The sequence below is a fragment of the Myxococcus sp. AB025B genome (assembly GCF_006518215.1).
Classification (GTDB): Bacteria; Myxococcota; Myxococcia; order Myxococcales; family Myxococcaceae; genus Myxococcus; species Myxococcus fulvus.
In genome coordinates this window covers 1-85,888 of sequence record NZ_SRLW01000005.1, presented here as the reverse complement: position 1 = coordinate 85,888, position 85,888 = coordinate 1, and the positions used below count along the sequence as shown (strand labels likewise).

Sequence of the window (85,888 nt, the reverse complement as noted above, 5' to 3'; positions counted from 1 at the left end):
CTGGCGGCCCGTCTCGTCGCGCCCGCCCCCCTGCTGCCCCAGGCGCTGCTCGAGCGGCTGCTGGCCGTGGCCATGGAGCGCGGCGGGGACTTCGCCGAGGTCTACGTGGAGCGCACCCACAGCACCAGCGTCGTGCTGGAGGAGTCGCGCATCAAGAGCGCCCAGACGGGCCTCATCCAGGGCGTGGGCGTGCGGGTCATCTCCGGGAGCAAGGTGGGCTACGCCTTCTCCGACGACTGGGACGAGCCCGCGCTGCTGCGGGCCGCCTCCACCGCGGCGATGATCGCCCAGGGCCAAGGCTCCGAGCGGGCCTTCCCCGTCTCGCGCATCGCCGTGCCCAGCCACTACCGCGTCCCCACCCCGCTGGCCGACGTGGAGGTCTCCCTCAAGGCCTCCCTGCTGACGCGCGCGGATGAGGCCGCTCGCGCGTTCGACTCGCGGGTGACGCAGGTCAACGGCGCCTACGTGGACCAGACGCGCCGCATCGCCGTGGCCAACACCGAGGGCCGCTACACCGAGGACACCCAGGATTTGTGCCGCATGTCCATCCAGGTGGTGGCGCAGGGCAAGAAGGGCGAGCGGCGCACGGGCTCGTACGGCGGCGGAGGCCGGGTGCCCTTCACCCACTGGGCGACGTTCCCTCCCGAGGACGTGGGCCGCGAGGCCGCGAGGCAGGCGGTGGCCACGCTGGGCGCGGTGGACTGCGCTGCGGGCCCGCAGACGGTGGTGCTGGCGCCGGGCTGGAGCGGCATCCTGCTGCACGAGGCGGTGGGCCATGGCCTGGAGGCGGACTTCATCCGCAAGGGCACGTCGCTGTTCGCCGGCAAGCTGGGGCAGAAGGTCGCCTCGGAGCTGGTGACGGTCATCGACGACGGCACGGTGTCCAGCGGGCGCGGCTCCATCAACATCGACGACGAGGGCACGCCCGGTGAGCGCAAGGTCCTCATCGAGAACGGCGTGCTCAAGGGCTACCTCTACGACAGCCTCAACGCGAAGCTGATGGGCCAGCGCTCCACCGGCAGCGGGCGGCGCGAGTCCTTCAAGCACCTGCCCATTCCGCGCATGACGAACACCTTCCTCGCGCCGGGCAACCACCACCCCGAGGACATCCTCAAGGAGGTCAAGCGCGGGCTGTACTGCGCCACGTTCGGCGGCGGGCAGGTGGACATCAGCAACGGCAACTTCGTGTTCGAGGTGAGCGAGGCGTATCAAATCGAGGACGGCAAGCTGGGCCGTCCGGTGAAGAACGCCATCCTCATCGGCGTGGGGCCGGAGGCGCTCAAGAACGTGTCCCGCGTGGGGTGCGATCCGCAGCCGGACCCGGGCATGGGCGTGTGCGGGAAGAACGGCCAGTCGATGCCCGTGGGCGTGGGCCTGCCCACCGTGCGCATCGACAACGTCACCGTCGGCGGAACCCAGGTCTGAAGAGAGAGCACCGACACCATGGACTACCAGAAGCTCGCGAAGCGAATCGTCCAGCGCGCCACCAAGAAGGGCGCCCGCCAGGCCGAGGCCTTCATCGAGGTCAGCCGCCAGAGCACCGTGCGCGTGCGCGAAGGGCAGATCGAGGACCTCACCCAGTCCACCGCCAAGGGCGTGGGCCTGCGCGTGGTGACGAAGGACCGGCTCGGGTTCGCCTTCACGTCGGACTTCGAGCCCTCGGGCATCGACCTGCTCGTGGACCAGGCCCTGAAGCTGGCCGAGGCCGCCGCGCCCAACAAGCTCAACGGCCTGCCCGGCGCGCGCGACCTGGGTCGCTTCGGCGACACCGGCGCGCTGTACGACGAGGCCGTGGCGAACCTGCCCGGCGACTGGAAGATGAAGGCCGCGCTGGAGATGGAGAAGGCGGGCCGCGCGGAGGACTCGCGCGTCAGCACCTTCAACGCGGTGGGCGCCGGGGACTTCGTGTCGGAGGTCTACGTCGCGTCGTCGGAAGGCATGGCCGGGGGCTACTCGGGCACGTACGTGTTCATGTACGCCATGCCCGTGGCCGCCGCGGCCGGGCAGCTCCAGAAGGGCTACTGGCTCGACTACAAGCGCTTCCTGGCGGACCTGGAGTCGCCCGAGTCCATCGGCCGCGAGGCGACGCGTCGCGCGGTGCGGATGCTGGGCGCCAGGCGCGTGAAGACGCAGCAGGTGCCGGTGCTGTTCGACCCGCTCGTCACCGCGTCCTTCATGTCCGGCGTGGCCAAGGCCGCCAGCGGCAACGCCGTGCACCAGCAGGCCAGCATGCTGGCCTCGCTCAAGGGCAAGCGCCTGGCCTCCGAGCACGTCACGCTGGTGGACAACGGCCTGCTGCCCCGAGGCCTCGCCACCGCGCCCTTCGACGGTGAAGGCGTGCCCACGCGGCGCACGCCCATCATCGACCGGGGCGTCATGTCGAGCTTCCTCTACGACGCGTTCACCGCGCGCAAGGCGAAGGCGCGGCCCACGGGCAACGCCAAGCGCGGCTACAACGCGCTGCCGAGCATCGGCACCACCAACCTCTACCTGGAGGCGGGTAAGGCCTCGCCCGAGGAGCTCATCCAGGGCGTGGACCGGGGCTTCTACGTCACGTCCCTGCTCGGCCACGGCGCCAACCCCGTCACGGGCGAGCTGTCCGCGGGGGCCAACGGCCTGTGGATTGAGAACGGCGAGCTGACGCACGCGGTGCAGGAGGTCACCGTGGCGGGCAACGTGCTGAAGATGCTCCAGGACCTGGACGGCGTGGGGAATGACCTGCAGTTCCGCGGAGGCACGGTGGGCGCGCCCACTGTCCGCTTCCGACAGCTCACCCTCTCGGGAGGGTAGCCCTACCTGCCGCGTCCCCCTAGCGTGGGCGACGCCGGAGCGCTCCTCCTCCCCCACCCGCTGGGGGAGGACGTGTCAGGGTCTCCTGCTACATCACTCGTCCGCAGCGCGAGGAGGACGCACCCATGGCAGCGAAGTCCGCACGCAAGAGCGCCGCAGCGAAGAAGCCCGCCGCCGCTCCCAGGAAGCCCCGCCGCAAGAAGGCGGAACCGAAGTCGCGCGGCCTGTCTCCCCAGGACGTGGCCAGCGACTCGGTGGAGTACCCCACGGAGATTCTCGAGGCGGTGCGCACCGACGGCGGCGAGGTGCTCGGCGTCTATCGCGACCCCTTGGGCGGACATCCGGTGGTGCTCGCGGTGCTGCCCATCGACAAGGTGGAGCCCACGCCGTACCAGCGTGATTTGTCCGAGCCCCACGTGAAGCGGCTCGCCAGCGCCATGGAGCGCCTGGACCGCTTCCTGGACCCCGTCATCGCCGTGCGCAAGGAGGGCCGCTACTGGACGCCCAACGGCAACCACCGCCTGCACGCGAGCAAGCTGCTCGGCGCCAAGTCCATCGTCGCGCTGCTGCTGCCCGACGAGGACGTGGCCTATCAAATCCTCGCGCTCAACACGGAGAAGGCCCACAACCTCAAGGAGCGCTCGCTCGAGGTGGTGCGCATGTACCGGGGCCTCGTGGGCGCGGGCCGCGCGGGCAAGGAGTCCGCCTTCGCGCACCTGTTCGAGGAGCCCGCCTTCATCACGCTCGGCGCCGCGTACGAGAAGCGCCCCCGCTACTCCGCGGGCGCATACCACCCCTTCGTCAAGGCGGTGGAGGACTTCATGGACGTGCCGCTGGAGGACGCGCTGAAGGTGCGCGACGCCCGCGCGGACCGCCTGCTGGAGCTCGATGACGCCGTCGTCGCCGTCGTCGACTCCCTCAAGGCCAAGGGACTGCAGAGCCCCTATCTCAAGAACTTCGTGGTCGCGCGCATCAACTTCCTGCGCTTCAAGAAGAACGGCGGCAAGCCCGACTTCGACGACACCGTGGACCGGATGCTCGCCAGCGCGCGCAAGTTCAACGTCGACTCCGTCAAGCGCGAGGACCTCGGCAGCATGGGCGGAGGCCCCGTGGAGGCGGACGAGGAGCACGCCTGACGGGAACGGGTATTGCATAGTGCGGCCCCCACCATGACCACCTCCACCGTCCTCGTCGTCGACGACGACCGCGCCAACCTCGACTCCGTGACGCGCATCTTCCAGCGGGAGAACATGGCCACGCTCTCCGCGGCCAACGGCACGGAGGCCCTGGAGCTCTTGCGCCGCCCCGAAGTCACGGTGATGGTGACGGACCTGATGATGCCCGGCATGGACGGGCAGGAGCTCTTGCGCGCCGCGCGCACCATCCGCCCCGACGTGGAGGTGGTGCTGATGACCGCCTACGGCACGGTGGAGACGGCCGTGGCGGCGATGAAGGACGGCGCCTACGACTTCATCACCAAGCCGCTCAAGCGCCACTCGCTGGTGAAGGCGGTGCAGAAGGCGCTGGAGAAGCGCGCGCTCGTCTCGGAGAACCAGACGCTCAAGGCGAAGCTGGCGGAGATGAGCGCCCAGGGCGGGCGCAGCATGGTGGGCCAGTCCCCCGCCTTCCGCGCCATGCTGGACACCATCCGCCAGGCCGCGCCCTCCACCGCCACGGTGCTGCTGCTGGGTGAGTCGGGCACGGGCAAGGAGCTGGCGGCGCGCTCGGTGCACGAGTACTCCAGCCGGGCCAAGGGCGCGTTCGTCGCCGTCAACTGCGGCGCGCTGCCGGAGAACATCCTGGAGGCGGAGCTGTTCGGCGTGGAGCGCGGCGCCTTCACCGGCGCGGTGGCCCGGCGCGAGGGCCGCTTCGAGCGCGCCCACGGCGGCACCCTCTTCCTGGACGAAGTCGGCGAGATGCCGCTGCCCGCCCAGGTGAAGCTGTTGCGCGCGCTGGCCGAGGGCGAAATCGAGCGGCTGGGCGGCACCCAGACGGTGAAGGTGGACGTGCGGCTGGTGGCCGCCACCAACAAGGACCTGCAGAAGGAGGTGGCCGAGGGCCGCTTCCGCGAGGACCTCTACTACCGGCTCAACGTGGTGGAGATCCGCGTGCCCGCGCTGGCCTCGCGCCGCGAGGACATCCCGCTGCTGGCGGACGCGTTCCTGCGCCGCTTCGCCGCGAAGAACGGCAAGGCGCTGCGCGGCTTCTCGCCGGAGGCGCTGCAGACGCTGGAGAACTACGCCTGGCCCGGCAACGTGCGGGAGCTGGAGCACGCCGTCGAGCGCGCGGTGGTGCTGGCGCGGGGCGAGGTGCTGGAGGCCAGCGACCTGCCCGAGTCGGTGCGCAAGGGCCCGCTCGGCGCCGCCACCCAGTTGGTCATCCCCATCGGCACGCCCATGGAGGAGGTGGAGCGCCGGGTGATCCACGAGACGCTGCGCCACACCAAGGGCGACAAGACGCTGGCCGCCCGGCTGCTGGGCATCGCCGCCCGCACCATCTACCGCAAGCTGGAGCGCGAGCAGTCCTCCGGCGGCGAGCCCTCCGCCGGAAGCGACGACTGACAGGCCGTCACAAAGGCCCCCACCCTGCTTTGACAATTTGTCCCAAGCCCTGGAGCAGCCCGCTCCCCTGCCTGGGGTGCCCGCCCTTTTCGGAATAATTACGCGTGCTTGGCCGTCCCCTTGGGATGGCCCGTCTGACCCGAGGATGGCACCTGCCTTGCTCTCCCCGGGTCCGGCTTTCTGCTCGGAAGCGTGATGGAACTCTTCTTTCGCAAATACTTCTGGACGGTGAACCTGCTGTTCATCCTCCTCGTCGCGCTGCTGGCGGCGAAGACGGTGAACCTGTTCGTCGAATCCTCCATCTCCCCCGTGCCGTCCTCGGGGGCCACCGCGCGTGCGCCGACGAACCGGCCCGCGCAGGCGGCGCTCGCGCTGCCGGACATGGAGGGCCTGTCGCGGGTGACGGGCATCAAGATTCCCGAGCCGGAAGTCGCGGTGAGGGAGCCCACGACGCCGGAGGTGGACCCCAACGCCGCCCCGGTGAAGAGCGGCCTCAGGGTGAAGCTGCTCGGCACGCTCGTCGCGAGCAACCCGGACTGGTCCTTCGCGTCGGTCCAGGACATGGTGACGCAGCGCTCGCAGACGTACATGGTGGGCAACGCCCTGCAGGGCGCCACCGTGCTCGAAATCGAGCGTGAGCGCGTCATCATCCTCAACGGGGGCCGCAAGGAGTTCATCGACGGCAACCCGGGTGACGGCGCCCAGGCCTTCACCCCGCCGACGCCTCCGGTGGCGCAGACGAACACCGCGTCCCCCAGCGGCATCCGCGCCGTCAGCGACAACGAGTACGAAGTGCCGCGCGCGGAGATCGACAAGACGCTCAACAACCTCAACGACGTGGCCATGCAGGCGCGCATCGTTCCGGCCTTCAAGGACGGTCAGGCGGTGGGGTTCAAGCTCTTCTCCATCCGCCCGGATTCCATCTACTCGAAGATCGGCGTCCAGAACGGCGACGTCATCCGCCGCATCAACGGGTTCGACCTCAACAGCCCCGAGAAGGCGCTCGAGGTCTACTCGAAGATGAAGGACTCCTCCCGCATCGAAATCGAGATCGAGCGCAACGGCGCGCCGATCCGCAAGTCCTACAACGTCCGTTAAACCCCACGTCGCGCCCGCTCCTCCATGAAGACGCTCCCGTCCTGGATGCTCTGCCTGTGCCTCGCGCTCGCCGTCCCCGCGCAGGCCCAGCGCCGCCCCACCCCGCCCGGCACCTCCGCGCCTTCCGCGCCCGGTGAGCGGACCATCACGCCCCAGTCCCCCGGCGGCGCCGCCGAGGAGGCCAATCAAGGGCCTCGCCGGACGCCCACGTGCGAGGAGGCCCGGCGCAACGCGCGCTACGGCATCTACTTCGACAAGGTGGAGATCGAGAAGCTGGTGCAGACGGTGGCGGACGCCACCTGCCGCACCTTCATCCTCCCGGAGAACGTGCGCGGGAAGATCTCCATCATCGGCCCGGAGAACGGCCGCGTGGAGGTGGACGCGGACGCGTTCTACTCCGCGTTCCTCGCCTCGCTCGACGCCAACGGGCTGGCCGTCTACCAGTACGGCCGCTTCATGAAGATCGTCGACAAGCGCTCGGCGAAGCAGAACCCCATCCCCACCATCGTCGAGGACGGCCAGCCGTACACCACCAACGAGCAGATGGTGACCAAGCTGTTCCGCATCCGCAACGTGGAGGTGGAGCCGCTGCGCGGCGTGCTGCAGCAGCTGGTGTCCAAGGACGGCGACACCATCCCGTACCCGCCGGACACCATCATCGTCAACGACGTGGGCTCCAACATCCACCGCCTGGAGCGGCTCATCAACCAGTTGGACTCGCGCGCCGCCAGCGACGAGCTGCGCGTCATCCAGGTGCAGTACGCGAGCGCCCAGGACGTGGCCGGCACGGTGCAGAAGCTGTTCGAGACCAAGGGCGCGCGCCCCGGCGCCACCCGCCCCGGCAACTTCACCCAGGGCGTGCCGCCCGCGGGTCAGCCCGGCGGTGAGATTGTCGCCCAGCCCTCCCAGGGCGGCGAGTCCGCCGGTGGCCCGGTGACGCTGTCGCAGATCATCCCGGACGAGCGCACCAACAAGCTCATCATCGTGGCGAGCCCCGCCGCGTTCGAGCGCATCCAGGAGATCGTCACCCAGCTCGACATCCCGTCCGGCACGGGCGGCCGCATCAACGTCTACTACCTGGAGAACGCCAACGCGGAGGAGCTGGCGAGCACGCTGCAGTCGCTGGCGCAGGGCACGGCCAACCGTCCCCGCACGCCGGGCGCCCCCAACCTCCCCCCGGGCATGCCGCGCGGCAACGCGCCCACGCAGGCGGCGGAGCTGTTCAGCGGCGAGGTGAAGATCTCCGCCGACAAGGGCACCAACTCGCTCGTCATCGTCGCCAGCCAGTCGGACTACAAGAACATCGTCCAGGTCATCCAGCAGCTCGACACGCCCCGCCGCCAGGTGTTCGTCGAGGCCGTCATCATGGAGGTGAACCTGGACCGCAATGCCGAGTACGGCGTCAACCTGCACAGCGGCTTCTCGCTGCAGACGGATGACGGCGCGGTGCCGGGCCTCATCGGCACCAACAACACCGGCTCGGGCCTGCCCCCGTCGCTGAGCCTGGCGAACCTGGCGTCCTTCGGCGGCTTCCTCGCGGGCCTGCAGGGCCCCGTCATCCCCGCCCTGGAGAAGCTGGGCCTGGACATCCCCGCCTTCGGCGTGGTGCTGCACGCGATGCAGCAGAGCTCCGACGTGAACGTGCTGTCCACGCCGCACATCCTCACCAGCGACAACGAGGAGGCGGAGATCACCGTGGGCCAGAACGTGCCCTTCCAGTCCGGCTTCTCGCCCTCGTCGCTGGGCACGGGCGTGGGCACCGGCACCGCGGGCGGCGCGGGCGGCCTGAACACGTCGCTGCTCGGCGCGCTGGGCGGCCTGGGCTCGCTGTACGCGCCCATCCAGCGTCAGAACGTGGAGCTGAAGCTGACGGTGAAGCCGCAGATCAACGAGAGCGACTACATCCGCATGGTCATCACCGAGCAGACGGAGGAGATCGCCTCCAACGACGCGGTGCTCGGCCCCACCACCAGCAAGCGCAGCGCGAAGACGACCGTCATCGCCAAGGACCAGGAGACGGTGGTGCTGGGCGGCATCATGCAGGACCGCACCATCGAGTCCGTCACCAAGGTCCCGGTGCTGGGCGACATCCCCATCATCGGCAACTTCTTCCGCGAGACGACGCGCAAGAAGACGAAGACGAACCTGCTCCTGTTCCTGACGCCCTACATCATCCGGGGCCCCGAGGACTTCCGCGTCATCTTCGAGCGCAAGATGAAGGAGCGTCAGCAGTTCGTGGAGCAGTTCTACGGCCAGGTGCCCGGCTACGACGTGGCGGTGGACTTCAGCCGCAAGCCCGGCCCGCTGTCCAAGATGAACCAGGCCGTCCTGCGCGAGCGACAGCGCGCGGAGAACGGCGGCCCGGGCGTGTCGGGTGAGCGCGTCATCTCGCCGACCCCGTCGGCGCCGTCCCGCTCCAACACCCCGCCGGCCGGCCGCTCGAACAGCGTGCCGCCCGCGCGGGGCCCGGCCCCCGTGTCGCCCGAGCCCGAGGTGCGGGAAGCGCCGCTGCCTCCCGCCGGTTCCGAAGAGTCAGCCCCCGCGACTCCGGCGCCGCAGACGCCCGAAGCGCCCGCTCCGGAGTCCACCGGAGACGCGTCGCCCGAGCGCCTGCGCATCCAGCCCGAGACCGGGGAATAGAGCCCATGAACGTGACCGCAGACCCCACTGTCGCCACCGCCGCGTCCGGCGCGGCCCCCGCCCGGAACGACTCCACCCAGGTCGTCTCCCACGGGCAGGCCTTCCTGTGCGGCAGGCCGCTGGGGGAGATCCTCCGCGCGCTCGTCCCCTCGCTCACCGAGGAGAAGCTGCGCGAGGCGCTCGCCCTCCAGGAGGAGAAGGGCGGACGCATCGGCGAGGTCCTGGTGGGGCTCAAGGCGGTCAGCGCCGAGGACGTCGCCAAGGCGCTGGGACACCAGCTGGACCTGCCCTACCTGGCGCGCATCTTCACCGAGGAGGTGGACGCGGAGCTGGTCAAGCGCATCCCCATCAACTTCGCCAAGCAGGCGCACATCCTCCCGCTGTCCCTGGAGAACGACAGCGTGGTGCTGGCGGTGGCGGACCCGCTGGACACGTCCGCGCTGGACCACGCGCGGCTGCTGCTGGGCCAGAGCATCAGCCCCCGGCTGGCGCTCGACACCACCATCACCGACGCCATCAACAGCGTCTATGACCGCTCCATCAACGAGGCCGAGCAACTGGTCGACGAGATGGAGACGCAGGACCTGGACGCCATCGCCCACGAGCTGGACGAGCCGCAGGACCTGCTGGACACGGACGACGAGGCCCCGGTCATCCGGCTGGTGAACTCGGTGCTCTTCCGCGCCGCCAAGGAGCGCGCGAGCGACATCCACATCGAGCCCATGGAGCGCGAGCTGCTCGTGCGCTTCCGCGTGGACGGCGTGCTGCAGGAGGTCATCAAGCCGCCCAAGCGCTACCAGAACGCCATCGTCAGCCGCGTGAAGGTGATGGGGCAGCTCAACATCGCCGAGAAGCGCCTGCCGCAGGACGGCCGCATCCGCATCAAGCTGGCCGGCCGCGACATCGACATCCGTCTGTCCACCATCCCCACCACCAACGGGGAGCGCATCGTCATGCGTCTGCTGGACAAGACGGCGACGCTGCTGGACCTGGCGGAGATCGGCATGAGCCAGGTGACGCTCCACGCCATGGAAGCCGTCATCAAGCGCTCGCACGGCATCATCCTCGTCACCGGCCCCACGGGCTCCGGCAAGACGACGACGCTCTACGGCGCGCTGTCGAAGATCAACACCCCGGACCTCAACATCCTCACCGTCGAGGACCCGGTGGAGTACCAGCTCAAGGGGATTGGCCAGATGGCCATCAACCCCAAGATCGGCCTCACCTTCGCCCAAGGCCTGCGCTCCTTCCTGCGCCAGGACCCGGACGTCATCATGGTCGGTGAGATCCGCGACAAGGAGACGGCGGAGATCGCCATCCAGGCCTCGCTCACGGGCCACCTGGTGCTCTCCACGGTCCACACCAACGACGCGGCCGGCGCCGTCACCCGTCTGGTGGACATGGGCGTGGAGCCGTTCCTCGTGGCCTCGTCGCTCACGGGCATCCTGGCCCAGCGCCTGGTGCGCCGCGTGTGCCCGGACTGCCGCGCGCCCTACCAGCCCACGGACGCGGAGCTGAAGGAGATTGGCCACTCGCGCGCCTCCTTCAAGGAGCGCTACGGCACCGAGCGCATCTACAAGGCCGTGGGCTGCCCCACCTGCAACCGCAACGGCTACCGCGGCCGCACGGGCATCTACGAGTTCCTGCCCGTGGACGACGACGTGCGCCAGCTCGTGCTGAAGAACGTGGACGCCTCCACCATCAAGAAGTCCGCCACCTCCAAGGGGATGATCACCCTGCTCGAGGACGGCGCGCGCAAGATTGCGCTGGGGGAGACGACCATCGCCGAGGTGCTGAGCATCACCCAGGAGGACATGTAACCGACAGCTCCTCCCTGGGAGGGGCCGGGGTCATCGAGCCATGCCGGTCTTCGAGTACAGAGGTCTCAACTCCGCGGGCAAGCAGATCAAGGGCCTGCTGGAAGCCGACTCGCCCAAGACGCTGCGCTCCAAGCTGCGCGCCGACGGCATCTTCCTCACGGACGTGCTCGCCCAGGCGGAGGGCAGCCGGGGCGCGGTGGCCAAGGGCGCCAACGCCGCGCAGGTGGCGCGCGACATCGACCTGCGCAAGCTGGGCCGCGGCCGCGTCAACACCGACGACGTGGCCATCTTCACCCGGCAGCTGTCCACGCTGCTGGGCGCCGGCGTCACGCTGGTGGAGTCGCTCACCGCCCTGGTGGACCAGGTGGAGAAGGAGCGCTTCAAGCGCGCCCTCTCCGACATCAAGCAGCGCGTCAACGAGGGCTCGTCCCTGGCGGACGCGCTGGGACAGCACCCGAAGATCTTCCCCAGCATCTACGTGAACATGGTGCGCGCGGGCGAGGCGTCCGGCGCCCTGGACGCGGTGCTCACGCGCCTGGCCGACTTCACGGAGAACCAGGCCCGGCTGCAGCAGAAGATCCTGAGCACCATGCTCTACCCCGCCATCATGATGGTGGTGGGCGGCGGCATCCTCGTCGCGCTGATGGTATTCGTCGTCCCGAAGGTGACGAAGATCTTCGAGACGATGAAGGCCACGCTGCCGTTGAGCACGCGGATGCTCATCGCCACGAGCAACTTCTTCCAGGACTGGTGGTTCATCGCCGTCCCGGTGATGGTGCTGTGCGGCTGGCTGTTCATGCGCTGGACGGTGAGCCCCAAGGGCAAGCCCAAGTGGGACCGCTTCACGCTCAAGGCGCCCGTGGTGGGCAACCTGGTGCGGCTGCTCTCCATCTCCCGCTTCGCCCGCACGCTGTCCACGCTGCTCAAGAGCGGCGTCCCCCTGCTGGCGGCCATGGACATCGTCAAGGCGGTGATGACGAACACCGTGCTGGCGGAGGTGGTGGAGAAGGCCCGCGACTCCATCCGCGAGGGTGAGAGCATCGCCAACCCGCTCAAGCGCTCCGGGGAGTTCCCGCCGCTCGTCTACCACATGGTCGCCATCGGCGAGCGCTCCGGGCAGCTCGAGGAGATGCTCACCAACGTGGCGGACAACTACGAGACGCAGGTGAACGTGCGCATCGGCGCCCTCACCTCGCTGCTCGAGCCCCTGCTCATCGTGGTGATGGGCGCGGTGATTGCATTCGTCGCGCTCTCCATCCTGATGCCGATCCTCCAGGTGAACTCGGCCATCCGGTGAGGTGCGACGCCCATGACGAATGAGACGTTAGACCGTTGGATTCAGCGTGTGACGCTGGCGGCGATGATCGCCGTCGCCGCGGCGCTGGTGACGGTGGGGGCCCGGCTGTACGGCCCCCGGGCCGCCGTGCCCCCTCCCGGAGTGGTGGACGTCCCCCGGGTCCCCTGACAGGAAGTCCAGAACACGAAGCGGTGGCTTGCCAGAAAGTCACCCCGAGGTGAGAGACATGAACCAGACGAACCAGAACACCCAGCAGCAGCGCCGCCGTCGCAACCGCCGGGGCATGACGCTCATCGAAATCATGGTGGTCATCACCATCCTCGGCCTCATCGCCGCCGCCGTCGGCGTGGCGGTGATTCCCCAGCTCGAGGCGGCCCGTCGGGACCGGGCGGCCCTGGACATCAAGAACATCCAGGGTGCGCTGAAGCTCTACTACACGAAGAAGGGCAAGTACCCGGACACGTCGGCGGGCCTCAACGCGCTGGTGGAGACGCAGTCGCTGGAGTCGATGCCGAAGGACCCGTGGAACAACGACTACGTGTACCTCAACGAGGGCGGCAAGCCCGTCATCATCTCCTACGGCGCGGATGGCACGGCCGGCGGTGAGGGCAACGACGCGGACATCTCGTCCGCGGACGGGGCCGCCACCAAGTGAAGAACCGGCGCGCCCCGTGTGTTGACAGGACTTGGGTATGAACGAGCAGAGCGCAGTGACATCCCCGACGTCCTCACCCGCGGGGGGCGCCCGTCCGAACCGGTCGGGCCAGCTCATCCTGGGCGGCATCTTCCTGGTGGCCACGGTGCTGGCGTTCGCCCTCGTCTACGCGACGGAGGACCGGACGCTGGCGCCCGAGCAGCGGCGCGCCCGGACGGAGATCCGCAAGCTGGAGGGCATGTTCAAGGCGCACCACCGGCTGATGGGTCACTTCCCCTCCAAGGAAGAGGGCTTCACCCCGCTCATCGAGGCGAAGCTCATCGAGGGTGTGCCCAATGATCCGTGGGGCCACCCGTACGTCTACTGGATGGACGGCAAGAGCGGCGCCGTCATCTCGCTGGGCGCGGACGGCAAGCAGGGCGGCGCGGGGCTGGACGCGGACCTGAGCAGCGGAGGCGTGCTGGCGGACTGGGGGCAGCCATGACGCGAAGCACGGGGACACGGCGGCGCCAGGAGCGCGGCCTGACGCTCATCGAGATCTCCATCGCCATCATCATCGTCGCGATGCTGTTCTCCGCGGCGGTGATGGGCATCGGCTCGCTCACCGGCGCCAAGGCCAAGGGCGCGGCCGGAGAGCTGGCTGGCACCATCCGCTCGCTCTACGACTCGGCGGCGCTGCGCGGCAAGACGTGCCGGCTGGTGTTCGAGATTCCGGAGGCCAAGGAGGAGAAGGCCACGCGCTACCATGCCGAGTGCGCGGAGAGCGGCGTGACGACGGCGAGAGACCGCGACACCGCCCTGCGCGACGAGAACTCCGAGAGGGATCGGGCCCGGCGCTCCAACCGGAGCGGCTCCGGCAACGGGCAGGAGCGGCGCAGCTACGTGGCCTCGGCCGGGGAGACGGTCAGCGCGCAGGACCTGATGGAGGCGGAGAAGCAGCGCGTGGAGAGCCAGTCGCGCTTCTCGTCCTTCACGTCGGAGGAGATTCCTCCGCGCGAGCTGCCGTCGGACGTGCGCGTGTCGGTGTGGACGCGCCAGCAGCGCGAGGCCGTGGACAGCGGCGTCGCGTATCTCTACTTCTTCCCGCAGGGCTACACCGAGAAGGCCTACGTCTACCTGAGCCAGGGCGACAACATCTGGACGCTGGACGTGTCCCCGCTCACCGGCAAGGTGAACATCGTGGGCGAGGCGCTGGAGGTGCCGCGATGAGACAGGCCCGGGGCTTCACGCTGCTGGAGGTCGTGGTGGCGCTGGCCATCCTCGGCCTCGCGCTGATGGCCATCTTCGACCTCAACGCGGGCGCGGTGGCCAACCACGTCTACACCAAGCGCCTCACGGTGGCCTCGCTGCTGGCGCGCTCGAAGATGACGGACGTGGAGCAGCAGCTCTACGACGACGGCTTCACGCCCGACGACGACGAGGAGTCCGGCGACTTCTCCGACGAGGGCTGGCCCCAGTTCAAGTGGAAGGCGCGCATCATCGCGCCCAAGCTGGACGGCGTGTCACCCGACCAGCTCATCGGCGCGCTCTTCAACCTGCCCATCGGCGGGGACTCGAGCGACCCGATGAGCGGCATCGCCAGCCTCTTCGGCGGCGGTGGCGGCGGCGACAAGGATGGCAAGGGCGGCTCCAGCGGACCGCAGCCCGCGGGCGGAGGCCTGGGCGGCGCGGCCATGGGCATGGCGCAGCCCATGTTCACGCAGATGGTGCAGCAGCTCACCCAGACGGTGCGCGAGGTGCACCTCACGGTGTACTGGCAGGAGGGCACGCAGCTGGAGAGCATCGACCTGGTGACGCACGTGGTGTCGCTCGGGCCGGGCTCGGACCGGAACGGCGGCTTCACGCCCAACGCCGGTGGCCAGACGCCGGGCGCGGACAACCAGTGGGTGGACCCGGACAGCCCCGGGATGATCGTCCAGAACCCCATCCCCGGCCCCAACGGCGTCATGCTGCATCCGCAGACGCGCAAGCCGCTGATGCGCCGCTCGGAGTGGCTCAACCGGGCCAACGGCGGTCAGCAGGGCGGCCGTGGCGCGGGCGGCGGCATCCTCCCGCCCGGCATGGGCGGCGGGCGTCCGCAGATTCCGAACCTGGGCGGCGGCCTGAGGAGGAACGACCGATGACCCGGCACGCGCGCGGCTTCACGCTGATGGAGGTCATGGTGGCGGTGGCCATCACCGCCCTGATGGGCACGGTGGTGGCCATGGCCTTCCAGACGGGCCTGACGGCGAAGGAGACGGTGGAGGCGGACGCGGACCGCTACCGGCAGCTGCGGGTGGCGATGAACCGCATGTCGCGGGAGATCGGCTCCGCGTACGTCAGTGACCGGTTCGACCTGAAGCGCTTCCGGGACCAGCAGGACCGGCCCAGCAACTTCGTCGGGGAGAGCGACCGGCTCCTGTTCACCACGTTCGCGCACCAGCGGCTGTACACGGACGTGAAGGAGTCCGACCAGGCGGTGGTGGAGTACTTCGTGGACGCGTCCGAGGACAAGACGGCGCGCGGGCGACAGGACCTCAAGCGCCGGGTCAACCCGAACGTGGACGACCGCATGGACCGGGGCGGCACGACGGACGTGCTGCTGGAGGGCGTGAAGAAGCTGGAGTTCGAGTACTGGAACTCGGAGAAGAAGGAGTGGGATGACGAGTGGGACACCCGGCGCCCGGAGCAGAAGAGCATCCTGCCCACGCGCGTGCGGGTGACGGTGACGGCGGTGGACGAGACGGGCAAGGAAGCGCGCTACAGCACCCAGACGCGCATCATGTTGAACACGGAGCTGCCGAGGTACTGATGCCCCTGCCCTTCCCCAAGCAGACGTCCCGGCGACGTCCCAAGCCTGTCGCGCCGCGCTCCGCGGCCGCGAACGAGCGGCGCTCGCGCGGCGTGGCGCTCATCATCGCGGTGGTGTCCATCGCGCTGCTCACCATCATCGCCACCGAGTTCGCGTACAACAGCCGCGTGGACCTGCAGCTCGCGGCCAACCAGCGCGACGAGGTCCGCGCGTACTACATGGCGCGCTCGGGCGTGGCGCTGTCGCGGCTGCTTTTGCGCTTCCAGAAACAGGTGGACGCGACGCCCATCCCCAACCCCGCGTCGCTCTTGAGCGGCTTTCTGGGCGGCAACGTGGGCGCGCAGGGCAACACGCCCCAGCCCTCCAGCCTGAACCTCCAGCTGTGGCGGATGGCGCGCGTGGACTGCCACATGCTCAAGGGCCTGGTGAAGAGCGAGGGCCTGGAGAACGGCAAGGAGGACGCGCCGCCCCTGGACCCGGTGGACGAGGACGACGGGAACTTCCGCATGGACGGAGAGGAGGACCCGGCGTCGAAGGAGATGTCGGCGCAGATGACGCGCCGCTCGTTCGGCGGCTTCGAGGGCTGCTTCCTGTCCACCATCTCCGACGAGGAGGAGAAGCTCAACGTCCACCGGCTGATGGCGGGCGCCGGCGACGCGCTGCCCACCGCGCTGCGCATGCTGGACATGCTCGAGGACAAGCGCTTCGAGTTCCTGTGGGAGCGCGACGACGCGAACAAGGTCCGCAGCAACCCGCAGGACGTGATGCTGGCCATCAAGGACTATGCGGACGACGACGAGACGGGCTCGGCCATCAACCGCAATGACCCGGTCAACCCCATGCCGTCCGGCTTCTCAGACGAGGGCTCGCCCTACAGCCGGTACGAGCCGAGCTACGAGCCGAAGAACGCGCGGTTCGACAGCGTCGACGAGCTGTACCGGGTGCACGGGGTGAATGACCAGTTCATGTCGGCCTTCCGTGACAGGCTCACGGTGTATCCGGACATCAACTCACGGCCCAACATCAACACGGACGACCCGGTGATGATGGGGCTGGCCATCATGTCGGTGGCGGACCCGGCGCGGCCGGACCCGCGCTTGAGGGACCCGGTGTTCCTCAACGAGCTCATCACCCGCATCCGCTCGGCGCGCATGTTCAGCTTCTTCGGCATGGCGGTGCAGGACTTCGTGGCGGTGGTGGAGAGCGCCGGCATCGTGGTGAATCCGGCCGTGAAGTCCAACGTGGCGGGCAACCGCCTCATCGGCGACAAGAGTCAGACGTTCACCATCAAATCCGTGGGAGAGGCGGGCAGCGTGCAGAAGACGCTGACCGCGGTGGTCCGGCTGGACGACACGCTGGGCAAGCTCCTGTACTGGAGAGAGGAATAGCATGGCCCGCATTCTTGGCCTCGATTTGGGCAGCCACGCCGTGAAGGGCGTGGTGCTGGAGGCGCGGACGAAGGGACACGCCACCCGGAGCTACGTGGAGGTGCGCCGTGCTCAGGAAGGCGAGCGCGCCGACACGCTGCGCGCCGCGGTGACGGAGCTGCTCGGCAAGCTGCCGCCGGGCCACGCCGACCAGGTGGTGGTCTCCCTGCCCGGCCCCGCGCTCATCACCCACACGCTGACCTTGCCGTTCTCCGACAGCAAGCGCATCGACGCGACGCTGCCGTTCGAGATCGGCAGCCAGCTCCCGTTCGACATCTCCGAGGTCGTCTACGACTACCAGGTCGTCGGCCACAAGGACCTGGAGGGCAAGGAGAAGGCGAGCGACCTGCTCGTCGGCGTGGTGCGCACCGAGGAGCTCAAGGCGCTGCTGGAGGTGCTGGCGGAGCTGAAGGTGGACCCGCGCGTCGTCACGCACCCCGGCCTCGCCTACCAGAACCTGCTCCAGCAGGCGGCGGGGCTCTTCGAGGGCGCGAACGAGGGCGGCGCGGTGGCGCTCGTGGACCTGGGCCACGAGCGCACGTCGGTGGCCATCGGCACGCCGGGCACGGGGGTCCGCTTCGCGCGCACGTTCGCCGGCGGCGGCAAGGATTTGAGCAAGGCCCTGGCCACGGAGTTCCAGACGTCGCTGGCGGAGGCGCACCACTGGAAGGAGCAGCACGGGGCGCTGGCCAGCGCGGCGAAGGGGCCGGACGCGGAGCGCGCGGCGGCGGCCTTCACCCGGGGGCTCCAGCCGGTGTTGCGCGAGCTGCGGCCCACGCTGAAGTCCTTCACCGCGCGCACCCGCCAGCAGGTGGGCGCGCTGGTGCTGTGTGGCGGGACCGCGCGCATGCCGGGGCTCGCGGAGCAGCTCTCCAGGGACTTGAACCTGCCGGTGCGCGTGCTGGCGCTGCCCGCGGACACGACGGAGGCCATCGCCGCCGACGACCAGCCGACGGCGGCGCAGGCGTACGCGCTCGCGCTGCGAGGCAACGCGACGGGTGCGCGCGCGCCGCGCTTCAACTACCGCCGGGGCGAGCTCGCCTTCAAGGGTGACTTCGACTACGTGAAGGACAAGCTGGGCCTCTTGGCGTCCTTCGCGGCGACGCTGCTCTTGCTGCTCATCGCGTTCGGCGTGGTGCGCAACTCGGTGCTGTCGCGGCGCGAGGCGCAGGTGGACGCGGCGCTGTGCGAGACGACGCAGCGGATCCTGGGGCGGTGCGAGAAGGACTACAACCGCGCGCTCAACATGCTCAAGGGCGTGGAGAGCCCCGCGGCGGCGCTGCCGCGCATGTCCGCGGTCAACCTCCTGGCGGAGGTCACCGAGCACGTCCCCAAGGAAATCCCGGTGAAGTTCGACCGCATCCAGATTGATACCGAGCGCGTCATCCTCCAGGGGGAGACGGACTCCTCCAAGCAGGTGGACACGCTGTCCAATGCGCTCCGGAACCACGCCTGCTTCAAGGAAGTGAAGCAGGGCAAGGTGGAGCGCACGCGGGACGGACAGAAGGTGACGTTCCGTCTGGACGTCCAGGTGCAGTGCCCCGGGACGGAAGGCGGGGAGAGCTAGTCATGGCCAGACTTCAGGAAGCACTCGCGCCGTTGCAGACGTGGTTCGAGCGGCTGAGCGAGCGTGAGCGGCGCATGGTGGCCGTCGCCGGCACGGCGGTGGCGGTGTTCGTGGTGTTCGTGGTGCTGATGACGTTCGCCAACAGCGCGTCCGGCTACCGCAAACGCACCGAGGACAAGCTGGGCAAGCTCCAGGAGGTGCAGGCGCTGGCGGCCAGCTATCGCGAGGCCCAGGCGTCGAGGCAGGCCGTGGAGACGCAGCTGACGTCCAGCAACGTGCAGCTCATCACCTACATCGAGGACAAGGCCACGGCGGCCGGGCTGCAGGTGCCCAACATGACGCCCAAGGGCGACGTGGGCATCGGCGACGGGAAGATCATGGAGAGCTCGGTGGAGCTGACGTTCTCCGACGTGGACCTGCGCAAGCTGACGGACTTCATGCGCACGGTGGAGAGCGGGCCGGGCGTGGTGAAGGTGAAGTATTTGCGCATCGAACCGAGGCCCAACGACACGCTGACGGCGTGGACGACGGTGGCCACCTACCGGATGAAGCAATAGCCCTATGTCCTCTGACTCCAAGTCCGCTCGTTGGAAGGTTATCCTGGGCTACGGCGCGTTCGCGCTCGTGGCCTTCATCCTCTGCCTGCTGCTCACCTTCCCGTACGAGACGGTGCGCGCGCGCATCATCAACGAGGCGGCGCAGGCGGGGCTGGCGGTGCGCATCGGCTCGCTGCGGCCGGGGCTGTCCGGCGTCACGGCCACCAACGTGCGGGTGAGCAAGCCGCCCCAGCCGTTGAGCCCGGACCTGATGGCCAAGCTCATCAGCGGCGAGGGCCTGCCGGGCGCGGCGGAGCTGGGCGAGGCGGTCATCATCGACAGCCTGGCGGTGCGCCCCACCCTCTTCCCTCCAGGCGTGGCGGTACGCGCCAACGCGATGGGCGGGACGGTGACGGCGTCGGTGGGGTTGCTGGGTGACTCGAAGGTGCGCGCGGACATCGACGGGCTCAAGGTCAGCGGCGGCAACCTGCCGGGCTTCCTCGGCGTGGACCTGGACGGCGTCATCAACGGCACGCTGGCCCTGACGCTGCCCAAGGGGAAGAGCCCGGAGCCGGACCTGTCCCTGGCGAACGGGGAGCTGCTGCTCGACACGCAGGGGCTCATCATCAAGGGCGGCAAGGCCTCCATTCCGATGGGCGGTGGCAACTCCATGCCCATGGACCTGCCGCAGGTGGCGCTCGGCGCGCTGGTGGGCCGTATCGACTTCGACAAGGGCCTGGGCACGGTGAAGGAGCTCAAGCTCAAGGGCGAGGACATCGAGGCGCTGGCCACGGGCACGCTGAAGCTGGGCAAGCGGCTGGAGTACAGCGAGCCGGCGATGGATGTGAACCTGCGGTTGGACCCGGAGGCGCAGAAGCGCCTGGGCCTGCTGGCGGCGGGCATCACCATCTTCCCTCCGGACAAGAAGGACCCGAGCTTCCGGGCGGCCAGGCTCGGCGGGTTCCTGAACCGGCCGACGTTCCTGCCCCGGCGGTAGCGGGCGACGGCTCGGGTGCGCCCTTCCCGGGGCGTGATGGTTGAAGTCAGCGCGCCGGGACGTGTAAAGCGCGGGCGCACAGGAGGGCCGTGGATGCCGGAGCTGGTGTTTTTCCGTCGTGGCGAGGAGGTGTTGAGGGTGGGGGTGGACCGGGCGAGGTTGGTGCTCGGTCGCGGCGAGCAGAGCGACGTCGCCATCCCGGACCCGGAGGTGAGCCGTCAGCAGGTGGCGCTGCTGTGGGACGGCGTGGAGTGCCGGGTGCAGGACCTGTCGGGCAAGGGCACCACGGTGTCCGGCACGTCCATCACCGAGGCGGCGTTGCCGGACGGCGCGGACCTGGCGCTGGGCCAGTGGCGCGCGGTGTTCCGGCTGAGCGGCGGCGGCGAGGGGGCCGATGTGGCCACCGAGGTGGGGCACACCACGTCCATCCAGGCGCGTGACGCGCAGTCCCTGCGCTGGCAGCCGGCGCAGGTGCGCGTGAAGCAGGGCCCCAACGAGACGGTGCACCGGTTCTCGGGGGACAGCTTCACGGCGGGCAAGGACGCGGGGTGCGACCTGGTGCTCCAGGACCGGTTCGCGTCCAGCAAGCACCTGAAGGTGACGCGGCGGGACGGGACGTTCCACGTCGTGGACCTGCGCTCGACGAACGGCACGTGGCTGGGGCCGGTGCGGGTATTCGAGGCGGAGGTGTCGTTGCCCACCACGCTGAGGGTGGGCGAGACGGAGCTGGTGCTCGAGGCGGCGGCGACAGGCAACCGCAAGGAGCCGACGTCGTTCCACGGCATCATCGGGAGCGACAACGCGGTGAAGGGACTGTCGGACCTCATCGAGCGGGTGGCGCCCTCCACGGCGGCGGTGACGATTCTGGGCGAGTCCGGCACGGGCAAGGAGCTGGTGGCGCGGGCCATCCACCAGTGCTCGCAGCGGGCCAACCGGCCACTCATCCCCGTGAACTGCGCGGCCATCTCCAAGGAGCTCATCGAGAGCGAGCTGTTCGGCCACGAGAAGGGCTCGTTCACGGGCGCGGCGAACGCGCGCAAGGGCGCCTTCGAGGAGGCGGACGGCGGCACGCTGTTCCTGGATGAGATTGGCGAGCTGCCGCTGGACTTGCAGGCGAAGCTGCTGCGTGCACTGGAGAGCGGCGAGATCAAGCGGGTGGGCGCCAGCCGGCCGATGCACGTGGACGTGCGGGTGGTGGCGGCGACGAACCTGGACCTGCTGGCGGCGGCACGTGAAGGCAAGTTCCGCGAGGACCTGTACTACCGCCTCTGCGTGATTCCGTTGCACCTGCCGCCCCTGCGCAGCCGCAAGGGGGACCTGCCGGCGTTGGCGGACCACTTCGTGAAGCTGTACTCGCCGCGGGGGCAGACGGTGAAGCTGTCCGCGTCCGCGATGGACCGACTCCAGAACCACGCGTGGCCGGGCAACATCCGCGAGCTGCGCAACGTGGTGCACCGGGCGCTGCTGTTGCGCAAGGGGCCGGTCATCGACGCGAACGATTTGACGTTCGACCAGGAGATGAACAAGGAGACGGGCATCGCGGTGCCCGAGCTGCCCCCGGGGATGACGCTGGAGCAGATGTTGGAGAAGCTCGAGCGGCAGATCGTCGAGGCGGCGCTGCGCCGGTACAACAACAACCGCGAGCGCGTGGCCCGTGAGCTGGGCGTGGCCCGCTCCACTTTGTTCAAGCGCCTGAAGGACTGGGGCCTGACGAAGCAGGACGAGCAGGAGTAGGCGTCCCCTCCTCCGTGCCTCGCGGACCTCGCGCGGGGCACGGGGACCCCGCCTCACTGTCTGGAAAATACGCGCACCGCGAGAGGTCCTCGAAATGGGCCATGGCGCCACCCTGCCCTGAAGGGCGAGGTTCGTCGCGTCCGGTGAGAAAAAACCGTCACACAGGCGCGTAGACCCTTTTCGCGGGTGGTTCGTTCCAAGGGAGGTCCCCGCTGGGGTGCCCAGGAGCCCACCCGTGATGCACGCCGCCGCCATCGACCTTCCGCCCCTCACGCAGCTCTACAACGAGCACCGCGCCCGCGCGCTCGCCATCGCCCGCCGTATCGTCGGTGACGCGGATGACGCCGAGGACGTCGTGCAGGACGTCTTCGCCCGGCTCGCCTGGAAGTCGCCCGGCTACGGCGGGCGCGCCGCGTGGACCACGTGGCTCCACCGCGTCATGGTCAACAGCAGCATCAACTGGCTGCGCGCACGCAAGCGCCGCGAGCGCCTGAGCCATGAGCCCGCCGAGCCCCTCTCTCCCGAGCGGCAGGCCATGGGCACGCAGATGGAGCGGCACTTCACCGCCGCGCTCGAGGACATCAACGAGCAGCAGCGCCAGGTCCTCTACCTGCGCGAGGTCCGTGGCCTGACGTACCCCGAAATCGCGCGCCTCTTGCGCATCCCCGAGGGCACCGTGAAGAGCACCCTCCACCGCGCCCGGCAGCGCACCTTCGAGCTGCTCGAGGAGCGCGGCCAGCGCCCCTGATGCACCTACTCGTCGCCCTTGGCGCCGACGAACTGGTCGCCCTTGTCCTTGAAGAGGACGTTGAAGCTGGTGAGCGAGCCGTACACGCGGGTGATGTAGCTCTGCATCTCCACCTTCTCCGCGTCGGACAGCTTCGGGTGCGCGTTGAGCTTCTGCTCGAGCACGCGCAGCCTGTCGCGCACCATGACGACCTTGTGGAACAGGTTGTCGATGGGCAGGTCCTTCGCTTGCAGCTCCGGGTTGCCCGGGACCAGGCGCACCGTGCCGCCCTCCCACTTGCCCGCGAGCGGCGGCGCCTCGGCGAGGCCCGACGCCTCCCGGAAGATGTCCATCAGCTCTTCACGCGTCATGTTCAGCCCATCCAGGTCGATGACTTCGTTGGGGTCCGCCACCCGCCGGCGAATCACCACCGGGGCCACGCTCCGGGCGGCGCGCTCGCGCGAGGGGGACTGCGCCGCCGGGGCCACGGCCGTGCCCCGGGGCGCGTACTTGTCACAGATGGGGGCGGACGGCGGAAACATCCCCCGAGACGACTGGAGCCGGCAGGGCCCCACCCACCCCCGGCGCTCATCCACCGAGTGAGGGCTCCACAGCTTGCAGTTGCCACACACCTGCTCTTCCGGCCGGAAGACAGGCAGTGCCAACGAGGTGTCCGCCGGCTCGGTCATCAGCGCGTCTCCCCCGCCACCGGCGGGCCCTTGCGCACACCCAGCTCCCTCAGCAGGGCGTCCGCGTTCTCCACCTGGTCCAACATCCACAGCACGTAGCGCACGTCCACGTTGACGTTGCGCGCCACCTCCGGGTTGTAGCCGAAATCGTTGGCCACGTTCTCCCAGACGCGGTCGAAGTTCACGCCCACCAGCTGCCCCCGGCCGTTCACCGTGGGGCTGCCCGAGTTGCCGCCCGTCGTATCCGCGTCCGACAGGAAGTTCACCGGCACCTCCTTGAGCTTCTTGTCCGCCCACGCACCATACCGCTTCGCCTCGGCCACCTTCGAGACGCGCTCGGGCACGTCGAACGGCTCCTCCCCCGTGTGCTTGGCCAGCATGCCCGACAGCGTCGTCTGCGGCGTGTACACCGCGCCATCCCGCGGCGAGTAGCCCTGCACCTTGGCGAACGTCACCCGCAGCGTCCCGTTGGCGTCCGGCGCCACGGGCTTGCCCGCATGCGCCAGCACCGCCTTGCGCCAGTCGGGCCGCAGCCGCGACGACGCGCCGTCGCGCCGGTCCTGCGCCTCGTCCAGCGCCTCCTGCTCACGCGCCAGGTCCAGGCCGAACGCCAGGAGCGGGTCCTTGCGAGCCTGAAGCTGCGCGAGCGTCTCCGTGCCCATCTTCATCCGCTCGGCCAGCGTGAGCACCTGCGTGCCCGCGTACATCGCGTCCACCTTCGCCGCCACGTCCTTCTCCACGAACGTCTTGCCGAAGTGCTTGTCCACCGCGGCGATGCGCTCGTCCGCGCCCAGCGCCTGCGCGCGCCGCACGAAGGCCGTCAGGAGCCGCTTCTCCGCGGGCAGGAACACGTTCTTCTGCTCGCGCTCCAGGCGGTCCTTGATGCGCACCTGCTCGCGCTCCATGTACGCCGGGCGGCGCTCCAGGTCGGGCTTCGCGCGCTCGGTGGCCAGCCGCGCCAGCGTCACCGCCAGCGACGGCCCCCGGGCGAGCCGGCCCGTGGCCCCGAGCAGGAACTCGCGCTCGAACACCTTCGAGGTGGCCTTCTGCTCGGCGAGCAGGGCCTCGCGGGCCTTCAGCGCCCCGCCCCACTTCGCGCTGTTCTTCGTCGCCCAGGCCGCCACGGCCGCCTCGGCCTCGCGCTGCTTCTCCACGATGCGCCCGCGCTTGAGCCCCGCCAGCTGCCCGCCCGCGTTCTTGTGCACGTTGTGCAGGCCCTTGAGCATGGAGGCCACGGCGATCTTCCCCGCCGGGTCCTTGTCCCCCTCCTCCTCGAGGATGCGGATGGCCTCGCCGAACACGTCGCGCATGCGCGGATAGAGCCGGGACTGGCGCTCCGCCATCTCCTCCGCGAGCAGCGCGCGGTAGGTGCGGCCCGGGTAGCCCAGCACCATCACGAAGTCACCGGGCTTGACGCCCTCGGGGGACAGCGGGAAGAAGAACTCCGCCTTGTAGGGCACGTTCTTCTCGCTGTACGCCGCCGACGTCCCGTCCGGCGCGGTGTACGCCCGGAGGATGGCGAAGTCGCCGGTGTGGCGCGGCCACATCCAGTTGTCCTCCTCGCCGCCGTACTCCCCCACCGCGCGCGGCGGGGCGTAGACGAGCCGCGAGTCCTGCAGCTCCACCGCGTCCACCAGCGTGTAGTTCACGCCGCCGTCGAACGTGGACACCTGGCAGCGGGTGGCGGGGCGCTTCTCGCACTCGGCCACCAGCTCCTTCTGCTTGCGCTCGATGGCCTTGAAGCGCGCCGTGTCATCCGCGCCCTCGGGCACCGCCGCCAGCACCTGCGCCGTCACGTCCGTGAAGCTGCGGGGGACCTGCACGCGCGCGCCCTTGCCGGGCAGCTCGTCCTTGCGCTCCGTGGCCAGGAAGCCCTGGGTGATGAGGTCCCTCTGGGGGGTGCTGTGCTCCTGGATGATGCCGAAGGCACAGTGGTGGTTGGTGATGACCAGGCCCGTGTCGGAGATGAAGGCGCCGGTGCACCCCCCCACATTCACGGCGCCCGCGAGCAGGCCGGTGCCGCGCTTGGGGTCCCACAACTTCTTGGGGGGCACCTGGAGGCCCTGGGCGCGCAGCCAGGCCGGGTCCAGTTCCAGGACCTGCTGGGGGGTCCACTTCCCTTCCCCGGCGAGCGCCGGGGCAGCCACGAGCGAGAGCAGGAGGAGCGTCTTCTTCATGCCCCATCCCTACCCCGTCCGGCGCCCGCAGGCGACATCCGCCTGACGTCACGACGCCCCGCGGCAAGCCAGGAGTTTCCCGGGAAGAGGGACCCGACTTAAGTGTTGGGGTGTCCCATGGTGGGGAGGCCCCGGTACCGATGAAGACCGCCAGCGGTGCACAGCTCGATTTCGGCCGCCTGGCCCTCCTGCTCGTCATGCTGGGGGTCGGCTGGTACTTCTGGTACTCGCCCGTCTTCTGGCCCCTGAAGCTGCTGGTGGTGATGATGCACGAGAGCGGGCACGCGCTCGCCACCCTGTTGGTGGGGGGCTCCGTGGACCGCATCCACCTCGCGGCCGACGAGTCAGGCTCCTGCTTGTCGCGCCTGCCGCCGGGCATGCTGCGGCAGATCGCCGTGTACTCGGGCGGCTACCTGGGCAGCGCGGTGGCCGGCGCGGGCCTCCTGCTCGCCACCTTCCGCTTCCGGCTGCGCCGGTGGGTGCTGGGGGCCGCGTGTGTGTGGCTGGTCGTGATGGGCCTGCTCTACGCGGGGGACGCCTTCACCCTGGCCTTCTGCGTGGGCACCGCCGCGGTCATGGGCATCGGCGCGAAGTGGCTGCCGGACGGCGCGGTGGACTTTGTCAACCTGTTCATCGCCGCCTTCACCGCGCTGTACGCCGTGTTCGACTTGCGCGACGACCTGTGGAACAGCGCCGTGCGCTCGCGCAGCGACGCGGCCCTGCTCGCGGACCTCACCTACGTGCCCGCCGTCGTGTGGGCCGCCCTGTGGACGCTGCTCGCGGTGGGCCTGCTCTCCATCGCCGCCTACCGCTCGCTCCACGCAAGGCCCCAGGGCCTGCAGATGCCCCCCGTGGGCTCCCGGGCCCGGAGGGCGTGACAGCTCGGCCCTCCTCTACGACCTGACGTCGACGCAGCGCTACCCCACCCGCATCCACCTCAACGGGATGGGAGAACTGGGCCGGGCGACGACGGAGTCGGAGCTGTTCACCATCACCACGAAGTGGCGGCCATCGCCCCGTTCGCCACCAACATCGGCGCACCGGGTGACACGCCCACCTCGTCCTGACGGGCAGCGCGCACACCGGCGGGCCCCAGTCGTACGGCACGCAGGCGTTCCGGGACTGGATGCCCGCCCAGCAGCGGAGGTAACCGGTTACAGGCCCGCAGCGCCCATGAGGCAAGACAGGCTGGATTCTTCCATCTCCGCCTGAATCGACCCTGGGAGCGCCGAGCCGCCCCGTCCAACACGACAGGCATTCTGCAGACGCGCACGGGCACGTGTCGCGCCGACGCGGATGTGCGCGCTCGGCGCCGCGACAGCCGCGCCCCAGGTCCAGCGGAACGTGAGTCTATAATTAACCGCTAAACAAAATTTCACTGATTTGTCTGCCACAAAACAGACACGCTATGAGTGCGGGTGACGTGGCCAGGATGGGCCGCGGTCATCCCCACACCCCAGGAGCAGGCAATGAATCTCAAGTCAGTGATGGGTTCACTGGTGTTGGCGTCGCTGCTGTCGACGGGCGCGGCGTTCGCGCAGAACATCGAGCCGGTGCCCGAGCACAACACGGGCGACCTCCCCAACAAGGAAGGTGAGCTGGCGCGCATCCCGTTGAGCAAGGTCCTGCGGGACGCGCCGCGTGAGGACATCGAGCAGGCGCCGGTCGAGGGCTTCCTGCCGGAGCTGCCCATCCTCGTCGACGGCGTGCGCTACACGGCGCAGCAGCTCCAGGAGCGGGACATCCACCTGTCCCACTACGTGCTCGACGGCAACTCGGCGGCGATGGCCGTGGTGCAGGGCTTCCGCACCACCGCGGACCTGACGAAGTACTTCCAGCAGACCCACCAGTTCCCCTCCGAGCAGCCCACCACGGGCATGGCGCCGTGCAACCCCTGGTCGGTCTTCTTCGAGCACTCGTGGTACGGCGGCGCGGCGTTCTCCGTCTACCCGGGCTGGGGCTACAACACGCTGGGCTGGTGGAATGACCGCATCTCCTCCATGTGGAGCACCCAGTGCGGCCGCTGGACGCTGATGACGGAGCACGCCTACTTCGGCGGCCACGTGCTGTGGGTCGGCCGTGCGTGGGCCATCGGCAACATGGGCAGCTACGGCTGGTACACGGGCTTCTGGCCGTTCCGCCGCTGGCACTCGTGGAACGACCGCGTCTCGTCGGTCGCCGTCTACTGGTAGTCCCATCGTGACGTGAGCGGGCCGGAGGCGTGTCCTCGCGCCTCCGGTCCCGCGTCGGAGCAGGCGCTCACTTCCTCGGGCGCATGCGGAACGCGACGAACGAGGCGACGTCCGGGAAGGAGAAGTACGGGTTCTTCTGGCGCACCTCCCCCAGCGCCGCCACCGGGACGTCCGCGTAGTCGTGCCCCGGCCACAGGCGCGTGGAGTCCGGGACCTTCAACAGCACCTGCGACAAGGAGCGGTACATCGCCTCCGGGTCGCCGCCGTTCATGTCGCACCGCCCGCACCCGTTGATGAACAGCGTGTCCCCGGACACGAGCGCGTCTCCGGCGAGCAGGCAGTGCGAGCCCGGCGTGTGCCCCGGCGTGTGCAGCGCGTGGAACGTCTCGGCGCCCACCGGCACCGCGTCTCCGGGCCCGAGCAGGCGCAGCGCGCCCGACAGCTCGCGCAGCTCCGCGGAGAACTCCACCTCCGCCCGCTGCGCGTAGACAGGCACGTCGTGTCGGGACAGCAAATCCGGCAGGCCGTTGATGTGGTCGAAGTGGCAGTGCGAGACGAACGCGCCGGCGAGGCGCTTGCCGTCCTCTTCCACTGCCCGTTCAATCGCATCCACGTCCCACGCCGGGTCCACCACCACGACGTCGGGCGAGTCCGCCGCGCCGACCAGGTAGACGAAGTTGTCCATGGGGCCCAGCTTGAGCTGACGCACGTAGGGATTCCGCATCTCTCACACCTCCCGGGGAGACTCTAACGCCCAAGACTTGAAGGCACGGGCGCTTCCCACTTGAATGGACGTCTTTTCCCTGGAGGTCCACACCCCGTGAAGCGCTCCCTGCCGTTGCTCGCCTGTACCCTCCTCGCCGGCTCGAGCGTCGTCGCCAAGGAACGGTCCACTTTCAAGTACACCGCGCCTCCGGACGGCGAGCGTCCGGTCATCGTCGACGCCGTCATCGCCCCTCAGGGCAGCGACTTCGCCATGCGCCTGCGCTTCGACAAGGAGCCGTGGGGCGAGGAGTGCAAGAACCGCTGCGCCAACGCCACGCTGCTCATCGACGCGGACTCCAGCAAACAGACGGGCCTGAAGCTCACGGCGGGGGCCCCGGGCAACGGCGCCGACCTGGCCGTCATCATCCAGGGCGTGCGGGAGTACGCGACGGAGAGCGGCAAGGGCGCCAAGAACTGGCTGCGCGTCAAGGTGCGCCTGCTCAACAACGAGGCGAGCAGCGTGGACGACGGCGAGCTGCTCGCCGAGCTGAGCCACAAGCACGACACCGACCGCATCCAGTCCGATGGGAAGACCGTCTACCTGCTCGTCGACAGCACCCACCCGTCCATCCCCGCCGGCCGCAAGGCGCGCGTCGTCTACCAGCCGCCCGGTGGCAAGCCCATCCAAGCCAACGTGACGGGCCTGATTGGCGGAGGCGGCTCCAAGGGCAATGTGAAGATCTTCAAGGATGGCAACTGGGGCAAGGCGCCCAAGGCCGACCCCTGACGCCTCGGTCGCCACGCGTTTCGCGTCCTCGGGCCCGCGGTGGGCTCGTGGGACGCGCGCGTCGGCGACAGTCCGTGAGTGGGGCCATTGAGCAGCATGTTCCGGGGGCCCGTCACGTCGTCGCTTCCGGAGGTGCGCCTTGAAGGTGCTCGCGCGAGGCTCCCAGCTCGAGGGGCTTCACGGAGGTCGGTCGCACCTTCGAGTTCTTCGGGTGCGCCGCCCCGCCTTCGGTGCCGGTGTCGCCGCTCTGCTCCTCGCGTCGCCGCTCACAGCGTGTCGGACGGAGCCACCACCGCCGAGCTATCTCCGGGTCGAAGGAGCGGCCCCGCGGCTCACGGACGTCCCCGCCTCGCGAGCCCTGCTGGTGGTCTTCTGGGCCACGTGGTGTCCACCCTGCCGCACCGAGACGCCGCGGTTGGTAGCGCTGGCCGAAGCACCTCCTGACGCGCTGCGTGTCGTCGTCTTCAGCCACGACACGGAGGCGAAGGCGGTGGAGACCTTCTTCGAAGGGCCGCACCCCGCCGCGCTGCATCTGCGCCTGGACGAGGGACACCAGGTCGCCCGCGCGTTCGGCGTGGACACCCTGCCCCAGAGCTTCCTGGTGGTGGACGGGCGCCTGGTCGCTCGATTCTCGGGGCCTCGCGAGTGGGATTCGCGAGGCATGCGTCGTCTGCTGGAGAAGTTGATCCGCGAGCACCCGGTACCAGCGTCGGCCCCGCCGCGTTGACTCTCCGCGGAGACCTCCAGTAAGCCTTCGGGTCGATGCGGTTCCTCCTGCGCACCCTCGCGCTCCTGCTCGTGCTGATGACGGGTGGCGTCTTCCAGACGCTCGCCTTCGCATCGGACACGCACGCGGACTGCGAAGAGGAGGCCGAGGAGGGGGACTGCTCGGACTGCGCCACGGATTGCGCGCTGTGCCTCTGCTGTCCGTTGAGGGCCGCGCCCGCGCCCCTGCCCTTCGTGAGCCAGGTGGAGGAGCCGCTCGTCAGGCCCCCCATCCACGTCCACCCGGACGTGCTGCTCCCCGGCGGCGTGGGACGCGACATCTTCCAGCCTCCCAGAGCGTGACTCCGCCCCTCACGGGAGACGTGTGTCCAGCGAGTCCCCATCCCGGGTCTCGCGCGGACGCGCACGTCACCGTGCTGCCCCGCTGCAGCTGAAGCCACCCTCCGCGCGCTCCCGCGCGGACATCCACCGCCGGGGCACCGCCCTGGCCGGAGTCATGTCATGCGTTCCATCCAGACCTTCGTGCTCGTCGTGTCCCTCGTGTCCTTCCCCGTCCTCTCCGCGTCGGCCGAGGAGTCCAAGCCCGCGCAGCAGTCGCAGGCCGCCGAGAAGCCCAAGTGTGAGCACGGCGTGCAGAAGTCCCTGTGCACGCGCTGCAATCCGAAGCTCGCTGCCGTCTTCAAGGCCAAGAACGACTGGTGCGCCGAGCACGAGCGCCCCGAGTCCCAGTGCTCCCTCTGCCACCCGGACCTCGCGAAGAAGGGCGTGAAGTAGATGGGCCCCCGCATCGGTCTCCTGGCGCTGGCGGGGCTGCTCTGTCTCGGCACCTCGTGCACGAAGTCCGCCCCGCCCGAGGTCGCGAAGAGCACCCTCTCCGATGCGGGGCCCTCGTCCCCCGAGGCTCGCGCCGTCACGCTGTGCGAGCACGGCGTGCCCGCGGAGCTGTGCACGAAGTGCGACCCCGACCTCGTCGACGTCTACAAGGCCCAGGACGACTGGTGCGAAGAGCACGGACTGCCCGAGTCCCACTGCCGTCAGTGCAACCCGTCGCTCTCCTTCACCGCGCCAGCCACTCCCGCCGACTGGTGCAAGGAGCACGCGGTCCCCGAATCGAAGTGCACCCAATGCAACCCGAAGCTGGTGGCGGGCTTCATCGCGGCGGGCGACTACTGCCGCGAGCATGGGTTCCCGGAATCAGTCTGTCCCTTCTGTCACCCGGAGCTCGTGAAGGCCGCGGGCGCCGAGATGCCGCTGTTCCCCACACCCGGCACACGTATCCGATTGGCCTCCACAGACACCGCGCGGGAGGCGGGACTCCAGACGCATCGACTCCAGCGCAGGCACTTCGCGCGCTCGCTGGAGGTGGTGGGCCAGCTCACCTTCAACCAGAACCGATTGGCGCGGCTGTCCGCGCGAGGCGATGCGCTGGTGAGCGAGGTGCGCGTCGACGAGGGGGACGACGTCAAGGCGGGTCAGCCCCTGCTCGCGCTCACGTCGCCTTCCGTCGGACAGGACAAGGGTCGGCTGTCCTCGGCCCTCGCGCGGCTGGAGACGGCTCGCGCGGCGCTCGCTCGGGAGCAGGAGCTGGTCGAGCGTGGCATCAGCCCTCGCAAGGATTTGGAGCAGGCCCGGGCCGAGCTGGCCGCGGCCGAGGGCGAGCGTGAGGCGGCTCGCGCGGCCCTCAGCGCCGCGGGAGCGGCACAGGGAAGCACTGAGGGGCGCTACAATCTCTCCGCACCCTTCGCCGGGACGGTGGTGGCTCGCGACGCGGTGTCCGGCCGACATGTCGCCGCGGGCCAGACGTTGCTCGAGGTCGCCGACCTCTCCACGCTCTGGGCCCTGCTCGAGATTCCCGAGGCGGACTCGGCCCAGGTGCGCGCGGGGCAGAAGGTCTCCCTGAGCTTCGAGGGCCTTCCCGGAGAGGTCCGTGAGGCCACGCTCACCCGCGTGGGCGCCTCCGTGGACCGCGCCACCCGCGCGGTGCGTGCCCGCGTCGAGCTGCCCAATCCCGACCGCGCCCTCAAGGCCGGCCTGTTCCTGCGCGCGCGGATTCAAGTGGCCGAGGAACACGAGGCGCTGATGGTGCCCCACTCCGCCATCCAGCGCGCCAAGGGACAGGTGCTCGTCTTCGTGAAGAAGGACGAGACGCTCTACGAGCCTGTCCCCGTGGAGCTGGGCGCGGGCACGCGTGACGAGGTCGAGGTGGTCAAGGGCCTGCGGCCCGGCATGGAGGTCGTCACCACGGGCGCCTTCCTGCTGAAGACCGAGGTGCTCAAGGACTCCATCGGCGCGGGCTGCTGTGAGGAAGGAGGCCCGTAGCCCATGCTCACGCGCATCATCGATGGGTCACTGGAGCACCGTGGCGCGGTGCTGCTGGGCACCGTGGCGCTCGTCATCTCGGGGCTGCTCGCGTTCCGGGCCTTGCCCCTCGATGCCTTCCCCGACACGACCCCCACGCAGGTACAGGTCAACACGGTGGCGCCCGCGCTCTCGCCCGTCGAGGTGGAGCGGCAGCTCACCATTCCGCTCGAGCAGCAGCTCGCGGGACTGCCGCATCTGGAAGAACTGCGCTCCATCTCCAAGTTCGGGCTGTCGCAGGTGACGCTCCAGTTCCGCGACGGCACGGATGTGTGGTTCGCGCGGCAGCAGGTCTCGGAGCGGATGGGCCGCGTGAAGATGCCTCCGGGAATCGAGGCACCCACGCTCGGGCCCGTGGCGACGGGGCTGGGCGAGGTCTTCCACTACCTGGTCAAGAGCAGGAGCCGGAGCCTGGAGGAGCTGCGCACGCTGCACGACTGGGTCATCGCGCCCCAGCTCCGCGCGGTGCCCGGTGTGGCCGAGGTGAATGCGTGGGGAGGCCGCGAGAAGCAGTGGCACGTGGTGGTGGAGCCGCAGCGACTCCGACAGTTCGACCTGTCCCTGGGCGACCTGTACCGGGCCCTGGAGGCGAACAACGCGAACGTGGGCGGCGGCATGGTGGAGCGCGGTGGTGGTTCCAGCCTGGTGCTCGGCATCGGGGTGCTGGAGGACGAACGGGCCGTCGGCGACGTGGTGGTGGCCGCGCGAGACGGCGTGCCCGTGCGCGTGCGCGACGTGGCGCAGGTGGAGGTGGGGCACGAGATTCGTCGAGGCGCGACCACCGCGGATGGCGAGGGGGAGGTCGTCCTGGGCCTGGGCTTCATGCTCATGGGCGAGAGCTCGCACGAGGTGACACGGGCGCTCGCTCGGCGCATGGACGAGGTGAAGCGGCGCCTGCCCGACGATGTGCGGGTGGACGTCGTCTACGAGCGCACGGAGCTGGTGGACCTGGTGCTGCGCACGGTGCGCACCAACCTGCTCGAAGGCGCGCTGCTGGTCATCGCCGTCCTCTTCCTCTTCCTGGGCAACTGGCGCGCGGGGCTCATCGTCGCCTCCGCCATTCCCCTGTCCCTGCTGTTCGCCTTCAGCGGCATGCTGCGCTTCGGCATCGCCGGCACCCTCATGTCCCTGGGCGCCATCGACTTCGGGCTGGTGGTGGACTCGTCCGTCATCCTCGTGGAGAACGCGGAGCGGCACCTGGCCGGGGCCCGCGATGGACGGAGCCTGAAACAGGTGGTGCGGGACGCGGCCGTGGAGGTCCGCAAGCCCACGCTATTCGGTGAGCTCATCATCATGGTGGTGTACCTGCCCGTGCTCGCACTGGAGGGCGTGGAGGGGCGCCTGTTCCGTCCCATGGCGCTCACCGTCATCCTGGCCCTGCTGGGCAGCGTGCTGCTGTCCATGACGTTGATGCCGGTGCTCGCGTCGTTCGCGTTGGAGCGAGGCAAGCGAGGACACCCCGAGCCGCGCCTCGTGCGCTGGCTGCAGCGGGGCTACCGGCCGCTGCTGGAGTGGAGCGTGTCCCATGCTCGCACGGTCCTCGTCGTCGCGGGGCTGCTGGTGGTGGGCACGGGGCTGGCGGCCACGGGGCTCGGTCGCGAGTTCGTCCCGAGGCTGTCCGAGGGAACCCTCGTCATCAACACCGTGCGCCTGGCCGAGGTGTCCCTCACCGAGTCGGTGCGCTACGGCGGGCAGGTGGAGAAGGTGCTCCGGAGCCGGTTCCCCGACGAGGTGGCGCGCGTGTGGACCCGCACCGGGACGGCCGAGGTGGCGACGGACCCGATGGGCATCGAGCTGTCCGACGTGTTCGTCACGCTCCATCCCCGCGAGCAGTGGAAGCGCGCCGCGACGCAGGAGGAGCTGGTGGCGGAGATGAAGGCGGAGCTGGCGGACCTGCCCGGCATGCGCATGGCGTTCCTCCAGCCCATCGAGATGCGCGTCAACGAGATGATCGCCGGCGTGCGCGGGGACGTGGGCATCAAGCTGTTCGGCGATGACCTGGACGTGCTCAAGGCCAAGGCGCGCGAGCTGGAGGCGCTGGTGCGCGCGGTCCCGGGCGCCACGGATGTGACGCTGGAGCAGCTCACGGGTCAGCCCGTGCTGGAGGTCACGGTGGACCGGGCCGCCATCGCGCGGCATGGCATCGCCGCGCGCGACGTGCTCGACGTGGTGGAGGCGGTGGGCACCCGCGTGGTGGGCGAGGTCCGCGAGGGCGAGCGCCGCTTCGACCTGGCGGTGCGGCTGGCCGAGGCGTACCGCAATGAGCCCGCGAGGCTGGCCACCGTGCCCGTCACCGCGCCCGGAGGCGAGCGTGTGCCCCTGGGTCGGCTGGCGACGATTCGCGAGGTGTCCGGCCCCACCACCCTGCAGCGCGAGTGGGGTCAGCGGCGCATCGTCATCCAGGCCAACGTGAGCGACGGCGACCTGGGCGGCTTCGTCTCAAACGTGCGCGACGCGCTGGCGAAGGTGGAGCTGCCGCCGGGCTACCACCTCCGCTACGGCGGCCAGTTCCAGAACCTGGAGCGGGCCCAGGCACGGCTGGCCATCGTGGTGCCCATCGCGCTGGGACTCATCCTCGTGCTCCTCCACCTCACGTACCGTCGCTGGGTGGACACGCTGCGAATCTTCGCGGGCGTCCCCTTCGCGCTGATGGGTGGCGTGCTGGCGCTGCTCGCGCGCGGGCTGCCGTTCTCCATCTCCGCCGCGGTGGGCTTCATCGCCGTCAGCGGCGTGTCCGTGCTCGGGGACATGGTGCTGGTATCCCGGCTGCGGCAGCTGCTCGGCCAGGGACGCGCGCCCCCGGAAGCCCTGCGCGAGGCCGCCGTCTCCCGACTGCGTCCGGTGCTGATGACGGCCTCGGTGGCGGCGCTCGGCTTCCTCCCCATGGCACTCAACACGGGCATCGGCGCGGAGGTCCAACGACCGCTGGCCACCGTGGTGGTGGGCGGCGTCCTGTCCTCCACCCTGCTGACGCTGCTGGTGCTCCCGGCGCTCTACTCGGTACTCAGCGCAGGCCGGGGAAGCCGCCACGGAGGCGAGCGGACGCCCACCACCGAGCACCTTCCGAACCCGGAAGAGCAGACCCGCGCCGTGTCCTGACGAAGGCCCGTGACACGGCGCATCAAGGAGCGGCCGGGCAGCCGAACGGTCCCTGGGCGCCCTCCCCCCCGGGGTCCAAAGCCTCCCTCGCCGGCCCATCCTACCCGCACCCACCGTCCCGCCCGCTGGGGAGTCTCGCGTGCCCCGGCCGCCGGAATTTCAGGGGGTTACAGAGATGTTCCACTCGGAGACAGGACTGCACGGAGATTCAGGTGGGACGCCTCGGAGTACGTGCAACCCCCCGAATTCGTTCCCTTTGTCAGGGGGGCATGGTAGTCCCGCCGCTTTGTTGAAGATTTCAGAGTCCATGGCGCGGAGTGCGCGAGTCACGCACCGCGTTCGGGTACGAGACGTTCTCACCTGGGTTCGAAGAGCATGCGCGCAGAAGGCGAATTGAAGACGCGAAAGAAGCAGGGAGGCTCCGGCGGCGGGGGTGGTGCCGCGGGTGCCGGTGGTGGGGGTGATGGGTTCGTCCCGGCCTCGCTGGCCGACGAGGCGCGTCGCCGGTACATCAACTACGCCCTGTCGGTCATCACCTCGCGCGCCCTGCCGGACGTGCGCGACGGCCTCAAGCCCGTGCAGCGCCGCATCCTGTACGGCATGTGGAACGACCTGAACCTGTCGTTCGACACGAAGTACCAGAAGTGCGCCCAGGTCGTCGGCGCCATCATGGGTCGCTACCACCCGCACGGCGACGCCTCCATCTACGACGCGCTCGTGCGCATGGCGCAGGACTTCTCCCTGCGCTACCCGCTGGTGGACGGCCACGGCAACTTCGGCTCGCTGGACGGCGACTCCGCGGCCGCCTACCGCTACACCGAGTGCCGCCTGGACAAGCTCGCCACCGAGATGCTCGGGGAGCTCGAGCGCAAGACGGTGGACTTCCGGCCCACCTACGACGGCACCCGCAACGAGCCCATCGTCATCCCCGCACGTGTGCCCCAGCTGCTGATGAACGGCACCACGGGCATCGCCGTGGGCATGGCGACCAACATCCCGCCCCACCACCTGGGCGAGCTGGTGGACGCGCTCGTGGCCCTCATCGAGACCCCGACGCTGCTCACCAAGGACCTGCTCAAGTGGGTCAAGGGTCCGGACTTCCCCACCGGCGGGCAGATCCTCAACGACAAGAAGGAGCTGCGGGAGATCTACGAGACGGGCCAGGGCAGCGTCCGCATCCGCGGCGAGTGGGACACCGAGGAGCTCAAGCGCGGCGGGACGCAGATCATCATCACGTCCATCCCGTACACGGTGAACAAGTCCACCCTGGTCTCGAAGATCGGCGACCTGGTGCGCGAGCGGAAGCTGCCGCTCATCGTGGACGTGCGCGACGAGTCCACCAAGGACGTGCGCATCGTCCTGGAGCTCAAGAAGGACGCCAACGCCGAGCTGGTGATGGCGTACCTCTACAAGCACACGCCGCTGCAGACGACGTTCGGCGTGAACCTGACGTGCCTGGTCCCCAGCGAGGACAACCCGGAGGTCGGCACGCCGCGCCGGCTCAACCTCAAGGACATCCTCCAGCACTTCCTGGACTTCCGCTTCGCCGTCGTCACGCGCCGCTTCCAGCACGAGCTGGGCGAGCTGCAGAAGCGCGTGCACCTGCTCGAGGGCTTCGAGAAGGCCTACGACGCGCTGGATGAGATCATCCGCATCATCCGCCAGTCCGAGGGCAAGCAGGACGCGGCCCAGAAGCTGATGAAGCGCTTCCAGTTGGACGAGCTCCAGGTGGACGCCATCCTGGAGATGAAGCTCTACAAGCTGGCCCGCCTGGAGATCCTCGTCGTCCAGAAGGAGCTCAAGGAGAAGCGCGCGGAGATCAAGCGCATCGAGGGCATCCTCAAGGACAAGAAGAAGGTCTGGTCCACCGTCAAGGACGAGCTCGGGGAGATCAAGGGCCAGTACAACGACAAGCGCCGCACGAAGATCGGCGGCGCGGGCTCCGAGGAGGTGGAGTTCAACGCGGACGCGTTCATCGCGGACGAGGACGCCCACGTGGTCCTCACCCGCGACGGCTGGGTCAAGCGCGTGCGCGAGGTGAAGGACCCGTCCTCCACCCGTCTGCGCGAGGGCGACGCGGTGATGGCGGTGCTGGCCGGCAGCCTCAAGGCCAACCTGGTGCTGTTCAGCAACTTCGGCACCGCGTACGTCACCCGCTTCAACGACATCCCGGCGTCCACCGGCTACGGCGACCCGGTGCAGAAGCTGTTCAAGTTCGACGACGGCGAGCGCGTGGTGGCCGCCTGGTCGCTGGACGCCCGGCTCGAGGCCCCGGCGAAGCTGGTCGGCGTGACGAAGCAGGGCATGGGCATGCGCTTCCTGCTGGAGCCGCACCTGGAGGTCTCCACGCGCGCCGGCCGTCGCTACGCGAAGACGGGCGAGGGCGATGAGATCATCGGCGTGCGCGAGGCGGGCGAGAAGGACCTGCTCGCGGTGCTGACCAAGAAGACCAACGCCCTGGTGTGCAAGGTGGCGGAGGTCAACGAGCTGGCCGGCCCCGGCAAGGGCGTCACCGTCATCAAGGTGGATGACGACGACCAGGTGGTGGAGTTCCTGGTCAGCGCGCCCAACCAGAAGGACGCGAAGATCGACTTCGACACGCAGAAGGGCCGCAAGCTGCAGCTCGCTCCCGCCAAGTACGGGGTGACGGGCCGCGGCGGCAAGGGCCACGAGATGTCCAAGCGCGACGCGGTGGAGGACGTGGCCCGGCCCGTCGTCTTCATCCCGTTGCCCGAGAAGAAGGATTAGCCAGAGGACGCCATGGCGACGAAGAAGGAAAGCTACACAGGCGCGGACATCCAGGTCCTCGAGGGCCTGGAGCCGGTGCGCAAGCGCCCGGCCATGTACATCGGCGGCACCGACAGCGCCGGCTATCACCACCTGCTGTGGGAGATCCTCGACAACTCGGTGGACGAGGTCATCAACGGCCACGCCACCACCGTCGAGGTCGTGCTCCACAAGGATGGCCGCAGCATCACCGTGGTGGACAACGGGCGCGGCATCCCCGTGGACATCATGCCCAAGCTCAAGAAGCCCGCCGTGGAGGTCATCCTCACGACGCTGCACGCGGGCGGCAAGTTCGAGCAGGGCAACTACATCCACTCCGGCGGTCTGCACGGCGTGGGCAGCTCGGTGGTCAACGCGCTCGCGCGCAAGCTGACGATTGAGATCAAGCGCGAGGGCAAGAAGTACGTCCAGACGTACGCGCGCGGCAAGCCCACGAGCGCGCTGAAGGTGGACGGCGCCGCGCGCGGCACCGGCACCTCCATCACCTTCGAGCCGGACCCGGAGATCTTCGGCGAGAAGCTCAAGTTCGACTCGGAGCTGGTGCGCGAGCGGCTGGAGGCCAAGAGCTACCTGCACAAGGGGATGACGGTCATCTGGAAGGATGAGACCGCCAGCCCCGCGGCGTCCGTCACGTACAAGCACGACGGCGGCATCGCCGAGTACCTCACCAAGGTGGTGGCCGAGCGGGCAAAGCCCCTGGTGCCGGCGGGCAGCGCCACGTTCTACCACTCGCGCGACAACGGCGTGCGGCTGGAGGCGTCGCTGGGCTGGACGGAGGCCACCGACGAGCACATCCGCTCGTACGTCAACGGCATCCCCACCAACATGGGCGGCACCCACGAGGCGGGCCTGCGCGGCGCCGTCGTCAAGGCGGTGCGCAACTACATCGAGACGCACGACCTGACGCCCAAGGGCGTGTCGCTCACCGCGGAGGACATCCGCGAGGGCATCACCGCGATTCTGTCCGTCTACGTGGTGGAGCCGCAGTTCCAGGGGCAGACGAAGTCGCGGCTGAACAACCCCGAGGTGACGGCCCAGGTGGACGGCGTGCTGCGCCCCGCCCTGGAGAAGTGGCTCAACGACAACAAGAGCGTCGCCGAGGCGGTGGTGGCCCGCATCATCCTGGCCGCCCGCGCCCGCGAGGCCAGCCGCGCCGCGTCCCAGGCCGTCAGCCGCAAGACGGCCGTCAGCCACCGGCTCAACCTGCCGGGCAAGCTGGCGGACTGCTCGTCCACGGACCCCAACGTCAGCGAGCTGTTCCTGGTGGAGGGTGACTCCGCAGGCGGCTCCGCCAAGCAGGGCCGGGACAGGCGCACCCAGGCCATCCTCCCCTTGCGCGGCAAGGTGCTCAACGCGGAGCAGGCGTCCACGGACAAGGTCGCCGGCAACAAGGAGCTCCAGGACATCGTCAGCGCGCTGGGCTGCGGCATCGGGGCGGACTTCGACATCTCCAAGCTGAGATACGGCCGCGTGTTCCTGCTGATGGACGCCGACAGCGACGGCCACCACATCGCCACGCTGCTGCTCACCTTCTTCTACCGCCACCTGCGCCCGCTCATCGAGAGCGGCGCCATCCACATCGCCCAGCCGCCCCTGTTCCGCGTGGACATCGGCAAGGAGACGTACTGGGCGCTGGACGAGGCGGACCGCGACCGCATCATCCGCGAGAAGGTCAAGGGCAACGCCAAGCCCAACATCATGCGGTTCAAGGGTCTGGGCGAGATGACGGCCGACGAGCTCAAGCAGACCACCCTGGACGTGAAGAACCGGATGAGCCTGCGGGTCACCATCGACAACCCCATCGAGACGGACCGCGTCATCAATGACCTGATGGGCCGGGACGTGAGCGCCCGCTTCCGGTTCATCATGGAGCGCGCCGGCGAGGTCGAAGCGCTGGACGTCTAGCCATCCGTCATCCTGCCGCGAGTCCCCGCCACCCCGGGTGTTGCCCCGAGGGCCGAGGCGGGGGCTCGTGACGGCCCTTTCTAGCTCGGCTAGATTCCGACGCCGTGAACACCTTTCGCCGACTTGCCCTGCTGCTCACGCTGCTGTTGGCCGTCCTCCCCGCCCACGCCCAGACGACGCGCAAGAAGGCCGCGCGCAAGAAGGCCACCCCTTCCAGCAAGGTGGTGAAGGCGAAGAAGAAGAAGCCCGGCATCAAGGGCCAGAAGAGCCCGGTCACCGCCGAGCCGACGGACGTCCAGGACGTCGAGTCGCCGCAGCCGCTCGTCTTCGGGGAACCCGAGCAGCCCTCCCCCCCGGACAAGCCCGTCGCCACGGACAAGCCCACGGTGGCCACGCCCGTGCCACCTCCGGCGACCAAGCCCCACGAGCCCGTCAAGCCCAACGCGCGGCCCTCGCTGGCGAACACCCCCGCGGTGGCGTCCGGCACGGTGGCGCTGTTCTCGGTGGCCCGCACGCCGGCCGCCGCCGACGCCGCTGTCCGCCTGGAGGGGGAGCTGACGAGGCACCTGCAGCGCGGCGGGGACATCCCGTTCGTGGACCTGGGCACGGCCTTCCCTCCTCCGGAGCCGACGCCGCTGACGCAGGCGGATGGCCTCTACGAGGAGGGCCGGGCCGCGTACGACAACCTGGACCCGGAGGCCGCCGAGGCGAAGTTCCGCGCCGCCGCCGAGTCCTACGAGAAGTCCCCCGGTGACTTCCGCCCGGAGCGGCTGGGTGAGACGTACCTCTTCCTGGGCGCCGCCAGGCTGCTCAACGGCGACGCCGCGGGCGCGAAGGCGGCCTTCGTGCGCGCCGCGGTGGCCGAGCCCTCCACCCGTCCGGACAAGGCGCTCTTCGGCCAGGACGTGCAGAAGGCCTTCGAGGACGCCCGCGCCGAGGTGGGCGCGCGCCCCGCCGGCACGCTGGTGGTGGAGTCCAGGCCCGCGGGTGCCAGGGTGAGCGTGCGCGGCCAGGAGCTGGGCGTGACGCCGCTGCGGGGCGTGACGGTCCCCGCCGGCCACCACGCCGTGGTGGTGACGCTGCCGGGCCACACGCCCTACGCCGAGTACACGGAGGTGAAGTCCGGCGCGAGCGCGCAGGTGAAGGCGGAGCTCAGCCCCGGGCCGGGACTGACGGCCCTCCGCGACGCCTCCGTGCGCGCCGGTGGACAGGCCGCCTTCGACAGCGAGACCCTGCCGCCGGACACCGCCGCCATCGCCGACCGGCTGGATGCGCGCTACGTGGTGGTGGCCGCCGTGTCGCAGGACAAGAAGGGCCGGCTCAAGGCGGAGCTCCAGGCGTGGGACGTGCGCACCCAGGCGCGGCTGCGCGGCGTGGACATCGACCTGTCGGGCCGCGAGCGCGACCAGAGCCCGGAGGCCGCCGCCCAGCAGGCGCGCGACTTCATCCAGGGCGCCATCTCCCCGCGCGTCGCCGAGAGCGGCGCGTCCGGCCAGTCCCTGCTCAAGCGGCCCTGGTTCTGGGCCGTCGTCGGAGGCGCCGCGGCCGTCACGGCGGGCGCCGTCTTCGTGGCGACCCAGGACAAGGGCCGCCCGTTCAACCCCATCACCGGAGGAACAGGCTTCTGAGCTCCGGGTTGAATGACGGTTCGCCCGCTCGCGTCGCTCGTTTCTGAGGTTACCCCATGAGAGCCCTCGTCCTCGCCCTGCTTCCCTCGCTCGCCCTGGCGGCGTCCCCCGCACCCGCGCGGCGTGCCACCAGCCTCCTCATCCCCATGGACCCCGCGGCCGAGTCCGGCAGCGTGAAGATGGAGGGCTACATGAACGAGGCGCTGGGGAACTTCTCCGGGTTCACCGTCCGCAAGTCCGAGGAGATCTTCGGCCTGCCCGCCGACCCCAACGCCCAGTCCGCGATGGAGCGCGCGCGCAAGGGCTACTCGGAGAGCGCCGCCGCCTTCGACAAGAAGGAGTACGACGACGCGGAGACGAAGGTCCGCGCCACGCTCAAGGAGCTGCAGAACGCTCCGGCGGCCATGCGCGGCTGCTCGCCTTTGTGCGAGTCGCTGGCGCTGTACGCGGCGCTGTTGCACCTGCGCGGGGACGTGGAGGAGGCGAAGCTGGTCCTCATCGACCTCATCGCCGTGTCCCCCACCTTCGAGCTCAACCCCAAGCGCTTCAGCCGGGACTTCATCGCCCTGCGCGTGCAGGTGGCCACCGGGCGCACGTCCCAGCTGCGCGGCAGCGCCACGGTGAAGTCGCGCCCCGCCGGCGCCCGCGTCTACGTGGACGGGGAGATGGCCGGGTACACGCCGGTGACGATTCCCGCGCTGACGGTGGGCAAGCACCTGCTGCGCGTCGAGCGGCCCGGCTTCCGCCAGCACGGCCAGCTCATGGAGGTGACGCCGGATGACGTGGAGGTGAGCACGGAGCTGGTGCCCACGGCCGCGTACAAGGCCTATGACGCGCAGCTGGACCGGGTGGCCAGCGAGGTGTCGCGCGGCATCAGCCAGGCCAACGGCGTCGCGGGGCTGGGCAAGTCGCTGGGCCTGGAGCGGGCCATGGTGGGCACGGTGAGGAGCCACGGCGAGGGCACCGAGCTCATCCTGGGCTACTACGACCTGCGCAACGGCCGGAAGCTGGGCGGCCGGCGCGTGGTGCTCCAGGGCGACGAGTTCGGTCAGCTCAAGTCGGAGATGGAGCGCATGGTGAATCAGCTGGTGAACACCAGCGAGGGCGGCGGGGAGAAGGTGGTGCGCAGCTCGGATCCGCTCGACAACCGGGGCGGCACCGAGGACTGGGGCGCCGAGGACCGCGGCGGCCGGACGCGCAAGCAGGAGAAGTCGAAGAAGCCCGGGGATGATCCGCTCGACGGGGTGTCTGGAACCGAGGACTGGTGACACGAGGCGCTTGTCCCCGGACGGGCGATGCCTAGAGTCCGGGGCTCTATGCGCCTGCTCGCCCTCCTGCTGCTCCCGTCGCTCGCGCTCGCCCAGACGAGCTCCATCGTCCAGGCCCCCCTGCCCTCACGGGGCCTGACGTTGCCCCCCACCGGCGCCGCGCTGGTGGACGAAGCCACGGCCCTGTCGCTCAACCCCGCGGGCCTGGGCTTCGTGCGCTCCGGTCAATTGTTCTACCTGCACGAGCGCAACCTCGAGCAGGACAGCACCGCCGACGGCGTCTTCCTGGGCGCCAAGCTGTTGGGCCTGGGCCTGGGCGCGTCGATGGAGTGGATGCGCCCCCGCCACGGGCCGGACTACCGGCGCACGTCGCTGGGCCTGTCCCTGGGGGCCCCCACGCTGCAGCTGGGCGCGTCCTGGCACACGTTCGGCTCGGACGACGAGGACGTGGACTCGCTGGACACCTTCGACGTGGGCCTCACCGCCCGGCCCGCCCGCTACCTGTCGCTGGCGGCGGTGGCCAGGAACCTCAACGCCCCACGGGAGGGCGCCTTCAAGATTGAGCGCGCGTACGACTTCGGCCTGGGCCTGCGCCCGCTGGGCGAGCGCTTCACCCTGGGCGTGGACTGGCTCTTCTCGGAGGGGGCCTTCCGGCAGGGGCAGGCCACGTACACGCTGCAGGCGGAGGTGATTCCGGGCCTGCGGCTGGGCGGCGGCGTGTCCCACGGCTTCGTCGACGCGGTGCCCCTGGCGCTCCAGCTGGCCGTCACGGTGGACACCGGCCATTTGGGCCTCACCTACGCGGCGGGCGGCGGGGAGAACGGCACGGACCACGTGGCGCAGGTGCGCCTGTCCACGGAGAACTACCGCTCGCTGCGGCCGCCTGGCGGCGTGGTGACGATGCTGGACCTCAACGACGTGCTGGCGGGCGGCGGCAGTCCGCTGCTGTCGCTCTTGGGCGTGAGCGAGGCGGACCCGTACCTCCGGCTGTCGCGGTGGCTGGACCTGGCGGCGAAGGACGAGCGGCTGTCGGGCGTGGTGCTGAAGATGGAGGGCCTGCCCGGCGTGGACTGGGGCAAGGCGGAGGAGCTGCGCCAGGCGGTGCTGCGGCTGCGCGCGTCCGGCAAGCGGGTGATGGCGGTGCTGCTGTCGGCGGATGACCTGGGCTACTTCGTGGCGTCCGCCGCCGAGCGCGTCTACGCGCTCCCCGAGTCGTCGCTGCCCATCAACGGCCTGGCCGCGAGCCTGCAGACGTACGGCGGGACGATGCAGAAGCTGGGCGTGACGTGGGACGTGGCGCGGGTGGGCAGGTACAAGACGGCGCCCGAGCAGCTCACCCTCACCGAGCCGAGCGAGGCCTCGCGCGAGGTGGTGAACGCCTACCTGGACAACGAGGTGGCCTGGTACGAGCGCGCCGTCACCCAGGCTCGCAACGTGCCGGTGGAGAAGCTGCACGAGCTGTGGGCCGCGGGGCTGGCCACGCCGCAGCTGGCGCTGAAGCTGGGCTTCCTGGACGGCCTCATCCTGCCCTCGGAGCTGGACGGCAAGGTGCGCGAGCTGGTGCCGGGCGGGCGCTTCAGCGCCACGTACGCGCCGCGCGACGAGCGCGAGGGCCGCTGGGGCACGCGCCGCCGCGTCGCGGTGGTGCCGGTGCTGGGGACGATTGCCGGCGGCAAGAGCCGCGAGGACCCGCTGGGCTTCAGCCGCATCGCCGGGGCGGAGACGGTGGTGCGGGCGCTGGAGGCGGCGAAGTCGGACCCGTCCGTGGTGGCCATCGTGCTGCGCGTGGACTCGGGCGGCGGCGAGGTGCTGGCCTCGTACCTGATGTACCAGGCGGTGGTGGACGCGGCGAAGGTGAAGCCCGTCATCGCCTCCATGGGCGACGCGGCGGCCTCCGGCGGCTACTACGCGGCCATGGGCGCCACGGAGGTGCTCGCGCTGCCCACGACGATCACCGGCAGCATCGGCGTCTTCTACTTCAAGCCCGCGCTGGAGGGCCTGCTGGGAGAGAAGCTCGGCGTGAGCCAGCAGACCCTCTCGCGCTCGCCCATGGCGGACGTCTTCGGCATGTGGAAGGCGTGGACGCCGGAGCAGCAGGCCGCGGTGCAGGGCTGGGTGGACTCGTCCTACGACATGTTCATCACCGAGGTCGCCAAGGTGCGCAAGAAGGACAAGGCGGAGGTGGACGCCGTGGCGCGCGGCCGGGTGTGGAGCGGCAACGACGCGCTGGCGCGCGGGCTGGTGGACCGGCTGGGCGGCCTGCAGGAGGCGGTGGAGTCGGCCCGCCGACACGCGGGCGTCCCGGCGTCGGAGGAGCTGGACCTGGTGCTGATGGGCGAGGCGCGCGGCTTCTTCTCCAGCCTGGGCGGGGAGCCGGGCGTGCAGGCGGCGCTCGCCCTGCTGCCCGCTCCGGTGGAGCCCTTCCCGTCCGCCCTGCGGGAGCTGGCGCGACAGGCGGGCGTGGACCTGGAGATGCTGCGCCCGGGGATGAAGGCGATGATGCCCTTCACCCTCACCGTCCGCTGAGCAACCCCCAGGCGGGCCGCGGGGTCGGCCCGCCAACACCGGCTGAAAAAACCGGGAGCGCCGCGAGGCTCCTCTGTTAGTGTTGTCTCCGCACCCCGGTCGGCCTTGGGCCACCAGGGTGTTCCAGGGACCGGCGGTTCGGCCTTTCGCGTATCTCGAAGGCCCCGCGCCCGGCTTCCTGTCCCACAGCCTGAGTCACCCTGCGTCCCCCCGCCCTCCCCTCGGGATGGCCCGTGAGGGGCGCACACGGTCTGGAAACCTCATGAGCGAAAACTCCGATAACCGCGACCCCCGTGATGCCACCCCGCCGCCCGCGGCTGCCCGTCCCGTGCCTCCTCCCGAGGCGGAAGACGACGGCGACGAAGGCGACGACGAGGGTGGCGACGAGGGCGAAGGCGGAGGCGCCTCCGCGTCGGGCGGCCAGCCCGGCCAGCCCGGTCAGCCCGGGGGACGCCGCCGCCGTCGGCGCCGTCGCCGTCGTGGCGCGCAGGTGCTCTTCACGCCGGAGGGTCAGGCGTACCGCATGACGGCGGGCCCGGACGGCCAGCAGGTCCAGGTCTTCCTGACGCCGCAGGAGCTGGAGCAGTACAAGCAGCGCCAGGCGCAGCAGCAACAGCAGGGCCAGCAGCAGCCCCAGCAACAGCAGCAGCATCAGGGCCACGGCGGCGGCCAGCAGCATCAGCGCCAGCACCACGGCGGCCAGGGCCAGGCGCAGCAGCAGTCCAACCTGGCGCCGGTGGAGGGCGTGCTGGACACGGAGGTCAAGGGCCCCAACGCGTTCCTGCGCCAGCTCAAGCGCAACCTGCTGGCGGCGCCGGACGACCCGGAGCTGCCCAAGAACCTGGTGCAGAAGCTGCGGCTGCGTCAGGGCCAGTACCTGACGGCGTTCGCGCAGATGCGCGGCCACAAGGGCATCATCCAGAAGGTCGACACCGTGGATGGCCGTCCGCTGGAGGGCGTGCCCCGGCTGCCGCACTTCGCGGACCTGACGTCGGTGGACCCCACCGAGCGGCTCAAGCTGGAGAACGGTCACAAGGAGATGGTGACCCGGGTGCTGGACCTCATCTCGCCCATCGGCAAGGGGCAGCGCGCGCTCATCGTCGCGCCCCCGAAGACGGGCAAGACCATCATGCTCCAGCGCATCGCCCAGGCGGTCATCTCCAACCACCCGGAGGCGCACGTCATGGTGGTGCTCATCGACGAGCGGCCCGAGGAAGTGACGGACATGCGCCGCAGCATCAAGGCGGAGGTGCTCGCGTCCAGCTCGGACCGGCCCACCGGGGACCACCTCAAGGTGGCGGAGCTGGCGCTGGAGCGCGCCCGGCGCCTGGTGGAGACGGGCAAGGACGTGGTCATCCTGCTGGACTCGATTACACGGCTGGCGCGCGCCTTCAACAAGGAGGTCGACAACTCCGGCCGCACCATGTCCGGCGGCGTGGACAGCCGCGCGCTGGAGCGCCCCAAGCGCATCTTCGGCGCCGCGCGGGCGACCGAGGAGGCGGGCTCGCTCACCATCATCGGCACGGCGCTCATCGACACCGGCAGCCGCATGGACGAGGTCATCTTCGAGGAGTTCAAGGGCACGGGTAACTCCGAGGTCACCCTGGACCGCCTGCTCGCCGAGAAGCGCGTCTTCCCCGCGGTCAACATCGCCCAGTCCGGCACGCGCAAGGAGGAGAAGCTCTTCACCCAGCGCGAGTACGAGAAGGTGAAGAAGCTGCGGCAGATGCTCTTCGCGGTGAAGCCCGTGGAGGCGATGGAGGCCCTGGTGAAGCGGCTGTCGCGCTACACCTACAACGACGAGTTCCTCGACGAGCTCTGAGGGGCGCGCTGGGGGTGGTGTGGCGGGCCCGGCTCTGCTTAAGGTGGCGGCATGATTCAGGGCTCGGGCCGCTGCCACTACCACCCGGAGCGCGCCGGCCTCGGTGTCTGCGTGGAGTGCCGGCGGGTCATCTGCCGGGAGTGCACCACGCAGTTCGAGGGCATCAACCGCTGCGCGAGCTGCCTGGGGCGACGCCTCCAGGCGCTCGAGGGCCCCGCCGAGCGGCGCGAGTGGACGGTCGGCAGCGGCCTGCTCGCCGTGGCGGGCCTGGGCCTCGTCTGGGGGGCGGTCTACATGACGCTCCACCTGGTGATGGGCTGAGCCATGGCCGTCTCCGCGCTCGAGTTGCGGCCCCGGAACGCCATCGCGGTGATGGACGCGGCGCTGCGCCTGTGCGCCCGGAGCACGGGCGTCTGGGCCCTCACGCTGCCGGGGGGCGCCGCCGTCATCGCGTCCGTGCTGTACCTGGCGGAGGCGGCGCGGATGGGGCACTCGCTGGTGCTGCCGTCGCTGGCGTTCACCCTGGCGTGGTTCGCGCGGGGTGTGGGCCAGAGCGCGGCCGCGCACCATGTGCAGGCGGTGTTGCTGGGCCCGGCGGAGCCCACCACGTGGGCCTCGCTGAAGGCGGTGCTGGCGAGGCTGCCCTCGGTCTTCGTCGCGGTGGCGTACCTCTTCGTCTTCAACTGGTTGCTGTTCAACCTGACGCTGGGCATCGCGTTCTTCATCGTGTCGGCGCAGAGCGTGGGCTACGCGGCGGTGATGGAGGGGCGCGGCTCGGTGCTGCGGCTGTACGGGCAGTGCTCGCGGCTCCTGGGCCCGGCGCGAGGCACGGCGCTGAAGGTGCGCTTCCTCATGTCCGTGCAGGTGCTGGTGTTCTTCAACCTGCACATCGGCCTGAACTTCCTGCTCATGATGGCGCGCAAGCTGTTGGGCGTGGACCTGACGTTCGCGGAGCGTTACGCCTCGCTGGACAACATGCCGTGGCTGCTGTTCCTGGCCGCCCTCACCTTCACGCTCTTCGAGCCCGTGCGCGCCGCGGCGGCCACGCTGCTGCTCGTCGACGGGCGCGTGCGACAGGAGGGGTTGGACCTGCTGGCCGCGGCGCAGCAACTGCCCCCGCGCTCCACGGGCAAGCCCCTGGGACAGCGGAGCGCGGCGATGCTCGCGGTGTTGTTGGGGCTGGGGCTGCTGACGGGCACGCCGGCACGAGCGCAGGAGGATGAGCCTCGCGCGCCCGTGACGTCGAGCCGCGAGGCCGTGCGTCGGCTGGGCCAGGTGGCCGCGGTGTGCGAGGGGGCGGGTCCGGAGGAGGACGCGCGCTTCGAGAAGCTGGGCGCGCTGGGGACGGGTGAGCGCGGCAAGCTGGACCGGCTGGTGCGCGCGGTGGAGCGGCAGGCCTACGACGACGAGGACTGTGACTCGGCGCTCGGCACGCTGGAGCAGGGGCTGGAGCAGGGCTCGCGGACGGTGCAGGCGCAGGCGGCGGTGGATGCGCGACAGGCCTCGGCGCGGGCGCGGGACATCCTGGCGCGGCCGGAGTTCGCGGTGGCGCCTCCGGTGGAGAAGGCCGCCGAGGAGCCTCCGGAGCCGACCCAGCCTCCCGGCTGGTGGCGCCGCTTCACGACCTGGCTGGGGGAGTTCCTCAAGAAGCTCTTCGAGCGGGACGAGGCGCCGCCCACGCGGAACTTCACGCCACCCGTCGTGTCCGGTGGCGCCGTGGCCAACACGCTGGTGGTGGTCATCGCGACGCTGACGGTGGCGGTGCTGCTGTATGTGCTCTGGAGCGCGCTGAAAAAGAACGTGCGCCGCAAGGCGGGCGAGGGGCTGGAGGTGTCCACCCTGGACGCCTCGACGCTCGCGGGGGACGCGGGCCATGCGCTGTCACGTCCGCCGGAGGGCTGGGCGCAGCTCGCGGACGAGCTGGCCGCGAAGGGCGAGTATCGCGAGGCGGTGCGCAGCCTCTACCTGGCACTGCTGTCCCGACTGCACCGCGACGGGGCGATCCTCTACGACGTGACGCTGTCCAACTGGGACTACCTGAGCCAGTTCAAGGGGCGCATGGAGTGGAAGCCCCGCTTCCGGGAGCTGACGCTGCGCTTCGACTTCGCGTGGTACGGCAACACGCCGGTGGGCAGCAGCGGCTACCAGGAGTTCCGCGCCCTCAGCGCGCCGATGCTCGCCGCCCCCACGCCCCAGGAGGCCTCCGGTGCGTGACCGCCTCCTCGAGCTGATGGTGGGCCATGGGGTGCTCGCCGTGGTCAGTACGCCGATGCGCACCGCGCTCCCTCGCAAGGAGGCGGCCGGTGCGTGACCGCCTCCCCTTGCTCGCGGTGGGCGGTCTGGTGCTCACCGTGGTGCTCGGCTCGCTGCTCATCTCGAGCGCGCGTCGTGGCGAGTTCGCCGACACGCTGTCCACCTACCGCGCGCAGGAGGACGGCGCGCGCGCGCTGTACCTCCTGGCGGAGGAGAGCGGCCTGCCGGTGACTCGCCGCATGGCGGACCTGCGCATCGGCACGACGGGCGCCACGACGCCGGTGCTGCTCGCGGTGGAGGTGCAGGGCTCTCGCGAGGATGACCTGGAGCAGACGCAGCTCGCCGCCGAGCCGGACGCGGGCCTGGGCGACGAGGACGTGCCACGCACGGGCTTCAACACCTTCCGCGCCAGCGCGCTCGACGACCGCGAGGTGACGGAGCTGCTCACGCACGTGTCCGCGGGCGGCTCCGCCGTCTACGTCCCCTGGGGCTCGCGGGAGAACCCGCTGCTCGACGCCTTGAGCGTGAAGCTCATCAAGGCCGACACGACGCTGCCCATGCGCACGCTGGTGCCCCCCTTCCCCTCCCCCTACACGCTCGGCGTGGAGCGGGTGGAGGTGAAGGTGCAGGCGTACCTGGAGCTGCCGGCCACCGCGGTGCCCGTCCTCGAGGACGAGCGCCTGGGCCGCATGGTGGCGGCGGTGGTGCCGCACGGCCAGGGCCGGGTGCTGGTGCTGGGCGCACCGGAGCTGGCGATGAACGTGGCGCTGTCCCGCGCGGACAACGCGCAGTTCTGGCTCTCCTCCCTGGCGGCGCTGGGCCCCGGCCCGTACGAGTTCGACGAGTTCCACCACGGCTTCACCAACGAGCGCTCCGTCGTCGACTTCGCGCGCCGCTACGGCCTGCACTTCGCGGTGCTCCAGCTGCTCGCGGGCGTGGCGCTGTGGTCCGTGGCGCTCAAGCGCTTCGGCCGTCCCCGCCCCCCGCCCGAGTCCGTGCGCGTGGGCGCCACCGATGCCCTGTTCGCCATGGCGCGGCTGTACCGCGAGGGACGCCACCACGGCTTCGCGGCGAAGCTGGTCGCCCGAGGGCTCACCCAGGAGTTCGCGCTGCACGCGGGCCTGCCCGCGCACGCGGCGCCCAAGGCCGTCTCGGAGGCGCTGCAGGAGCGCGGCCGGGAGGACCTCGCGCGAGGCCTGCGCGAAGTGGTCGGCCGGGCCGACACGGTGAACAACGACTCCGACCTCCAGCAGCTCACCGCGCGAGCGGCCACGCTGCGGCAAGGTCTCCACCCCGCCGGCCAGGGCCGGCGCAGCACTTCCGGTACCCCATGAACGCGAACGACCCCGCCTCCCCGCTCGTCCAGACCGGCTCCGCCGTGCAGGCCGCCCATGCCATCCGCGAGGGCGTGCTGCGCGAGGTGCGCAAGGCCGTGGTGGGCCAGGACGAGGTGCTGGAGCTGATGCTCTGCGGCCTCATCGCCGGCGGCCACGTGCTGCTGGAGGGCGTGCCCGGCGTGGCCAAGACGCTGATGGCCAAGGCGCTCGCGCGCAGCATCGGCTCCGACTTCAAGCGCATCCAGTTCACCCCGGACCTGATGCCCGCCGACATCCTGGGCACCAGCGTGTTCGACTTGAAGTCCCAGGGCTTCGTGCTCGTGAAGGGCCCCATCTTCACGGACCTGCTGCTGGCGGACGAAATCAACCGCGCCCCGGCCAAGACGCAGTCCGCGCTGCTGGAGGCCATGCAGGAGCGCGGCGTCTCGCTCGAGGGCCGAAACCTGCCGCTGTCTCCCCTCTTCACGGTGTTCGCCACGCAGAACCCGGTGGAGTCGGAGGGCACGTACCCGCTGCCCGAGGCGCAGCTGGACCGCTTCCTGCTGAAGATCGACGTGGGCTACCCCGCGCCCGAGGAGGAGGACGCCATCCTCGCCTCCGTGCACCGCGGCTTCGACGCCGGCGACCTGGCGCGCGCGGGAGTGCGTCCGGCGGTGACGAAGGAGGGCCTCCTGGGCGCGCGCGCCGCGCTCAACGAGGTCAACGTGGAGCCGCCGGTGCTGGGCTACATCCGCAAGCTGGTGGCGGCGACGCGGACCTCCAGTCGCATCCGCCTGGGCGCGGGCCCTCGCGCGGGCGTGCACCTCTTGCTCGCGTCCAAGGCGCTGGCCGCGCTGCGCGGGCGCAACTTCGTCACGCCGGACGACGTGCGCTTCCTCGCGGGCCCCGTGCTGAAGCACCGGCTGCTGCTGTCGCCGGACGCGGAGCTGGACGGAGCCACACCGTCGGACGTGCTGCGCGAGGTGGTGCAGGCGGTGGAGGTCCCCCGGTGATTCCCACCGGGCGCCTCTGGGCGCTGTTCGCGCTGCTGGCCGTGCCCATGATGGCCGCGGGGTTCTTCCCGGGCCTGGGCGGCGCCGTGCTGGCGTTGGACGCGCTGGCCCTGGCGCTCGCCGTGCTGGACTTCCTGTGGGCGCGCGCGGTGCGGCTGGAGGTCCGGCGCGTGTTGCCGCAGCGGCTCAACGTGGGCGTGCCCAACAAGGTGGAGCTGCGGCTGGTGCACCGGGGCGGCCGGATGGCGCGGGTGCGCGTCAAGGACGGCGTGCCGGAGTCATTCACCGCCGTGCCCGACGAGGCCACGCTGGAGCTGCCCCCGGACAGCGAGACGCGCTGGGTGTACCGGGTGACGCCCGCCCGGCGCGGCCGCTTCGACTTCACGGAGGTGACCGCGCGGGTGTCGGGCCCGCTGGGGCTCGTCCTCCACGAGCGCGTGTTCCCCACCACGCAGACCATCTCCGTGTACCCGGACCTGCGAGGCGCCAGCCGCCTGCTCTTGTCCGGCGCCGCGCTGGACCTGGTGAACCTGGGCCTCAGGCAGCTGCGCCGCGACGGACGCGGCAGTGAGTTCGCGCGACTGCGCGACTACGCGCAGGGAGACAGCGCGCGCGACGTGGACTGGAAGGCCACGGCCCGTCGCGGACGGCCGGTGACGCGGGTGCTGGAGTCGGAGCGCTCACAGTCCATCCTCATCTGCGTGGACGCGGGCCGCTCCATGGCCGCGCAGGTGGACGGGCTCACCAAGCTGGACCACGCGGTGAACGCCGCGCTCTTCCTGGCCTTCGTCGCCGTGCGCAACGGAGACCGGGTGGGGCTCGCCGTCTTCGCGGACGGCGTGAAGACGTACCTGCCTCCCGCCGCGGGCCGCACGCAGTATCGGAAGATGGTGGACGCGCTCTACTCCACGACGCCCAGCCTCACGTACGTGGACTACCTGGCCCTCTTCAAGGAGCTGAACGTCCGCCTCACCCGGCGCAGCCTGCTGTGTGTCTTCACGGACTTCCTCGACGAGGAGCAGGCGTCCACCATGATGGCCCCGCTCCACCGGCTCGCGCGGCGGCACGTGCCCCTGTGCCTGTCGGTCAAGGACACCGCGCTGCAGAAGCTCCTGCGCACGCCGCCGCCGGGTCCGGAGGAGGCGTTCCAGCACGCCGTGGCCTCGGAGCTGCTCGCGGACCGTGAGGTGCTCAAGGCGCGGGTGAGCCAGGGCGGCGTGCAGATGCTCGATGTGCAGCCGGATGACCTGAGCCTCGCGGCCGTCAACCGCTACCTCGACATCAAGGCCCGGGGCGTCCTCTAACCCCGCCATGCATCCGCTCTTTCAATCCGGCGACGTCGCCGCGCACCGCATCGACGACGCCGAGGCCGAGCGCTTCCAGCCCCTGCTGGAGCGCTGCGAGGACTTCTTCCGTCTGTGCTACGGCCGCCCCGCGCGTGCGGACGAGGCCCGGCGACTCACCCTGGAGCGTCCTCCTGGCGTGACGCCCGAGCAGGGACACCTGCTCGCCCTCGTGGATTCGACGGGCGCGTGGGTGGGCATCTTCGAGGGGCTCCGGGACTTCCCGACGCGACGCGAGGCGTACCTCGGCCTGCTGTTGCTGGAGCCTGGGACACGGGGACGCGGACTCGGCGCGGGGCTGCTCGCGGGCTACGAGGACTGGCTGCGCGCGTCGGGCCAGCACGTGCTGCGCGTGGGCGTGGCCGAGCCCAACCCGGCGGCGCTGCGCTTCTGGACGCGCGAGGGCTTCCAGCCAGAGACGTGGGTGGGGCCGATGGCGCTGGGCGAGCTGAGCTACCGCGTCCTCAGGATGCGGAAGACACTGACGGCACCGGCAGCCACCCCGTGAAGCGGGTGTCGGTGTCGTTGCCGCGCACCAGGTGCAGCCCCCGCTTGAAGAGCGCGTAGACGCGGAAGAAGGACTCCAGTCCCGCGCGCTCGGCGGCGCTCATCGGCGCCGCGCCGAGAATCACCTTCGGGTCGCCCTTGCCTGAGTCGACGAAGCCGAGCACGCCCACCACCGGTAGCCGCACCCGCTGCCCGCGGGCGAGCCGCGCGCCCAGCACCACCGCGTCGAGCGGGTCTCCATCATCCGCCACGAGCCCCGGGATGCTGCCGTAGTTGTACGGACACGGCACCGGCGACACGAAGTCCACCGAGCCATCCGCGCGCCGCTTCACGAACGAGAAGCGGGGACACTCGATGAGGACCTCGGGCAGGGGCGGCAGCGGGGGCAGGAGCAGCACCCGCCCCGTCTAGCACGGCCCCGACGCCCACGATGCCCGTCAGGCCGCCGGGGGAGCGTCCGGGCCTGACCCGGCCGGGTGGGCGTCTCGCAGCCAGTCCGAGAACAGGTACGCATAGACGCCCGAGCCCACCACCAGGGCGAACGTCACCTTGAAGGCCACCGACAGCTTGGGCGGATGGATTTGCGACACGGTGCCCTCGATGAAGCCCGCGAGCACGAACAGCGCGAGCGTCCCGAACAGCAGCTTCACCGCCGTCACCGCCTCCAGGCGCAGCGCCTGTCCCCGGGTGAGGCCCTTGGGGGCCACCAGCCCGCGCGCGATGACGAGCCCCGCCGCGCCCGCGATGCAGATGGCCGTCACCTCGGGGATGCCGTGCGGGAGGATCCACGCCCAGAACCAGCCGGCCATGCCCTTCGCCGCGTACACCTGCGCCAGCGCCCCCAGGAACAGTCCATTGACGAACAGCATGATGGCCGTGCCCAACCCCAGCGTCACGCCCAGGGCGAAGGCCAGGAAGGCCACCTGGATGTTGTGCGTGAAGAGGTACGACGAGAAATGGGCCTGCTGGTCGGCCGTCATCCCCTCGCCCTTCGCCTCGTCGGCGGCGCGCTGGACGGGGTCCAGGTCCAGGTGCTCGGCGGGCACCAGGTAGTGCGCCGCCTCCGGGTCCACCAGCATCCCCAGGTAGCCGAAGCCCCCGCCCGCGAGGAACAGCAGCACCGCGGCGAGGTACATGCGCACCTCCCGGTGGAAGAGCGCCGGGAAGCCCCGGGCCACGAAGCCCCACACGTCCGCGAACCGGGGACGCCGCCCCGGGTACGTCAGCGCATAGGCCCGGCCCACCAAATCATTGAGGTACGCGCTCACGTCCGCCGAGCCGCTGCGCGCCCGGACCCAGAGCAGGTCGCTCGACACGGCGCGGTAGAGCTTCCCCAGCGTCCGCGCGTCCTCCAGGCTCAGGCCCCTGAGGCCCCGGGTCTCCGACTGGTCCAGCAGCCGTTCGAGCTTCTCCCAGCGAGGCCGACGCGACGCGATGAACTCCGCCATCTCCATGACGACACTCTAGCCCAGCGGGGAGGGATGCCCACCCTGCCCTACGGGCGTCAGTTGTGGGAAAACAGGAACATGACGTGTCGGCTGGCGTTGCTGGGGTGCCTTCTGGCCTGTGTGACGGGGTGCAGCTCCATGCGAGCACTGTGCCCCCTCGAGGGCGGCCGCCCCTGGGTCGAGGTGAAGAGCCCGCACTTCACCGTCCGCACGAACCTGGACGTGGAGACGTCCGCCGAGGCCGCGCGGGAGCTGGAGCTGATGCGCCAGGGCCTGCTGCAGGCCTGGGGCGGCAGCTTCGACCCGCCGGGCACGGTGGAGGTCATCGTCCTGCGCAACCGCCGGGAGCTCTCCGAGTTCACCCAGGTCAGCATCGAGGGCTTCTCCGCGACGATGGCCGAGGGCCCCGTGCTGGTGATGGCGGGCCACAGCTACGCGCTCAGCGAGGAGGGCGCGGACATCTCCACGCAGGCCCACGAGCTGACGCACTACCTCTCCCAGTTCGCGCTGGTGCGTCAGCCCCGCTGGCTGTCGGAGGGGCTGGCCACCTATCTGGAGACCATCACCCTCAAGCCGGAGAAGCAGGAGGTGGTGCTGGGGGCGAAGCACGGCCCCTTCCTGGACATCGCCCGGCGCCAGGGCTGGCGCACGCTGGACGAGCTGTGGGAGTGGGACCGCCGCGGGCCGATGAGCAGCGCCGAGTCCCAGCAGTACTACGTGTCCGCGTGGCTCTGGGTGCACTTCTTCATCAGCCAGCACGCCGAGCGCTTCGAGCGCTTCCAGAAGCGGCTGATGGGCGGGGAGGACCCGCGCGTCGCCTGGGATGCGGCGTTCCACGGCGTGAAGGACCTGGCCGGACAGGTCCACGCCTACGCCCTGGGCACGGTGCCCATGCGCTCCCCGACCATCACCGCGCCGCTGCTGCCCGTCTCCGGGGACATCGACATCCGGCCCCTGGAGCCCGCGGAGGTGCACGCCATCCGCGCGCGCCTCTTCCTGATGACGCCGGGAGGCGCCACCCCCGAGGAGCGGCTGGAGAAGGCCGAGTTCGAGATGGCCCAGGCGCTGAAGGAGGACCCGGGCAACCTCACCGTGGCCCTGCTGCGCATCCGCAACACGGCCGAGCCGGAGGAGCAGCTGGAGCTCGCGAGGGAGCTGGTGGGCCGCAGGCCCGAGAGCGGCAGGGCCTGGGACGCGCTCGCCCAGGCGCTGGATGCCGCGGGCTACGCGACGGAGGAACAGGAGGCCGCGAGGCTGCGCGCGGTGGAGTTGATTCCCGACAACGTCGCCGCGCAGGAGGGGCTCGCCCGCTACTACGCGCGCACGGCCCAGCCCGAGCGGGGACTGGCGGCGGCGCAGCGGGCCCTCGCCCTGGCGCCTGGGAACGCGAGCGTGCTGGACACGTACTCCACCATCCTCTTCCAGCTCGGCCGGTGCCAGGAGGCGCTCGCCACGCAGCAGCTCGCGGTGGAGGTCCTCTACGAGGGCACGCCGGTGCGGCTGAGCCAGACGGTGCACGACACGCTGGCCCGCTACGAGGCCGTGTGCGGCGCCGCGCCTTCGGCGACCTCGCCCATCGGCGGCGAGTAGCCGCGCCTCCCAGGCCCCCCCGGGGCCACGTCCCCAGGGGCCCGCAACGACGAAGCGCCGGAGGAGCCCAGGTGGGAGCTCGTCCGGCGCCTCGTGAAGCCGCGCGTGGGCGCGGGTTACTTCAGCTGCTTCTCCAGCGGCTTCTTCTCGTTGGAGTCGAGCTGCTTGGTCCAGTCCACCACGGGCGTCTGCCACGCCATGCCCGTCTCGGTGGGCTCGGGGGCCAGCTTCTCGAACTCGAAGCCGTCACCGCCGAAGTACAGGTATTCGACGGTGGCGACCGTGTACTCCTTCGCGGGGTCCAGCGCCTTGCCCTTGGCGTCCTTGAACTTGCCCTTGCCCGCGGCGGTGAAGCCGGAGATGAGCGCGTTGGGGTTGGCCAGCTGCTTGGCCAGGTCCTCGCCCTTGAGCTTCACGACGAGCAGCGAGTTCTCGAACGGCATCACCGTGTAGATGCTGCCGCGAGTCACCGGGCCCGCCGGCAGGTCGCCGCGGATGCCACCCTTGTTGAGGATGGCCGCGTCGGTGCCGAGCGACTCGCGCACCGCGCCCGCGACCCACTTCGCCATCTGCGGCGAGGCCTGGGGGGATGCCCGTCTTGGTGAAGCCGATCTGCTGGCCCAGCACCTCGTCGAGCTGCGCCTTCCACTTGGCGACCAACTGCGCGGTCTCGGCGTCGGGCGTGCCACCCGCCACGTCGACGAGCTTGCCCTCGAACTGGGTGACCTTCTCGCCCGCGGGCTTCGCCGGGTCGAAGGTGATGTGCGCGCGCAGGTACTTGGAGAAGCCGCGGTCCAGCGACGCGAAGATGGTGCCGTTCTCCTTCGAGTACACCTGCGCGGGGCAGCGGCCGCCGGCCACGAGCGCAAGCTTCCACTCGGGGTGCTTGGCCACCACCGGCTGAAGCTCGGTGACGCACGTGTCGGCCACGACGACGACGGTGTCCGCGCCGGCCTTGCGGGCCTCGGGGACGGCGCTGGCGAGCGCCTCCTCGTAACCGGTGACCTCGAGCCCCTCGGCGCGGCCGGCCATCGCCGTGCGCACGGTCTTCTCGGAGGCCAGGCCCACCACGCCGATCTTCAGGCCGCGGCGGTCGAAGACCTGGAACGCGGGCAGGGACAGGTCACCCGCGAGCGCCGGGTCCTTCACGCGCAGGTTGGCGGCGAGGAAGGGAAAGCCGCCGGAGGCGCGGTTCTTGAGGAAGGCCTCCTTGCCGAACGCCAGCTCGTGGTTGCCCATGGCGGAGGCGGCGTAGCCCATGCGGCCCATGACCTCGGCCGTGGGGGCGCCCAGGAAGAAGGACGACAGGGCGGGCCCGTTCCAGTGGTCACCGGTGGCGAGCGCCAGGGTGCCCGAGTCCGCGCACGTGGCCTGGCCATCCTTCACGGGGCCCGGACAGTGCTTCTCGTTGTTCACCCATTGCCCGAGCAGCTCGGCGGCGCCGCCCTTGCCCTCGACGGGCTGGAGCTGGCCGAAGGTGCCGCCGGTGACCAGCAGCGTGACCTCGCTGGGCACCGCGGGCTTCGCGGGAGCGGCGTCCGGCTGTTCGGTCGCGGGCGCGGCGGGGGGAGGACTGCTCTTCTCGCAGCCGGCCAGAGCGCCGAGCGCGAGGACCAGCACGCCAGACAGGCGCGACTGGCGGGAGGGACGGAAGCGATAGCAGGGGGTCGAGTTCACAGCAGCGCCGTTTAGCACAACTCCGGTCGTGATACGGTGGCCGGCGTGTCGGATCATTCGGCCCCTGAAGCCCCACCCTCACGCCGAGGAGAGCAGAGTCAGGACGCGGCGAGCGGGGAGAACCCTTCCGGTCGTACCTCGACCCAGCATTTCTGGGAAGAGCTGCAAAAGGGAGCCACCCACTTCCAGGAGCACGGCTCCGGGGTGGGCCAGCAGGGTCGGTTGAGGCAGTTCGCGCATGGGATGAGCCTGCCGTTCCACATCGCGCGGGCCTTGCTGGCGGACTCCGCCGCGCGCTCCCGGTATCTGCGTGTGGGGATGATGCAGACGCTGGTGGCCCTGGCGCTCTCCCTGACGTGCATGGGGTCGGCGAAGAAGGCGGCGAACGCGGTGGACGAGCGGCGGGACGCGGCCGTCGAGGCGGAGGTCTCCCGGGTCATCCAGGCGGCCGCGCACGCCATGGCGGAGGACAAGGCGAAGGACTTCGACCCGGAGGTGATGGAGCGCCTGCGCGAGCGGCGCCGACGACGCATCGCCGCCAGGGAGCGCGCGAAGCAGGAGGCCGCGGCGGGCACCCAGGCCAGGGATGAGGCCTCCGCGGCACGGGGCACGACCGTCGCAGAGGTCGAGGCCGCCGAGCAGGGCGACGGGGATGAGCCCGCGGAAGCGCAGGCGGCGCCGGGTGACGAAGAGGCGGCCGCTGAACAGGAGCAAGGCTCCGGGACGGTGGCGCCAACGCACTTCGCGAAGAAGCCTGGCTCGATGTCCTCGGCTGGAACGACCGAGACCGCGTCGGCAGAGAAGTCCGCGAAGCCAGGAGACGAAGCCCGTGTAGCGGAGCGCCAGGCACCGGCCTCCGAGAAGCACGCGGCCCCTCAAGCCACGAAGACGGACGAACCCCCGGTCTCCGAGAACAAGGCTCGACCTCCCGAGAAGCTCGCGGCAACGGCGGAGCCGGCGGATGAGCGTCCGGCTTCCGCGAACAAGGCTCGACCTCCCGAGAAGCTCGCGGCAACGGCGGAGCCGGCGGATGAGCGTCCGGCCTCCGAGAACTCGGCGCGAGATTCCCAGGCCCTTGCGGGGGCAGGGCTCGCGGAGACCGCCATCCCGGGCGCGCGCCCGATGGGGTCAGGAGCCATCACGGACGACACCCTCAAGGCCCCGGAGAGCACCGAGGCCATGCTGGATGACGTGGACTCTCTGCCCCCCGACGTGCGCGAGAGCCTCAAGGCCGCGAGCGCCGCCATGAAGCAGGCCCTGGAGGCCGAGGCCGCGCGCGACAAGGCCCTCGAGCAGCGGGTTCGCGACGTCGAGGCCGCGGCGAGCGGACAGGGCGACGGGGGACCGTCTCTCGCGAGTGCGCTGGGAGCGCTCATCGCCGAGGCGCTCACGACGGAGGTCCAGCAGGGCGGCGCCGAGGCCCCCTCTGACGGCGGCGTCGCGGGAGCCCCCGCGTCGAGCGAGCCCCGGAAGAAAGTCCATCCCCCTCCGCCGGAGGAGGACGCCCTGCCCTTCCTCTCGTACAAGGGCTTCTCGTTGCTCAGCCTGCCGTTCTGGATCGCCCTGTTCGCGGCGATGCAGCTCGCGCAGTGGGTCATCATCGCGCTCTCACGCGACTACCACGACGTCATCTCGCGCGACGCGAGCCTGCTCACGCGCATCGAGCCGGAGGACGAGGCCTTCACGCCGCACGTCCGGCTGAACGTGCAGTGGCTGCGCAAGAAGGTCCAGCGTCGGGTGCGCGCGATGCTCCTGTTCGCGGTGGGAGTCCCGGCCGCGGTCTTCGTCGCCTCGCCCTTGTTCTGCACGGGCCTGAGCGGCCCGTTGCTCACGGCGATCACCTCGCTGTGGGGCATGTGGTGGCTGATGGTGTTCACCGCCGCCAAGAGCTGCCGCGCCTGGGATGAGGTGGCGGGCCAGCGGCCTCCGTGGTTCCTGCGCGCGTGGACGACGCTCACCACCCGCGTGCCGGGCCTGCGGTGGGGGATTCTCCAGCGCTACGGCGCCATGTGGACCCAGCGCACGAGCGAGGTCTACGCGCCCGTCGCCTCGGTGGAGCGCCACCCCTGGGCGTATGCGGGGCTGTCGCTGGTCCGCTTCGTGGGCTCCTTCGCTCCGCTGAAGTTCTTCGTGCGGCCGCTCATCCCGGTGGCCTCCGCGCACATCCTCCAGCACGAGCGTACCCGCCGGCTCACCGCCACCAGCCCGGACCAGGACCACCCCGCCAAGGACTCCTGAGAGCGCGCGCCTCGTCACGGGGCTCTACGAACGACGCCGCCACTCAGGCATCACCCTCACGGGCAGCCGCACGAAGCAGTCGGCACCTGGTCCCGGAGAGGCCGGAGCGCGGCGAGCCACTCAGGTGTCGCCGCCCCGGGAGCAGGTCTACGTCATCGGCCCCAAGCCCTCGGGCACCGCCCCCGCTTGCAGCGACACGAACCCGTCGGCTCGAAGCCCTCAGTCAACCCGAGCACGTCGAGCCGCTCAGGCGTCTCCGCCCCGGGTGCGCTTCTCCGTCGTCGGCGGCTCCGAGCCCTCCGGCACGGGCCCCGTGGGCAGCGGCGGCGCGGTGGGAGCCGCGGGCGCGGTCATCTCCAGCCGCTCGCCCGTCTCGCGCGAGTCCGGCAGCGCGATGAGCGCCTGGAGCTGCAGGCTCACCGCGCGGAAGAACCCCGTGAGCAGCTCGGGTCGGTCCGCGAGCAGGTCCAGGAAGTCACGCCGGTCGATGATGAGCACCCGCGTGTCCACCGCGGCCACCATGTCCGTGGGACGCGGCGCGCCGTCCAGCAGGCTCACCTCACCGAAGGCCTGCTTGCCCTGGAAGCGCAGCACGTGCTCGCCGTCGTGGAAGGCGTCGATGGCGCCGTCGACGATGACGTAGAGCGCGTCACCCGGGTCGCCCTGCGCGTAGATGCGCTCACCGGCGCGGAAGAAGCCCTCGCGGGCCACCGCGGCGATGGCCGCGATGTCATCCACGTCGCTCTGGGAGAAGACGCTCACGCCCTCCAGCTCGAACATCCGTTGGACAATGCGGTCGCTCAATTCACCCTCCTGCGGGAGCACGTCCAGCCCGTTCACCCGCGCGATGTGGCGGGCGCACGCGCGCAGCACCACGTCCTCGCTCTGCACCAGCGCCGCCAGCCTGCGCCACAGCCGCCCCGATGCCCCGGGAGGCAGCTCCCGGTGGTGCGCCTCCACCTGCTCCATCACCAGCTCCCGGTCCTCCTCGGAGAGCAGGTTGTCCAACAACTCCAACGCCAGCGCCCGCCGCCGCGCATCCTGCCCCACCAGGTTGTAGTGGATGCCGCGCATGCGGTGCGACGAGTCCAACAACCCCAGCAGGAAGAACGACAGCTCGAGCGCCTGGTCCAGCCGGTCGCCCACCGCGCGGGTGAGCAACGAGCCATCTCCCAACGCCGCGCGCACGTCGCGATAGGCCCCCACCAGCGCCCGATACGTGTCCCGCCGGCGGCCCAGCGCCTCGCGCACGCGGTCCGCGTCCACCGGATGCTCGGGGTGCTCGTCGCGAAGCCGCGACAGCTGCGCGCCGATGCGGAAGTGCAGCGAGGCATCATCCCGCACGTTGGAGAACAAGAGCGCGTCCAGCGCCGCGGGCGTGCCGATGCCCCGCAGCACGCGAGGCAGCTGCAGCCGCATCGCCAGCGGCGCCTTCTTGTTGTTGAGGTGCTCCTCCACCAGCGGCGTCACCGCGTCGCCCAACGCGATGAGCGCCTCGCGGGCCGTCTTGCGCTCCTCGCGCCACGTCAGGAAGGGCAACAGCCGGGGCGCGAGCTCCACGTAGCCGCCCTCCCCCACCGCGGCCAGCGTCACGCGCCGCACGGTGGTGTCCCCATCATCCAGATACCGGGCGAGCGGCCCCGCGAAGCGCGCGTCCTGGAGCCGCCCCAGCAGCTTCGCCACCTCACGGCGCTCCATCACCGGAGCCCCTTCACCGCGCGCGAGCAGCTCCTCCAGCGACGCCAGCGCCGCCGCGCTCCCCGTCGACTTCACCAGGGCGCCGATGGCCGCGCACCGCAGCCCCACGTCCGGGTGGTTGAGCAGCGCCGGCAACAGCCGCTCCGCCCGCTCCGGAGACAGCCGCGCCAGCGCCCACACGGCCTGGTCCCGAGGCCGACGAGGCCCCTCCTCCACCAATCGCTCCAGCACCGGCGCCAGCTCGCGAGCCTCCAGCTCCAGCGCCAGGGCCACGCCCCGCTCCAGCACGCGCTCATGCGGATGTCGCAGCAGGGCCGGCAGGTGCTGGCGCAGCGACACCTCCGCCTGCTCCATCAAATCCACGGCGCGCAGCACGCGGTCCGGCATGGGGGCCGACAACGCCTCCGTCAACAGGCGCTGCTCCTCCTCCCCCTCCAGCTCGACCTCCTCTTCCTCGTGCGCGCCCACCTGCTCACCCAGCGCCGCGACGTAGGCGGGCTTGAGCCGCACCAGGAGCAACCCGAGCGCCGCGCACATGGCCACCACGGCCACCGCCATCGACATGCCCGTGGCCGCGCGCCCCGCGCCGATGAGCAGCAGACCGGCCACCACCACGCCGCTCTTGCGCAAGAGCCCATCCACCGCCGCGCGCAGGCCCTCGCGCTGGTCATCCGGCACCGCCGCGTAGAGCAGCTGGATGCCCACCGGCAGGATGGAGTAGCTCACCGCCGTCTCCACCAGCCGCAGCAGGTGCACCGGCCACAGGTCGGGCGTCACCAGCGTCGCGCCCGCCAACGGCGCGAGCACCAGCGGCACCAGCGCCACGTAGCGCAGCAGCCCCAGGCGCTTGAGCAGCCGCTGCGTCAACAGCAGCTGGAACGCGACGCAGAACAGTCCAATCCACAGCTGCAGCGAGCCGAAGAGCGCCGCCAGCGCGTCCTCGCTGAGCTGGCCCTCCAGCCGGATGCGGAACAGGTAGTCGACGAAGGACGACAGCACCGCGAACGAGATGCCCAGCGCCGCGAGCACCTGCGCGTAGGGGCTCTCCGCCAGGTAGCTGAACGCCATGAACGACGTGGGCGCCGGACGCCCCCGGGGCGGAGGCGGCGGCTCACCGCGATACAGGTGGTGGAAGATGGCGCCCGCGGCCAGAAGCCCCAGCCCGCCGCTCACCACCATGGCCGGCGTGCCCAACCGCTCCGCCAGCCCCTGGACCAGCAGACCTCCGACGATGCCGCCGCCCATGGCGAAGCCATTGAGCGCGGTGAAGGCGCGCCGGGCCTCGCGCGCATCGAAGGCGGACGCCATGCGCGCCCAGAACCGGAACGACACGAACGTCGAGAACGTGTCCGCGAACAGGTACAGCGCCAGCGCCGACGTGCTCACGCCCACCGACAGCGCCACCGCCAGCCCCATCGACACCACACCGCCCAACCCCGTCAGCACGCCCGGCGACTCGAACGGCGAGCCCGGCTTGAAGCGCGGCAGCACCGTCAGCGCCGCGGTGATGAGGGCGCCCAACAGGTACAGGTAGGGCAGCGCCTGCGAGTCGAAACGCGACAACACCAGCGCGTTGGCCGCCGTCTTGAGCTGCGTCACCCCAGCGATGAGCGCGAACTGAAAGGCGGCCGCCGGCAAGAGGCGGCGGTTCCAGGATGAGGTGGCGGAGGGGGGCACGTTGCGCGAGGGGCGGCGAGGCTACCCCACCACCCCGACAGCCATGATTAACACAGACGCCCGTCCGCCCGCGCCCCCCACGGGGCACTCGCCGGGGGGTCGGCCAGGCAGGGCCCCCGAAGGGCTCACCTGGGAATACCCGCGGCCACCCATGCTCCCCCGCATGCCCGGAGAGCCGGCTACACTGCCCGCCGTGACGACGGCCACCGACACCTTGCTGGACGGCACCCACACGGTGCTCACACCGGAGTACGTGGAGTTCCGCTTCACGCTCGCGGGCCTGTACTCGCGCTTCCTGGCGTGGCTCCTGGACTCGGTCATCGTCGTGGTCATCAGCCTCGCCGTCATCCTGGGGCTGAGCCTGGTCATGGCCGCCTTCCCCGGCATCGCGAGCGCGCTGGGCATCGTCGTGTACTTCCTGGTGGACTGGGGCTACGGCATCACCCTGGAGACGCTCTGGAGCGGCCAGACGGTGGGCAAGCGCGCCCTGTCCCTGCGGGTCATCCAGGAGAGCGGCGTGCGCATCGGCTTCTACCACGCGGCGCTGCGCAACCTGGCCCGTCCCGTGGACCGGCTCCCCCTGCTGTACCTGGTGGGTGGCGTGACGGCGCTCGTCTCCGGCTCGCAGCAGCGGCTGGGGGACATGCTCGCCGGCACCATCGTCGTGCGGGAGCGGCGGCTGAAGGTGCCCTCCGCCATCAACGCCTCCGGCGAGGAGGGCCTGCTGGCGGATCCGCTCTTCGTCTCACGGGTGAAGCGGCTGTCCACGGAGGAGCGGGAGTTGGTGCTCACCGCCGTCCTCCGCCGGGACGAGCTGCGCATGGAGGCCCGCCTGCGCCTGTTCGCCGCGCTCGGCGCGCGGCTGCAGGACGCGCTGGCGATGGAGAAGCCCGCCCACCTGTCCGACGAGAAATGGACGCTGCTCGTCGCCGCGGCCCTCCTGCCCAAGCGCTAGAAGTACGCCGCCACGCCCGCCGACAACGTCAGCGAGTTCTGCGTCTTCTCGTTGAGCGCGATGTAGAAGTTGTACTGCGCCCTGAGCCCCACGCTCACCGAGTCCGACATGAAGAAGTCCACGCCGGCATTGGGCCCGATGCCGACGAAGTTGCTCATGCTCTCCTTGAAGACGATGAGGTAGCTGATGTCGGAGCCGAGGTAGGGGCGGATGCTCTCCTCCATCAGCAGGTAGCGGATGCCCAGCGACGGGGCCAGGCCCACCACGCGCTTGCGCGCCGGGTCCGTCGTGTCGCGGGGGAAGGCCACCTTCGACAGGGACACCAGCTCGAAGCCGTTCTCGATGTAGAGGCTCGCGTCGATGCCCAGGAAGAAGGCGTCGTCCAACCCCTTGGTGCGGTTGAAGTCCATGTAACCCAGCGACAACCCGAGGCTGCGATTGGCGAACTGGGCGTGGGCCGGGGCCGCCCCGAGCAGGGCCAGCGCGAAGGTGAGAGCACAGAGCAAGGTACGCATGGGCGGCCACTCTAATCGTGCAACCCACCGAAATCAGCCCGGATTCAGGCCCCGCCGAGGCGTTGCGCCAAAGGAGGCGCTCTCCTACACTCGGTCGGCCATGCGTCTTGCCCGCCTTGTCACCGCGCTTTCCCTGGTCTGCACGCTTCCGCTCGCCGGCTGTCTGTCCACGCCGCCGCCGCATGAGCGCGCGCTCATCAACAACGAGCTCTGCGCCCAGGAGCTGCACGCCCAGAACCTGGTGAAGGCGGAGGTCTACTGCGACCTGGGCCTGGAGTTCTCGCCGCAGTACGCGGACCTGTGGGCCAACAAGGGCATCATCGCGATGATGGCCGGCCGCAAGGACGACGCGAAGAAGCACTTCATCAAGGCCCTGCGCTACAACCAGGAGCACCTCCAGTCGTACCAGAACCTGGGCTACCTCTACGCGGAGGAGGGAGCCTACGGGAAGGCGCACGACAACTACCGTCGCGCCCTGAAGGTGAACCCGGACAACCTGGACACGCGCTACAGCCTCGCCGTCACGATGATGAAGATGAAGAAGTACACGGAGGCGAAGAAGGAGTTCCGCACCCTGCTCGCCATCAATCCGAACCTGGCCGCCGCCCACCACTCGCTGGGCATCATCGCCTTCGAGGAGGACCAGTACGAAGAGGCCGCCGAGCACATGGCCCAGTCCGCCGCGACGGACCCGAACAACCCCGACGTCTGGCACGACTACGGCAACACGCTGATGGAGCTGGGGCGCTTCGTCGACGCGCGCGAGGCCTTCGCCAACTGCATCCAGCTGGACGCCAAGCTGACCAGCTGCGTCAACAACCTCGCCCTGGCCCAGCGCAAGGCGGCGCTCACGGACGCGGGCCTGCGCGAGGTCAAGGACACCCAGCAGGCGGAGAACTCCGCCCCCGCGCTCTTCACCCTCGCCCGGACCTTCCGCGAGAAGGGGCTTCTGGCCGAGGAGGAGACCACTTACAAGAAGTGCGTGAAGCTGGATGGGAAGTACGCCCCCTGCCACTTCGGACTCTTCGAGCTCTTCCAGGACGCCAACAAGCACGAGCACGCCGAGGTGGCCTGCAAGAACTTCCTGAAGTATGCGACTTCCGAAGAGTTCCCCACCGAGTATCAGACGTGCGAGAAGTACCTGAGCAACGCGACGTTCTGATGCCCCGCAGTTCCCTGCACGCACCACCCCCTCGATGAGCGTCCGTCTCACCGTCACGCAGCGCAGCGAGGCCGGAGCCAAGGGCACCGAGCACGTCCTCACCGAATCGGTCATCACGCTGGGGCGAGACAAGTCCTGCCAGGTGGTGCTGGCCCAGCAGGCGGTGTCGCGCAACCACGCGCGCATCTGCCAGGAGGGCACGCTCTTCTTCCTGGAGGACCTGGGCAGCGCCTATGGCACCCAGGTCAACGGCAAGCCCCTGCCCAAGGGCGAGAAGCGCCTCTTGCGCAACGGCGACGTCATCGCCATCGCGCAGTACGACGTGCGCTTCGACAAGGTGACGGAGCTCATCAACGGGGACGCCACGTCGGAGAAGACGTCCTTCATCGCGCGCGACAACCTGAAGGACGTGATGCGCGGACTGTCCTCCTCGGAGGAGCGCTACCTGCGCATCATGAACGGCCCTCGCGAGGGCGAGCGCATCGAAATCGCGGACGCGTCCGAGCTGGTCATCGGCCGGGACGAGAAGGAGGTGGACATCGTCCTCAAGGACGACCTCACCTCGCGCAAGCACGCGAAGATCCGCCGCGACTGGTCCGGAACCCACGTGGAGGACCTGGGCAGCCGCAACGGCATCAAGGTCAACAAGAAGCGGGTGAACCGCAAGGCGCTCAAGGACAACGACGAGGTGGAGGTGGGCGGCACGCGCTTCCTCTACGTCGACCCGGCCGAGCCCGCCGAGGAGCCCGTCCAGCTCGCCACCGACGTGAAGAAGGCCCCGCCTCCGTCGCCCTCGCGCCCCGCGCCGGTGCGCAAGCAGAAGCCCCCGGAGCCGGAGCCCGAGCCGCCTCCCCCGGAGCCCGAGCCGGAGCCCGCTCCCCCGGAGCCGGAACCCGAGCCCGAGCCCGAGCCCGGCCCCATCGAGGAGCCCATCCAACCCTCCCAGGAGAACTCCGTCCCGGACGAGGTCGCTCCGGGCGGCGCCATGGCGATGCTCAAGGACAAGCAGAAGCTCGTCCCGCTCGTCGTCATGGGCGTGGTGGGGCTGGTGTTCCTGGTGCTGCTCATCGCCGTGGTCGCCGGCGCCTGAGGCGCGGGCGCGACCTGCGCGCCCGTATGTTCTCACCGCGGGGACGGCGTCACGTCAGCGCTTCGGCCGGGCGGCCTTGAGCGTCTCGGCCTGCTTCTTCAGCGCGAGCAGCGTGCCCTTGGCGCGCTGGGTGGAGCGCTTCTTCAGGCCCGGGTCCAGCTCGATGGCCCGACTCAGGTCCTTGAGGCCCTCCGGGACCTGGCCCCGGCGCAGCAGGATTTCGCCGCGGCCCACCAGCGCGTCGCCGTGCGAGCCATCCAACGCGAGCGCGCGCTGGTAGGCGTCGAACGCGGCGTCCACGCGCTCCATCGTCAGCAGCGTGGCGGCCAGCTGGGTGTGGAAGGCGGGCTCCTGGGGCGCGGCCGCCGTCAGGCCCTGGAAGATGTCCAGCGCCAGCCGGGTGCGGCCGGCCTGGAGCATCTTGTGGCCCACGGCGGCGTACTCGAAGAGCCGCTCACGTGTCATTCCCAGGAACTGGCCCAGCTGGAGCTCGCCCTTGACGAGCTTGTCCACCAGGGCCTTCGGAATCCGCACGTCCGGCGTTCCACCGCGCTCCGGTTTGCCGCTCAAGACCACCTCGCGAGGGGCCCTTCAGGCAGGGCCCCTCTTGTTGCCATGGGTCAGATGAAGATGTTGCTGCGCGGCTTGACCATATCATTCAGCGAGTTGATCTCATCCAGCGCCTTGAACATGTCGGCGACGGACTTGAAGCGGTCCTCGAGGGGCTGCTCCTTCTCGGACTCCTTCGGCTTGCCCAGCACCGCGATGGCCTGGGTGATGTGGTCGTTCACCTTCTGCATCAGCGCGTCGCGCTGCTGGGTGACGTCCCCCGCCTTGGACGTGTCCTTCTTGTCCTTGGCCGGCTCGGGCAGCAGGTTGAGCACCGAGGGGGTGTCCTTGTACTGGAACTCCAGGTCCTTGCCGTGCTTGAAGGTGGCGCCGCCGCCCTCGTCGCCCAGGACCTCCTTGCCCTGGTTGGCCCAGTCGTCGGAGTCCTTGCCCATGACGAGCAGGTCCCGGCTGTTGTTCTGGAAGGTGTCGTTCCACTGGAAGGCGACGGTCGTCTCGTAGCCGTCCTTGGTCAGCTCACCGACCTTGCCCTTGCCCTTGTCGATGTCCGTGACGGCGATGTGGTCCGCGCCGTTGGTGATGTCCAGCCTGCCCGTCACCGTCATCCCGTTGTTGCCCCAGGGCACGGTGGTGCAGTTGATCTCCGTTCCGTCCGGCAGCTGGAACGTGGTGTTGCGCTTGAAGTCGAACTTGCCGCCGTCGCTCTCGTCGACGTGCGGGTCGCCCCAGATGCGGGTGCTCTTGCCGTCCGGACCGGAGATCTTCCACTCGAACTTGCCCAGCTGCTCGATCTTGTAGCCGCCCGGCGTGGTGATGGTGCCCTTGTCGTCCACCTTCAGCTTGTCCGCCGGGCGGAAGGTGTTCTCGTCGATGAGCGGCTTCTCCGTGGGGAACACGTTCCCGGAGTCCACCGTCGCGGTCAGGTCGCTCACCCGGACCGGCTCGGTCGAGAACGAGTTCTCGCTGAGCTGGTTGAGCGCCTTCACCGCGGACTCGATGTCCGCGAACGCGCTCTCCACCGTCTTCTCGATGAGACCGAGGTTCTTCGTCAGCTCCGCATCACTCAGCCCGACCTTCGTGCTGCCAGTGCTGAGGGTACGGGAAGCGTTGCCGGCCTGATTGACACTCGTCATGACTTCCTCCCGAATCTCGGGGAATCCGCGCTGGAGAGCACGCACTCCCGCCTTCCTTCCATTGTCGGTGTCCGGCCTCGCGAGTTGCGTTGAAACGCGAGGATTCCGATCACGACGGCGGGGGTCGGAAGTGACGCCCCCGCGCCCTGCCCTGCCCCGGGACTACCGGGTGGAGATGCGGGCCACCGGCTGGATGTTCAGCTCGGGGGACAGCTCCTGGTAGCTCAGCACGGAGAACGAGGGGTTGAACTCGTACTCCAGCAGCTTGCGCACGTAGCGCCGGATGTCCATGGCGGTGAGGATGACGGGGCGCTGGGCGGACGGAGGCAGGTGGCCACACTCCGAGCGCACGGCCTGGACGATCTCCTGCGCCAGCTCCGGCTCGAGCGCCAGGTGCGCGCCCGCCGAGGTGCGCTTGATGGAGCCGCGGATGGCCTCCTCGATGTTGGGGTCCAGCAGGTAGACCACCAGCGTGCCGCTGCCGCGCGCGTACTTGTGGGAGATGTAGCGGCGCTGCGAGGCGCGGACGTGCTCGGTGAGCATCACGTTGTCCGCCTCCACCTGGCCGTACTCCGACAGGGCCTGGAGGATGCCGCGCAAGTCACGGATGGAGATCTCCTCCTCCACCAGGCGCTGGAGGATGTCCGTGAGCTTCAGGACGTTGACGACCTTGGGGATGACCTCCTTGACGATGGCGGGGAAGGCCTTCTCCAACTGCTCCAGCATCGTCTGCGTCTCCTGCACGCCGACGAACTCCCGCGCGTTGCGCCGGAGGATGGCCGCCACGTGGAGGATGATGTAGCCGGGCACGTCCCACGTCGTCAGGCCCGCGGCCTCCAGCGTGTCGCGGTGCTGCTCGGGCACCCACGCGGCCGGCTGGCGGGTGGCGGGGTTGATGGCCTCGAAGCCCTGGATGTTCATCAGGCGCAGGCGGTCCACCGTGTCGTTGACCAGCACGTGGCCCAGCGTGGCCTGCCCGGTGACGACGGGCACCTCGTTGATTTGAATCTGGTACGCGCCCGGTGGCAGCGACGAGTTGCCGCGCGCGCGCACGCCCGGGAAGCGCACGCCCAGCTCCACGAAGAGGCCATCGCGCATGAACGGGATGAGCTCGAAGAGGAACTTGCCGTTGTCCTGACGCGAGTCCACGTACGGCACCAGCGCGTCGGAGACCTCCAGGACGATGGGCGTGACGACGGGGATGAAGAGCTCGGAGTCCGGGTTCATCGGCTCCTTGGGCGCCGGCTCCGACGACATCGGCGTGCCCAGGTCCGACTCCATGGCCGGCCCGGCCTCCTCCACCATCTGCGCTTCCTTCTGCTTCTTGAGCATCGTCCACGCGCCGAAGCCCGCGCCGAAGCCCAACAGGAAGAAGGGAATCTTCGGCAGACCCGGCACCAGGCCCAGGATGATGAGCATGCCCGCGGCGATGGCGATGGCCTTGGGGTAGGCCGTGAGCTGGCTGCCCATGTCCTTGCCCAGGTGGGCCCCCTCCTCCTCGCCGCCGACGCGCGTCACGATGATGCCGGCGCAGGTGGAGATGAGGATGGCGGGAATCATGCCGACCAGGCCGTCACCGATGGTGAGCAGCGTGTACTTCTGGGCCGCGTCGGCCGCGGACATGCCCTTCTGCGTCACGCCGATGATGAGGCCACCGACGATGTTGACGACGGTGATGATGATGCTGGCGATGGCGTCGCCCTTGACGAACTTCATGGCGCCGTCCATGGCGCCGAACAGCTGGCTCTCGCGCTCCAGGTCGCGGCGCTTCTTCTTGCCCTGGTCCTGGTCGATGGAGCCCGCGCGCAGGTCCGCGTCGATGGACATCTGCTTGCCCGGCATCGCGTCCAGGGTGAAGCGCGCGGCCACCTCGGCGACGCGCTCCGAGCCCTTGGAGATGACGATGAAGTTCACGATGACCAGGATGAGGAACAGGATGGCGCCGACGACGAAGTTGCCCTGCACCACGAAGTTTCCGAAGGCGACCACCACCTCACCCGGATCTCCCGTCAGCAGGATGAGCCGCGTGGTGGAGATGGTCAGCGACAGCCGGAACATCGTGGTGATGAGCAGGAGCGTCGGGAACACCGACAGGTGCAGCGCCGCTGGCACGTAGAGGGACACCAGCAGCAGCACCACCGAGATGCTGATGTTCAGCGTCAGCAGCACGTCCAGCAGCAGCGGCGGCAGCGGGACGATCATCATCCCGACGATGGCCACCACGATAACAGCCAGGACGATGTCGGAGTACTTCGAGAGGAAGCTGTTCGGATTGGAGGCGGACATCAGAGGATACCCATCCTAGTCCGCGCCCGGCCCCGGGCCCAAGGGGGGCCTCACGAGCCGGGCGGGGGTGTTCCGTCCAGAGAGGAGACGGCGGGAGGACTCAGGGGCGCTCGGAGCCGGAGTCGCGCTCGGGGGCGCCGGACTGGGCCTCCTCCACGCTCTCCAGGGCGGCGGCCGCCAGCATCCGCGCGCGACCGCTCAAGGGGTCCTTGCCCTCGGGGTCCAGGGACACCGCGTGGTTGAAGTCACGCGCCGCCTCCATCACCTTGCCCTGGCGCAGGTGGACCTCGCCCCGGTTGACGAACGGCGTCAGGTCCGAGGGGTCCAATTCGATGGCCCGGTTGAAGAAGGCCTCCGCCTGGTCCAGATTCTCCAGCGCCAGGTGGCACGCGCCGAGGGCGGTCTGGAAGTACGCCTCCGAGCCATCCATCGCGGCCAGCTCCTCGAAGAGGGCCAGCGACTCCTGGAAGCGGCCTTCCTGGAACAGGTCGAAGCCCTGCGTGGCCCGCTCCAGCAGCGCCGGACCGGACAGCGGCTTCACATCATTCTCGGAGACCGGCGCCTTGGCTTGGGTCGTCGTCATCTGGACTCATTCCCGGGGCGGAACATGGAGGCGGCCTGGAGTCTAGCCCGCCTCCAGCAGGCCCACCAGTCAAGAGGCGCCGACCGCACTAGTCGTCGAAGCCGTCGCGGATCTTCTGCAGCTGCTTCTTGAGGTTGGCGATGGCCATGTCCACGCCCTTCTGGGCGACCACCGCGCTGAACATGTGCGTCTTGAAGCGCTCGTCCAGGTGCTTGTCGATGTCCTTCAGCGACGCGCCCGGGTTCTGCTTCAGGAAGCTGCTGACGTCCTCATCCATCTTCTTGGCGATGGTCTCCGACACGGAGTCGGGGAAGAAGCCGAGGAACGGCTTGTTCTCGAGCAGCTTGTCCGTGCCGAGCGCGTTCGCGTAGTTCTGGCGATCTCCGCCGGTCAGCTTGGTGGGGTCCTTCTTGCGGATGCCGTCCATGGTGGACTGCTGCCGGGCCCTTTCCGCGGCCGGATCCGACGGGGTCTGCGTCGTGGACTCCGACGCGGTCTTCTGCGACGGGATGGAGCGGGAACCGCCGTTGACAGGAGCGACCATGGGTTTCTCCAAAAAGATGGGTTGAAGGGATTTTCGCGGGGTGGGGCCGGAAAGTTTCGGACAGGCGTGGGGCCGTGTCCATCCAGGCCCGGAAATGAACCGGCCCCGCAGCAGCTCGGAGAGCTGTTGCGAGGCCAGGGTGCTGCCAGCTGCGGGCTACGACTAGCCGCGCATGTTGCCGACGATGGCGCTCTGCATCTGCTCGATCTTCTTCATCGAGTTGGAGATGAGCTCCACCAGCTTGGCCTCACGCTGCATCTGCTCCTGCGCGCGGAGGAACGGCTGCTGATCCTTCGGGGCCGCCGCGATCATGTCGTTGGAGGCCTTGGAACCGGCCAGGATGCTGCTCGCAGCGGCGTTGAAGTTGGCAGAGATGCTCATGGTCGTTCTCCTGTGATTAATTCGTGAGTGCTGCGAGGTGAAGTGCAGCGGCGGCTACAAAAAGATTATCGGGGGAGGGGTCCAGAAGTTTCCTGCGAATTATCCGGATCATTTCCGGCTTATCCGCCCGTCCCGGGTCCCCTCCGGAAACAGGCCTAACCCTTGATCTTTCCAAGGCTCGGGTTCTTCATCCAGGCCTTGAACCCCTCCAGCTTCTGCTGCTCCTGCTTCGGGTCCGCCGCGGGCGGAGGGGGGCTGGCCTCGGGGTCCAGGGCCAGGCCCCGGCGGGAAGAGCCGCTCTCGAAGCCATCCTTGGCGGCGGGGGCGCGGGCCGCGGCGGCCGGCGCCGCCGGTGCGGGGGCCGGCTGGGCGCTCGGAGGCGTGAACGCGAGCTTCGCGTGCATCTCCGGGTTCGCCTCCTTGACGGCGTTCTGGATGGTCATCCCGTAGGTGTTCAGGCGCTCGGACAGGTACGTCACCACCATGCCCAACGCGGGAGGCACCGGGAGGATGGGGTCGGCCATGAAGCGCTCGAGCGCGCTGGACACGTCGCCGTAGAGGCGCTCGTCGAACGGGGCGCCCGGCGTGGTGGACGACACCAGCATCTTCATGGTGCGGACGACCTGGAGGAAGGTGCCCTGGGCCGTCTTCGACTGCGTCTCCAGCTCCGCCAGCAGCTTCTCGCGCTTCTCCACCAGCGCCGCGGGCTCTGGCGGCAGCGCGCCCATCTTCGCCTTCTGCGTGCTCATCGAATGACTCTCCACCTCTCCACAAAGAGGGTTGGGGTGAGTGAACCCGGCGAGCCTAGCAGACTGTTCCAGGCTCACCTACCCGGCGTCTGGCCGAGGCCGGACGCCGGAGCGTGCTGGACTCAACGGCGGGTGAGCGCCGTCACCATGGCGCCGGCCTTGCGCACCACCGGATCATCCTGGGGCGTCATCGCCGCGGCGCGGCGAAGGTCCTCCAGCGCCTGCTGCTTCTGACCCAGGGCCAGCTTCACCTCGGCGCGGCCCACGTAGACGGACGGGTCCTGCGGGGACAGCTTGGCGGCCACGTCGAAGGCGGCCAGGGCGCCCTGCCCGTTCCCGGCGGCCATCTCCACCACGCCCAGGGCCTTGGCGAAGTAGCCGTCCGTGGGGTTGACGGCGTACAGGCCCTGGAAGAGCGTGCGCGCCTCGTTGATGCGCCCCTGGTAGAAGAAGAAGTACGCCGTCTTGGCGATGGCGTAGAGCTCGTCGTTGGAGTAGCCGCGCACCTCGCGCAGCGTGGACTTGCCGTCCGCCCAACGCTGCAGCCGTGCCGCCAGCTGCGCCTCGTCCTGAGGGTCCTCCGGCATGGCGCTAGTAACCCTCGTCCTTCTGCTCCGCCCACATCCGGCGGATGATCTCCTTGGTCTCCTCGTTCACCTGGTCCACCAGGGTGAGCATGGAGGCTTCGCGCTGGAGCAGGGCCTTGAGGCGCTCCAGGCGGTCCGGCGAGGCGTTGATGCGCGACAGGCCGCGCTCCAGCAGGTGGCGCGACTCGTCGCTCCCCCGCCCCGCCACGCTGGCCAGGTGGGGCCTGTCACTGAAGCCCTCCAGGTCCGCCTCGTGTCCGCCGGGGTGCGGCGGCAGGGGCAGGCGGAGCTCCTCCGAGGAGTGCGCCGGACCGATGAAGTCCAGCAGCGCCGCGGACGCGAGCGCCGGGTTCTTGGGGTTGCCCGTCTTGCGCAGCTTCTTGCGGTCGACCTGGGACGGGTCGACCAGCCGCTCACGGACGCTGCGGGGTCCCCCCCAGGGCCACTGGGGTCCACCGGGGGGCTGATTGTTGATTCTGGCCATCGTCGATTCCGGAGCACACCCCAGACAGGGGGGGGCCGTCCAGCCCCCCTCGCCTACCTGCCGCCCGAGGCGGCCTGTTCCCGCTGGAGCTCGTAGATGAAGTTGAGGACCTCGGCCACCGCGTCGTACAGCTCCTCGGGCACCTCCTGGCCCACGTCCACCCGGTACAGCGCGTTGGCCAGGGGGATGTTGCGCATCACCGGGATGCCGTGCTCCTTGGCGATGGCGCGAATCTTCTCCGCCTTGAGCCGCAGGCCCTTGGCCACCACGCGCGGAGCGCCGTCCTTCTCCTTGTCGTACTTCAGCGCGATGGCGATTTCGGCGTCGTCACTCATGGGCAGCTCCGCGAAGTCCCGGCGATTGTAGCCCCACCCCACCCCGTCAGGCGCGGGCCGCGGGGGCCTGGGGGGCGCCGTTCTTCAGCTCGTAGACGAAGTTGAGGACCTCGGCGACCGCGTCGTACAGCTCCTCCGGGACCTCGTGGCCCACCTCCACCCGCAGGAGCGCGTGCGCCAGCGGCACGTTGCGCAGCGTGGGGACCTCCTGCTCCCGGGCGATGCCCTTGATGCGCTCGGCCTTGTGGTCCACGCCCTTGGCGAGGACGCGGGGGGCGCCGTCCTTCTCCCGGTCGTACTTGAGGGCGACGGCCACGTGGTCGGGGTTGGTGACGATGACGTCCGCGTCCCGCACGGCCTCCATCTGCTGGCCCTCCATGATCTCCTGGTGGAACTCCTTGCGCTTGGCCTTGTGGTGCGGGTCGCCCTCGCTCTCCTTGTACTCCTTCTTCACATCGTCCTTGGACATCATCATGTCCTTCATGAAGGACTTGCGCTGCCACCAGACGTCGAAGATGGCGAAGATGACGAAGAGCAGCGCCACGCGCGCGGCCACGCGTGTCACCAGCTCCCCCATGATGACCATGATGGTGTGCGTGTCCTGGCGCACCGTCTCCAGCACCATGGGCATCGCGTCGCGCACCACGCCGTAGACGACGTAGGCGGTGACGGAGATCTTGATGAGGTTCTTGAGCAGCTCCACCAGCGACTTCTTGCTGAACATGTTCTTCAACCCGGCCAGCGGGTTGAGCTTGTCCAGCTTGGGCATCAGCGGGTCCATGGTGAACAGGGAGCCCACCTGCAGGAACTCCATCAGCCCGCCAATCACCGCGCCCCCCAGGAGCACCGGCAGCGTCACGAGCAGCAGCGCGCGCACGCCCAGGTAGAGCAGCTGCCCCGTCGCGTCGGACAGGTCCCCGCCCCGGGCCATGTGGTCGAAGCTGAAGAGGAAGAGGCTGGAGAGCTCCTTCTCGAGGTTGTCCCAGGTCGCCTTCACGGCGGACAGGCCCACCACGAGCACCGCCACGCCGCTCAAATCCTTGCTCTTCCAGACCTGACCCTTCTTGCGAGAGTCGTCGAGCTTCTTCTGCGACGGTTCTTCTGTCTTGTCTCCACTGTCGTCGGACATGGGCGCGCTTGATTTCCGTGGGCGCTAGGCCAGCAGCCGAAGGGCGTCGTGGAGCACCTTCAGCATGTGGGCCAGCTCGTCCTGGATGCGGCCGATCAACGTCCCCAGCACCAGGAAGGTGATGAGCACGCCGACGAGCGGCTTGATGGCCATGGAGATGAAGAACACCTGGATCTGCGGCGCCACGCGGTTGATGGCGCCCAGCGCCACGTCGGTGAGGAACGCGGCCAGCATGGCGGGGGCCGCCAGGGCCAGGCTGACGCGCAGCATGTCCGCGAAGACGCGGAGGAGCACGTCGAAGAAGGTCCACGAGCCCTGGCTGAAGCGCGGGAAGCCATCCAGCGGCACCGTGGCGAGGCTGTCCGCCAGGGCACGGATGACCAGGTGGTGCCCGTCCAGGGTGAGGAAGAGCACCACGGACAGCTGCACCTTCAGGTTGGAGAAGAGAGAGACCTGCTGCCCCAGCTGCGGCACGTAGAGCTGGGCGTTGTTGCTGCCGGACATGGTGTCCGCGAGCGTGCCGGCGATGCGCGCGGCCTCGAACACGCCGTTGACGACGAAGGCCATGGAGAAGCCGATGAAGATCTCCTTGGCCATCAGCGCGATGTACGGCAGCGCGCTCAGGGGGATGGTCGTCACCGAGTGCGCGATGGACGGATACAGGACGATGGCCAGCGTCAGGCCGATGCCCATCTTCATCTCCGTGGGCACCACCTCGCCGCCCAGGAAGGGACTGAAGATGAGCACGGGCATCACCCTGCACATGAGCAGGGCGACCGTGAAGATGGCGGCGGAGAAGTTGGTCCGGGCAGCCAGCTCGGACACGAGTTCCGCGGCGTTCATTTGATGAGGGCGGGGAACCGGTCGAAGACGTGGAACGTGAAGCGCACCAGCTGGCCGCCGATCCACGGGCCCGTCATGGCGAGCACCCCGAAGACGATGATGACCTTGGGGGCGAAAGTGAGCGTCTGCTCCTGGATCTGCGTGGTCGCCTGGAACAGGGAGATCAGGAAGCCCACCAACAGGCTCATCAACACCGGCGGGGCCGAGACCACGAGCACCAGGAACAGCGCTTCCTGGGTGATGAACGTGAGCTGGTTCATGGGTGCCTTCCTCTTACAGGTAGCCGACGACCAGGCCCTTGGCGATGAGATACCAGCCGTCCACGAGCACGAACAGGAGCAGCTTGAAGGGCATGGAGATGGTGGTCGGCGACAGCATGTGCATGCCGAGCGCCAGCAGGATGTTGGCCACCACCATGTCGATGACGATGAACGGGACGAAGAGCAGGAAGCCAATCTGGAAGGCCTCCTTCAGTTCGGACACGACGAAGGCGGGGATGATGACCATGAAGTCCTCGCTCTTCACCGAGTCGCGGTCCTCGCCCGTGCGCATCTTCTTGGCGAGGTTGTAGAAGAGAGAGCGGTCCTTCACGGTGACCTTCTTCATCAGCCACGCGCGCAGGGGTTCCTTGGCGCGGTCGGCGCCCTCCAGGAGCGTGCCCACCTTGGCGGAGGAGAAGTTGCCCGCGCCGCCGGTGTCCCAGATGTCCACCTCGGAGGCCCGGTACATGGAGGTGCCCACCGGCGCCATGATGTAGACGGTGAGGATGACCGCCAGGCCCGTGATCACCTGGGTGGGCGGAATCTGCTGGGTGCCCAGCGCCGAGCGGACGATGGAGAGGACGACGGAGATCTTCACGAAGCTCGTCACCATCATCAGCGCGAAGGGCACCAGGCCCATGGCGGCGAGCGCGAGGATGAGGACGAGGGGGCGCGAGGTGAAGGTGTCCGCGCTCACCGCTTCGTTGGCGACGGAGTCGGGGATGCCGCCCGGGCGCTTCTTCTGCGCGAGCGCGATGAAGGGATGCAGCGACACCACGGCCGCGAACAGCCAGGGCGCGACGCGCGGAAGACGAGGGAGGGCGGGTGTCAGGGCGTTCACGGGAAGGGGGCCATCAGGCGCCAGGGGGCTCGGACGACGAGCCCCCGGAGCGACGGGAAAGGAGCTTCTGGAGGAAAGGGCTGAGGGGAACCACGTTCGTCTGCGGGCGCTGTGCCCGGATGCGCTCCACGGCTTCCGCATCCAGCTTCGACAGCAACTGCAGGCCCGCCTCGCCGCCGCCCACCAACAGGTATTCGTCCGCGGCCTTCACCACGAAGAGCGCGCGCTTGGGGTCCAGGGGGAGCCGCTCCACCACCGAGACCACCGTCTGCCGCCCCGGTGAGGCGGACTGCAGGCCCATCAACCGCCGAAGGCCCACGTTCAACGTCAGGTAGATGGACGCCACCACCGCGCCCAGGACCAGCAGGGTGCGCACGAGCATCCAGCCCATGCTCTCCGGCTCCGCCTCCTGTGCGGCGGCGGCATCGATGGAGGGGTCCTCCCAGACGGGCGCCTCGCCCGTGCGACGCGTCGCCTCGGCGGCCTTCACGGGGGCGCGCTCGAGAGGTGCGGCGGGCGCGCTTTCGGCGGACGCCTCACCCGGAGCAGGCACCGCGGCCGTCGTCGGCACGGCCATCGCGCCCGTGGCGCGCCCGGAATGCGCGGCGGCTCCAGCGGCCATCGAGGGCGCGGTGGACGCAGCCGACTCGGCCGTGGCGCCCATCGAAGGAGCGGAGGTCGAAGGGGGTGCCGTCGAGCCCCCCGCCGGGGCAACACGTGGCGAGGCGGGGACAGGCGCTGCCGAGGCGCCCTGCCCTGCCTGTGGCGACGCCACGGCCCCAGCGGGCGCGGCGGACACAGGCGACGGGCTCGCCGCGGGCGCCTGCGCCCACACGGACGCGGGCGCGAGCAGCAGCGTGGCGCCCAGGGTCAGGCGCGAGAGGGGGTTGCGGAGGACTGCCATGGCTGGGGGCGAGGCTAGTTCAAAGGCCGGAGGACCGCCACGGGCCCCGTCTGGCAGCCCGCTTGCTTCCAGTCCTCGCGAAGGTGCTCAGCTCGCCAACGTGGTGACACGCACGCCGAGCTGGCCTTCCATCTCCACCAGCTCACCTCGGGCCACCACCTTGCCGTTGATGGACAGCTCCACCGGCTCACCGGGGCCCCGGCTCAGCTCGATGACCTGACCGGCCCGCATGCCCACCACCTGCTCGGCGGTGACCGGGATGCGCGCCAGCTCCACGGCGATCTGCAGCGGCACGTCGCCCAGCAGGTCGCTTCCATCCGGCTTGTTCACGTCGTCCAAGGGTGCCCCTTCGAGCTCCGGAGGAACGTCCAGCTCCGGGTTGGTGAAATCCTCTTCCTCGTCCCGCCCCCCACCCTCCTCGGCGGCCGAGCGCGGGTTCCCCGACTCCCCGGGGATGATGCGGGTGATGCGCGCCTGGTAGCGCCCGTCCTCGACGAAGACCTCGGCCTCGGCGTGCCCCGAGCGCCCCGCGCCCAGCCGCAGCTGCGCCGTGCCCGGCTCGCCCCGGTCCGGCCGCGCCGACAGCACGTCCACCAGGACCACGTCCTTGACGCGCAGGCTCGCCAGGTCCTGGCCGGTCAGCTCCGCCGTGCCAATCTCCGCCCGCAGCCACCCGCGCACCGCCGACAGCCGGCCCGCGTTCGCCGCCAGGTCCGCCTTCACGCGGGCGCGCCGCTGGGCGCTCTCCACCGCGGGCTCGGCCGCCTCCAGCACCGCCGCCGGCACCACCAGCCGCACCATGCCGCCGTGCGGTCCCAGCGTGGCGTTCAGGTGCACCGTCAACATCGGCCCGTCGTCCCCCAGGCGCGCGGACACCTCGTCCACGCCCCGGGCGACCCCGTCCAGCCTCGGCCGAGGCACGCCGACCTGGAGCGCGGGCACCAGCACCCGCAGCGCCTCCAGGATGACGTAGCCCATCACGCCCTCCTCGATGTCCGTCAGGGGCCTCAAGCCCACCGTCTCGCCCGCGCCGCCCAACAGCAGGTCCACCGCCGTGTGCGCCAGCGCCAGCTCCACCTCGAGCACCGCCCGCCCCGGCAGCGCCCCGGGCGCCAGCACCGCGAGGAACGTCGGGTCCCCCAGGAAGCGGCGCAGCTCCGCCATGGGCCGCACCTGCACGGACTCCAGCGACAGGCCGACCTCCGCGTCGAAGAGCCCCTTGAGCCGGGCGGACACCCCCGTCAGCGTCCCCTCGTTGGGCGTCAGCCAGCGCAGCCGCTCGGCGAGCTGCCCCTGCGCGCGCGACACCTTCTCCAGCCCCTTGAACGTGAAGGGACGCCAGGCGCTCCGCGCGACCTTCTCCGGCCGCTCGGCCTTCTCGGGACGCGGCTCCGCATTCTCCGGCGCGCCGGCCTTCTCGGGAGGAGGACGGACGGGCTTGAGGTTGCGCAGGTCCACGAGCATCGTGCGCTCGTGCACGCCCGGAGACTCGTCCTCCGGCTCCACGCTCATGTCTTCGCCTCGAAGCGGACCGTCTCGAGCTTCAGGCCCCGGCCCCCGAGCGCGGTGCGAAGCCCGTCGCTCTGCTCCTCGAGCATCTTCAGCACGTCACGGTTGGTGCCGCTGAAGGTGGCGGAGATCTTCCCGTTGCGCGCGCTGACCTTGATGGACAGGCCGTTGAGCACGTCCCCGCGCAGATCAATCTGGAACTCGGCCAGGCCCGCGGCGTTCGTCCCCACGCGCACGCGGTCGACGATCTTCTGCGCGATTTCGCTCGCCATGGCGCGCAGCCGCTCGGAGCCCGCGGTGTCCTTGGGCTTGGCCACCGGCACCGGCGCCATCAGCGCGGGATTGAAGCGGAAGCCCGCCCCCATCTCCGTGCCACCGCCGCCCTTCTTGTCCTCCTTGCCACCGCCGCCGCTGCCCTTGCCGCCCGCGTCCGCTTCCGCTCGGATGGCCGCGCCGCGCTCGGAGCTGACCTGCCCCAGGGCCGAGTCGGCCTTGTCCAGGTCCTTCTCCCGCCCCTCGGAGGTGCGCTGGGTCTCCTTGGCGTCCGAGGCGCGCGAGCCGGAGCGGGCCTCCGAGGTGTTCGTGTCCGCCCGACGCTGCGTCTGGGCCAGCGTGGAGGCGGGGTTGCCGCCCATCTGGGGCGGCTGCTGGAGGGCCTCGCCGAAGGTCTTCCCCTGCTGGGTCGCCTTGGCCAGCACCTGACGGGCCAGGCCTCCCGGCGTCTGCGGCGTCTGGGTGGGGGCCGTCGCCTGGGGCTGCGCCTGCGGCTGCATCAGCTTCTGGAAGGCGGACGTGCCCTCCTGGCGCTTCTTGGCCTGGCCCTCGGCGAGCTTCTTCTCCTGCATGATGCGCTCGGCCAGGCGCGCTGCTTCACGGTCGTCGTCGACACGGCTCATGACATCTTTCCCGAGGGATGGGGTGGCGGCAGGCTACTTGCGCTGCCGAGCCAGGAACAAGGCGTTGCCAATCTCCTCCTGGCTCAACTCCTCGCGCTGCTGGCGCTCATGCTTCACCTGCTTCTGCCAGGTCTCCTTGTGCTTCTCGATGGCCTTGAGCTCCTTGGCCGCCTCGGCCATCTCCCGGCGCCGCTGCTCGACCAGGCGCTCGGCCACCTTCACCGCCTCACGCTGACGCTCGACCTCCAGCGCCACTTGCGCCTCCTCGTCCTTCAGGCGCTCCTCGAAGCGGCCCATCATGTTCATGCCGTTGATGCCGGCACCCTTGGCCATGATCTCCTTGAGGTAGGCGGCGACCTTCTCCTTGCGCTCGCGCTTGCGCCGCTCCAGCTCGTCCATCAGACGCTGGAGCTCCACCTTCTCGCGCTCCAGGGCCTTGATGGCGTCGGAGAAGGCCTGCTCGGCCTCCTCCTTGGCCCGGGTCCGCATGTCCAGCAGGGTCTGCAACCGGTACGGGGGCATGGTGTCCCCATCCTACCCCGGTTTCCCGGAGGTGCACCCCTGTCCAGTGGGCCAGGGGCCCCCAAGCCCACCCTCCAGGGTGGACCTCACTCGTCGAACAGCCCCACCAGCTGGCCCACCGTGTCCTCGAAGTCCGAGTTCGAGTGGGTGTCCTGCTTGAGGAAGTCGATGATGGAGTCGTACTTGTCGATGGCGTAGTCCGTGCGGGGGTCGGTGCCGTACTGGTAGGCCCCCAGCAGGATGAGGTCGCGCTGCTTCTCGTACGTGGAGAGCGTCTCGCGCAGCTTCCCGGCGGCCTTCTTGTGCTCCTTGGAGACGATGCCGCTCATCACGCGACTGAGGCTGGCGAGCACGTCCATGGCGGGCCACTGGTTTCGCTCGCCCAGGGCGCGGTTGAGGATGAAGTGGCCGTCGAGAATACCGCGGACCTCGTCCGCGATGGGCTCCTCCATGTCACCGCCGGCCACCAGGCACGTGTAGATGGCGGTGCACTTGCCCTTCTGCGAGTTGCCCGTGCGCTCCAGGATGCGCGGCAGCATGGAGAACACGCTCGGCGGATAGCCCTGACGCGCCGGGGGCTCGCCCACCGCGAGGCCAATCTCACGCTGGGCTCGCGCCAGACGCGTCACCGTGTCGAGCATGAAGAGCACGTTGCCGCCGCGCTCGCGGAAGTACTCGGCGATGGCCGTGGCCACGTAGGCGGCGCGCAGACGCACCAGGCTGGGCTGGTCGGACGTGGCGCACACGAGCACGGAGCGCTTCATGCCCTCCTCGCCCATGGCGTCCTCGATGAACTCGCGCACCTCGCGACCACGCTCGCCGATGAGGGCGACGACGCACAGGTCGGCCTTGGTGTTGCGCGCGATCTGCCCCATCAACGTCGACTTGCCGACGCCGGAGCCGGCGAAGAGGCCCACGCGCTGCCCCTCGCCCACGGTGAGCAGTCCGTCGATGCAGCGCACGCCCAGGGGCAGCGGCCGCTCGATGCGCTGACGCGTGAAGGGGTCCGGACAGTCGCGGTCCACGGACCAGTCGATGAGCCCCTCGTCCGGCAGGGGGCTGCCGTCCATCGGCTCGCCGATGCCGTTGAGCACGCGGCCCAGGAGCGCCTCGCCGCACTTGATGCTCAGCGGCTTGCCGGTGGGAATCACCTCGCTGTCCGGACCGATGCCGTACAGCTCACCCAGGGGCATGAGCATGACCTCGTCGCCCTGGAAGCCGACGACCTCGGCCTTCACCGCGCCTCGGGCACGGCTCTTGATGAGCACCAGCTCGCCCACGCGGACGTTGGGGACACTCGCCTTGATGATGAGGCCCGTCAGCTCGGTGACGCGGCCGCGGACGCGGACCGTCTGGGCGTCCTTGATGAGGTCGAGATAACGAGAGAGGTCGATGGCCATGGACGTGGGCTCCTTCCCGTCCCGGCTACGCCGGGCCTTCCTTCGGGCCGTTCTGGTCGGGCAAGAGCACGCTCTGGAGCATCTCCAACTGCGTGGGCAGCTGCGCGTCCACCGTGCCGAACTCCGTCTGGACGATGCAGCCCACCGGGGCCACCTCGGGGTCCTCCTTGATGGCCAGGTCCACCGCGCGACCGATGAGCTCCATCAACACCGGCTTCTTCGCGCGCAGCACCGCCGCCGTCTTGGGATGAACCCGCAGCACCATGGAGCGGGCGCTGCGCAGGTTGTCGATGGCCGCCGCGCACAGCTCCAGCATCAGGTCCGGGTCCTTCTCCAGGCTCCGGCCGATGATCTTCTCCCCGACGCGCAGCCCCAGGGCGATGACGTCCTGCTCGTAGGTGGCCAGGATCTCCCCCGCCTGCATCTTCGCCCGGAGGATGATCTCCGTGGCCTGGGCGAGTCCCTCCTGACGCCCCTCCTCGCGCGTCTTCACGAGGAGCGCCTCACGCTCCCGCTGCGCCTCCGCGAGGATGCGCTCCTTCTCGCGCTGCGCCTCCTCGAGGATGCCCTGGGCGCCCTGGCGCGCCTCGAAGACCTCGGCGTTCATCACCCCCGCGCGCGGAGGCCGCAACACCGGCCGCTCCGACACGACGGACGGCTCCGCCGTCCCGTCTCCCTTGATCACCTTGCCGATCGCCATGCGCCGCTCCTTGCGGGCCGGATGCTAGCGCGTTCCGCCGCGAGGTCCACGCCCGCCCGAGCCCGAGGACGAAGAGTCATCCGTCCCGGATGGTGAACGTGGCCTGCGTTGCACGGACGTCCCCTCCTGCCCGCCCGCGGGCGCCTGCCCCGCGGAGGTGCCAGCCCGCCCGGCCAGCACCCGAGGAGGCCGCTCCGCCCCTCCCTCACGGGGGGACTCGGGGCGCACCGCCGCGATGGAGACCGACGAGCGCGAGCGGAACACGCGAGAGACCTCCTGGGCCTCGGGGGCATCGGGACGAGGCCGTACGCGGGATCCTGCCTCGGGGGGACGCTGGATGCGCGAGCCGCCAGCCGCGGGCGCCACGCGTGAGCCATCACTCGCGGGCGCGACCCGGGAGCCCCCAGCGGCGGGCCCCACTCGCGAGCCATCACCGGCAGGCGCCACCCGCGAGCCCCCGGCGGGCCCGATACGAGAGCCATCACCCGCGGGGCCCACTCGCGAGCCATCCGCGGCGGCCGCCACCCGCGAGCCCCCGGCGGGCCCGATACGAGAGCCATCACCCGCGGGGCCCACTCGCGAGCCATCCGCGGCGGGCGCCACCCGCGAGCCCCCGGCGAGCCCCACACGCGAGCCCCCGGCGGCTGGCCCCACACGGGAACCATCACCGGCGGGCGCCACCCGCGAGCCATCCCCCGCGGGCGCCACCCGCGAGCCCTCGGCGTCGGGCGCCACACGGGAACGCTCTCGGGCACCGGGAGGCAGGGGCTCACCAGCGGCCGCGCTCGAGGGGCGAGGGCCTCCCAGGCGCGACGGAGGCGGACCGATGCGAGCACGCGCCGGGGCCTCGGGCGAGCCCGCGGCAGCGCTCGACGGACGAGGACGAGCCCCACCCTGACCCAGGCGCGACGGAGGCGGACCGATGCGGGCACCCTCCGGATCCACCCTTCCGGGTCGAGCGGACCGGGGGTCGGCTCCGGACGGCTCCCTGCGGGCCACCGGGGCCGAGGGGTCTCGCCGGGCTTCCCGGTGGACCCCGGAGGCCTCCGGGGAGGCCCCAGGGTCGCGGCGCGGCGGAATCCGATGCATCGCCGAGCCATCCGAGGCCCCGTCCTTGGGGCGCGCGACACGCGAGCCCTCGCGGCTGGACATGGCGCCCGCGTTCCTCGCGGCGCGCTCGGCCATGAAGTCGCGACGGACGGCGGGCGCCGCGCCAGCAGGACGACGCGAGACCGGCCCACCCTGTCCGGGCGCGGCCTTGGGAGCCCCTGAAGCAGGGCGCGCGGCGGCGGGCTCGCGAGGCGGCGGACTCGCGCCATCCCGCCCCGCGGGAGGCGCCGCATCCCGCCCCGAGGACGGCGCGGCGGGACGTGCGGCAGCGGCGGCAGCGGCGGCAGCGGCGGCCTTGCGCGCGCCGGGCGGGGGCGGCAGCACCGCGGAC

General features: G+C 70.1%; 74 protein-coding genes. 46 read left to right on the top strand and 28 right to left on the bottom strand.

The window, feature by feature from the left end:
- The 20 genes from FL311_RS01865 (at position 1) to FL311_RS01775 (ending at position 22,661) form a co-directional block, all read left to right on the top strand.
- Positions 1 to 1,425 carry a TldD/PmbA family protein gene (locus FL311_RS01865; RefSeq protein ID WP_141323069.1) on the top strand — a complete coding sequence of 475 codons (1,425 nt, stop codon included), beginning with the start codon at positions 1 to 3 and terminating at the stop codon, positions 1,423 to 1,425.
- Positions 1,426 to 1,443: 18 nt separating this feature from the next.
- Complete coding sequence (locus FL311_RS01860; protein WP_141323068.1) at positions 1,444 to 2,790, top strand: TldD/PmbA family protein; 1,347 nt, start codon at positions 1,444 to 1,446, stop codon at positions 2,788 to 2,790.
- A gap of 125 nt (positions 2,791 to 2,915) precedes the next feature.
- Positions 2,916 to 3,926, top strand: coding sequence for a ParB/RepB/Spo0J family partition protein (locus tag FL311_RS01855; RefSeq protein WP_141323067.1), 1,011 nt, complete (start codon positions 2,916 to 2,918; stop codon positions 3,924 to 3,926).
- A gap of 33 nt (positions 3,927 to 3,959) precedes the next feature.
- A complete protein-coding gene (locus tag FL311_RS01850) occupies positions 3,960 to 5,351 on the top strand; it encodes a sigma-54 dependent transcriptional regulator (RefSeq protein ID WP_141323066.1) in 1,392 nt (463 codons plus the stop codon).
- A 195-nt stretch (positions 5,352 to 5,546) separates the two neighbouring features.
- Positions 5,547 to 6,449: a type II secretion system protein GspC gene (gene gspC, locus FL311_RS01845; protein ID WP_046712766.1), complete on the top strand. Its 903-nt coding sequence runs from the start codon at positions 5,547 to 5,549 to the stop codon at positions 6,447 to 6,449.
- Positions 6,450 to 6,473: 24 nt separating this feature from the next.
- Positions 6,474 to 9,089, top strand: coding sequence for a type II secretion system secretin GspD (gene gspD, locus FL311_RS01840; protein WP_141323065.1), 2,616 nt, complete (start codon positions 6,474 to 6,476; stop codon positions 9,087 to 9,089).
- Positions 9,090 to 9,094: 5 nt separating this feature from the next.
- The gene (gspE, locus tag FL311_RS01835; RefSeq protein WP_141323064.1) at positions 9,095 to 10,909 is read left to right on the top strand and encodes a type II secretion system ATPase GspE; all 1,815 of its coding nucleotides are present in this window, start codon (positions 9,095 to 9,097) and stop codon (positions 10,907 to 10,909) included.
- Positions 10,910 to 10,949: 40 nt separating this feature from the next.
- The gene (gene gspF / locus FL311_RS01830) at positions 10,950 to 12,206 is read left to right on the top strand and encodes a type II secretion system inner membrane protein GspF (protein ID WP_141323063.1); all 1,257 of its coding nucleotides are present in this window, start codon (positions 10,950 to 10,952) and stop codon (positions 12,204 to 12,206) included.
- Positions 12,207 to 12,218: 12 nt separating this feature from the next.
- Positions 12,219 to 12,374 carry a hypothetical protein gene (locus FL311_RS43930; RefSeq protein WP_170300454.1) on the top strand — a complete coding sequence of 52 codons (156 nt, stop codon included), beginning with the start codon at positions 12,219 to 12,221 and terminating at the stop codon, positions 12,372 to 12,374.
- Positions 12,375 to 12,432: 58 nt separating this feature from the next.
- Positions 12,433 to 12,861 carry a type II secretion system major pseudopilin GspG gene (gene gspG / locus FL311_RS01825; protein WP_141323062.1) on the top strand — a complete coding sequence of 143 codons (429 nt, stop codon included), beginning with the start codon at positions 12,433 to 12,435 and terminating at the stop codon, positions 12,859 to 12,861.
- A 37-nt stretch (positions 12,862 to 12,898) separates the two neighbouring features.
- A complete protein-coding gene (locus tag FL311_RS01820) occupies positions 12,899 to 13,345 on the top strand; it encodes a type II secretion system protein GspG (RefSeq protein ID WP_194869003.1) in 447 nt (148 codons plus the stop codon).
- Positions 13,342 to 14,070, top strand: coding sequence for a prepilin-type N-terminal cleavage/methylation domain-containing protein (locus FL311_RS01815; protein ID WP_194869002.1), 729 nt, complete (start codon positions 13,342 to 13,344; stop codon positions 14,068 to 14,070). The genes FL311_RS01820 and FL311_RS01815 overlap by 4 nt, the downstream gene beginning before the upstream one ends.
- Complete coding sequence (locus tag FL311_RS01810; RefSeq protein ID WP_141323060.1) at positions 14,067 to 14,984, top strand: prepilin-type N-terminal cleavage/methylation domain-containing protein; 918 nt, start codon at positions 14,067 to 14,069, stop codon at positions 14,982 to 14,984. The genes FL311_RS01815 and FL311_RS01810 overlap by 4 nt, the downstream gene beginning before the upstream one ends.
- Positions 14,981 to 15,652, top strand: a complete 672-nt coding sequence (locus tag FL311_RS01805; protein WP_141323059.1) for a type II secretion system protein GspJ — start codon at positions 14,981 to 14,983, stop codon at positions 15,650 to 15,652. Before FL311_RS01810 ends, FL311_RS01805 begins: the two co-directional genes overlap by 4 nt.
- On the top strand, positions 15,652 to 17,040 hold the full coding sequence (locus FL311_RS01800; RefSeq protein WP_141323058.1) for a general secretion pathway protein GspK: 1,389 nt from the start codon (positions 15,652 to 15,654) through the stop codon (positions 17,038 to 17,040). Before FL311_RS01805 ends, FL311_RS01800 begins: the two co-directional genes overlap by 1 nt.
- Before the next feature lies 1 nt (position 17,041).
- A complete protein-coding gene (pilM, locus tag FL311_RS01795) occupies positions 17,042 to 18,646 on the top strand; it encodes a pilus assembly protein PilM (RefSeq protein WP_141323057.1) in 1,605 nt (534 codons plus the stop codon).
- Between the two features lie 2 nt (positions 18,647 to 18,648).
- Positions 18,649 to 19,203 (top strand): type II secretion system protein GspM, encoded by a 555-nt coding sequence (gspM, locus tag FL311_RS01790; RefSeq protein ID WP_141323056.1) that lies wholly within the window; start codon positions 18,649 to 18,651, stop codon positions 19,201 to 19,203.
- A gap of 4 nt (positions 19,204 to 19,207) precedes the next feature.
- Positions 19,208 to 20,179 carry a type II secretion system protein GspN gene (gspN, locus tag FL311_RS01785; protein WP_141323055.1) on the top strand — a complete coding sequence of 324 codons (972 nt, stop codon included), beginning with the start codon at positions 19,208 to 19,210 and terminating at the stop codon, positions 20,177 to 20,179.
- A 93-nt stretch (positions 20,180 to 20,272) separates the two neighbouring features.
- The gene (locus FL311_RS01780) at positions 20,273 to 21,913 is read left to right on the top strand and encodes a sigma 54-interacting transcriptional regulator (protein ID WP_141323054.1); all 1,641 of its coding nucleotides are present in this window, start codon (positions 20,273 to 20,275) and stop codon (positions 21,911 to 21,913) included.
- Positions 21,914 to 22,151: 238 nt separating this feature from the next.
- Complete coding sequence (locus tag FL311_RS01775) at positions 22,152 to 22,661, top strand: RNA polymerase sigma factor (protein WP_141323075.1); 510 nt, start codon at positions 22,152 to 22,154, stop codon at positions 22,659 to 22,661.
- Between the two features lie 5 nt (positions 22,662 to 22,666).
- Here the strand turns inward: FL311_RS01775 and FL311_RS01770 are convergent, their stop codons facing one another.
- Positions 22,667 to 23,329 (bottom strand): hypothetical protein, encoded by a 663-nt coding sequence (locus FL311_RS01770; RefSeq protein ID WP_141323053.1) that lies wholly within the window; start codon positions 23,327 to 23,329, stop codon positions 22,667 to 22,669.
- On the bottom strand, positions 23,329 to 25,506 hold the full coding sequence (locus FL311_RS01765; RefSeq protein WP_141323052.1) for a S46 family peptidase: 2,178 nt from the start codon (positions 25,504 to 25,506) through the stop codon (positions 23,329 to 23,331). The genes FL311_RS01770 and FL311_RS01765 overlap by 1 nt, the downstream gene beginning before the upstream one ends.
- Positions 25,507 to 25,646: 140 nt before the next feature.
- On the opposite strand from FL311_RS01765, the gene FL311_RS01760 reads away from it, so the two are divergent.
- Positions 25,647 to 26,384: a M50 family metallopeptidase gene (locus FL311_RS01760; RefSeq protein ID WP_046712749.1), complete on the top strand. Its 738-nt coding sequence runs from the start codon at positions 25,647 to 25,649 to the stop codon at positions 26,382 to 26,384.
- Between the two features lie 591 nt (positions 26,385 to 26,975).
- Positions 26,976 to 27,698, top strand: coding sequence for a hypothetical protein (locus FL311_RS01755; RefSeq protein ID WP_141323051.1), 723 nt, complete (start codon positions 26,976 to 26,978; stop codon positions 27,696 to 27,698).
- A gap of 67 nt (positions 27,699 to 27,765) precedes the next feature.
- Here FL311_RS01755 and FL311_RS01750 read toward each other — a convergent pair whose 3' ends face one another.
- On the bottom strand, positions 27,766 to 28,422 hold the full coding sequence (locus FL311_RS01750) for an MBL fold metallo-hydrolase (RefSeq protein WP_141323050.1): 657 nt from the start codon (positions 28,420 to 28,422) through the stop codon (positions 27,766 to 27,768).
- Between the two features lie 96 nt (positions 28,423 to 28,518).
- Between FL311_RS01750 and FL311_RS01745 the strand changes: the two genes are divergently transcribed.
- The 18 genes from FL311_RS01745 (at position 28,519) to FL311_RS01660 (ending at position 53,742) form a co-directional block, all read left to right on the top strand.
- The gene (locus FL311_RS01745; RefSeq protein ID WP_141323049.1) at positions 28,519 to 29,190 is read left to right on the top strand and encodes a hypothetical protein; all 672 of its coding nucleotides are present in this window, start codon (positions 28,519 to 28,521) and stop codon (positions 29,188 to 29,190) included.
- 145 nt (positions 29,191 to 29,335) lie between these two features.
- Positions 29,336 to 29,917, top strand: coding sequence for a TlpA family protein disulfide reductase (locus FL311_RS01740; RefSeq protein WP_368668539.1), 582 nt, complete (start codon positions 29,336 to 29,338; stop codon positions 29,915 to 29,917).
- Positions 29,918 to 29,952: 35 nt separating this feature from the next.
- Positions 29,953 to 30,258 carry a hypothetical protein gene (locus FL311_RS01735; RefSeq protein ID WP_141323047.1) on the top strand — a complete coding sequence of 102 codons (306 nt, stop codon included), beginning with the start codon at positions 29,953 to 29,955 and terminating at the stop codon, positions 30,256 to 30,258.
- A gap of 159 nt (positions 30,259 to 30,417) precedes the next feature.
- Entirely contained in the window at positions 30,418 to 30,690 is a 273-nt protein-coding gene (locus FL311_RS01730; RefSeq protein WP_141323046.1) for a hypothetical protein, read from the top strand.
- Entirely contained in the window at positions 30,691 to 32,235 is a 1,545-nt protein-coding gene (locus tag FL311_RS01725; protein WP_141323045.1) for an efflux RND transporter periplasmic adaptor subunit, read from the top strand. It abuts the gene before it with no gap.
- Between the two features lie 3 nt (positions 32,236 to 32,238).
- Positions 32,239 to 35,373: an efflux RND transporter permease subunit gene (locus FL311_RS01720; RefSeq protein ID WP_141323044.1), complete on the top strand. Its 3,135-nt coding sequence runs from the start codon at positions 32,239 to 32,241 to the stop codon at positions 35,371 to 35,373.
- Positions 35,374 to 35,748: 375 nt separating this feature from the next.
- A complete protein-coding gene (locus FL311_RS01715) occupies positions 35,749 to 38,121 on the top strand; it encodes a DNA topoisomerase (ATP-hydrolyzing) subunit A (RefSeq protein ID WP_141323043.1) in 2,373 nt (790 codons plus the stop codon).
- 12 nt (positions 38,122 to 38,133) lie between these two features.
- Complete coding sequence (locus FL311_RS01710) at positions 38,134 to 40,065, top strand: type IIA DNA topoisomerase subunit B (RefSeq protein ID WP_141323042.1); 1,932 nt, start codon at positions 38,134 to 38,136, stop codon at positions 40,063 to 40,065.
- Between the two features lie 104 nt (positions 40,066 to 40,169).
- Entirely contained in the window at positions 40,170 to 41,693 is a 1,524-nt protein-coding gene (locus tag FL311_RS01705) for a PEGA domain-containing protein (RefSeq protein WP_141323041.1), read from the top strand.
- A 56-nt stretch (positions 41,694 to 41,749) separates the two neighbouring features.
- A complete protein-coding gene (locus tag FL311_RS01700; RefSeq protein WP_141323040.1) occupies positions 41,750 to 42,961 on the top strand; it encodes a PEGA domain-containing protein in 1,212 nt (403 codons plus the stop codon).
- Between the two features lie 48 nt (positions 42,962 to 43,009).
- Positions 43,010 to 45,487 (top strand): signal peptide peptidase SppA, encoded by a 2,478-nt coding sequence (gene sppA, locus FL311_RS01695; protein ID WP_194869001.1) that lies wholly within the window; start codon positions 43,010 to 43,012, stop codon positions 45,485 to 45,487.
- A gap of 262 nt (positions 45,488 to 45,749) precedes the next feature.
- The gene (gene rho / locus FL311_RS01690; protein WP_194869000.1) at positions 45,750 to 47,309 is read left to right on the top strand and encodes a transcription termination factor Rho; all 1,560 of its coding nucleotides are present in this window, start codon (positions 45,750 to 45,752) and stop codon (positions 47,307 to 47,309) included.
- 51 nt (positions 47,310 to 47,360) lie between these two features.
- Positions 47,361 to 47,630, top strand: a complete 270-nt coding sequence (locus FL311_RS01685) for a hypothetical protein (RefSeq protein WP_141323038.1) — start codon at positions 47,361 to 47,363, stop codon at positions 47,628 to 47,630.
- 3 nt (positions 47,631 to 47,633) lie between these two features.
- Positions 47,634 to 49,523, top strand: a complete 1,890-nt coding sequence (locus FL311_RS01680) for a DUF4129 domain-containing protein (RefSeq protein ID WP_141323037.1) — start codon at positions 47,634 to 47,636, stop codon at positions 49,521 to 49,523.
- A gap of 89 nt (positions 49,524 to 49,612) precedes the next feature.
- Entirely contained in the window at positions 49,613 to 50,896 is a 1,284-nt protein-coding gene (locus FL311_RS01675; RefSeq protein WP_141323036.1) for a DUF4350 domain-containing protein, read from the top strand.
- A complete protein-coding gene (locus tag FL311_RS01670; protein ID WP_046712731.1) occupies positions 50,893 to 51,891 on the top strand; it encodes a MoxR family ATPase in 999 nt (332 codons plus the stop codon). The genes FL311_RS01675 and FL311_RS01670 overlap by 4 nt, the downstream gene beginning before the upstream one ends.
- The gene (locus tag FL311_RS01665; RefSeq protein WP_141323035.1) at positions 51,888 to 53,195 is read left to right on the top strand and encodes a DUF58 domain-containing protein; all 1,308 of its coding nucleotides are present in this window, start codon (positions 51,888 to 51,890) and stop codon (positions 53,193 to 53,195) included. The genes FL311_RS01670 and FL311_RS01665 overlap by 4 nt, the downstream gene beginning before the upstream one ends.
- Positions 53,196 to 53,202: 7 nt before the next feature.
- The gene (locus FL311_RS01660) at positions 53,203 to 53,742 is read left to right on the top strand and encodes a GNAT family N-acetyltransferase (protein WP_141323034.1); all 540 of its coding nucleotides are present in this window, start codon (positions 53,203 to 53,205) and stop codon (positions 53,740 to 53,742) included.
- Here FL311_RS01660 and FL311_RS01655 read toward each other — a convergent pair.
- Positions 53,699 to 54,130, bottom strand: a complete 432-nt coding sequence (locus FL311_RS01655; RefSeq protein WP_342394461.1) for an inorganic diphosphatase — start codon at positions 54,128 to 54,130, stop codon at positions 53,699 to 53,701. The genes FL311_RS01660 and FL311_RS01655 overlap by 44 nt on opposite strands.
- A 48-nt stretch (positions 54,131 to 54,178) precedes the next feature.
- Complete coding sequence (locus FL311_RS01650) at positions 54,179 to 55,195, bottom strand: stage II sporulation protein M (RefSeq protein WP_141323032.1); 1,017 nt, start codon at positions 55,193 to 55,195, stop codon at positions 54,179 to 54,181.
- 132 nt (positions 55,196 to 55,327) lie between these two features.
- Here FL311_RS01650 and FL311_RS01645 point away from each other — a divergent pair, with 132 nt between their 5' ends.
- On the top strand, positions 55,328 to 56,779 hold the full coding sequence (locus tag FL311_RS01645; RefSeq protein WP_228556622.1) for a lipopolysaccharide assembly protein LapB: 1,452 nt from the start codon (positions 55,328 to 55,330) through the stop codon (positions 56,777 to 56,779).
- A 116-nt stretch (positions 56,780 to 56,895) separates the two neighbouring features.
- Here FL311_RS01645 and FL311_RS44885 read toward each other — a convergent pair whose 3' ends face one another.
- The gene (locus tag FL311_RS44885) at positions 56,896 to 57,348 is read right to left on the bottom strand and encodes a 5'-nucleotidase C-terminal domain-containing protein (RefSeq protein WP_228556621.1); all 453 of its coding nucleotides are present in this window, start codon (positions 57,346 to 57,348) and stop codon (positions 56,896 to 56,898) included.
- Here FL311_RS44885 and FL311_RS44880 point away from each other — a divergent pair.
- Both FL311_RS44880 and FL311_RS01635 read left to right on the top strand, forming a co-directional pair.
- A complete protein-coding gene (locus tag FL311_RS44880) occupies positions 57,305 to 58,471 on the top strand; it encodes a hypothetical protein (RefSeq protein WP_228556620.1) in 1,167 nt (388 codons plus the stop codon). The genes FL311_RS44885 and FL311_RS44880 overlap by 44 nt on opposite strands.
- 189 nt (positions 58,472 to 58,660) lie before the next feature.
- Entirely contained in the window at positions 58,661 to 60,694 is a 2,034-nt protein-coding gene (locus FL311_RS01635) for a hypothetical protein (RefSeq protein WP_153882663.1), read from the top strand.
- Positions 60,695 to 60,940: 246 nt separating this feature from the next.
- Here the strand turns inward: FL311_RS01635 and FL311_RS01630 are convergent, their stop codons facing one another.
- Complete coding sequence (locus tag FL311_RS01630; protein WP_141323030.1) at positions 60,941 to 64,069, bottom strand: cyclic nucleotide-binding domain-containing protein; 3,129 nt, start codon at positions 64,067 to 64,069, stop codon at positions 60,941 to 60,943.
- A gap of 163 nt (positions 64,070 to 64,232) precedes the next feature.
- Between FL311_RS01630 and FL311_RS01625 the strand changes: the two genes are divergently transcribed.
- Positions 64,233 to 65,024, top strand: coding sequence for an RDD family protein (locus tag FL311_RS01625; protein ID WP_141323072.1), 792 nt, complete (start codon positions 64,233 to 64,235; stop codon positions 65,022 to 65,024).
- Here the strand turns inward: FL311_RS01625 and FL311_RS01620 are convergent.
- Positions 65,021 to 65,539 (bottom strand): outer membrane beta-barrel protein, encoded by a 519-nt coding sequence (locus tag FL311_RS01620; RefSeq protein WP_141323029.1) that lies wholly within the window; start codon positions 65,537 to 65,539, stop codon positions 65,021 to 65,023. The genes FL311_RS01625 and FL311_RS01620 overlap by 4 nt on opposite strands.
- A 100-nt stretch (positions 65,540 to 65,639) precedes the next feature.
- On the opposite strand from FL311_RS01620, the gene FL311_RS01615 reads away from it, so the two are divergent.
- Together FL311_RS01615 and FL311_RS01610 are read left to right on the top strand one after the other, a co-directional pair.
- Entirely contained in the window at positions 65,640 to 66,701 is a 1,062-nt protein-coding gene (locus FL311_RS01615; protein ID WP_194868999.1) for a tetratricopeptide repeat protein, read from the top strand.
- A 34-nt stretch (positions 66,702 to 66,735) separates the two neighbouring features.
- Positions 66,736 to 67,791: an FHA domain-containing protein gene (locus FL311_RS01610; RefSeq protein ID WP_141323028.1), complete on the top strand. Its 1,056-nt coding sequence runs from the start codon at positions 66,736 to 66,738 to the stop codon at positions 67,789 to 67,791.
- 54 nt (positions 67,792 to 67,845) lie between these two features.
- Here FL311_RS01610 and FL311_RS01605 read toward each other — a convergent pair whose 3' ends face one another.
- The 20 genes from FL311_RS01605 to FL311_RS01510 form a co-directional block, all read right to left on the bottom strand.
- The gene (locus FL311_RS01605; RefSeq protein WP_228556618.1) at positions 67,846 to 68,361 is read right to left on the bottom strand and encodes a tetratricopeptide repeat protein; all 516 of its coding nucleotides are present in this window, start codon (positions 68,359 to 68,361) and stop codon (positions 67,846 to 67,848) included.
- A 50-nt stretch (positions 68,362 to 68,411) separates the two neighbouring features.
- Complete coding sequence (locus FL311_RS01600; RefSeq protein WP_141323027.1) at positions 68,412 to 69,494, bottom strand: DUF1521 domain-containing protein; 1,083 nt, start codon at positions 69,492 to 69,494, stop codon at positions 68,412 to 68,414.
- 162 nt (positions 69,495 to 69,656) lie between these two features.
- Positions 69,657 to 71,780, bottom strand: a complete 2,124-nt coding sequence (sctV, locus tag FL311_RS01595) for a type III secretion system export apparatus subunit SctV (protein ID WP_141323026.1) — start codon at positions 71,778 to 71,780, stop codon at positions 69,657 to 69,659.
- Between the two features lie 100 nt (positions 71,781 to 71,880).
- Positions 71,881 to 72,363, bottom strand: a complete 483-nt coding sequence (locus tag FL311_RS01590) for a tetratricopeptide repeat protein (RefSeq protein ID WP_141323025.1) — start codon at positions 72,361 to 72,363, stop codon at positions 71,881 to 71,883.
- Between the two features lie 88 nt (positions 72,364 to 72,451).
- Entirely contained in the window at positions 72,452 to 72,907 is a 456-nt protein-coding gene (locus tag FL311_RS01585; RefSeq protein ID WP_141323024.1) for a hypothetical protein, read from the bottom strand.
- Positions 72,908 to 73,069: 162 nt separating this feature from the next.
- The gene (locus FL311_RS01580) at positions 73,070 to 73,288 is read right to left on the bottom strand and encodes a hypothetical protein (protein ID WP_046712718.1); all 219 of its coding nucleotides are present in this window, start codon (positions 73,286 to 73,288) and stop codon (positions 73,070 to 73,072) included.
- Between the two features lie 155 nt (positions 73,289 to 73,443).
- Positions 73,444 to 74,037 carry a hypothetical protein gene (locus FL311_RS01575; protein WP_141323023.1) on the bottom strand — a complete coding sequence of 198 codons (594 nt, stop codon included), beginning with the start codon at positions 74,035 to 74,037 and terminating at the stop codon, positions 73,444 to 73,446.
- 122 nt (positions 74,038 to 74,159) lie between these two features.
- On the bottom strand, positions 74,160 to 74,624 hold the full coding sequence (locus FL311_RS01570; RefSeq protein WP_074957228.1) for a SycD/LcrH family type III secretion system chaperone: 465 nt from the start codon (positions 74,622 to 74,624) through the stop codon (positions 74,160 to 74,162).
- A 4-nt stretch (positions 74,625 to 74,628) separates the two neighbouring features.
- The gene (locus FL311_RS01565; RefSeq protein ID WP_141323022.1) at positions 74,629 to 75,108 is read right to left on the bottom strand and encodes a hypothetical protein; all 480 of its coding nucleotides are present in this window, start codon (positions 75,106 to 75,108) and stop codon (positions 74,629 to 74,631) included.
- A 53-nt stretch (positions 75,109 to 75,161) separates the two neighbouring features.
- Positions 75,162 to 75,443, bottom strand: a complete 282-nt coding sequence (locus FL311_RS01560) for an EscU/YscU/HrcU family type III secretion system export apparatus switch protein (protein ID WP_141323021.1) — start codon at positions 75,441 to 75,443, stop codon at positions 75,162 to 75,164.
- Between the two features lie 46 nt (positions 75,444 to 75,489).
- A complete protein-coding gene (sctU, locus tag FL311_RS01555) occupies positions 75,490 to 76,572 on the bottom strand; it encodes a type III secretion system export apparatus subunit SctU (protein ID WP_141323020.1) in 1,083 nt (360 codons plus the stop codon).
- Positions 76,573 to 76,596: 24 nt separating this feature from the next.
- Positions 76,597 to 77,415, bottom strand: a complete 819-nt coding sequence (locus FL311_RS01550; protein WP_141323019.1) for a flagellar biosynthetic protein FliR — start codon at positions 77,413 to 77,415, stop codon at positions 76,597 to 76,599.
- On the bottom strand, positions 77,412 to 77,675 hold the full coding sequence (fliQ, locus tag FL311_RS01545) for a flagellar biosynthesis protein FliQ (RefSeq protein ID WP_141323018.1): 264 nt from the start codon (positions 77,673 to 77,675) through the stop codon (positions 77,412 to 77,414). Before fliQ ends, FL311_RS01550 begins: the two co-directional genes overlap by 4 nt.
- A 13-nt stretch (positions 77,676 to 77,688) precedes the next feature.
- Positions 77,689 to 78,516, bottom strand: coding sequence for a type III secretion system export apparatus subunit SctR (gene sctR, locus FL311_RS01540; RefSeq protein ID WP_223746595.1), 828 nt, complete (start codon positions 78,514 to 78,516; stop codon positions 77,689 to 77,691).
- A gap of 13 nt (positions 78,517 to 78,529) precedes the next feature.
- Positions 78,530 to 79,006, bottom strand: a complete 477-nt coding sequence (locus FL311_RS01535; RefSeq protein ID WP_228556616.1) for a flagellar biosynthetic protein FliO — start codon at positions 79,004 to 79,006, stop codon at positions 78,530 to 78,532.
- Positions 79,007 to 79,507: 501 nt separating this feature from the next.
- Positions 79,508 to 80,932 (bottom strand): type III secretion system cytoplasmic ring protein SctQ, encoded by a 1,425-nt coding sequence (sctQ, locus tag FL311_RS01530; protein ID WP_141323016.1) that lies wholly within the window; start codon positions 80,930 to 80,932, stop codon positions 79,508 to 79,510.
- Positions 80,929 to 81,825 carry a flagellar hook-length control protein FliK gene (locus tag FL311_RS01525; protein ID WP_141323015.1) on the bottom strand — a complete coding sequence of 299 codons (897 nt, stop codon included), beginning with the start codon at positions 81,823 to 81,825 and terminating at the stop codon, positions 80,929 to 80,931. Before FL311_RS01525 ends, sctQ begins: the two co-directional genes overlap by 4 nt.
- Before the next feature lie 33 nt (positions 81,826 to 81,858).
- Entirely contained in the window at positions 81,859 to 82,347 is a 489-nt protein-coding gene (locus tag FL311_RS01520) for a flagellar assembly protein FliH (protein ID WP_046712706.1), read from the bottom strand.
- 86 nt (positions 82,348 to 82,433) lie between these two features.
- Entirely contained in the window at positions 82,434 to 83,747 is a 1,314-nt protein-coding gene (gene sctN, locus FL311_RS01515; protein WP_141323014.1) for a type III secretion system ATPase SctN, read from the bottom strand.
- Between the two features lie 25 nt (positions 83,748 to 83,772).
- Positions 83,773 to 84,447: a FliH/SctL family protein gene (locus FL311_RS01510; protein ID WP_141323013.1), complete on the bottom strand. Its 675-nt coding sequence runs from the start codon at positions 84,445 to 84,447 to the stop codon at positions 83,773 to 83,775.
- Positions 84,448 to 85,888: the final 1,441 nt, after the last annotated feature.

What these genes read in the sequence shown, in the direction of transcription:
- FL311_RS01860 (WP_141323068.1), top strand. Translation starts at nt 1,444, where the DNA reads ATGGACTACCAGAAGCTCGCGAAGCGAATCGTCCAGCGCGCCACCAAG.
- FL311_RS01855 (WP_141323067.1), top strand. Translation starts at nt 2,916, where the DNA reads ATGGCAGCGAAGTCCGCACGCAAGAGCGCCGCAGCGAAGAAGCCCGCC.
- FL311_RS01850 (WP_141323066.1), top strand. Translation starts at nt 3,960, where the DNA reads ATGACCACCTCCACCGTCCTCGTCGTCGACGACGACCGCGCCAACCTC.
- gspC (WP_046712766.1), top strand. Translation starts at nt 5,547, where the DNA reads ATGGAACTCTTCTTTCGCAAATACTTCTGGACGGTGAACCTGCTGTTC.
- gspD (WP_141323065.1), top strand. Translation starts at nt 6,474, where the DNA reads ATGAAGACGCTCCCGTCCTGGATGCTCTGCCTGTGCCTCGCGCTCGCC.
- gspE (WP_141323064.1), top strand. Translation starts at nt 9,095, where the DNA reads ATGAACGTGACCGCAGACCCCACTGTCGCCACCGCCGCGTCCGGCGCG.
- gspF (WP_141323063.1), top strand. Translation starts at nt 10,950, where the DNA reads ATGCCGGTCTTCGAGTACAGAGGTCTCAACTCCGCGGGCAAGCAGATC.
- FL311_RS43930 (WP_170300454.1), top strand. Translation starts at nt 12,219, where the DNA reads ATGACGAATGAGACGTTAGACCGTTGGATTCAGCGTGTGACGCTGGCG.
- gspG (WP_141323062.1), top strand. Translation starts at nt 12,433, where the DNA reads ATGAACCAGACGAACCAGAACACCCAGCAGCAGCGCCGCCGTCGCAAC.
- FL311_RS01820 (WP_194869003.1), top strand. Translation starts at nt 12,899, where the DNA reads ATGAACGAGCAGAGCGCAGTGACATCCCCGACGTCCTCACCCGCGGGG.
- FL311_RS01815 (WP_194869002.1), top strand. Translation starts at nt 13,342, where the DNA reads ATGACGCGAAGCACGGGGACACGGCGGCGCCAGGAGCGCGGCCTGACG.
- FL311_RS01810 (WP_141323060.1), top strand. Translation starts at nt 14,067, where the DNA reads ATGAGACAGGCCCGGGGCTTCACGCTGCTGGAGGTCGTGGTGGCGCTG.
- FL311_RS01805 (WP_141323059.1), top strand. Translation starts at nt 14,981, where the DNA reads ATGACCCGGCACGCGCGCGGCTTCACGCTGATGGAGGTCATGGTGGCG.
- FL311_RS01800 (WP_141323058.1), top strand. Translation starts at nt 15,652, where the DNA reads ATGCCCCTGCCCTTCCCCAAGCAGACGTCCCGGCGACGTCCCAAGCCT.
- pilM (WP_141323057.1), top strand. Translation starts at nt 17,042, where the DNA reads ATGGCCCGCATTCTTGGCCTCGATTTGGGCAGCCACGCCGTGAAGGGC.
- gspM (WP_141323056.1), top strand. Translation starts at nt 18,649, where the DNA reads ATGGCCAGACTTCAGGAAGCACTCGCGCCGTTGCAGACGTGGTTCGAG.
- gspN (WP_141323055.1), top strand. Translation starts at nt 19,208, where the DNA reads ATGTCCTCTGACTCCAAGTCCGCTCGTTGGAAGGTTATCCTGGGCTAC.
- FL311_RS01780 (WP_141323054.1), top strand. Translation starts at nt 20,273, where the DNA reads ATGCCGGAGCTGGTGTTTTTCCGTCGTGGCGAGGAGGTGTTGAGGGTG.
- FL311_RS01775 (WP_141323075.1), top strand. Translation starts at nt 22,152, where the DNA reads ATGCACGCCGCCGCCATCGACCTTCCGCCCCTCACGCAGCTCTACAAC.
- FL311_RS01770 (WP_141323053.1), bottom strand. Translation starts at nt 23,329, where the DNA reads ATGACCGAGCCGGCGGACACCTCGTTGGCACTGCCTGTCTTCCGGCCG.
- FL311_RS01765 (WP_141323052.1), bottom strand. Translation starts at nt 25,506, where the DNA reads ATGAAGAAGACGCTCCTCCTGCTCTCGCTCGTGGCTGCCCCGGCGCTC.
- FL311_RS01760 (WP_046712749.1), top strand. Translation starts at nt 25,647, where the DNA reads ATGAAGACCGCCAGCGGTGCACAGCTCGATTTCGGCCGCCTGGCCCTC.
- FL311_RS01755 (WP_141323051.1), top strand. Translation starts at nt 26,976, where the DNA reads ATGAATCTCAAGTCAGTGATGGGTTCACTGGTGTTGGCGTCGCTGCTG.
- FL311_RS01750 (WP_141323050.1), bottom strand. Translation starts at nt 28,422, where the DNA reads ATGCGGAATCCCTACGTGCGTCAGCTCAAGCTGGGCCCCATGGACAAC.
- FL311_RS01735 (WP_141323047.1), top strand. Translation starts at nt 29,953, where the DNA reads ATGCGGTTCCTCCTGCGCACCCTCGCGCTCCTGCTCGTGCTGATGACG.
- FL311_RS01730 (WP_141323046.1), top strand. Translation starts at nt 30,418, where the DNA reads ATGCGTTCCATCCAGACCTTCGTGCTCGTCGTGTCCCTCGTGTCCTTC.
- FL311_RS01725 (WP_141323045.1), top strand. Translation starts at nt 30,691, where the DNA reads ATGGGCCCCCGCATCGGTCTCCTGGCGCTGGCGGGGCTGCTCTGTCTC.
- FL311_RS01720 (WP_141323044.1), top strand. Translation starts at nt 32,239, where the DNA reads ATGCTCACGCGCATCATCGATGGGTCACTGGAGCACCGTGGCGCGGTG.
- FL311_RS01715 (WP_141323043.1), top strand. Translation starts at nt 35,749, where the DNA reads ATGCGCGCAGAAGGCGAATTGAAGACGCGAAAGAAGCAGGGAGGCTCC.
- FL311_RS01710 (WP_141323042.1), top strand. Translation starts at nt 38,134, where the DNA reads ATGGCGACGAAGAAGGAAAGCTACACAGGCGCGGACATCCAGGTCCTC.
- FL311_RS01700 (WP_141323040.1), top strand. Translation starts at nt 41,750, where the DNA reads ATGAGAGCCCTCGTCCTCGCCCTGCTTCCCTCGCTCGCCCTGGCGGCG.
- sppA (WP_194869001.1), top strand. Translation starts at nt 43,010, where the DNA reads ATGCGCCTGCTCGCCCTCCTGCTGCTCCCGTCGCTCGCGCTCGCCCAG.
- rho (WP_194869000.1), top strand. Translation starts at nt 45,750, where the DNA reads ATGAGCGAAAACTCCGATAACCGCGACCCCCGTGATGCCACCCCGCCG.
- FL311_RS01685 (WP_141323038.1), top strand. Translation starts at nt 47,361, where the DNA reads ATGATTCAGGGCTCGGGCCGCTGCCACTACCACCCGGAGCGCGCCGGC.
- FL311_RS01680 (WP_141323037.1), top strand. Translation starts at nt 47,634, where the DNA reads ATGGCCGTCTCCGCGCTCGAGTTGCGGCCCCGGAACGCCATCGCGGTG.
- FL311_RS01670 (WP_046712731.1), top strand. Translation starts at nt 50,893, where the DNA reads ATGAACGCGAACGACCCCGCCTCCCCGCTCGTCCAGACCGGCTCCGCC.
- FL311_RS01660 (WP_141323034.1), top strand. Translation starts at nt 53,203, where the DNA reads ATGCATCCGCTCTTTCAATCCGGCGACGTCGCCGCGCACCGCATCGAC.
- FL311_RS01650 (WP_141323032.1), bottom strand. Translation starts at nt 55,195, where the DNA reads ATGGAGATGGCGGAGTTCATCGCGTCGCGTCGGCCTCGCTGGGAGAAG.
- FL311_RS01645 (WP_228556622.1), top strand. Translation starts at nt 55,328, where the DNA reads ATGCGAGCACTGTGCCCCCTCGAGGGCGGCCGCCCCTGGGTCGAGGTG.
- FL311_RS44885 (WP_228556621.1), bottom strand. Translation starts at nt 57,348, where the DNA reads ATGGCGAAGTGGGTCGCGGGCGCGGTGCGCGAGTCGCTCGGCACCGAC.
- FL311_RS01625 (WP_141323072.1), top strand. Translation starts at nt 64,233, where the DNA reads ATGCCCGGAGAGCCGGCTACACTGCCCGCCGTGACGACGGCCACCGAC.
- FL311_RS01620 (WP_141323029.1), bottom strand. Translation starts at nt 65,539, where the DNA reads ATGCGTACCTTGCTCTGTGCTCTCACCTTCGCGCTGGCCCTGCTCGGG.
- FL311_RS01615 (WP_194868999.1), top strand. Translation starts at nt 65,640, where the DNA reads ATGCGTCTTGCCCGCCTTGTCACCGCGCTTTCCCTGGTCTGCACGCTT.
- FL311_RS01610 (WP_141323028.1), top strand. Translation starts at nt 66,736, where the DNA reads ATGAGCGTCCGTCTCACCGTCACGCAGCGCAGCGAGGCCGGAGCCAAG.
- FL311_RS01600 (WP_141323027.1), bottom strand. Translation starts at nt 69,494, where the DNA reads ATGACGAGTGTCAATCAGGCCGGCAACGCTTCCCGTACCCTCAGCACT.
- sctV (WP_141323026.1), bottom strand. Translation starts at nt 71,780, where the DNA reads ATGTCCGCCTCCAATCCGAACAGCTTCCTCTCGAAGTACTCCGACATC.
- FL311_RS01590 (WP_141323025.1), bottom strand. Translation starts at nt 72,363, where the DNA reads ATGACGACGACCCAAGCCAAGGCGCCGGTCTCCGAGAATGATGTGAAG.
- FL311_RS01585 (WP_141323024.1), bottom strand. Translation starts at nt 72,907, where the DNA reads ATGGTCGCTCCTGTCAACGGCGGTTCCCGCTCCATCCCGTCGCAGAAG.
- FL311_RS01580 (WP_046712718.1), bottom strand. Translation starts at nt 73,288, where the DNA reads ATGAGCATCTCTGCCAACTTCAACGCCGCTGCGAGCAGCATCCTGGCC.
- FL311_RS01575 (WP_141323023.1), bottom strand. Translation starts at nt 74,037, where the DNA reads ATGAGCACGCAGAAGGCGAAGATGGGCGCGCTGCCGCCAGAGCCCGCG.
- FL311_RS01570 (WP_074957228.1), bottom strand. Translation starts at nt 74,624, where the DNA reads ATGCCGGAGGACCCTCAGGACGAGGCGCAGCTGGCGGCACGGCTGCAG.
- FL311_RS01565 (WP_141323022.1), bottom strand. Translation starts at nt 75,108, where the DNA reads ATGGCCAGAATCAACAATCAGCCCCCCGGTGGACCCCAGTGGCCCTGG.
- FL311_RS01560 (WP_141323021.1), bottom strand. Translation starts at nt 75,443, where the DNA reads ATGAGTGACGACGCCGAAATCGCCATCGCGCTGAAGTACGACAAGGAG.
- sctU (WP_141323020.1), bottom strand. Translation starts at nt 76,572, where the DNA reads ATGTCCGACGACAGTGGAGACAAGACAGAAGAACCGTCGCAGAAGAAG.
- FL311_RS01550 (WP_141323019.1), bottom strand. Translation starts at nt 77,415, where the DNA reads ATGAACGCCGCGGAACTCGTGTCCGAGCTGGCTGCCCGGACCAACTTC.
- fliQ (WP_141323018.1), bottom strand. Translation starts at nt 77,675, where the DNA reads ATGAACCAGCTCACGTTCATCACCCAGGAAGCGCTGTTCCTGGTGCTC.
- sctQ (WP_141323016.1), bottom strand. Translation starts at nt 80,932, where the DNA reads ATGAGCGTGGAGCCGGAGGACGAGTCTCCGGGCGTGCACGAGCGCACG.
- FL311_RS01525 (WP_141323015.1), bottom strand. Translation starts at nt 81,825, where the DNA reads ATGAGCCGTGTCGACGACGACCGTGAAGCAGCGCGCCTGGCCGAGCGC.
- FL311_RS01520 (WP_046712706.1), bottom strand. Translation starts at nt 82,347, where the DNA reads ATGCCCCCGTACCGGTTGCAGACCCTGCTGGACATGCGGACCCGGGCC.
- sctN (WP_141323014.1), bottom strand. Translation starts at nt 83,747, where the DNA reads ATGGCCATCGACCTCTCTCGTTATCTCGACCTCATCAAGGACGCCCAG.
- FL311_RS01510 (WP_141323013.1), bottom strand. Translation starts at nt 84,447, where the DNA reads ATGGCGATCGGCAAGGTGATCAAGGGAGACGGGACGGCGGAGCCGTCC.